112 protein-coding genes, 1 tRNA gene and 4 pseudogenes (2 of these 117 running past the window's edge) are annotated in these 109,460 nt (G+C 72.0%); 53 read left to right on the top strand and 64 right to left on the bottom strand.

Annotated features, from left to right (window positions below; all coding sequences use genetic code 11):
* From ABFY03_RS01945 to ABFY03_RS01930, 4 genes are all read right to left on the bottom strand, one after another.
* Positions 1-883, bottom strand: the start of a protein-coding gene (locus ABFY03_RS01945) for an ATP-binding protein (protein ID WP_346168950.1). The gene continues 1,841 nt to the left of window position 1, outside the view; the window shows 883 of its 2,724 coding nt (coding positions 1-883); the start codon lies at positions 881-883; its stop codon lies beyond the left edge, outside the window.
* A 146-nt stretch (positions 884-1,029) separates the two neighbouring features.
* Entirely contained in the window at positions 1,030-1,704 is a 675-nt protein-coding gene (locus tag ABFY03_RS01940) for a carboxymuconolactone decarboxylase family protein (RefSeq protein WP_319013540.1), read from the bottom strand.
* Positions 1,705-1,715: 11 nt separating this feature from the next.
* Positions 1,716-2,534, bottom strand: coding sequence for an SDR family oxidoreductase (locus tag ABFY03_RS01935; protein ID WP_346168949.1), 819 nt, complete (start codon positions 2,532-2,534; stop codon positions 1,716-1,718).
* A 201-nt stretch (positions 2,535-2,735) separates the two neighbouring features.
* Positions 2,736-3,731, bottom strand: a complete 996-nt coding sequence (locus ABFY03_RS01930) for an SMP-30/gluconolactonase/LRE family protein (RefSeq protein WP_346168948.1) — start codon at positions 3,729-3,731, stop codon at positions 2,736-2,738.
* 178 nt (positions 3,732-3,909) lie between these two features.
* Here ABFY03_RS01930 and ABFY03_RS01925 point away from each other — a divergent pair, with 178 nt between their 5' ends.
* Positions 3,910-4,350 (top strand): MarR family winged helix-turn-helix transcriptional regulator, encoded by a 441-nt coding sequence (locus ABFY03_RS01925; protein WP_319013543.1) that lies wholly within the window; start codon positions 3,910-3,912, stop codon positions 4,348-4,350.
* Between the two features lie 60 nt (positions 4,351-4,410).
* Here ABFY03_RS01925 and ABFY03_RS01920 read toward each other — a convergent pair whose 3' ends face one another.
* Positions 4,411-5,028, bottom strand: a complete 618-nt coding sequence (locus ABFY03_RS01920; RefSeq protein ID WP_346168947.1) for a TetR-like C-terminal domain-containing protein — start codon at positions 5,026-5,028, stop codon at positions 4,411-4,413.
* Positions 5,029-5,150: 122 nt separating this feature from the next.
* On the opposite strand from ABFY03_RS01920, the gene ABFY03_RS01915 reads away from it, so the two are divergent.
* Positions 5,151-5,618 (top strand): nuclear transport factor 2 family protein, encoded by a 468-nt coding sequence (locus tag ABFY03_RS01915; protein ID WP_346168946.1) that lies wholly within the window; start codon positions 5,151-5,153, stop codon positions 5,616-5,618.
* A 22-nt stretch (positions 5,619-5,640) separates the two neighbouring features.
* On the opposite strand, the gene ABFY03_RS01910 is transcribed toward ABFY03_RS01915, so the two are convergent.
* Positions 5,641-6,234 (bottom strand): CGNR zinc finger domain-containing protein, encoded by a 594-nt coding sequence (locus ABFY03_RS01910; RefSeq protein ID WP_319013546.1) that lies wholly within the window; start codon positions 6,232-6,234, stop codon positions 5,641-5,643.
* 150 nt (positions 6,235-6,384) lie between these two features.
* Between ABFY03_RS01910 and ABFY03_RS01905 the strand changes: the two genes are divergently transcribed.
* Positions 6,385-7,701, top strand: coding sequence for an MFS transporter (locus tag ABFY03_RS01905; RefSeq protein ID WP_346168945.1), 1,317 nt, complete (start codon positions 6,385-6,387; stop codon positions 7,699-7,701).
* Positions 7,698-8,117, top strand: a complete 420-nt coding sequence (locus ABFY03_RS01900) for a cytidine deaminase family protein (RefSeq protein ID WP_319013548.1) — start codon at positions 7,698-7,700, stop codon at positions 8,115-8,117. Before ABFY03_RS01905 ends, ABFY03_RS01900 begins: the two co-directional genes overlap by 4 nt.
* Positions 8,118-8,168: 51 nt before the next feature.
* Here the strand turns inward: ABFY03_RS01900 and ABFY03_RS01895 are convergent, their stop codons facing one another.
* Positions 8,169-8,855: a maleylpyruvate isomerase family mycothiol-dependent enzyme gene (locus ABFY03_RS01895; protein ID WP_319013549.1), complete on the bottom strand. Its 687-nt coding sequence runs from the start codon at positions 8,853-8,855 to the stop codon at positions 8,169-8,171.
* Positions 8,856-9,093: 238 nt separating this feature from the next.
* Here ABFY03_RS01895 and ABFY03_RS01890 point away from each other — a divergent pair, with 238 nt between their 5' ends.
* The 3 genes from ABFY03_RS01890 (at position 9,094) to ABFY03_RS01880 (ending at position 13,253) form a co-directional block, all read left to right on the top strand.
* A complete protein-coding gene (locus ABFY03_RS01890) occupies positions 9,094-11,949 on the top strand; it encodes a DNRLRE domain-containing protein (RefSeq protein ID WP_346168944.1) in 2,856 nt (951 codons plus the stop codon).
* Positions 11,950-11,977: 28 nt separating this feature from the next.
* Complete coding sequence (locus tag ABFY03_RS01885) at positions 11,978-12,520, top strand: hypothetical protein (protein ID WP_319013551.1); 543 nt, start codon at positions 11,978-11,980, stop codon at positions 12,518-12,520.
* A gap of 157 nt (positions 12,521-12,677) precedes the next feature.
* Entirely contained in the window at positions 12,678-13,253 is a 576-nt protein-coding gene (locus tag ABFY03_RS01880) for a DM13 domain-containing protein (RefSeq protein WP_319013552.1), read from the top strand.
* Between the two features lie 57 nt (positions 13,254-13,310).
* On the opposite strand, the gene ABFY03_RS01875 is transcribed toward ABFY03_RS01880, so the two are convergent.
* The 4 genes from ABFY03_RS01875 to ABFY03_RS01860 form a co-directional block, all read right to left on the bottom strand.
* Positions 13,311-13,607 (bottom strand): hypothetical protein, encoded by a 297-nt coding sequence (locus tag ABFY03_RS01875; protein ID WP_346168943.1) that lies wholly within the window; start codon positions 13,605-13,607, stop codon positions 13,311-13,313.
* A gap of 156 nt (positions 13,608-13,763) precedes the next feature.
* Positions 13,764-14,306 (bottom strand): DapH/DapD/GlmU-related protein, encoded by a 543-nt coding sequence (locus ABFY03_RS01870; RefSeq protein ID WP_346168942.1) that lies wholly within the window; start codon positions 14,304-14,306, stop codon positions 13,764-13,766.
* A gap of 138 nt (positions 14,307-14,444) precedes the next feature.
* Positions 14,445-15,557, bottom strand: coding sequence for a calcium-binding protein (locus ABFY03_RS01865; RefSeq protein ID WP_319013555.1), 1,113 nt, complete (start codon positions 15,555-15,557; stop codon positions 14,445-14,447).
* A gap of 236 nt (positions 15,558-15,793) precedes the next feature.
* The gene (locus ABFY03_RS01860; RefSeq protein WP_346168941.1) at positions 15,794-16,372 is read right to left on the bottom strand and encodes a TetR/AcrR family transcriptional regulator; all 579 of its coding nucleotides are present in this window, start codon (positions 16,370-16,372) and stop codon (positions 15,794-15,796) included.
* A gap of 90 nt (positions 16,373-16,462) precedes the next feature.
* Here ABFY03_RS01860 and ABFY03_RS01855 point away from each other — a divergent pair, with 90 nt between their 5' ends.
* Together ABFY03_RS01855 and ABFY03_RS01850 are read left to right on the top strand one after the other, a co-directional pair.
* Positions 16,463-16,909 (top strand): anthrone oxygenase family protein, encoded by a 447-nt coding sequence (locus tag ABFY03_RS01855; RefSeq protein ID WP_346168940.1) that lies wholly within the window; start codon positions 16,463-16,465, stop codon positions 16,907-16,909.
* Between the two features lie 88 nt (positions 16,910-16,997).
* Positions 16,998-17,387 carry a DUF4267 domain-containing protein gene (locus ABFY03_RS01850; protein WP_346168939.1) on the top strand — a complete coding sequence of 130 codons (390 nt, stop codon included), beginning with the start codon at positions 16,998-17,000 and terminating at the stop codon, positions 17,385-17,387.
* Here ABFY03_RS01850 and ABFY03_RS01845 read toward each other — a convergent pair.
* Together ABFY03_RS01845 and ABFY03_RS01840 are read right to left on the bottom strand one after the other, a co-directional pair.
* Positions 17,347-18,024, bottom strand: coding sequence for a leucine-rich repeat domain-containing protein (locus ABFY03_RS01845; protein WP_346168938.1), 678 nt, complete (start codon positions 18,022-18,024; stop codon positions 17,347-17,349). The two genes, ABFY03_RS01850 and ABFY03_RS01845, sit on opposite strands and share 41 nt — an antisense overlap.
* A gap of 161 nt (positions 18,025-18,185) precedes the next feature.
* Complete coding sequence (locus ABFY03_RS01840; RefSeq protein WP_346168937.1) at positions 18,186-19,112, bottom strand: quinone oxidoreductase family protein; 927 nt, start codon at positions 19,110-19,112, stop codon at positions 18,186-18,188.
* A gap of 112 nt (positions 19,113-19,224) precedes the next feature.
* Between ABFY03_RS01840 and ABFY03_RS01835 the strand changes: the two genes are divergently transcribed.
* Positions 19,225-19,668 carry a MarR family winged helix-turn-helix transcriptional regulator gene (locus ABFY03_RS01835; RefSeq protein WP_319013560.1) on the top strand — a complete coding sequence of 148 codons (444 nt, stop codon included), beginning with the start codon at positions 19,225-19,227 and terminating at the stop codon, positions 19,666-19,668.
* Positions 19,669-19,695: 27 nt separating this feature from the next.
* Here ABFY03_RS01835 and ABFY03_RS01830 read toward each other — a convergent pair whose 3' ends face one another.
* Entirely contained in the window at positions 19,696-20,577 is an 882-nt protein-coding gene (locus tag ABFY03_RS01830; protein ID WP_346168936.1) for a winged helix-turn-helix transcriptional regulator, read from the bottom strand.
* A gap of 147 nt (positions 20,578-20,724) precedes the next feature.
* Between ABFY03_RS01830 and ABFY03_RS01825 the strand changes: the two genes are divergently transcribed.
* The 3 genes from ABFY03_RS01825 (at position 20,725) to ABFY03_RS01815 (ending at position 23,172) form a co-directional block, all read left to right on the top strand.
* Positions 20,725-21,981, top strand: a complete 1,257-nt coding sequence (locus ABFY03_RS01825; protein ID WP_346168935.1) for an MFS transporter — start codon at positions 20,725-20,727, stop codon at positions 21,979-21,981.
* Positions 21,982-22,030: 49 nt separating this feature from the next.
* Positions 22,031-22,246 (top strand): hypothetical protein, encoded by a 216-nt coding sequence (locus ABFY03_RS01820; RefSeq protein ID WP_319013563.1) that lies wholly within the window; start codon positions 22,031-22,033, stop codon positions 22,244-22,246.
* A gap of 182 nt (positions 22,247-22,428) precedes the next feature.
* Entirely contained in the window at positions 22,429-23,172 is a 744-nt protein-coding gene (locus ABFY03_RS01815; protein ID WP_346168934.1) for a class I SAM-dependent DNA methyltransferase, read from the top strand.
* A gap of 40 nt (positions 23,173-23,212) precedes the next feature.
* Here the strand turns inward: ABFY03_RS01815 and ABFY03_RS01810 are convergent, their stop codons facing one another.
* Positions 23,213-23,830: a CGNR zinc finger domain-containing protein gene (locus ABFY03_RS01810; protein ID WP_346168933.1), complete on the bottom strand. Its 618-nt coding sequence runs from the start codon at positions 23,828-23,830 to the stop codon at positions 23,213-23,215.
* 103 nt (positions 23,831-23,933) lie between these two features.
* Between ABFY03_RS01810 and ABFY03_RS01805 the strand changes: the two genes are divergently transcribed.
* The 3 genes and pseudogenes from ABFY03_RS01805 to ABFY03_RS01795 all read left to right on the top strand — a co-directional run bounded on the left by ABFY03_RS01805 (position 23,934) and on the right by ABFY03_RS01795 (position 26,800).
* Positions 23,934-24,776 (top strand): SDR family NAD(P)-dependent oxidoreductase, encoded by an 843-nt coding sequence (locus tag ABFY03_RS01805; protein WP_319013571.1) that lies wholly within the window; start codon positions 23,934-23,936, stop codon positions 24,774-24,776.
* 221 nt (positions 24,777-24,997) lie between these two features.
* Positions 24,998-25,537 carry an ArsR/SmtB family transcription factor gene (locus ABFY03_RS01800; protein ID WP_319013572.1) on the top strand — a complete coding sequence of 180 codons (540 nt, stop codon included), beginning with the start codon at positions 24,998-25,000 and terminating at the stop codon, positions 25,535-25,537.
* 17 nt (positions 25,538-25,554) lie between these two features.
* Positions 25,555-26,800 (top strand): annotated as a pseudogene (locus ABFY03_RS01795) (MFS transporter).
* 147 nt (positions 26,801-26,947) lie between these two features.
* On the opposite strand, the gene ABFY03_RS01790 reads toward ABFY03_RS01795, so the two are convergent.
* Entirely contained in the window at positions 26,948-27,589 is a 642-nt protein-coding gene (locus ABFY03_RS01790) for a TetR/AcrR family transcriptional regulator (RefSeq protein ID WP_319013574.1), read from the bottom strand.
* Between the two features lie 80 nt (positions 27,590-27,669).
* Here ABFY03_RS01790 and ABFY03_RS01785 point away from each other — a divergent pair, with 80 nt between their 5' ends.
* Positions 27,670-29,184 (top strand): serine hydrolase domain-containing protein, encoded by a 1,515-nt coding sequence (locus ABFY03_RS01785; protein WP_346168932.1) that lies wholly within the window; start codon positions 27,670-27,672, stop codon positions 29,182-29,184.
* A 67-nt stretch (positions 29,185-29,251) separates the two neighbouring features.
* Here ABFY03_RS01785 and ABFY03_RS01780 read toward each other — a convergent pair whose 3' ends face one another.
* Together ABFY03_RS01780 and ABFY03_RS01775 are read right to left on the bottom strand one after the other, a co-directional pair.
* Positions 29,252-29,686 carry a DUF6892 domain-containing protein gene (locus tag ABFY03_RS01780; protein ID WP_319013576.1) on the bottom strand — a complete coding sequence of 145 codons (435 nt, stop codon included), beginning with the start codon at positions 29,684-29,686 and terminating at the stop codon, positions 29,252-29,254.
* Between the two features lie 112 nt (positions 29,687-29,798).
* Positions 29,799-30,560 (bottom strand): annotated as a pseudogene (locus tag ABFY03_RS01775) (IS5 family transposase).
* Positions 30,561-30,684: 124 nt separating this feature from the next.
* On the opposite strand from ABFY03_RS01775, the gene ABFY03_RS01770 reads away from it, so the two are divergent.
* Together ABFY03_RS01770 and ABFY03_RS01765 are read left to right on the top strand one after the other, a co-directional pair.
* The gene (locus tag ABFY03_RS01770) at positions 30,685-31,320 is read left to right on the top strand and encodes a hypothetical protein (protein WP_346168931.1); all 636 of its coding nucleotides are present in this window, start codon (positions 30,685-30,687) and stop codon (positions 31,318-31,320) included.
* Positions 31,314-32,201: a hypothetical protein gene (locus ABFY03_RS01765; RefSeq protein WP_346168930.1), complete on the top strand. Its 888-nt coding sequence runs from the start codon at positions 31,314-31,316 to the stop codon at positions 32,199-32,201. The genes ABFY03_RS01770 and ABFY03_RS01765 overlap by 7 nt, the downstream gene beginning before the upstream one ends.
* A gap of 59 nt (positions 32,202-32,260) precedes the next feature.
* On the opposite strand, the gene ABFY03_RS01760 is transcribed toward ABFY03_RS01765, so the two are convergent.
* Entirely contained in the window at positions 32,261-33,061 is an 801-nt protein-coding gene (locus ABFY03_RS01760; RefSeq protein WP_346168929.1) for a DUF4253 domain-containing protein, read from the bottom strand.
* Positions 33,062-33,690: 629 nt separating this feature from the next.
* Here ABFY03_RS01760 and ABFY03_RS01755 point away from each other — a divergent pair.
* Positions 33,691-33,996 (top strand): hypothetical protein, encoded by a 306-nt coding sequence (locus tag ABFY03_RS01755; RefSeq protein ID WP_346168928.1) that lies wholly within the window; start codon positions 33,691-33,693, stop codon positions 33,994-33,996.
* Between the two features lie 410 nt (positions 33,997-34,406).
* Positions 34,407-35,513, top strand: a complete 1,107-nt coding sequence (locus ABFY03_RS01750; protein ID WP_319013578.1) for a C40 family peptidase — start codon at positions 34,407-34,409, stop codon at positions 35,511-35,513.
* Between the two features lie 245 nt (positions 35,514-35,758).
* Here the strand turns inward: ABFY03_RS01750 and ABFY03_RS01745 are convergent, their stop codons facing one another.
* On the bottom strand, positions 35,759-36,628 hold the full coding sequence (locus tag ABFY03_RS01745; protein WP_319013579.1) for an alpha/beta fold hydrolase: 870 nt from the start codon (positions 36,626-36,628) through the stop codon (positions 35,759-35,761).
* Positions 36,629-36,745: 117 nt separating this feature from the next.
* Between ABFY03_RS01745 and ABFY03_RS01740 the strand changes: the two genes are divergently transcribed.
* On the top strand, positions 36,746-37,330 hold the full coding sequence (locus ABFY03_RS01740; RefSeq protein ID WP_319013580.1) for a TetR/AcrR family transcriptional regulator: 585 nt from the start codon (positions 36,746-36,748) through the stop codon (positions 37,328-37,330).
* A gap of 323 nt (positions 37,331-37,653) precedes the next feature.
* Here ABFY03_RS01740 and ABFY03_RS01735 read toward each other — a convergent pair whose 3' ends face one another.
* Both ABFY03_RS01735 and ABFY03_RS01730 read right to left on the bottom strand, forming a co-directional pair.
* On the bottom strand, positions 37,654-39,855 hold the full coding sequence (locus ABFY03_RS01735; protein WP_346168927.1) for an MMPL family transporter: 2,202 nt from the start codon (positions 39,853-39,855) through the stop codon (positions 37,654-37,656).
* Between the two features lie 62 nt (positions 39,856-39,917).
* Positions 39,918-40,403, bottom strand: a complete 486-nt coding sequence (locus ABFY03_RS01730; RefSeq protein WP_346168926.1) for a DUF6223 family protein — start codon at positions 40,401-40,403, stop codon at positions 39,918-39,920.
* Between the two features lie 274 nt (positions 40,404-40,677).
* Between ABFY03_RS01730 and ABFY03_RS01725 the strand changes: the two genes are divergently transcribed.
* Positions 40,678-40,754 (top strand) — tRNA-Trp (locus ABFY03_RS01725).
* 366 nt (positions 40,755-41,120) lie between these two features.
* On the top strand, positions 41,121-41,447 hold the full coding sequence (locus ABFY03_RS01720) for a hypothetical protein (protein WP_346168925.1): 327 nt from the start codon (positions 41,121-41,123) through the stop codon (positions 41,445-41,447).
* Positions 41,448-41,710: 263 nt separating this feature from the next.
* On the opposite strand, the gene ABFY03_RS01715 is transcribed toward ABFY03_RS01720, so the two are convergent.
* The 5 genes from ABFY03_RS01715 to ABFY03_RS01695 form a co-directional block, all read right to left on the bottom strand.
* Complete coding sequence (locus tag ABFY03_RS01715) at positions 41,711-42,244, bottom strand: DUF7822 domain-containing protein (protein WP_319013584.1); 534 nt, start codon at positions 42,242-42,244, stop codon at positions 41,711-41,713.
* A gap of 383 nt (positions 42,245-42,627) precedes the next feature.
* Positions 42,628-42,993 carry a hypothetical protein gene (locus ABFY03_RS01710; RefSeq protein ID WP_319013585.1) on the bottom strand — a complete coding sequence of 122 codons (366 nt, stop codon included), beginning with the start codon at positions 42,991-42,993 and terminating at the stop codon, positions 42,628-42,630.
* 94 nt (positions 42,994-43,087) lie between these two features.
* Positions 43,088-44,779 (bottom strand): alpha/beta fold hydrolase, encoded by a 1,692-nt coding sequence (locus tag ABFY03_RS01705; protein ID WP_346168924.1) that lies wholly within the window; start codon positions 44,777-44,779, stop codon positions 43,088-43,090.
* 80 nt (positions 44,780-44,859) lie between these two features.
* Entirely contained in the window at positions 44,860-45,417 is a 558-nt protein-coding gene (locus tag ABFY03_RS01700) for a TetR/AcrR family transcriptional regulator (RefSeq protein WP_346168923.1), read from the bottom strand.
* Positions 45,418-45,724: 307 nt separating this feature from the next.
* Positions 45,725-46,099: an FKBP-type peptidyl-prolyl cis-trans isomerase gene (locus ABFY03_RS01695; protein ID WP_319013665.1), complete on the bottom strand. Its 375-nt coding sequence runs from the start codon at positions 46,097-46,099 to the stop codon at positions 45,725-45,727.
* Between the two features lie 533 nt (positions 46,100-46,632).
* Between ABFY03_RS01695 and ABFY03_RS01690 the strand changes: the two genes are divergently transcribed.
* Complete coding sequence (locus ABFY03_RS01690) at positions 46,633-47,052, top strand: subtilase-type protease inhibitor (protein ID WP_346168922.1); 420 nt, start codon at positions 46,633-46,635, stop codon at positions 47,050-47,052.
* A gap of 207 nt (positions 47,053-47,259) precedes the next feature.
* Here the strand turns inward: ABFY03_RS01690 and mgrA are convergent, their stop codons facing one another.
* A complete protein-coding gene (gene mgrA / locus ABFY03_RS01685; RefSeq protein WP_346172184.1) occupies positions 47,260-48,252 on the bottom strand; it encodes an L-glyceraldehyde 3-phosphate reductase in 993 nt (330 codons plus the stop codon).
* A 126-nt stretch (positions 48,253-48,378) separates the two neighbouring features.
* On the opposite strand from mgrA, the gene ABFY03_RS01680 reads away from it, so the two are divergent.
* The 3 genes from ABFY03_RS01680 to ABFY03_RS01670 all read left to right on the top strand — a co-directional run bounded on the left by ABFY03_RS01680 (position 48,379) and on the right by ABFY03_RS01670 (position 50,450).
* A complete protein-coding gene (locus ABFY03_RS01680; RefSeq protein WP_319013589.1) occupies positions 48,379-49,257 on the top strand; it encodes a LysR family transcriptional regulator in 879 nt (292 codons plus the stop codon).
* Positions 49,258-49,560: 303 nt separating this feature from the next.
* The gene (locus ABFY03_RS01675) at positions 49,561-50,175 is read left to right on the top strand and encodes an HAD family hydrolase (protein ID WP_346168921.1); all 615 of its coding nucleotides are present in this window, start codon (positions 49,561-49,563) and stop codon (positions 50,173-50,175) included.
* Positions 50,172-50,450, top strand: a complete 279-nt coding sequence (locus ABFY03_RS01670) for a hypothetical protein (RefSeq protein ID WP_319013591.1) — start codon at positions 50,172-50,174, stop codon at positions 50,448-50,450. The genes ABFY03_RS01675 and ABFY03_RS01670 overlap by 4 nt, the downstream gene beginning before the upstream one ends.
* 64 nt (positions 50,451-50,514) lie before the next feature.
* Here the strand turns inward: ABFY03_RS01670 and ABFY03_RS01665 are convergent, their stop codons facing one another.
* Positions 50,515-51,252, bottom strand: coding sequence for an SDR family oxidoreductase (locus ABFY03_RS01665; RefSeq protein WP_346168920.1), 738 nt, complete (start codon positions 51,250-51,252; stop codon positions 50,515-50,517).
* A 101-nt stretch (positions 51,253-51,353) separates the two neighbouring features.
* Between ABFY03_RS01665 and ABFY03_RS01660 the strand changes: the two are divergent.
* Positions 51,354-52,206, top strand: a pseudogene (locus ABFY03_RS01660) (LysR family transcriptional regulator).
* Positions 52,207-52,396: 190 nt separating this feature from the next.
* Here ABFY03_RS01660 and ABFY03_RS01655 read toward each other — a convergent pair.
* Positions 52,397-53,764 carry a M64 family metallopeptidase gene (locus ABFY03_RS01655; RefSeq protein WP_346168919.1) on the bottom strand — a complete coding sequence of 456 codons (1,368 nt, stop codon included), beginning with the start codon at positions 53,762-53,764 and terminating at the stop codon, positions 52,397-52,399.
* A 274-nt stretch (positions 53,765-54,038) separates the two neighbouring features.
* Between ABFY03_RS01655 and ABFY03_RS01650 the strand changes: the two genes are divergently transcribed.
* Positions 54,039-55,394 (top strand): tetratricopeptide repeat protein, encoded by a 1,356-nt coding sequence (locus ABFY03_RS01650; protein WP_319013594.1) that lies wholly within the window; start codon positions 54,039-54,041, stop codon positions 55,392-55,394.
* Between the two features lie 144 nt (positions 55,395-55,538).
* Here ABFY03_RS01650 and ABFY03_RS01645 read toward each other — a convergent pair whose 3' ends face one another.
* Together ABFY03_RS01645 and ABFY03_RS01640 are read right to left on the bottom strand one after the other, a co-directional pair.
* Positions 55,539-55,796 carry a hypothetical protein gene (locus tag ABFY03_RS01645; protein ID WP_319013595.1) on the bottom strand — a complete coding sequence of 86 codons (258 nt, stop codon included), beginning with the start codon at positions 55,794-55,796 and terminating at the stop codon, positions 55,539-55,541.
* A gap of 15 nt (positions 55,797-55,811) precedes the next feature.
* Positions 55,812-56,072, bottom strand: a complete 261-nt coding sequence (locus ABFY03_RS01640) for a hypothetical protein (protein WP_346168918.1) — start codon at positions 56,070-56,072, stop codon at positions 55,812-55,814.
* Between the two features lie 648 nt (positions 56,073-56,720).
* Here ABFY03_RS01640 and ABFY03_RS01635 point away from each other — a divergent pair.
* Together ABFY03_RS01635 and ABFY03_RS01630 are read left to right on the top strand one after the other, a co-directional pair.
* The gene (locus tag ABFY03_RS01635) at positions 56,721-57,125 is read left to right on the top strand and encodes a type II toxin-antitoxin system PemK/MazF family toxin (RefSeq protein ID WP_346168917.1); all 405 of its coding nucleotides are present in this window, start codon (positions 56,721-56,723) and stop codon (positions 57,123-57,125) included.
* Positions 57,126-57,254: 129 nt separating this feature from the next.
* The gene (locus ABFY03_RS01630) at positions 57,255-57,698 is read left to right on the top strand and encodes a hypothetical protein (RefSeq protein ID WP_346168916.1); all 444 of its coding nucleotides are present in this window, start codon (positions 57,255-57,257) and stop codon (positions 57,696-57,698) included.
* A gap of 246 nt (positions 57,699-57,944) precedes the next feature.
* Here ABFY03_RS01630 and ABFY03_RS01625 read toward each other — a convergent pair whose 3' ends face one another.
* Positions 57,945-58,079: a hypothetical protein gene (locus ABFY03_RS01625; protein WP_346168915.1), complete on the bottom strand. Its 135-nt coding sequence runs from the start codon at positions 58,077-58,079 to the stop codon at positions 57,945-57,947.
* Positions 58,080-58,185: 106 nt separating this feature from the next.
* Positions 58,186-58,614, bottom strand: coding sequence for an HIT family protein (locus ABFY03_RS01620; protein WP_346168914.1), 429 nt, complete (start codon positions 58,612-58,614; stop codon positions 58,186-58,188).
* Between the two features lie 319 nt (positions 58,615-58,933).
* Here ABFY03_RS01620 and ABFY03_RS01615 point away from each other — a divergent pair, with 319 nt between their 5' ends.
* Positions 58,934-59,107 (top strand): hypothetical protein, encoded by a 174-nt coding sequence (locus ABFY03_RS01615; protein ID WP_346168913.1) that lies wholly within the window; start codon positions 58,934-58,936, stop codon positions 59,105-59,107.
* A 197-nt stretch (positions 59,108-59,304) separates the two neighbouring features.
* Here ABFY03_RS01615 and ABFY03_RS01610 read toward each other — a convergent pair whose 3' ends face one another.
* On the bottom strand, positions 59,305-60,015 hold the full coding sequence (locus ABFY03_RS01610; RefSeq protein WP_346168912.1) for a hypothetical protein: 711 nt from the start codon (positions 60,013-60,015) through the stop codon (positions 59,305-59,307).
* Positions 60,016-60,103: 88 nt separating this feature from the next.
* A complete protein-coding gene (locus tag ABFY03_RS01605; RefSeq protein WP_346172183.1) occupies positions 60,104-61,519 on the bottom strand; it encodes a PP2C family protein-serine/threonine phosphatase in 1,416 nt (471 codons plus the stop codon).
* 619 nt (positions 61,520-62,138) lie between these two features.
* Here ABFY03_RS01605 and ABFY03_RS01600 point away from each other — a divergent pair.
* A complete protein-coding gene (locus ABFY03_RS01600; RefSeq protein ID WP_346168911.1) occupies positions 62,139-62,462 on the top strand; it encodes a hypothetical protein in 324 nt (107 codons plus the stop codon).
* Between the two features lie 23 nt (positions 62,463-62,485).
* Here ABFY03_RS01600 and ABFY03_RS01595 read toward each other — a convergent pair whose 3' ends face one another.
* Positions 62,486-63,001 carry a hypothetical protein gene (locus ABFY03_RS01595; RefSeq protein WP_346168910.1) on the bottom strand — a complete coding sequence of 172 codons (516 nt, stop codon included), beginning with the start codon at positions 62,999-63,001 and terminating at the stop codon, positions 62,486-62,488.
* Positions 62,998-64,716: a PHP domain-containing protein gene (locus tag ABFY03_RS01590; RefSeq protein ID WP_346168909.1), complete on the bottom strand. Its 1,719-nt coding sequence runs from the start codon at positions 64,714-64,716 to the stop codon at positions 62,998-63,000. Before ABFY03_RS01590 ends, ABFY03_RS01595 begins: the two co-directional genes overlap by 4 nt.
* A gap of 236 nt (positions 64,717-64,952) precedes the next feature.
* On the opposite strand from ABFY03_RS01590, the gene ABFY03_RS01585 reads away from it, so the two are divergent.
* Complete coding sequence (locus ABFY03_RS01585) at positions 64,953-66,290, top strand: jacalin-like lectin (protein WP_346168908.1); 1,338 nt, start codon at positions 64,953-64,955, stop codon at positions 66,288-66,290.
* Positions 66,291-66,317: 27 nt separating this feature from the next.
* Here ABFY03_RS01585 and ABFY03_RS01580 read toward each other — a convergent pair whose 3' ends face one another.
* Complete coding sequence (locus tag ABFY03_RS01580) at positions 66,318-67,208, bottom strand: helix-turn-helix transcriptional regulator (RefSeq protein WP_319013606.1); 891 nt, start codon at positions 67,206-67,208, stop codon at positions 66,318-66,320.
* Between the two features lie 170 nt (positions 67,209-67,378).
* On the opposite strand from ABFY03_RS01580, the gene ABFY03_RS01575 reads away from it, so the two are divergent.
* The 3 genes from ABFY03_RS01575 (at position 67,379) to ABFY03_RS01565 (ending at position 71,202) form a co-directional block, all read left to right on the top strand.
* Positions 67,379-68,185, top strand: a complete 807-nt coding sequence (locus tag ABFY03_RS01575; RefSeq protein WP_346168907.1) for an SDR family oxidoreductase — start codon at positions 67,379-67,381, stop codon at positions 68,183-68,185.
* Positions 68,186-68,344: 159 nt separating this feature from the next.
* The gene (locus ABFY03_RS01570) at positions 68,345-70,639 is read left to right on the top strand and encodes an FG-GAP repeat domain-containing protein (RefSeq protein WP_346168906.1); all 2,295 of its coding nucleotides are present in this window, start codon (positions 68,345-68,347) and stop codon (positions 70,637-70,639) included.
* Between the two features lie 170 nt (positions 70,640-70,809).
* Complete coding sequence (locus ABFY03_RS01565; RefSeq protein ID WP_346168905.1) at positions 70,810-71,202, top strand: nuclear transport factor 2 family protein; 393 nt, start codon at positions 70,810-70,812, stop codon at positions 71,200-71,202.
* Between the two features lie 130 nt (positions 71,203-71,332).
* On the opposite strand, the gene ABFY03_RS01560 is transcribed toward ABFY03_RS01565, so the two are convergent.
* Entirely contained in the window at positions 71,333-71,887 is a 555-nt protein-coding gene (locus ABFY03_RS01560; RefSeq protein WP_346168904.1) for a helix-turn-helix domain-containing protein, read from the bottom strand.
* Between the two features lie 191 nt (positions 71,888-72,078).
* On the opposite strand from ABFY03_RS01560, the gene ABFY03_RS01555 reads away from it, so the two are divergent.
* Together ABFY03_RS01555 and ABFY03_RS01550 are read left to right on the top strand one after the other, a co-directional pair.
* Positions 72,079-73,203 (top strand): aryl-sulfate sulfotransferase, encoded by a 1,125-nt coding sequence (locus tag ABFY03_RS01555; protein WP_346168903.1) that lies wholly within the window; start codon positions 72,079-72,081, stop codon positions 73,201-73,203.
* The gene (locus ABFY03_RS01550) at positions 73,200-74,543 is read left to right on the top strand and encodes a uracil-xanthine permease family protein (RefSeq protein WP_346168902.1); all 1,344 of its coding nucleotides are present in this window, start codon (positions 73,200-73,202) and stop codon (positions 74,541-74,543) included. The genes ABFY03_RS01555 and ABFY03_RS01550 overlap by 4 nt, the downstream gene beginning before the upstream one ends.
* On the opposite strand, the gene ABFY03_RS01545 is transcribed toward ABFY03_RS01550, so the two are convergent.
* The 11 genes and pseudogenes from ABFY03_RS01545 to ABFY03_RS37865 all read right to left on the bottom strand — a co-directional run.
* Positions 74,491-75,060: a rhodanese-like domain-containing protein gene (locus ABFY03_RS01545; RefSeq protein WP_319013613.1), complete on the bottom strand. Its 570-nt coding sequence runs from the start codon at positions 75,058-75,060 to the stop codon at positions 74,491-74,493. The two genes, ABFY03_RS01550 and ABFY03_RS01545, sit on opposite strands and share 53 nt — an antisense overlap.
* Positions 75,061-75,245: 185 nt before the next feature.
* Positions 75,246-76,109 (bottom strand): DUF1684 domain-containing protein, encoded by an 864-nt coding sequence (locus ABFY03_RS01540; protein ID WP_346168901.1) that lies wholly within the window; start codon positions 76,107-76,109, stop codon positions 75,246-75,248.
* 499 nt (positions 76,110-76,608) lie between these two features.
* Positions 76,609-77,715: an aliphatic sulfonate ABC transporter substrate-binding protein gene (locus tag ABFY03_RS01535; RefSeq protein ID WP_346168900.1), complete on the bottom strand. Its 1,107-nt coding sequence runs from the start codon at positions 77,713-77,715 to the stop codon at positions 76,609-76,611.
* 148 nt (positions 77,716-77,863) lie between these two features.
* Complete coding sequence (locus tag ABFY03_RS37870; protein ID WP_386723737.1) at positions 77,864-77,965, bottom strand: putative leader peptide; 102 nt, start codon at positions 77,963-77,965, stop codon at positions 77,864-77,866.
* A 247-nt stretch (positions 77,966-78,212) separates the two neighbouring features.
* A complete protein-coding gene (locus ABFY03_RS01530) occupies positions 78,213-78,671 on the bottom strand; it encodes an RrF2 family transcriptional regulator (protein WP_319013616.1) in 459 nt (152 codons plus the stop codon).
* Positions 78,672-78,922: 251 nt separating this feature from the next.
* A complete protein-coding gene (locus ABFY03_RS01525; protein ID WP_346168899.1) occupies positions 78,923-80,623 on the bottom strand; it encodes a dipeptide ABC transporter ATP-binding protein in 1,701 nt (566 codons plus the stop codon).
* Positions 80,620-81,615, bottom strand: coding sequence for an ABC transporter permease (locus tag ABFY03_RS01520; protein ID WP_319013618.1), 996 nt, complete (start codon positions 81,613-81,615; stop codon positions 80,620-80,622). The genes ABFY03_RS01525 and ABFY03_RS01520 overlap by 4 nt, the downstream gene beginning before the upstream one ends.
* Complete coding sequence (locus ABFY03_RS01515; protein ID WP_346168898.1) at positions 81,612-82,604, bottom strand: ABC transporter permease; 993 nt, start codon at positions 82,602-82,604, stop codon at positions 81,612-81,614. The genes ABFY03_RS01520 and ABFY03_RS01515 overlap by 4 nt, the downstream gene beginning before the upstream one ends.
* Complete coding sequence (locus ABFY03_RS01510) at positions 82,604-84,334, bottom strand: ABC transporter substrate-binding protein (protein WP_319013620.1); 1,731 nt, start codon at positions 84,332-84,334, stop codon at positions 82,604-82,606. The genes ABFY03_RS01515 and ABFY03_RS01510 overlap by 1 nt, the downstream gene beginning before the upstream one ends.
* Positions 84,335-84,881: 547 nt before the next feature.
* Positions 84,882-85,472, bottom strand: coding sequence for an NAD(P)-dependent oxidoreductase (locus ABFY03_RS01505; protein ID WP_346168897.1), 591 nt, complete (start codon positions 85,470-85,472; stop codon positions 84,882-84,884).
* Positions 85,473-85,551: 79 nt separating this feature from the next.
* Positions 85,552-85,746: pseudogene (locus tag ABFY03_RS37865) on the bottom strand (NAD(P)-binding domain-containing protein); the annotation flags it as partial.
* A 96-nt stretch (positions 85,747-85,842) separates the two neighbouring features.
* On the opposite strand from ABFY03_RS37865, the gene ABFY03_RS01500 reads away from it, so the two are divergent.
* Positions 85,843-86,418: a CGNR zinc finger domain-containing protein gene (locus ABFY03_RS01500; RefSeq protein WP_346168896.1), complete on the top strand. Its 576-nt coding sequence runs from the start codon at positions 85,843-85,845 to the stop codon at positions 86,416-86,418.
* Between the two features lie 218 nt (positions 86,419-86,636).
* On the opposite strand, the gene sigJ is transcribed toward ABFY03_RS01500, so the two are convergent.
* A complete protein-coding gene (gene sigJ, locus ABFY03_RS01495) occupies positions 86,637-87,584 on the bottom strand; it encodes an RNA polymerase sigma factor SigJ (RefSeq protein WP_346168895.1) in 948 nt (315 codons plus the stop codon).
* A gap of 215 nt (positions 87,585-87,799) precedes the next feature.
* On the opposite strand from sigJ, the gene ABFY03_RS01490 reads away from it, so the two are divergent.
* The 6 genes from ABFY03_RS01490 to ABFY03_RS01465 all read left to right on the top strand — a co-directional run bounded on the left by ABFY03_RS01490 (position 87,800) and on the right by ABFY03_RS01465 (position 94,944).
* Positions 87,800-88,789 (top strand): NAD(P)H-dependent oxidoreductase, encoded by a 990-nt coding sequence (locus ABFY03_RS01490; protein WP_319013623.1) that lies wholly within the window; start codon positions 87,800-87,802, stop codon positions 88,787-88,789.
* A 591-nt stretch (positions 88,790-89,380) separates the two neighbouring features.
* Positions 89,381-91,936 carry an alpha-L-arabinofuranosidase C-terminal domain-containing protein gene (locus ABFY03_RS01485; RefSeq protein ID WP_346168894.1) on the top strand — a complete coding sequence of 852 codons (2,556 nt, stop codon included), beginning with the start codon at positions 89,381-89,383 and terminating at the stop codon, positions 91,934-91,936.
* A 230-nt stretch (positions 91,937-92,166) separates the two neighbouring features.
* A complete protein-coding gene (locus ABFY03_RS01480) occupies positions 92,167-92,985 on the top strand; it encodes a barstar family protein (protein ID WP_346168893.1) in 819 nt (272 codons plus the stop codon).
* A 115-nt stretch (positions 92,986-93,100) separates the two neighbouring features.
* Complete coding sequence (locus ABFY03_RS01475) at positions 93,101-93,766, top strand: hypothetical protein (RefSeq protein WP_346168892.1); 666 nt, start codon at positions 93,101-93,103, stop codon at positions 93,764-93,766.
* Between the two features lie 142 nt (positions 93,767-93,908).
* Complete coding sequence (locus tag ABFY03_RS01470; protein WP_346168891.1) at positions 93,909-94,589, top strand: hypothetical protein; 681 nt, start codon at positions 93,909-93,911, stop codon at positions 94,587-94,589.
* 19 nt (positions 94,590-94,608) lie between these two features.
* Positions 94,609-94,944 carry a hypothetical protein gene (locus ABFY03_RS01465; RefSeq protein ID WP_319013628.1) on the top strand — a complete coding sequence of 112 codons (336 nt, stop codon included), beginning with the start codon at positions 94,609-94,611 and terminating at the stop codon, positions 94,942-94,944.
* A gap of 59 nt (positions 94,945-95,003) precedes the next feature.
* On the opposite strand, the gene ABFY03_RS01460 is transcribed toward ABFY03_RS01465, so the two are convergent.
* On the bottom strand, positions 95,004-95,492 hold the full coding sequence (locus ABFY03_RS01460) for a pyridoxamine 5'-phosphate oxidase family protein (RefSeq protein WP_346168890.1): 489 nt from the start codon (positions 95,490-95,492) through the stop codon (positions 95,004-95,006).
* Between the two features lie 40 nt (positions 95,493-95,532).
* Positions 95,533-96,975, bottom strand: coding sequence for an MFS transporter (locus tag ABFY03_RS01455; protein ID WP_346168889.1), 1,443 nt, complete (start codon positions 96,973-96,975; stop codon positions 95,533-95,535).
* Positions 96,976-97,474: 499 nt separating this feature from the next.
* On the opposite strand from ABFY03_RS01455, the gene ABFY03_RS01450 reads away from it, so the two are divergent.
* Complete coding sequence (locus ABFY03_RS01450) at positions 97,475-98,398, top strand: LysR family transcriptional regulator (RefSeq protein WP_346168888.1); 924 nt, start codon at positions 97,475-97,477, stop codon at positions 98,396-98,398.
* A 113-nt stretch (positions 98,399-98,511) separates the two neighbouring features.
* On the opposite strand, the gene ABFY03_RS01445 is transcribed toward ABFY03_RS01450, so the two are convergent.
* Complete coding sequence (locus tag ABFY03_RS01445) at positions 98,512-98,706, bottom strand: hypothetical protein (RefSeq protein WP_346168887.1); 195 nt, start codon at positions 98,704-98,706, stop codon at positions 98,512-98,514.
* 317 nt (positions 98,707-99,023) lie between these two features.
* On the opposite strand from ABFY03_RS01445, the gene ABFY03_RS01440 reads away from it, so the two are divergent.
* Complete coding sequence (locus ABFY03_RS01440) at positions 99,024-99,374, top strand: hypothetical protein (RefSeq protein ID WP_346168886.1); 351 nt, start codon at positions 99,024-99,026, stop codon at positions 99,372-99,374.
* 74 nt (positions 99,375-99,448) lie between these two features.
* Here ABFY03_RS01440 and ABFY03_RS01435 read toward each other — a convergent pair whose 3' ends face one another.
* Together ABFY03_RS01435 and ABFY03_RS01430 are read right to left on the bottom strand one after the other, a co-directional pair.
* A complete protein-coding gene (locus tag ABFY03_RS01435; protein WP_346168885.1) occupies positions 99,449-100,114 on the bottom strand; it encodes a hypothetical protein in 666 nt (221 codons plus the stop codon).
* Between the two features lie 74 nt (positions 100,115-100,188).
* The gene (locus ABFY03_RS01430) at positions 100,189-100,929 is read right to left on the bottom strand and encodes a hypothetical protein (protein WP_346168884.1); all 741 of its coding nucleotides are present in this window, start codon (positions 100,927-100,929) and stop codon (positions 100,189-100,191) included.
* Positions 100,930-101,101: 172 nt separating this feature from the next.
* Between ABFY03_RS01430 and ABFY03_RS01425 the strand changes: the two genes are divergently transcribed.
* The gene (locus ABFY03_RS01425) at positions 101,102-101,512 is read left to right on the top strand and encodes a hypothetical protein (RefSeq protein WP_319013669.1); all 411 of its coding nucleotides are present in this window, start codon (positions 101,102-101,104) and stop codon (positions 101,510-101,512) included.
* Between the two features lie 89 nt (positions 101,513-101,601).
* Here ABFY03_RS01425 and ABFY03_RS01420 read toward each other — a convergent pair whose 3' ends face one another.
* Positions 101,602-102,219: a CGNR zinc finger domain-containing protein gene (locus ABFY03_RS01420; protein ID WP_319013635.1), complete on the bottom strand. Its 618-nt coding sequence runs from the start codon at positions 102,217-102,219 to the stop codon at positions 101,602-101,604.
* Positions 102,220-102,387: 168 nt separating this feature from the next.
* Here ABFY03_RS01420 and ABFY03_RS01415 point away from each other — a divergent pair, with 168 nt between their 5' ends.
* On the top strand, positions 102,388-103,125 hold the full coding sequence (locus ABFY03_RS01415; protein ID WP_346172182.1) for a metallophosphoesterase: 738 nt from the start codon (positions 102,388-102,390) through the stop codon (positions 103,123-103,125).
* Between the two features lie 68 nt (positions 103,126-103,193).
* On the opposite strand, the gene ABFY03_RS01410 is transcribed toward ABFY03_RS01415, so the two are convergent.
* The 4 genes from ABFY03_RS01410 to ABFY03_RS01395 form a co-directional block, all read right to left on the bottom strand.
* Positions 103,194-104,027 carry an NAD(P)H-binding protein gene (locus tag ABFY03_RS01410; protein WP_346168883.1) on the bottom strand — a complete coding sequence of 278 codons (834 nt, stop codon included), beginning with the start codon at positions 104,025-104,027 and terminating at the stop codon, positions 103,194-103,196.
* 133 nt (positions 104,028-104,160) lie between these two features.
* Positions 104,161-104,427, bottom strand: a complete 267-nt coding sequence (locus tag ABFY03_RS01405; protein WP_319013636.1) for a hypothetical protein — start codon at positions 104,425-104,427, stop codon at positions 104,161-104,163.
* Positions 104,428-104,512: 85 nt separating this feature from the next.
* On the bottom strand, positions 104,513-105,091 hold the full coding sequence (locus tag ABFY03_RS01400; protein ID WP_319013637.1) for a TetR/AcrR family transcriptional regulator: 579 nt from the start codon (positions 105,089-105,091) through the stop codon (positions 104,513-104,515).
* 86 nt (positions 105,092-105,177) lie between these two features.
* A complete protein-coding gene (locus ABFY03_RS01395) occupies positions 105,178-106,068 on the bottom strand; it encodes an SDR family NAD(P)-dependent oxidoreductase (RefSeq protein ID WP_346168882.1) in 891 nt (296 codons plus the stop codon).
* Positions 106,069-106,616: 548 nt separating this feature from the next.
* Between ABFY03_RS01395 and ABFY03_RS01390 the strand changes: the two genes are divergently transcribed.
* Positions 106,617-107,249, top strand: a complete 633-nt coding sequence (locus tag ABFY03_RS01390) for a hypothetical protein (protein ID WP_346172181.1) — start codon at positions 106,617-106,619, stop codon at positions 107,247-107,249.
* A 74-nt stretch (positions 107,250-107,323) separates the two neighbouring features.
* Entirely contained in the window at positions 107,324-108,112 is a 789-nt protein-coding gene (locus ABFY03_RS01385; RefSeq protein ID WP_346168881.1) for a hypothetical protein, read from the top strand.
* Between the two features lie 190 nt (positions 108,113-108,302).
* Here ABFY03_RS01385 and ABFY03_RS01380 read toward each other — a convergent pair whose 3' ends face one another.
* Entirely contained in the window at positions 108,303-109,238 is a 936-nt protein-coding gene (locus tag ABFY03_RS01380) for an AraC family transcriptional regulator (RefSeq protein WP_346168880.1), read from the bottom strand.
* A 54-nt stretch (positions 109,239-109,292) separates the two neighbouring features.
* Positions 109,293-109,460 carry the final stretch of an NADP-dependent oxidoreductase gene (locus tag ABFY03_RS01375; protein WP_346168879.1) on the bottom strand. It continues 759 nt past the right edge of the window, so the window shows 168 of its 927 coding nt (coding positions 760-927); its start codon lies off the right edge, out of view; its stop codon occupies positions 109,293-109,295.

The following is a 109,460-nucleotide window of genomic DNA, read 5'->3' as shown; positions in this document are numbered from 1 at the left end:
CCGCGTCCACCAGCGACGCACCGAGCAGGCCGAGAGCGTGGGTGAGCACACCGAGCTCGCCACGGTCGTCGAGCGCGGCCACCAGCAGACAGCGCCGGGCGGGTTCCGGAAGGGCGGCGACCCGCTCGCGGAACCCGGCCAGGACCCGGTCGGTCACCGGCTCGGCCGATTCCAGACAGAAGGACAACGGGGCCGGCACGCCGAGCCGTTGTTCCGCGGTGAGCATGGCGGGCAGTTCGACGAGGGCCAGGGGATTCCCCCGCGCCTCGGCCACCAGTTGCTCCCGCACGGCGGGCGGCAGCGTCCCCGCCCGCTCGGCCAGCAGACTCCTGGCAGCGGCGTCCGAGAGCGCACCGAGCCGCAGCTCCGGCAGACCCGTGCCGGGGAACTGCGGACCCGTCCGGGCCGCGAACACCATGGCCACCGGCTCTCCGTACAGTCGGCGCGCCGCGAACGTCAACGCGTCCGCCGACTCCCGGTCCAGCCACTGCGCGTCGTCCACCACGCAGACCAGCGGCTCCTGGACGGACAGTTCCACCAGCAGGCTGAGGGTGGCCAGGCCCACCAGGAACCGGTCGCCGCGGTTGGTGCCGCTCAGGCCGAGCGCCCCGAGGAGCGCGGCCGCCTGCTGCTCGGGGAGCGTGTCCACCCGGTCGAGCACGGGACGCAGCAGCAGGTGCAGGGCGGCGAACGGCAGCCCGGCCTCCGATTCGACCCCCGTCACGCGCAGGACCTGGGCGGGCGCGCCGGCGGCGTGGTCGAGCAGGGCCGACTTGCCGATGCCGGCCTCGCCGCGTACCACCAGCGTCCCCGGACGGCCGGCGGGCAGACCGGCGAGCAGGCGGTCGATCGCGCCCTGCTCGGCTGCGCGGCCGTACAACATGCAGCGACTTCCTGGAACGTGCCTGTCCGTGCATCGACCGAGCCGTTCGCGGCCTCCCCGATCTCAGCGAGGCTCCTTGCCCATTGTGCGTCAGGAGGCCGTCAGGAGAGGGTAGTTCGCGTTCCCGACGCCGTGGAGCGGTCGTCTCAGCCGGTGGCGATCGCGCCCGTTCCTTCGAGGCCGAGCGCGCGGGCGGCCGCCCAGGCTCGTGGCAGACCGAACTCGGCCATGCCCCTGACCAGGTCGCGCAGCGTCTCGTCGGTCGCTCCGGCGGCCCGGGCGAGCGCGGCGTGCAGGCGCAGCGAGTCACCCAGCGTCTGGTAGAGCACGTCCACCGCCAGACACGCGACGGCGCGCTCGCGGACGGTGAGATGCGGACGTGCCCAGCGCTGGGCCAGCTGGTCCTCGGTGAACGTGGCCAGGCCGGTGTCGACCCGTTCGAGGTCGCCTACGGCACGGGCCAACGCGCCGCTCAGCGGCTTCGGTTCGACCGCCCGGTCGTCCTCCGCCGCGGGCAGGCCCAGCTCGGCCAGCCGCTGGAACGCGGTGACCAGCACCGGGTATCCCACGTACGGCGCGAGGTGCCGGTACAACTCCCTGATCGCCTCGGGCTCCACGCCGCCGGCCAGGGCCGTCCGGACGTGCATGGCCAGCGGCGTGCCCAGATGGGGGTGGCACAGGTCGGCGGTCAGACAGACGAACGCCTTCTCGCGCAAGGTGAGGTGCGGCAGGTCCCACAGATGCCGGCCGACGCCGACGGCGAGCCGTGCGAAGACGGGGTCGAGAGCGGTCAGGTCGCCGGCTCCGGCGAGCTCGGGCATGGGCGACCCCTTCACGAGAGGCCGAGCGCGCGCAGGCGCAGCCGGTCGAGGGTGTACTGCGGAAGGAGGCGGCCGAGCGTGCTCAACAGCCGTGACTTCTTGCCGACGGGATAGCGGGCGTGCGGCCGGGGCGAGGTGAGGGCGCGGTGGACGGCGCGGGCGACGACGTCCGGGCTGGAACCGGAGCGCTCCTCCTTCAGTCCGGCGGCGACCATCGTCCGGTACGCCGTCCCGTACAGCTGCCTGCCCTCGGCGCCGAGCGAGGCGAGGCGGGGTTCGACCTCGCCCTCCAGCTTGTCCACGGCGTCGGTGTGGATGGAGCCGGGTTCGATGAGGACCGCCCGCATGCCCCACGGGCTGAGCTCCATCCGCAGGGCGTCGTTGAGCGAGCGGATGGCGTGCTTGGACGAGCAGAGCGGACCGCCGAAGGGGAGTGTGATCCAGCCGCCCACCGACCCGACCGTGACCACGCGGCCGCGCGTGGCGCGCAGCTTCGGCAGCATGGCCTGGGTCAGGGCGATCTGCCCGAACACATTGACCTCGTACTGCCATCGCAGGGTGTCGAGGGGCAGGAACTCGAGCGGTCCGGTCACGCCGACGCCCGCGACGTTGACGAGGGCGTCGAGCCGGGTGACCCGCTCCGCGGCCCGCGCGATGTGGCCGGCGTCGGTGACGTCCAGGATGAGGGGGAGTACGCCGGGGCCGAGGGCTTCGCCGTCGGCCTCCTTGCGCACCCCGGCGTGCACCGTGAAGCCCTCGCGCGCCAGCAGCAGCGCGGTGGCCCGTCCGATGCCCGTGGAGGCACCGGTCACCAGGACCGTTCTGGACAAGGGGGCTCCTTCCGCGTATGGATCGACGGATCGACCGTACGGCTCGCGGGGCGCCGCCGGATCAGGAGGACGACTGGCGACGAAGGCGCCCTCCTGCAGGGCGACTGGGTACGTCGGTCGGCAGCCCGCCCGGACATGCCCAGGTGGCGCGGGCCTCGGCCCGGGGCCTGGGCCCCGGGCACGGGCGTATGCGGGTACGCCTCAGATCCCCCGTACGTCCGCCACCGTGAACGGTGTCGCGGGCGTCCCCGGCCCCATCGGGCCGCCCTTGTCGAACTGCGACCGCACGACGAGCAGCCGTCCCCGGTCGCGGACCAGCGTGGTCGGGATGCCGAGTGCCGGGTCGGTCAGCAGCCGCTCCCGGTGCGCGGCGCCTCCGTCCGGGGTGAGCCGCCACCGGCTGACCGTGTCGGTCCTGTTGTGCGCGACCCACAGGGTCCGCCCGACCAGCTCCAGGCCGTCGCCGTGGGTCAGGTCGCCGCCGTGCAGGGCGGTCCGGCGGACGGTGCCGGAGCGGAGGTCGATCCGGAACAGCTCACCCACGGGCATGTCGACGACGTACAGCCGGCGCCCGTCGGTCGCGATGCCGTTGAGCGAGAACCCGTCCACCGGGCGCGGGGTGAGCAGCCCCTTCAGGTCGTACCGGGGTGTCAGCGGCGCCCGGCCGCCGCGGGCGCGGGCCAGATCGGCGGGCGTGACGCGGTAGACCACGGCCCGGATGCTGTCGGTCAGATACGCGGTGCCGTCGGGCGTGACGACCAGGTCGTTGACGAACCGGGGTGCGTCGTCCGGGAGGTCGAAGCGGGCCAGCAGCGCGCGGTCTCGCACGTCGTACACGGCGACACCGCTCGTCGAGTCGGTGACCCACAGGCGGCCGGCCGCGTCCACCCGGAGCCCGTTGGCGGTGGCGCGTCCGTCGGCGCCGGCGGGGAGGAAGACCTCGGCGGAACGCGCGCCCGGCACGGCCCGCTGCACCGAGCCGTCGGCGTACGAGCCGACGTAGACGTCGCCGTTGCGCGGGTCGAGCGCGATGCCTTCGGGATACACCCGGTCACCGGTGAGGGCGAAGGCCGTGGTGATCCGGGGCGCCCGGGCGTGGTCCGCGGCGGCGGCCCCCGCGCCCTGTGCCGTCGCGGCGGCGGCGAGGACGGCGGCGGAGGTGGTCAGGAAGGTACGTCGGCGGATCGAGTGGGACATGTGAGCACCTCTCGTTCGACTGCATGCAGGTGGCCGATGGCCAGCGGCGAAGGCGGCCGGTGGTTTCTGACGGACGACCGATCATCGAACTCGAACGTAAATTAGAGCTCTAATGCTCGTCAAGAGTCTCATGGATGACGGTGTGCTCATGTCGGACACCCGCCGCTATCCTGCGGAGATGACGTCCATGCCGATCTCCGAACGCATTGGCTCCCACCTCAAGCGGGCGGAGCAGGCCCTGGGCGCCACCAAGGCCGCGGTGCTGAAACCGTCCGGCCTGACCGTCCCCCAGTACGCCGCGCTGCTCGGCCTCGACGAGAACCCGGGCATCTCCGCCGCGGCCCTGGCGCGCCGCTGCGGCGTCACGCCCCCGACGATGAACACCGTCCTGAAGAACCTCCAGGACCGCGCGCTGATCGAGCGCACCCCGCACGAGTGGCACCGGAACGTCCTGGAGACGCGCCTGACCGAACAGGGCCGGGCCACCCTCGCCGAAGCCGACGAGCACGCCGTCCGCGTGGAGCGGGCGCTGGCCGCCGCGTTCACGGACGAGGAGAGGGAGGCGCTGGTCGGGATGTTGGGGCGGTGCGTCGAACTGCTGGAGCAGGAAAGGCCGTAGCGCCGACCGCTGTCGGCGGCGCGGTGACACGGAGGTCCGGGCGGCGGTTCGTCCGGTCGCTCACGCCGTCGCGCGTCGGATCAACGGCAGAAGGACGGCGTCCACGGTCGAGGTGACCAGGTCGGCCGGGATCAGGGTGCCCTGGGTGAGGCAGTGGTGGTGCAGCAGCGCCGGACCCAGTGCGGCGATCAACTCGGCGTCGAGGTCGGCCGGGGCCTGGTCGACCTCGACGGCGTCGCGCAGCAGCTCCTGGATCCGGGTCTGACACGGGCCGAGCACGCGGGCGTTGAGCAGGGTCCGGACGAGCGGTGAGTTGTGGCCCGCTTCGTCGGCGACGACTTGGAACACGGTCGCGTGCATGCCGTTGAGTGCGTCGCGCAGACCGTTCAGGGCGGCGGAGAGGCCGGCGCGCAGATCCGTGCCCTGGTCGATCGGCGCGGGGGAGGGGAGCGCGTCGGCCAACGCGTCGAGCACCAGGTCGTTCTTGCTCGACCAGCGTCGGTAGAGCGCGGCCTTGCCGGTACGGGCGGCGGCGGCGACGCCCTCCATGGTCAGGGCGGTGTAGCCGACGGTGCGGAGCTGGTCGTGCACGGCGTCGAAGATCGCCTGTCGCAGTTCGGCGCCACGTCGTCGTGTGCCGGCGGGCTCGGGGGTGGAGAGATCCGGCCGAGGGCTCATTCCGATGTCCCTCCTCCGTGCGAAGTGAACGCGCCGTTCCTTATCTGGTGGCGCCATGTTACCGTCCCTCATAGTGAACGCAGCGTTCACTAATGGTGCAGGGATCGGGAGGGGATCGGCCCATGGAATCCATCGCGGATCGCAAGGGCGTCGCACTCGCATGGCTGCGGGCCTGCCTGGCCGTGGACGAGGAACGTCTGCTGGAACTGACCCATGAGGACTGCGCGTTCTTCCTCATCGGCGACCTGCCCGGCTCCGGCTGGAAGACCCGCGAGGAGTGGCTGGCCGGATGGCGTGACGTCGTCCCGGTGCTGCCCAGGCCGCTGGAGATCACCGTGGGCGCGGTGACCGCCGAGGGCGACCGCGTCGCCGTCGAGGCGGAGACGCGCGGCACCACGGCGGACGGGAAGACGTACAACAACCAGTACCACTTCTTCTTCCGCGTCCAGGACGGAAAGGTGCGGGAGTTCAAGGAGTACTTCGACACGCTGCACGTGTTCGACACGTTCGCCATCGAGACGGTGCGCGGCGCGGGCGGTGGGCGGCAGTCCAACCTGCGCGAGATCGCCGAGACGTACACGCGCGCCTGAACCGCCCACCGCCGACGGTCCGTCAGGGCCGGCGGCTCTTGGCCTTCTGGCGGGCGTAGTAGGCGCGGGCGCGGTTGCGGTCGCCGCAGTCCTTCGTGTTGCACCAGCGGCGGTTCCGGCGGGGAGACGTGTCGAGGTAGACCCAGCCGCACGTGGCGTCTTCGCATTGGTGGAGGCGGTCGAGGTCCTCGCGCTGGGTGAGGGCGACGAGCCCGCGGACGATGCGATGGCGGGGCAGGCTCAGGTCGGTGTCCCGGTCCCGCCAGTGCCACCGGTCGCCCGCACGGACCAGATCCGCCGCGGCGAGCGCCGTCCGGTACAGGTCCGCCAGACCCTCGGCGGCCTCGGTGTCGCCCTCGAAGAGGAGCGCGTACGCCTTCTCGCGCGCGTCGACGACGTGGATCCGTTCCCGCTCGGCCCGTGCGGCGTCGCGGCCGGCGAGGTCGCGCAGGGTCGCGGCCTCGTCCGCGCTGACCAGGTCGGATTCGAGGCACCAGTCGACGACGTCGGAGAACGTCCTGAGGGCCTCGCTGCGTTCGGGCCCGCCGAGCCGCCAGGCGACGGTGTTCACCAGGTCGAGCATGCGGTCACCCGCGATGTGGCCGAACCGCACCATCCACTCCTCTCGCCGCCGGGGCGTCCCGCGCGCCCGGCGGTCATCCTCACGGGCAAAAGCATTATTGCATGTGAGGTGATCGCCCTGGCATCATGCGCAATCAGCTCATCACCCATGAGAATCTCCACTGCGCCATGAGGGGACCGACCCATGCCCGCTGCCGTCCTCAGGCCGTTCACCGCACTCTGGGCGTCCCAGGCGTCCTCGAACCTCGCCGACGGACTGCTGCAGACCGCCGCACCGCTCCTCGTCGCCACACTCAGCCGCGACCCCCTGGTGGTGGCGGGCATGACGGTGGCGCAGTACCTGCCGTGGCTGCTCGCGACGCTTCCCGCGGGCGCGCTGGCCGACCGGGTGGACCGACGCCGGATCCTCGTCCTCGGCAACGGGCTGCGCGCGTCCGGCTTCGCGCTGCTCGCCCTCTCCCTCGCCCAGGGATGGCGGCACGTCGCGCTCCTCTACGCCGCGGTGTTCATCGCCGGCTGCGCCGAGACGATCGTCGACAACGCCGCCCTGGCCATCCCCCCGCGCCTCCTGCCGCGGGAGGAGCTCGAACGCGCCAACGGCAGGCTGTTCGCCACCCAGTCCGTCATCAACACCTTCATCGGTCCGCCCGTCGGCGCGACACTGTTCGCCCTGGCGGCGTCGGCGGCCTTCTTCACCGGCGCCGCCGCGTTCGCCCTCGCCGGCCTGGCCGCCCTTCTGCTGCCCGCGCTGCGCCCCACGCGCGAGAACCACGCGTACCCGCGCCCGCTCGGCATCACCCGGGACATCCGCTCCGGATGGACGTACTTCTGGCGCCACCGGCTGCTGCGCCGCGTCGCGTTCATCTCGGCGGCCATCAACTTCTTCGGCTCGGTCACCGGCGGACTTCTGGTCCTGCTGATCACCGGACCGTACCGACTTCCCATGTCCGGCTACGGCCTGTTCGTCGCCGTTCCCGCGGCCGGCGCGATCGCGGGTTCACTGCTCGCCGCGCACGTCGTCCCCCGCGTCGGCGGCGGACCCACCACCTGGCTGGCCGCCCTCGCCCCGGCCGCCGGCTACGCCGTCCTCGGACTCGGCCACAGCACACCCCTGGCCCTGGCCGCGATGTTCGGTGCCGCTCTGGCCTCCTCGCTGAACCAGATCGTCGTCAGCACCCTGCGCCAGGCGGCGGTCCCCGACGCCCTGCTCGGGCGCGTCACCGCCGCGTACCGCCTGATCGTCCTGGGCGTCGTCCCCGTCGGCGCCTTCACCGGCGGCCTCCTCGGACGCGGCCTGGGCATCCGGCACACCTTCGTCGCCGCGGCCGTCGGGCTCACCCTCGCCGCGATCCCCCTGTGCTCCCGGGTCACCACCCGCGCCCTCCGCGAGGCCACGTCGGCGGAGACCCGGGAGCCCGCCACCGCGGCGTCGATATCCGCTTGCCCGCCGCCGTCGCCTGGGGCACCGTCACCTGACAGCTCACGAAGGCAGAGGACATGACCACGCGTACGACCCACCCCGTCGACCACGAACTCATCCAGGCCGCGGCGCACGTCGCCCGCACGCGCTGCCGGGGGGACAACCACACCATGGCGGCCGCGGCCCGCGCCCAGGACGGCCGGATCGTCACCGCCGTCAACGCCTACCACTTCACGGGCGGCCCCTGCGCCGAGCTGGTCGTCATCGGCGCGGCGGCCGCCCAGGGCGCCTACGAGCTGGACACGATCGTGGCGGTCGGCGACCGCGACCGAGGAGTCGTACCCCCGTGCGGCCGTTGCCGGCAGGTCCTCCTCGACTACTTCCCGTCCCTCACGGTCATCGTCGGCGAGGGCGACCGTCTGCGAGCCGTCCCCCTCACCGACCTGCTGCCCGAAACGTACGTCTGGGCCGACCACCAGCTCGACGCCGAGGGGTGAGACCGCCCCACCCGCGCTCGGTGCGGGGGAGCGGTGGCGCGCCGGGCTCCGTCAGGGGACCAGCGGTCCGGCCAGGACGTCGCTCCCCGCCCGGCGGTCGCCGGTCCAGGCGATCGCGTCGGTGTCCCGGGGCTTGCGGCCCCACAGCATGAGCAACAGGTCCTCGGCGGTGCCCGAGACCTCGGCGACCGGGTCACCGGGACCGTAGGTCACGCTGCGGCCGGAGTCCGTGGCGGTGATCCGTACAGCCCGCGCGGGAGCGGCGGCGGCTCCCCTGGCGACCATGCGCGGGGCCATGGTGTCGAAGACCTCGGCCACACCGTCGGCGGCGAACTCCGGATCCATGGGCGTGGTCGAGCCGAGCGCGTGCTCGGCGTCCCACCGGTGGATCAGCGTCTCGTGGTAGCGGCGCCGACGCCAGAACCCGACCGTGTGCGGCGGCGCGAACGTCCACGCCGCCGTCGAGGGGTCGGCCGACAGCGTCTCCACCAGCGCGTCCGCCGACGCGGCGTACCAGGCCCTGAGGGCCGCCTGGTCGCGGGGTACGGAACCCTCGTCGTAGTTGTCGCCGTGACCCTCCTTCACCGCCGTGACGACCCACAGGTTCCCCGCGCCCATGTGCGCGGCCAGATCCGCCAGACTCCAGTCGCCGCAGTGCTCGACCGGGGTCGACAGGTCGCCGTCCAACAGGGCGCCGAACACGTCCAGTTCACGCCGAAGTTCAGTCAAGAAGTCCATGACCGCAAAGGTACCGACCGTAAAGGTGCGGTCCACCGGATTAACGGCTCTCGCCTCCGGACGCGGCGAACGCCCCGGCAAGAGGCCGTTGGCCGGAGAACCGCCCGAATCCCGACGGAGTTCCGGGTTCCGTTGTCGGGATGATCACGCCACGTTCCGAGACGAGCCGTGGACACGCCGCGTAGGCGGCTGTGAGCATTCCGTGCGTCTGTCCCCTCTTGATCAGAAGGAGTACGGCGTGCACAGTTCCCCCGGCCGGTCCCGCGGACCGGCACGGCGAGGCAGGGCCCTGACCCCGCCTCTCGCTCTGGCTCTTCCGCTCGCTCTGGTCCTCCTCGCCGAGACGGGCGTCGCGCTGTCCGCCGCGCCGGACGCCACCGCGGCCGCCCCCGCGCCCCGAGTCACCGAGTCGGCGGTCCCGAAGGAGGAAGTGAACGCACGCCTCACCGCGCAGGCCCAGGGCCGCCGGATCGAGGTCGTGGAGGCCCGCACGGAGAGCACCACCCTCTGGGCGAACCCCGACGGCACCATGTCGGTCGAGTCGTTCGCGGGACCGATCCGGTTCAAGGAGCGCGGCCGCTGGGTCGGGGTCGACCTCACACTGGTGAGGCACGCGGACGGATCCGTCGGCCCGAAGGCCCACCCCCGCGGGCTGCGCCTCGCCGGCCGCACCGGAACGGCCGGCGGTGACCTCGCCGTACTCGGCCGGGGCGACAAGGAACTCGCGCTCGGCTGGAAGGGCGCCCTGCCCGAACCCCGCCTCAACGGCACGAAGGCCACCTACGACGACGTCCTCCCCGGTACCGACCTGGTCGTCGAGGCCACGCGGACCGGGTTCGAGCAGTACCTGGTCGTGGCGGACCGGCAGGCGGCCGTGCGCGCGGCGGACCTCACCCTCCCGGTACGCGCCGAGGGCATCACGGTGCGTCAGGGACAGGACGACACCCTGACGCTGACGGACGCACGCACCGGCGACAGCGTGGGCCGCGGCACCACTCCGTACATGTGGGACGCCGGCGCCGGCGGCGAGAACGCGCCCGGCGCCCGCACGGCCCGCGTGGACCTGGGCGTGACCGAGCGCGGCGACGGCTTCGACCTGCGGGTCACGGCGGACCGGAGCTTCCTCGCCGACCGCTCGACCCGCTACCCGGTGACCATCGACCCGGCCGTCTACTTCGGCACGGACTTCGACACCTACGTCCGCAACGGCGACACCGCCGACTTCTCCGCCGGAGTCGACCTGCGCGTCGGCCGGGAGTGGCAGAAGGGCGAGGCCCGCTCGTTCGTCAACTTCCCCCGCCACTCCTCGGTCACCGGCCAGGACGTCCTGAACGCCGAGCTCAACCTCTTCGCCACCTGGTCCGACAGTTGCACGCCGCGCTCCTGGGAGATCTGGGACACCGGCACCGCCTCGTCCGCCACCCGCTGGAGCAACCAGCCCTCATGGCGCTCCAAGGTGACCACCTCCACCCAGACCCACGGCCACGGCGACTGCGGCCCGCGCTGGATATCGGAGGACATCACCCCCCTGGTGAAGCAGTGGTCGAAGACCACCAACACGGTCGACACCGTCGGCCTGCGCGCGACCGACGAGAACGACGTCACCGCGTTCAAGATCTTCGCCTCCGCGCAGACCACCACCGCCCCCTCGATCCTCGTCACCTACGAGACGCCGGCCGACCCGGTCAAGGACCACGTCGTCTACTGGAACGACGTCCTGCAGGAGACCTACCGCCAGGTCGGCGGCGCGCCCGGACCGCTGGCCAGGGCCGGAGCGATGATGCACGGCGCCGTCTACGACGCGGCCAATTCGGCCCGCTGCGCCGAGGGCGCCCTCAAGTGCCTCGGTGACGCCTACCTCGTCAAGGCGACCGCGACGAACGGCGCGCTCCCGGACGTGAACAGCGCCATCGACCACGCCGCCTTCGAGGTGCTGCGCTCCCTCTACCCGACGCTGAACTTCGACGACGAGATCGCCGCCGCCCGCTCCACGATCCCCGCCGCCGTCACCACCGCCCAGCGCGCCGCCGGCACCGAGGTCGGACAGAAGGCGGCCGCCGCGATGATCGCCGCCCGCCAGAACGACGGCTCCGCGCCCGTCGCCCCGTACACCGGCTCCACGCAGCCCGGCTACTGGCGGCCCACCGGCACCGGCGACGGCGCCACCCCGCAGTGGGGGCTCGTGAAGCCCTTCGGCATGGCGAGCAGCGCGCAGTTCCGGCGGCCCGGCCCGGCCGGACACACCCAGATGAGCGCACTGCTGCCGAGCCAGGCGTACGCCGACCAGGTCAACGACGTGAAGAGCCTCGGCGGCGCCGAGTCCACCACCCGTACAGCCGACCAGACGCGGGCGGCGCTCTTCTGGGCCAACGACCTCGACGGCACCTACAAGCCGCCGGGCCAGCTCTTCGAGCACACCCAGATCCTGTCCCGCCAGCACGACACCACCGTCGCGGGCAACGCCAAGCTGTTCGCGCTCACCGCCTTCGCCATGGCGGACGCGGGCATCGTCGCCTGGGACCAGAAGTACCAGACAAACATCGACCTGTGGCGCCCGGAGAGCGCCATCCGGCTCGACGGCGACGGCAACGCCGGCACCACCGCCGACGGCAACTGGCAGCCGCTCTCGCAGGACCGCAACGGGCAGCACTTCTCCCCGCCGTTCCCGGCCTACGTCTCCGGCCACGCCACCTTCGCCGGAGCCTGGTCCAAGGCCACTCAGGCGTGGTTCGGCACGGACCGGATCACCTGGACCGCGACCACCGAGGACCCCAACGCCCTCGGCGTCACCCGCACCTTCACCACCCTCTCCGCGGCCGCCGCCGAGAACGCCGTCGGCCGGGTCTGGCTCGGCGTCCACTACCGCTGGGACGGCGCCGACGGCGTCACCGCCGGAGGCGACGCCGCGGCCTACGGCGTCGCGAACAAGCTCAAGCCGAACGCGGCCGCCGACTGGACCGCCTACGAGACCCTGCACAACCTCACCGGCTGCCAGGAGGTCGGCAAGCGCCTCGTCGCCGAGCACCGCTGGAGCACGTACCAGTGCACCCAGGTCCAGGCGCCGGGCCCCGATCACACCCTCTACGTGAAGTAGCCGGACGCCGAAGAGGAAGGACACCGACATGCGCACTCGTCACCACAGCCCTACCCAGCGCCGCCGGGGCACCCGTCGGGCGACCCTCGCCCTGCTCGCGGCCTGCGCCGCCGGCGCCGTCGCCACCCCGCTCGCCCTCGCGGCCGCCTCCGCCGGACCGGCCCCCGCCGCGGCCCCCGCGGACGACCGGCTGCTGCCCGTCCCGGAAGCCCCCCGCGTCTCCGACGGCTCCTACGCCGGCTTCCAGCTCTGCGGCGACCCCGCCGGCGACCCCGTCGTCACCGGCACGTCGCCGACGCTCGCCGCCACGCTGGAGTCCGTCGCCCCGCCCGGCACGGTCGAACCCGCCCGGCCCGGACCCCGCCGCAAGGTCACCTTCGAGGTCGACACCGCCGCCGGCGAGCCCGTGCTCCACCGGCAGCTCACCAGCGACACCAGCCACGACGCCGCCCTCCAGGTGCCCGCCGGGACCCTGAGCGACGGCGCCTACCGCTGGCGCGTCCGCGTGAAGGACGGAGCCACCGCCTCCGCCTGGACCGCCTGGTGCGGCTTCACGGTCAGGCGCGCCTGACCGACGCCGCGACCGGTCACGGGCGGGCGCCGCCCGTGACCGGTCGTCCACAACCTCACGAAGCCCCTTCCGCAGGCGCCCGTGGACGCGTTGGATGGACACCGGCAGGTTGGAAGGACACCCACGGGGGGCGTCCGCTCACGAAGGGGGAGCATCAGTGGAACGCACCGGCAGGAAGACGCTGTGGGCGGGCCTCGGCATCGCCGTCACCATCGCCGTGGTGGCGGGCCTCGTGTGGTTCAAGCCGTGGGCCCTGTGGGTGGACGAGACCGTCAACGAATCACTGCCCACCACCGGCACGACCGCGCCCCCTCCGGCGGCATCGCCGACGGACGGCACGACCCCGACCGCGGCGCCCACCCCCACCGGGCCCGCCGGCCCCGTCACCCTCGCCGAGGGCTCCTTCATCAGCCACGAGCACGCGACCAAGGGCACCGCGAAGGTCGTCCGCCTCGCCGACGGCACCCACACCCTGCGCCTCGAAGGGCTCGACACCAGCAACGGCCCCGACCTGCGCGTCTGGCTGAGCGACTCCCCGGTCAAGCCGGGCAAGGCGGGCTGGGACGTCTTCGACGACGGCCGCTATGTGAACCTGGCCAAGCTCAAGGGCAACAAGGGCGACCAGAACTACCCGTTGCCGGCGGACGTCGACTGGTCCACGTACCCCAGCGTGAGCATCTGGTGCGACCGCTTCGACGTCTCCTTCGGCGCCGCGACGCTGGCCCGCGCCTGACCTCCCTCCCGGGGCCCGTCCCGGCGCCTCGCCGCCTGCCTCGGTGGGAGGGGTCGGTCAGTGGTCGTCCCAGTGGCCGTCGTGCGCGGCGTGCCGGTGACCGTCGTGGAGGTAGTCGACGTGGTCACCGTGCCGGACGCTCTCGTGGCCGCAGTCCTGGCCGTGCCGGTGGTCGTGGCCCGCGTGCGAGAGGTGTCCCGCGGGCTCGCACTCGTCCCAGTGGCCGCCGTGGTCGCGGTGCAGGTGCCCGTCGTGCGCGTAGTCGACGTGGTCGCCGTGCCGCACCTCGGTGTGACCGCAGCCGGGGCCGTGGGCGTGGGCGTGGGAGACGTGCTCCTGGTGCGGCGTGCTCATGGTGCTCACCTTCGACGGAGGTAGGGGGGTGACGTCGGACAGGCTGCCACGCGAACCGGACATCTTCGACTTTTCGCGCTTCATGGCGTCCAGGTGGCGCTACGGGTCCTCGTGTGCGTGTCCGGATCGCCGCCGAGGCCCGCATCCCGACAGCGGTCACCAGCTCCGGTGCACTGTCGCCTTGCCTCCGGTCACCAGGCTGGCCGGCGGAACGTCGTCGGCGACGACCGCGCCGGCGGCGATCACGGCGTCACGGCCGATGGTGACGCCGGGCAGGATCGTGGCGCCGGTGCCGATCCAGACGTTCTCCGCGACGTCGATGGGCGCGCCGGTGAGGTACAGCCGCCGTTCCTCGGGGTCGACCGGGTGGCCGCTGGTGATGAACGTGACCTTCGGCCCGATCATCGTCCGCCGGCCGATCCGGATGCCGGCGTAGTCCAGGAACGTGCAGTTCTGGTTGATGAAGACGCGCTCGGCGAGGTCGAGGTTGAGGCCGTGGTCCGTGTAGAAGGGCGGATAGATCGTGACTCTCGGCGGCAGCGGCTTCCCCAGGATCTGTTCGAACAGCTCCGCCTTGGCCTCTTCGTCCTCGAACGGCAGGACGTTCAGACGGGACGTGAGCTCGGTGACCCGCAGGACTCTCTCGGCCATGGCCTGGAACTCCGCGCTGTGGATGCGCATGAGACGGTCGCTGGACATGCCACGGTCCTTTCTGTGTTCCGGCCACGGGGCAGCTGACCGGCACTCTACGGGCGGTCCGAGACCCGCACGACGCGCGTCCGCGCCGGCGGCCCCACGGGGAGGCGCCGGCGCGGACGCGCGTCGTGCAGGTCTCGGTCACGGCACGCCCAGGACCGTCTCGCACTGCGTCGCCGTGTCGAACGCGCCCGCCTGGCCGTCGCAGCGGTCGGTGGCGGCACCGCCGTCGAGGCGGTCGTCGCCGGGGCCCGCGAAGATCTCGTCGTCGGCGTCGCCGCCGCGGAGGACGTCGTGGCCGCCGGCGGTGCCGACGGTGGTGTCGGCGGCGAAGTCGACGTTGTCGCCGAAGAGGGAGTCGGCGCCGCCGCGGCCCTCGATGACGTCGTGGCCGGCGGCGGTCCGGGAGGCGTCGCCGACCGAGCTCTCGCCGACGAGGAGTTCGTCCGTGGCGCCGCCGAGGATGCGGTCGTGGCCCGCGCCCGTGGCGGGGCCGCCGGCCGGGTCGTTGATGTTGTGGTCGCCGAGGGCGAAGAAGCCGCCGTCCGCGCCGAGGTCGATGTGGTCGTCGCCGCCTGCACCGTGTGCCGCCGTCACGCCCTCGCTGTCGCCGATCACGTTGTCCCCGAGGCCCGCTCCGGCGAGCAGGACGTCGTCGCCGGCGCCGGTCGCGGAGCCTTCGAGCGGCGCGGCGGAGTCGCCGAGGAGACCGTCGTCGCCGCTGCCGCCCTCGATGCGGTCGTTGCCGCCTCCGCGCGCGTCGCCGCCGCCGAGGCTGAGGCTGTCGCCGTCCAGGTGGGAGTCGTCGCCGGGGCCGCCGTAGAGCTGGTCGTTGCCGCCGCCGGACGCGTCCCCGTTGTCGGACTGGGAGTCGCCGAGCATGGTGTCGGCGCCGTTGCCGCCGTACAGGATGTCGTGGCCGCCACCGACGGCCGGGCCGTTCTCGACGTACACGTCCCCGTTCACGTCGTCGTCGCCGTCGCCGCCGTGGAGGCGGTCGTTGCCGAGGCCGCCGGAGACGATGTCGTTGCCGCCGAGGGCGCACACGGTGTCGTTGCCGCCGCGGCCGTCGATGACGTCGGCGCCGCCGGAGCCGACGATGACATCGTTGCCAGGAGTGCCGGTGATCGTGCCGGCACCGGTGAGGGTGGCCGGAAGCCCGAAGCAGGTGGGCTGGGCGGCGACGGCGGTCGAGGGGGTGCCGAGGAGCAGCAGGGCCGCGGCCGCCAGGCCGATGGTGAGCGGACGGGCCATGGAGGACCTCCGAGTCGCGGGTGTCGGCGCCGGTCGGCGCCCGATCCGGACGATAGGGGTGCCGTCCGGACCGGGCGACCGAGGCCCTGTCAACCGGGTGAGGACCGGAGCCGTACGGGTGGCCGGCAGCCACGGCAGGGGGCCGGTGCCCGGCTTCGCCGCCCATCCGCCCCCCCACCGCTCACCCGCCCTCCGCGCCTACCGGCCCCCGCCACGTGCGCCTCGGTCCCGGTGCGTCAGAGCACGGCGAGCCGGTCGACGAGCAGTTCCACCCTCGGTGCGGCGTCCTGCGGCAGCAGGCGTCCCGCCCGGGTCAGGGTGACGAGGCCGTGCAGGGACGCCCAGAAGACCTCGGTGAACATGCCGGGGTGGACGCCGTCGCCGGCGACCTCGCCCAGGCTCTCCAGGAGCGCGGTGAAGGCGTCCTTCAGCGGCTCCGGCGTGTCCTCCTGCGCGTACGGCAGGCCGCCGTCGAGCTGGAACAGGGCGTCGTAGACCGCCGGGTTGCGCGCGGCGAAGTCGAGGTACGTACGGGCGAGGGCCACGACCCGCTCGCGCGGTCCGTCCGCGGCGGAGGTCGCGGCCCGTACCGCCGTGGCCAGTTCGGCGGCGCCTTCGAGGGCGACGGCGCCGATGATCTCGCGCTTGCCGCGGAAGTGGCTGTAGAGGACGGGTTGGCTGTACTCGATGCGCTCGGCGAGGCGGCGGGTGGTGACCGCGTCCCAGCCCTGCTGCTCGGCGAGTTCGCGGGCCGTGGCCACGATGAGGCGCTCGCGTTCCGCCCGTTCGCGCTGCTTGCGTTCCTGTACCGACATGATGTGATCCTAGCACCGCTAGACAATCGAGCGGCAGTAGTACTAGCGTTGCCTCATCAGCTAGCAGTGCTAGGTCCCGGGAGGGGAACCATGCTCACCGCACTTGAGGTCGTCACCACCGTCGTCGTCGGCGTGATGGTGGGGGTGGAGTTCGCCGTCGCCTTCGTCATGAACCCGATCCTCAACGCACTCCCGGAGGACAGCACCCAGCTCGGCCACGCCCACGGGGGCCGCATGCTCGGCGCCGTGATGCCCGTCTGGTACATCGGCTCGCTCGTCCTCGTCGCGGTGTGGGCCGTCGCCGCGTGGGGCCACGCCGGTACCGGCCTCGTCGTCACCGCCGGCGCGCTGCTGATCCTGAGCGTGATCATGTCGGTCCTGCTCCTGGTCCCGATCAACAACCGGAACAAGACGTGGACGCCCGAGAACCGGCCCGCCGATTGGAAGGAGCAGATCAACCGCTGGAACCGCTACCACTACGCCCGCGTCGCCGTGATCGTCGCCGCCTTCACGTCGCTCGTCGCCGCCCTGGTCTGACCGCGCGGTGCCCACCGCGCCGCCGCCGGGCGGTCCTCGCCGCCCGGACGCCGCCGCACCGATGGCTCGTCACCCCAGGAGAAGGACGATGTCGCTGAAGAAGATCAACGCCGTCCTGGCCGCCGTTCTCATCCTCTTCGTCCTCTGGTTCGGGACGGAGTACATCGTCAGTCCCGAGACGACGGCCCCGGGCTGCGGCCTGCCGAGCCGGCCCTCCGGCGACGGCGGCGGCTTCCTGGTCGTCAAGGGCATCCGTGGCGTCGTGATGGCCCTGCTCCTGGCCGTCCTGCTGCTGACAGGCCACCGCCGGGCGCTCGGCTGGGCGCTGATGGTGGAGGCCCTGGCGGCGTACGGCGACATGGCCAATCATGAGATTCGGCCGAGGGGTGGACGGTGTCGCGCGACCCGACGGGGTGGCCGGCGCGACGGCCCTTCACTCACGTCAGCACGAAACACCCGCGCCGCTCCAGCCGGCTGAGGATCGGCAGGGACGGGTCGATCCCGTTCCACCGGAGGTCGAGCTTCTCCAGCGACGGCATCCGGGCGAGCCAGTCGGGCAGGCGGCCGATGCGGTTGCTCCGCAGATCGAGATGGCGCAGCAGCGGCAGGTCTTCCAGTGACGCCGGTACGTCGGCGAGGGAGTTCTCGCGCAGGTCCAGGTGGCGCAGTTCGACCAACTCACCGGTCGACGGCGGGAGGTGCTCGATGACGTTCCCCCGCAGCCACAACTCGCGCAGCCCGCGGAGCCGCCCGATGGAGTCGGGCAGGGTGGTGAGGCGGTTGTGCTGCGCCCTGAGCTCGATGAGGCCGGTCATCCCGCCGATGGTCTCGGGGAGGGCGGTGAGGGCGTTCTCGCCGACGTTGAGGTAGCGCAGCCGGGTCAGGTTTCCCAGCGACTCGGGGATCCGGGACAGCTGGTTGTCGTGCAGATAGAGGCAGTCGCCGAGGCCGGTCAGCCCGCCGAGCTCCTCGGGCACCGACGTCAGCGCGTTGTGGCCGAGATCCAGCGTCTCCAGCCGCCGCAGCCGTCCGATGTCCGGCGGGAGGGTCGTGAGCCCGTTGTCCGCGAGGATCAGCACACGGAGCTCGGTCCGCTGCCAGACGGAATCGGGCACTTCTCCAAGCTCCTGGCGCCACAGGTTCAGCGCATCCCTCACGTCATCTCCCCTTCGCCAGCGCTCCGCGGCCCCGATTCTCCCGCCCCGCACCACGCGGGCGCCGAGCCGCGCGAGGGTGCGGCCTGCCTGACGGCACGGCATGGCCGTTCCGCACGACTTCAGGGAACGACCAGAACCACCTTGCCGAGGTTGCGACGGGCTTCGATGATCTCGTGGGCACGTGCCGCGTCCTCAAGAGGAAACGCCGCGGAGACGTGGGCGCGCAGCGTGCCGTCGGTGTGCCGCTCCCACAGGTCGTCGAGCCAGCGCGCGTACAGGGCGGGCTCGTTCCGGGCGACGGCCGCCATCTGGAAGCCGATGACCGAGGCACCCCGGACGAGCAGTTCATACGCGTCGATCGAGCCGCCGCCCGAGCTGAACGCCACCAGGCGGCCGCCGGGGGAGAGGGCTCGCACCGCGGGTCCGAGAAGTTCTCCGCCGACCCCGTCGAGGACGACGTCGACGGGATCGCCCCAGCGTTCGTCGCCGTAGAGCACGACCTCATCGGCGCCCACGGCGCGTACGAACTCCCTCTTCTCCGCGCTGCTGACGGCTGCGACCACGCGGGAGGCTCCACCGGCCTTCGCGTACTGCAGGGCGAGGGTGCCGACCGCGCTGGCCGCCGCGGTGACCAGGACGGACTCGCCGGGCCGGGGGAGGCCGGCCTCGTAGGCGCCGCGAGCCACCAGGCCGCTGCGGACCAGTGCCACCGCGTCGGCGGCGCTCACCCGGTCGGGGATGCGGGATGCCAACGAGCGCTGGAGAAGGGCAAGTTCGGCGTACGCGTGAGAGAAGCACAGGCCGGAGACGCGGTCGCCGACGACGACATCGGTGACGCCCTCACCGACGGCGGCGACCGTGCCTGCCACCTCGCCGCCGAGCGGGCCGGGCTCGGTCCCCTCGCGCACCTTGCGGACGACGGGCAGCGTGACGCCGATGGCTTCGGTGCGGACGAGCACCTCGCCCGGGCCCGGCACCGGCGCGGGGGCCTCCTCGGTGAACAGGACTTCGGGGCCGCCGTTCACTTCATGGCGGACTCGACGCATGGGCACCTCCGGCTAGACGCGGGCGCGGGCCAATTCATTGGGAACTCCAACGGATTTCCACGGTAGAGGAGAGTCATGGGGAAGTCCAATGATGTGGGGATAGTCTGACTTCATGGCTCCCACCGCACACCCGCGCGCCCTGACGCACCTGCAGTCCCTGCCGAGCTGGCTGGCCGGCCGGGTGGCGGCGCGCGGCCGGAGCCTCGTGGCGGAGGCGATCGCCGGGGAGGGGCTGAAGCTTCCGCACCACGCCGTGCTCGCGGCGGTGTCCGAGTACGGGCCCGTCGCCCAAGCGGATCTCGTACGACGGCTGGGCTTCGACGCGAAGGACGTGGTCCTGCTGCTCAACCACCTGGAGGACGCCGGACTCGCCGTGCGGGAACCGGACCCGCGAGACCGCCGCAAGAACGCGGTGACGGTGACACCGGCGGGCGTACGAACCCTGGAACGGTGCACGGAGCTGGCGGAGCGGGCCAACGCGGAGCTCCTGGCGCCGCTCAGTGAGGAGGAAGGCCGGCAGCTGATGGAGCTGATGACCCGGGTGTACGAGGCGTAGCACCGCAGGGCGCGACGGAGGCCTTCCTCACTCCTCCGTCGCCAGGCGTCGTACCTCGGTCAGCGCCTCGGTCACCGCCGCCGGGATGTCCGTCACCGGGAAGCGCGCGTGCCGCACCACGCGGTCGCGGTCCACCACCAGGACGGCCCGCTTCAGCCGGAGCAGCTGTCCGGAGCGGAAGGTGGGCAGCCGCAGGGCGGCGGCGAGGTGCAGGTCGACGTCCGAGAGGAGGGTGAAGGGGAGGCCCTCCTCGACGGCGAACACCCTTTGCTCGTCCGGACGTTGGGTGCTGACGCCGCGCACCTCCGCGCCCGCCGCGCGGAAGTCCTCGTACGCGTCCCGGAAGAGCCGGTTCTCCAGCGTGCAGCCGACCGTGCCGGGGATGCCCGCCCAGCCGTCCGGCAACGGGCTGGGGCTCCCGGTCGCCGGGTAGCAGAACAGGACGGTGGCCGTGGTGTCGGCCACCGGGTCCGTCGGTGCGCCGTCCCGGTGGCCCGGCAGTTTCAGGCGGGGCAGCCGCTCGCCCGCCAGGCCCGCGACGCGCCGCGCCTCCGTGCTCTCCTCGTCGGCGGTGCCGCTGAGCGAGCCGTCGCCGAAGACCCAGCGGTCCGCCCAGTCCTGCATCGAGAGCAGTACCGGCAGCAGTCCCTGGCCTCTCTCCGTCAGCCGGTACTCGTGCCGCACCGGCCTGTCCTGGTAGGGGACCTTCTCCAGGACCCCCGCGTCCACCAGGTGCGCCAGGCGCTCGGTGAGGACCTTCCGGGAGATGCCCAGCTCCTCCTGGAGCGCGTCGAACCGGTGGTGCCCGCGCGCGGTCTCCCGGATCAGGAGCAGGCTCCACCAGTCGCCGACCACCGCCGCCGCCTGCGCGATCGCGCAAGCGGAGTCCCGCTCGGGAACCGACCTCATCACGGCGTCTCCACTTCTCCGGTTCTCCGCACGCGGCGGCCGCCTCATCGGGACCATCTTGCGCCATGAGGTCAGTTCCCGATAGAAACTCACACGGAACAAGTGAGTTCCTAAAAGAGACTAACGAGACCCGGGGGTGGGCGCCGCATGAGCGACACGCGAGCGATCCAGGAACACGACCGACGCGACGACGAACCGGACCCCTCGTCCCGAGGCGTCTTCTGGCGCTTCTGGGCCGCCGCCACGGTCAGCGGCGCGGGCAGCGCCGTCACCGCCCTCGCCCTGCCGCTCGTCGCCCTCACCGTCCTCGACGCCACCGCCTTCGAGGTCGCGCTGCTCGCCGCCGCCGGCCAGGTCTCCTGGCTGCTGCTCAGCCTTCCGGCGGGCGTCGTCGCGCAACGCGTACCGCTGCGCCGGCTCCAGGTCGCGCTCGACCTCGCACGGTTCGCGGCGCTCGGATCGCTGCCGCTCGCCAGGTGGCTCGGCACCCTCACCTATCCGCACCTGCTGGGCGCCGCGCTCGTCACCGGCGCGGCGACGGTACTGTTCGACATCGGCAACTCGACCTTCCTGCCGGCCGTCGTCCCGGCCCGGGAGCTGGCCGCCCGCAACAGCGTCATGTCCGGCACGCACGCCGTCACCGACACCGGCGGCCCCTCCCTCGGCGGCGTCCTGATCGGCGCGACCGGACCGGTCGGCGCACTCGTCGTGGACGCCGCCAGCTACCTGGCCTCCGCCGTCCTCCTGCGCACCCTTCCCGAACGCCACCCCGGGCCCCGCACCGGCGAGAGCGCCCTCCGGCTGATGCGCGAAGGCTGGCGGTACGTCACCAAGCACCCGGTCATGCGGCCCTGCATGATCTGGGCGACCGCCGCCAACTTCCTCAACGCGGCCCTCGTCGCCCTCACCCCCCTCTACCTGGTCCGCGAGGCCGGCCTCAACTCCGTACAACTCGGTCTCGTCCTCGCCATGGACGGAGTCGGCGCGCTCGCCGGGGCGGCCGTCGCGGTCCGGGTGACCTCCCGCCTCGGGACCGCGTGGGGCCTCATCGCGGCCGACCTGGCCGGCGGCGCGCTGCTCCTGCTCGCCCCGCTCACCACCTCGGCGGGGGACGCGTACTGGTTCGCCCTGGGCAACGCCGGTTTCGCCTTCGGCACCGTCATCGGCTCGATCACCACCCGCACCTACCGGCAGACCCAGTCGCCCCCGGAGCTGCTGTCCCGCGTGATGGCCACGGTCCGCTTCGTCTCCTGGGGCGCCTTGCCGCTCGGCGCGCTCACCGCCGGCCTCCTCGCCACGTACGCCGGAGCCCACACCGCCCTCTGGATCGTCTGCGCCGCCGCCCTCCTGCCCCCGCTCTACCTCTTCTCCAGCGGGGTGGGCCGCAACCGCGACCTCGCCTGACGCGGCGCCCGGGTCGGCGTCCTCCGCCGATCAGGCGCACCCTGGAAGCATGAGCACAGCCCCGATCGTCGTGCACCCGCCGTCGCCCGGCGGCGGGAGGCGGGTCACCGTCCGCCGGGGCGGGATCCTGGGCCTCGCGCACAGCGACCGGGACGTCGTCGAGTTCCTGCGGCGCGCCGGCCTCGACGACGCCGACGCCCTCCTCGACGACCCCCGGTGGGTGGAGTGGCGCGGCGGCCGGGCCCACGACTACGAGGCCGCGTAGCGGCCGGTGTCCGAGCCACCGGGCTGCCCCGGGTCACCGCCGGAGTCCGCGCGCTCGCGGCCATCGTCGGCACGCCCCGGACGTAGAAGGCCACTTCGGGGCGAGCCGTGAGGGGCCCGTCATGCGGAGGAGACCGTAAATGTGTCGACAGGCCCCTCCGCCGTCCGGGAGAGTGTCCGCCCGTGACGAGCAGTGAGCTGTGGAGCCGAGAGACCGCCGACCGCTACGACGCCGAGGAGGCCGAGCTGTCGTCGGCCGCCTTCCTCGGGCCGACCCTCGACTTCCTCGCCGAACTCGCCGGAGAAGGGCGGGCGTTGGAGTTCGCCATCGGGACCGGACGAGTCGGCGTCCCGCTCCGGGAACGCGGGGTGCCGGTGGTGGGCGTCGAACTGTCCGAGCACATGGCGGCGGTGCTGCGGCGCAAGGTCGACGAGGACACGCTGCCGGTCGCCATCGGGGACATGGCCACCACCGTCGTGCCCGGCGAGTTCACCCTGGTCTACCTCGTCTACAACACCATCACCAACCTGCTGACGCAGGACGAGCAGGTCGAGTGCTTCCGCAACGCCGCTCGCCACCTGGCACCCGGCGGCCGCTTCGTCATCGAACTGGGCGTCCCGCCGCTGCGGTTCCTGCCGCCCGGCCAGGTCGCGGTGCCGTTCGACGTCTCCGACCGGCACATCGGCTTCGACACCTTCGACCTGGTCGAGCAGGTCCTCGTCTCGCACCACCTCACCCGTGACGGCGACGACGGCCGTTACCGCCGCGGGAACTCCCGGCACCGCTACGCCTGGCCGGCGGAGCTCGACCTGATGGCCCGGATCGCCGGACTGGAGCTGGAACGGCGCGTCGCGGACTGGGACGGGACGCCGTTCGCCCAGGACTCCGCGAAGCACATCTCCGTGTGGCGCAAGCCGACGGCCTGAGGCCGGCACCGGGTACGGCGGAGCTCGCCGGAGGGCGGACTCACGCCTCGGAGGGCGCACCACCGTCACGACGCTGCCTCTGGCGGTGTCTGCGCATGGACACCTGGGATCCGCAGCCGGTGCTGCAGTACAGACCCGCCCCATTGCGCGTGCGGTCGAGGAAGCCGAAATGGCACGGCGGGTTCCGGCACGCCTTGACGCGCCCCCAGTCGCCGCTCTGCGCGAACGTCGTCACCGCGGCCAGGACCGCACCGAACACCCGCTCCACCCCTGCTTGCGGCGAGGTCAGTTCGACGCCGTCGGCCGTGACGACCGGCGCCAGCGGGTAGAGCGCACCCACGCGCCGCAGGTGTCGCTCGGCGCGCGACAGCGGCTCGCCCAGGCTCTCCTCGTCGCCGGAGTGCGCGAGCAGCACGGTCACCAGAGCGTCGCGCAGCTCGCGCGCGACCGCCGCGTCGGCGTCGGTCGCCACCACCTCGCGGCCGACACCGAACTCTTCGTGCTCCGCCAGCCATGCCGCGAACGCGTCGCCGTCGGCGAACAGTTCCTCCCGGCCCGATCCGTCCGCGCGCGTGTTCACGAACGCGAGAACGGTCTCCACCGTCGGTGTGACGGTGCGCGGGCTGGGTCGGGGGGATCCGGCTGGCGTGCTGCTCATGCCTCCACAGTACATCAGGGTGAGCTGAGCTAACCCACTTAGTAGGCAACGATCCACTCGCAGGTGATTGACGTGTTGCGAGCTAAACGCTTACGGTCGCAACATGAATCCTCCTTACGAGATCCCTCCCCGTGTATGGCTGATCACCGGCGCGACGTCCGGCATCGGTCGCGAACTGACCGTCCAGGCACTGGAGAACGGCGAGGCCGTCGCGGCCCTCGCCCGAGACACCACCTCCCTCGGCGAACTGGCGCGGGCGCACGGTGAGCGCCTGCTTCTCCTGCCGGCGGACGTACGCGACGAGCAAGCCGTCCAGGATGCCGTGGAGGCCGCGCGCGCACGGTTCGGCCGCCTCGACGTCGTGGCCAACAACGCGGGATACGGCCTGTTCGGTGCGGTCGAGGAGGCGTCCGACGCGCAGGTCCGCGCCGTCTTCGACACCAATGTCTTCGGCGTGCTCAACGTGCTCCGCGCCACGCTGCCCGTCCTCCGCGCCCAGCGGTCCGGACACATCCTCCAGGGCTCGTCGGTCTACGGGCAGTCCGCCCACCCCGGCGTGGGCCTGCTGGCCGCCACCAAGTACGCCGTCGAGGGACTGTCGGACGCGCTCGCGGCCGAGGTCATCCCGCTGGGCATCAAGGTCACGCTCATCCAGCCGGGGATGACCGCGACACCCTTCCTCGCCCACCTCGATGTGGCGGACGGCCTGGACGACTACGACCAGACCGTCCGCGAGGTCCACAAGGCGATCGGAGAGCTGCCGGCGTCCGCGTTCTCCGCCGCCTCCCGGATCGCCGCAGGCATCCGGACGGCGGTCGACACCCCCAACCCTCCGCGGCGCCTGGCCCTCGGCGCCTCCAGCGCGGCGAGCATGCGCGGGGCCTTGGACGCGCGCATCGCGGACCTGGACGACTGGCGGCGCGTGACGGACGCCGTCGACGCGTAGCCGACGCGCAGGCCCTGCTCGGGGGGTTCGGGACGAGGCCGGCGCGATCGCCTCTCTCGCCGGCGACAGGCCGCGCGACAGCGGTCTGCGTCCCACGCGGACGCCCCCGTCTGGCCTCCCGCGGAGTGAGCGGGACCGGACGGGGGCCGTCCGCCGTCGATTTTCGGACGCCTGCCCGTCACCCCCTTGCCCGATGGTCAAGAAGTGTTGACCATTGGCGCATGCCTACCGATGAGCTCCCCGACGCGCTCCACGTCACCACGGACGAGCAACTGCGCGCCGTCTCCAATCTGACCCGTCACCGGATCATGGCCGTGCTCCGCTTCGAGCCGGCGACGATCACCCAGATCGCCGAGCGCGTCGGCCTCGCGAAGGGGAGTTCCAGCTATCACGTGCGGCTCCTGGAGCGGGCCGGCCTGGTGAAGGTGGTGCGGACCCGGAAGGTCCGCGGGGTCACCGAGCGGTACTACGCGATGGCCGCGCGGTCCGTCGTGCTGCCGGATCCGGGCGAAGGAGGGCCCGATGTGCTGATGCGGCATGCCGTGGCGGATCTGGAGGCATCGCCGGTGGGCGCCGAACGGCACGTCGGGATGGCACATCTGCGGCTCACCGAAGCGCAGTTCGCCGAACTGGGCGCACGGCTCCAGGCGCTGGCGGAGGAGTACAGGGAGCTGTCCGACCCCTCGCTGCCGGACGCCTCCCTGGTCTTCGCCCTGTTCCACCCGGGAGCGGGCGCGCGGGACGAGGAGGGCGCCAAGTGACCGCAGGTACAGCAAAGTTGCCCACCGGCTTCGGGCGGCTGTGGACCGCACAGACGATCTCCTCGCTCGGTGACGGCGTGTCACACGCCGCGCTGCCACTGCTCGCCCTGACGCTGACACGGGACCCGATGGCGCTCGCCGTCGTCGCGGCCGCGGGGACGCTGCCGTGGCTCCTCTTCGGAGTGCTCGGCGGCGCGCTCGTGGACCGCTGGGACCGCCGGCGCACCATGTGGGTGACGGACGCGGCGCGCGGCCCTTCTCGCGATACCCGTGGCGGCGGCCGTACTCGACGTGCTGAGCATTCCGCTGCTCGCGGCCGTCGCGTTCCTGCTCGGCCTCGGCGGTCTCTTCTTCGACACGGCGGCCACGGCCTATCTGCCGGATCTGCTCCACCGCGACCCCGCGCTCCTGGAACGCGCCAACTCCCGCCTGCGCGGCGCCCAGACGGCCATGTCCGGCTTCGCGGGGCCACCGGCCGGCAGCGTGCTGCTCGCGCTCGGACGCTCGCTGCCGCTGCTCGCGGACGCGGTGTCGTTCCTGGTGTCCGCGCTGCTCGTACGGACGCTGCCCGCCATGCCCACCCCGGTGCCGGAGGTACGGGAATCGCTGCTGCGCCAGGCGCGGGCCGGCGCCGCGTACGTCTTCCGGGACCGGTTGCTGCTCGGGCTCGCACTCCGCCCGGCGGTCGGCAACATCGCCTTCCTCGCCGTGGAGACCGTCCTCGCCCTCTTCGCGCACGAACGACTCGGCATCGACACCTACGGCTTCGGCCTGCTCCTCACGGCGGAAGCCGCCGGCGGCCTGCTCGGCGCGGCCATCGCCTCCTCCCTCGGCCGGCGACTCGGCACCGGCACCGCGCTGACCTGCACCGCCGCCGTCGAGGGACTCGCCATCCTCGGGCTGGCCGCGGCCCCGAACCCGTACGCCGCCGCCCTCGCGCTCGCCGTCTGCGGAGCCGGTATGGGCGCCACCATGGTGCTCGCGCCCTCCCTCCGGCAGGCGATCGTGCCCGCCCACCTGATGGGCCGGGTCGCCTCGACCTCCCGCATGCTCGCCATGTGCGCCGCCCCGTTCGGAGCCTTCCTCGGCGGCTGGCTGGCCACCACGTACGACATCCGCACCCCGCTCTACGCCGCCGCCGGTCTCCTCCTCGCCATGACGGCCGTCACCGCCACCATGACCGGCAACCGCCGGGTCGAGGCGGCACTGTGCGCGGCCGCGCCGTCCGACGACGCCGATCACCCGCGGCACGCGGCGCGTTGACGCCCCTCAGGCCGCTCGGAGGCGGGGCGGCGTCAAGGCCGCGGCGGCGGGGGAGCGGCGAGCACGCCGCGGGCGGCGCATCGTGCGCCGCGTCCTGCGCGCGAGCCGCCTGCCACAGGGGAGTCGACGCGCCGCGCCGGCCCCCCGTCAGGACGAGTACTGGCGGCATGTGCCGGTGAAGACGACGGCGATCTCGGCGTCGAGCAGGGGCCCCACGCATCGGGTGACGGCATCTCCCGCGATGCCCTCGGGCTCGCGGTAGACCTGGAGAGCGAGCCCCTCCATCACGGCCGCGAGGCGGACGGCGGCGGACTGCGGATCGAGATGCGTGTCGACCTCTCCGCACTCCTTGCCGTTGTGGACGGCGCGGGCGATCTCCTCGCGCAACTGCCGGGCGCTCTCCGTGTCGACCTCGGCCAGAGCGGGGGCGTCGAGGGCGCGGCCGGCGAACGCGCGGGCGACGCGGTACTCGGCACGGCGGGCCTCGTCCAGGGGGATGTACTCGGTCATCACGTCGGCCATGACCCGCGCGAGAGGCTGCTGGTGCACGACGCCTTCCCTGATGCGCGCGTCGACGCGGGAGCGGATCCGGGCCGAGACCTCGCGGAAGGCGTGGAGCAGCATCTCGTCCTTGGTGCGGAAGTAGTGCTGCACCAGCCCGACGGACATGCCCGCGGCGGCGGCCGTGCGGGCGACGGTGACGGCGTCGAGGCCGTGCTCCGAGATCAAGCGGCTGACGGCGTCGGCGATCTGACGGCGGCGTTGTTCGTGGTCGGCGGTTCGCGGCACTTGATAACCGTACCAGCGTACGGTTATAACCGTATCGCCATACGGTTATCTCCACGCGCCCACGGAAGAACGAGGCTCTGATGCCCAGTACGCTCCGACGCGTCGCCGCAGCGGTGGCCGCCCTCCTGCTCGTCCTGCTCTCCTCGGTCACGGCGTCGGCGGCACCGCGCGCACCCGTCCCGGCGGACCGTCTCGCCGCGATGGACGCCTACGTGCGCGAGCGCATGCAGGCCACCCGTACGCCCGGCCTCGCCTACGCCGTCGTCGACCCCGACGGGCCGGTCCACGCACGGTCCTGGGGCACGGACGGAAACGGCCGGCCGGTCACGGACGCCACGCCGTTCCTCTGGGGATCGGTCGCCAAACCGATCGCCGCCGGCGCCGTGATGACGCTCGTGCAGAACGGACGGCTCCGGCTCGACGACCGCGTCGTGGACCACCTGCCCGCCTTCCGCTTCGGCGGCCACGACCACGCCGGCCGCGTCACGGTCCGCCATCTGCTGCAGCAGACGGCCGGCATACCGGAGTCGGCGACCTTCGCGGTGGCCGACTGCGTCGACGCCGACTGCCCGGACGCGCTCGGTCGGCTTGCCGCGCTGGACGACGTACGTCCCCTCGGTCCGCCGGGCACCACGTACGCCTACACCAGCGCCAACTACCTCGTCCTGGCGGCCCTGGTGGAGTCGGTCACCGGCAGGCCCTTCGCCGACCACCTCCGCGACAGCGTGCTGCGCCCGTCCGGCATGGACGGGGCGATCGCCGACCGAACGTCGGCCCGTGCGCGGAACCTCCCGCCCGGTCACCAGCTGCTGTGGGGCGTGCCCTCCGCGATCGTGGACGGGGTGGACGACGCCGGCGCGGCCTACGGCTACACCGGCGGCGACCTGAAGGACCTCGCCGCCTTCGCCGCCCTCCAGTTGCGGGACGGCAAGACGGCCGACGGCGGTACGGTCCTGACTCCCGCGTCGGTCGGCCTCATGCGGCAACCGGGTCGCCTCCGCCCGTCCGGCACCGACACCGGATACGGCAATGGCACCGGATACGGACTCGGCTGGCGCGTCGGCGGCCTGGAGCCCCCGCTCGACACCGCCGTCTGGCACACCGGCGCCACGCCCGGCTACTCCGCCATGATCTTCGTCCTGCCGGAGCGGGACCTCGCCCTCGTCCTCCAGCAGAACCTGCACGGCCTCCTGCATGACGGCGCCGTGATGCAGGTCGGCTTCGGCGCGGCCCGCATCCTGGCCGGAGGCGTCGCCGGTGACGCCCCCTCCGCGGCGGTCTACCACGCCACGGTCTGGGGCCTCACCGCCCTGGCGGTGGTCCTCCTCGCGGAGACCCTCCCTGCCTACCGCCTGCTCCGCCGTGGCGCCGCGCCGCGCCGCCTCGCCCCCAGCGTCCTGTGGAGCCTCGCCGGCGCCGCCCCCGTGGTGACGCTGGGGGCCGCCCTCGCCCTCGTCGGTTCCCGAGCGCTGTGGACGTGGGCGCCCGACGCGTTCACAGCCCTGTGCGCGGCGGCCGTCGCAGGGAGCGCCGTCACCACGCTGCGCGGCGTGGCCGCTCACCGCCGGACGGGACGGTCGCCCGGAAGACAGTGACCGTCACCTTCCAGCCATGACCCCCCCCCGGACTGAACCGGACCCACCGCCGGCCCGCGCGTGCTGCTCAGTCGGTGTCGATGCCTCGCGCGGCGAAGACTTCCGCCGCGTCCGGAACGGCCAGGACTCCGTCTTCGACGAAGGTGACCTCCCGCAGGTTGGGCAGGAGGACGAGGTCGTCGAGCGAGCGGACGTCGAAGAGGTCGTCCTCGCCGTCCCAGGCGGGGGCGCAGTGCCGGAAGACGTCGGCACCGGCGTCGAAGCACAGCTCCTCGACGCGGGCGAGCAACTCGGCCGGGATCTCCAGCGCCTCGAAATGGGCCCGGGATTCCGGCAGCACGTCCGCGTGGAGACCGTTCTCCAGGACATAGGACGCGGGGTCGCCGATCCCCCGCTCGGACAGCACGGCAGACAGGTCGTACACCGGGAGGAGCGGCTCAGGGCCGTACATGAGCTCCTCGATGACGAGCAGCTTGAGGTTGAAGTCGTGGAACTGGCTCATGCGACATGAGTACCACGCAGGTCCGACACGGCCCGGACGCCCGGTCGAAGTCCGGGCGGAGAGGGGGTGACCCCCCAAGTCGCGCCCGGACCCGGGGGCGACGCCTAAGACGTCATTTGGTGAGCCTGCGGTAGCAGATGAGGGTGCAGGCGATGCTGGTGAAGGCGAGGAAGTGGTCGGCTTTGCGTTCGTAGCGTCGGTGGAGCCGTCGGCAGCCGGCGAGCCAGGCCATGGTGCGTTCGATGGTCCAACGATGTCGTCCGAGCCGCTCAGCGGACTGAATGCCTTTGCGGGCGATGCGGTGGCGAATACCTCGGTCGGAGAGCCATTGTCGCAGGTGGCGGTAGTCGTAGCCCTTGTCGGCGTGGAGCTTGCCGGGCTTACGCCTGCGTCGCCCGCGACGTGAGCGGATCGGGGGTATGCCCTTCACCAGCGGGTCAGGGCCTGACTGTCGTGGGGGTTCGCCGCCGAGATTCCAACAGAGATGGGCAGACCGGTCCGCTCGGTGACCAAGTGGATCTTTGAGCAGTACTTGCCCGGTCGACAGGATTCGGGCCTGTCAGGTCCCCCTCTTCATCGCCCGCATGTTGACCGAGTCGATCGCGCAGCGCGACCAGTCCAGCTCGCCCCGGGAGCCGAGCTCGTCGAGGACCAGGCGGTGCAGCTTGGCCCAGGCCCTGGCCTTCGACCACTCTGCGAACCGGCGGTGGGCCGTGGCCCCGGAAGGCCCGAACGACGCGGCAGGCAGCTGCCGCCACGTACACCCGGAGGTCGCCACGAACATGATCGCGGCCAGCACTTCCCGGTCGCCGTGCCGACGCCGGCCACCGCCCTGGGGCCGCGAAGGAGTCTCCGGCACCACACGCTGGAACAACTCCTACAGCTCATCCGGCACCAGCCGCTCGACAATCCACACCACGCCTCGCACCCTACCGACCCGTAGGAAGCGTGCCGTAAATGCGACGCCTTGCGATGACAGGCCGTGGCAGCATCACCGGATGTCCAACGACGTCGCCTATCCCGTCTTCTGTACCCCCGACCCGGCACTCGCCCTGCGCGCCGCGCGCCGTCTCATGGAGTTCGGCCGCTGCGAGTACATCAACGTCTCCCTGTACGCAGAGTTCCGTTCGGTCGACGAGACGTGGCGGGCGGCGAAGGAACTGCCCGAGGGGTGGTTCCGGGGGCAGGAACTGGAGGGGGAGTTCGACCGCCGGGTGCCGTTCGAGGACCTTCCCGCGTGGCTCGTAGGCGTCCGGGGGGCGGGTCTGCCGGCCGATCCGGCCGCGTACGAAGGGCGGCTGCCGGTGGACTACGAGTTGCCCAACCAGGCGGTCGGCAGCGTCGAGGACGCCTTCACGGCGGGAATCGGTCCGAGCGTGGGCGAGATCAACTGGCAGGATCTGTGCTGGCCGGATGCGCCCGAATTGGGTTTCCGAGGCGAGTCCAAGCACGCCGAAGTGACACTCCTCTTCAACACCAGCACCCGCGGGTACGACGAACCTGCCGATGACCACACCGTCTTCCTCCACGTCCACGACGCCGACGTCGACGGCCGTCAGATGAGGGAGCCGTATGCCCACTGGCTCGCCGCGCAGATGGGCCTCACCGTCATCGGGCCCGCGCAACAATGCTGAAGGAACCCGCCGACCCTCGGAAACGGCTCCCACAACTCGTCCGCTACCAGCCGCTCGACGATCCCCGCCGCGGCCTGGCGGCCGCCCAGCCGCCGACGGCCCAAAGGGGCCAGCCCGATCAACAGATCATCGCTATCGTCTGCGGACAAGAGCCTTACGCCCGGGGGGGAAGTGCCTTGAGACAACGGATTCTCATGAGCGCCGCAGTCACGCTGCTGGTGGCATCGGCCGGTTGTACGTCGGGGACGGAACAACCGCGGGACTCCTCGAAGCCCGTAGCGGTGAAGTCCTCGGCCACGACACCGTCGGCGGCCGCCCAGCGGTCGTACGACAAGATGCCGGCGCGGCCGCTGGGCCGGGCGGCGGTCAGTGGCCGTGACCACGCTTTCCTGCGGGAGGCGTTCGCGATCCAGATGCCGGCAGGACACAAGGTTCCACCGGCCGACGAGGTGGCCGTGATCCGTCGCATGGACGCTAAGAACGGGGATCTGGCCTGGATGTCCGACGGACGCACCTTCTGCTACGGCAAGATCCGGGAAGGTTACAGCTCGCTCAGCTGCGGCCAGCTCCCTGAGGAGCCGCCGGCGCCCGGACTGCTCTTCACGATCTGGGGCGAGCCTGACCGGATGACCAACGGGGAAAACAACGACGAGGTCCGCGTCGTGGGCTTCGTGATCGCCGAGGGCGGTCCGGCACGGTTCGACCACGTCAAGCGCAGCAAGGGGACGGGGCCGGTGCACCAGGCGGTCGCGAGGTTCCCCTCCGGTCGCATGGTCACCTTCCTGACGATCGACCGTGCCTACGGGCCCATCGACCCCGAGGCGGAGATCTGCAGGAGCGACCGGAAGATCTGCTTCCCGTCCGAGGACCTGCCGCACTGACCCGACGGCGGTGCGCGGCCGTCAGCCGCACACCGCCCCGCAAGGCCCTGCGCTCTGGTTCAGTCCCACCAGAGCGACCACACCGTCGAGCGGGCCATCGTGTCGCCGGCCTTCACCGCATCGTCCACGGTGTCGTGGCAGTAGGCGCGCAGCTCCGCGGCGGCCTGTGCGGCGCCCCGAGGGTCCAGGGGCGGCCGGTCGACGACCAGCTCCAGGTAGGAGCGGTTGGCGAAGAAGAGCTGGGCGCCCCACCGCTCGTGCCAGCGGCGCAGGAGCGCGGAGGTGTCGAGAGGGGTCAGGCCGCGGTCGCCGTACCCGGCCCAGCCCCACGTCGTGTAGACGCGCGGCAGAAGCACCGGAACCTCGTAGCCACTGCGCGCGGCCACGAAATTCACCCACCGCCAGTCCTTCTCGAAGAAGTCCCGGGGGCCGGTCGCCCATTGCGACACCCCCTGCAGCGGCCGTTCCACGGCCGGTGCGAGCAGGGGTGCCAGCCGGTCGGGGTCGTAGTCGGACCGCCAGAGGTCGAAATCGTCGTCCACGTTGGCGACCTCCTCCACCGCCCACCGGCAGGCCGACACCACTATGGACGCCGCCCTCGCGTCGTGGTCCTGACACGCGGCTTCGCCGACCCACCGCTCCAGCGCGTCGGCATCCCACGCCTCATGCCCGTGCCACTCCGTCGCATCACTCGGCGGGCTCAACGTGACGTACGGCCACCAACCGGTCCGGTCATGCCTGCCGCGCCACTCCTCCCACACCGTGCGCGCCTGCTCGCGCGGCACGCGGACGCCGAGCACCTCGACACCCGCCGCGGTCACAGCCCGCTCGGTCTCGGCGGTGGAAGAGGACGTCCGCAAGCGGTGAAGGAGGTCATCGGAGGAAACAAGCGGCGGGCGGAGGAACGATGTCATGAGATCAGGACCCTAGACGATCCCGGCATGGGGAGCCCCTCCTTTGTCTCCGCTTCGTCGAAGCAGCAGTGATTCTGGCCGGGTCGAGCTCCTCCGGGCTGGTGGCCCTCTGCCGAAGGCAGCCATCGTCACCCTTGACGCATTCCCCCTCCCCCTGAACCTGGCCACCCTCCATCACTGCCTGTACGAGTCCAGGACACGTGTGCTCGCCCCTCCTTCGCACGAGGCGCAGGTTCGGGCCTCACGGTCCGTATCGCCAGGCTTCGTACTCATCACCAAATGAGATGACGTCTAAGCCGCTCCTGCGCCGCGCTCATCAGGAAGCAGTCCTCCAGGGCGAGCCCGAGAGCGTCGTGCCCCGGCCGTACGACCTCCTTGACAGCTGTCGCCGCCATGCGGCGGCCGGCGTTCTCGGTCGGATCGGTGCACCGGCCCCGGCAGCGCTGTCAACGTCCTGGCGCGCCTGGAGACTCGCCTCATTGCCCACGGCAGGCCATCGACAGCCGGGGCGGCCGGACCGCTCACTGCGCTGGGAGAGCCGAGCCGTACTCCAAGGCACATGAGCTGATGAGCGGATGAGCTACTTCATGTACGACGTCATGGGCGGTACGGCCGACGAGCCTGACGCGGAAGGGATGGGACGGCTGCTCGACGGTCTGGCACAGGCCGATGACGAGCACCCCGATGTCTCGCTCACCCATGAGAGCGGCTGGTGCCTCAGCGCATTCCGCGGGGGGCTGCTGGTCTGGGAGAACCCGGACGAGGACGCGGTGGCGCCGGGGGAGATGAGGGACGTCACCCGTGACGAGACGCTCCGGCTGTTCGGTCTGCCGGCGGCGGGTGACCTCGCAGCGGCCGAGGCGTCCCCCTGGCGGAGGTGACCGTCCCGGCGACAGGTGCGGCCCGGGCCCCGTCGCCGCGCTCCCGCCTCCGTGACCTCTGACCAGGCGTGCTCGGTCGAGGCGGCGACATGCCCTCTGGCACCCCACCCCCCACCCACGCACCGCCGACCTGCGCCTGAGCGTCTGCGCGCGGAAGCGCTGGGGCGGGTGGTCGTCGTCCGTGTCACGTGACGCCCTGTCGGCGGACATTGTTGCGGCCATGTCACCGCCCGTTCCTGCTTTCGTACGGCGCTTTGCCTCGGTCAAGAGATTTGCCATTGTGATGCCTCGTCGGAGGTCAAGCCGACGCATCAATCAGCCAACGGCCCTGATTTCAGGGCCTTTCCGGCGCCCGCCAGGCCGAGTCACCGCAACCAGGTCATGCCACCGCAAACAAATCGGGGGGAATCATGTCTCCACTCGCCAACCTCACCGGCCGCGCTCGACTGGCCCTCATAGGCGTCACCGCCGGAGGCGTCGTGGCGGCCGCGATCGCCGTCGTGCCGTCGCTCACCGACGACGGTCGGGCCTCGGAGCGGACAACGGTCGCCGCGCGGCAGGATGCCGCGTACGGACCGGAGCCCGAGGCCGACGGCAAGCTCGTCACGAAGCCGGGCGAGCTGACGACCATGGCCACGGCCACGCTCTCGCGCGACACGATGATCAACCGGGCCCGCACCTGGCTCACCGCCCACAACGGCGGCCCCGTCCCGTACAGCATGGAGCGCGTCTGGAAGGACGGCTATCGCCAGGACTGCTCCGGCTTCGTCTCCATGGCCCTCGGTCTGGGCAAGCCCGGCCTGAACACCGTCGGCCTCGCCGACTCGCGCAACGGCGTCACCACCCGGCTCGGCAGCGTGAGCCAGCTCCAGAAGGGAGACCTGCTGATCGACTACAGGACCGACGACGGCGACTTCCGGCACGTCGTGATCTTCGAGAAGTGGGTCGACTCGTCGCGCAAGGCGTACTGGGCCTACGAGCAGCGCGGTACGTACGGCACGACCCACCGGCAGCTGAGGTACGGGATCGGGAACGACAACTACGACCCGTTCCGCCCGGTCAAGCTCGGAAGCGGTGGTGGGGGAGGTGGCGGTCAGCTGCCGTCCCCGAGCGTCTCCTGGCCCGTCCTGAACAGCGGGTCTCAGGGCGCGGACGTGCGCTCCGCCCAGCAACTGCTGACCTCGCGGGGCTACAAGGTCGACGCCGACGGCGTCTTCGGTCCCAAGACCCGTGCCGCGGTGATCCAGTTCCAGAAGTCCCGGTCCCTCGCCGCCGACGGCGTCGTCGGCCCGAACACGTGGTCCAAGCTGATCCAGACGGTGCAGTACGGTTCGTCCGGCCCGGCGGTGAAGGCCGCACAGACGCAGTTGAACGTCTACGGGTACGGCCTCAAGGCCGACGGAGCTTTCGGCGCGAACACGAAGGCGGCGGTGACCGCCTTCCAGAAGAAGCACGGCCTGCAGGTCGACGCCGTGGTGGGCCCGCAGACCTGGCGCACGCTCCTCGGCAGCCGCTGACGTCGACGCCCCGATCGCCGGGCGAGGGTCTTCCCCGCAACGGGAAGGCCTTCGCCCGGTCGGCGCTCCCGGCCGGCGGCGCGGGGCGCGGCAAGGCTCTGCTCGGCCCCGGGGGAGAGGAGCGGCCCCCTCTCCCCGTGCGAGTCGGGACGGCACCCACCGATTCCCGTGGGTGCCGTGGTCCGCGCGGCGCAGGGCGGGCCATCGGCCCAGGGAAGCCTTGCGCCGCGCGGGCGTGCGGGTGATCAGCGCGCCAGGAAGGCCAGGATGCGCTCGTTGACTTCCTGCGGCTTCTCCGTGAGGAGGAAGTGGCCGGCGCCTTCGATCATGGCGCCGTCCGATCCGGGCGGCAGCATGGCGAGAAGGTCCGCGAGCGCCGCCTCGTCGACCACGGGGTCCTCGGTACCGTGGAGGTACAGAGTGGGCTGGGAAGGCAACTTGTCCAGCACCCGGGCCATGTCCCAGTCGGGGGTGCCGAAGGTCGCCGCCGGGAAGTTCTGCCGGTAGAGCTCCAGGCCGAGGTGGAGCCTCTCCGGCGTGTCGAGTCCCTCCTTCATCGCCTTGCGGTCCTCGGTGGAGTCGTAGCCGGGGACGGTCCCCGTCCAGTGGTTCCACAGCCAGTCGAGGTAGGCGAGGTCGTTGGCCGCGACGATGTTGTCGGCTATGGCCATCTGGAAGAAGTAGAAGTGGACGTACCGCTCGATCCTTACGGGATCGGTGGCGTCGCGGTCGTAGAACGGCAGCGGCGGGACGTCGTTCACGACCACCTTGGCCCACCGCTCGGGTGCGGCCGCGGCGGCGCCCCACGTGGTGAAGCCGCCCCAGTCGTGCCCGATCAGGACCGCGTCGGAGCCGCCGCCGAGCGCTTCGTGGAGGCCGTTGGCGTCGGCGATCAGGTCGGGAAGGCGCATGCTGCCGTCCGCCGGTACCTGCGACGGGGCGAAGCCCCGCATGGTCGGCACTACGGCGTGGTACCCGGCCTCGGCTAACGCCGGCATGAGGTACCGGTACAGCTTCGGTGTGTCGAATCCGTGCAGCATCAGGGCAAGCGGCCCCTCTCCTGCTTCGACGTAGGCCAGGTCCAGGCCGTTGACGTTGATCTGCTTGTGTTCCATCACCAGCTCCTTGCTGCGAGAACCTCTAAAAAGAACGTTCTAACAAGCTGGAAGCTAGCACGGCGCTCGCGCGGTCCACAAGCTAGAACGAACGATCTATCCAGTACGCTCTGGCCTATGGCGAACACACCACAGCCCGGCACCCGCGAACGCATCGTGCGCGCAGCCTCCCTGCTGATGCAGCGCCAGGGGTACGAGGGGACCGGCATCAAGCAGGTCGCCCAGGAGGCCAACGCCACGCTCGGCTCGGTCTACCACTTCTTCCCCGGCGGGAAGCAGGCGCTGGGCGTGGCCGCGGTTCAGCACGCCGACCAGGAGTTCGCCGATCTGCTGACGGCCTCGTTGGCCGCGGATGCCGACCCGGCGAAGGCCATCGCCGCCTGTGCCCGCGCGCTCGCCGACCTCCTGCGGGACTCCGACTGGATGGACGGCTGCCCCATCAGCGCGACCGCGCTGGAGACCACCGGCCGCGTCCCCGACATCGAGCAGGTCGTCGCCCAAGCCTTCCAGCACTGGCGGGACCTCGTGGCGGAGAGACTCCGCGAAGCCGGATTCCCGGAGGGCGACGCGCACGACCTGTCCGTCACCGTCATCAGCGCCCTCGAAGGCGCCGAACTCACCGCGCAGGTCGCGAGAAGCGAGACCCCGCTGGTGGTCGCCGGCGAGCACCTCGCCCGGCTCATCAACTCCTACAAGAAGTAAGAGGTCTACTGCCGCGGCCCAGCGACGGGGCGCCTCCCGCCAAGAGGCCTCGATGTCTGGGTGGCAGGGGCGCCTGTTCGCGCCGGCCACGAGGCCGAGGCCCCGTCGCCCAGCTGCCGCGTCGCCCAACTGCCCGGCGCGTCGGCGAGGCGGCCGCGGCCGTCCAGAGCACGGCGACGTCGGCCTTCAAGACGACCACGAGGTCCTGAAGGCCGACGTCACCCGGAGCACTCGAACCGACCGTCAGCGCTCCCCCTCCCTCCCGGAGTTCCGCCCCAAGGGCGCTCCCCGGGCGAGCTACCCGCACAGCGACGCCAGAGGCGTCAGACCGTGGCGGCCTCCTCCCTCGCGTCGGCCGGCGCGGTCGAGGTCGTCTCCGGGGCCCGACGACGTCCGGGCATCCACCAGTTGGCCTTCCCGCACAGCTCCATCACCGCGGGGACGAAGATCATCCGGACGATGGTGGCGTCGATGAGCACGGCGACGGCCATGCCCAGACCCCCCTGCTTGACGGCGACATCGGGGCCGAGCAGGGACGTGGTGAACACGGCGATCATGATGGCGGCCGCGGCGGTGATCACCTTGGCGGTCCGCGCCAGCCCGCGGGCGACGGCCTCGCGGGTGTCGCCGGTCCGCTCGTACTCCTCGCGTACCCGTGAGATCAGGAAGACCTGGTAGTCCATCGACAGGCCGAAGAGGATCGGGAACATCATCATCGGTGCCCACGTCGTGACCGGCATCGGAGCGGGGAATCCGAGGGCCGATCCGAGCCATCCCCACTGCACGACCGCCACCACCACACCGTAGGCGGCGCCGATCGACAGCAGGTTCATCACGGCGGCCTGCAGGGCGATGGTGACCGACCGGACCAACGCGATCAGCAGCACCATGGACATCGCGATGACGACCACGATCATCAACGGCAGGCGCGATCCGACCTCGTCGGCGACGTCGATGGTGCCGGCGTTCGGCCCGCCGACGAGGACGTGTTCACCGCCGGGTGTCCCAGGCAGCACCTCGCCGCGGAGCTTGTGCACCAGGTCCGTGGTCGCCTCGTCCTGGTACCCGGTCGTGGGGAAGGCGACGAAGGTGACGGCCTTCCCGTCCTCGCTGACCCGGGCCGGCGTGGCCTGGGCGATGCCCTCGGTCTTGCCGACCGCTTCGACCACGGGACCGAGATCGCGGGTCGTGGAGTTGCCGGGGTTCGCGGAGTCGACCTCGGAGACGAAGACCAGGGGAGCTCCGTACCCCGGCCCGAACCCTTCGGAGAGGATCTCGTACGAGACGTAGCTGCTCCGGTCGCGGGGCTGGACGCTGGCGTCGGGCTGACTCAGCCGCATCGACAGCGTGGGGACGGCCAGGACGAGCAGGCTCCCGCCCGCGAGGAGCGCGGCGATCAGCGGCCTGCGCTGCACCACACCGGCCCACCGCTCGGCGAGCGTACGGCGCTCTTGGGACGGCGCGCTCGCGGCCCGGTTGCGGCGGGACGCGCGGCGCGGCAGACGCAGCGAGTTGATCCTGTGTCCGGTGAAGCCCAGGAACGCGGGCAGCAGCGTCAGCGCGGCGAGCATCGTCACCAGCACCGTGATCGACGTGGCGACGGCCAGCCCGGTCATCAGCCGCTGGCCCATGACGAACAGACCCATCAGCGCGATCACCACGGTCGTGCCGGCGAACAGCACCGCGTGTCCTGCGGTGGCGATGGCCTTCACCGTGGCGTTCTCGGGATCGTCCCCCTCCCCGAGGCCGTCCTTGTAGCGGGTGACGATGAACAGGGCGTAGTCGATGCCGACGCCGAGCCCGATCATCGCGCCGAACGTCAGAGCGAAGTTCGGCGCGGGGACCAGATGCCCCACCAGCTTCATCAGTGCGAGGCCACCGACGATCGCCAGGAGGGCGGTCACGATCGGCAGCCCCATGGCGACCAGCGAGCCGAAGGCGACGAACAGGATCACCGCCGCCGCCAGGATGCCGATGCTCTCGGCCGGACCCTGCGGGGGCGTCTCGGCCTTCTCCGCCATGTACCCGCCCAGTGCGAGCGTGACGCCGGCGTCGGAGGCGGCCTTGACGGTGTCCACCAGGGGTTTGACCTCGCTCTTCGCCACCTCCTTGGCGGCGAGCGGGATGGTCGTCCGGGCAATCCGACGATCCTTCGTCACCAGGCTCTTGTCCTGGTACGGCGACATGACCGGCCCCGTCACAGGTGAGTCGGCGAGCTCGGCGATGACCTTCTCGATCCTCTGCTTGGCGGCAGGATCGTCGATCCCCTGCTCCGCCTTGATCGCGAGGGTCAGCCTGTCCCCTTGCTCCTCGGGGAAGTGCTGCTCCATCAACTGCTGGGCCCTGGCCGACTGCGAGTCTCCTCCGGAGAAGTCGTTGTCGGGGTCGGCGCCGTAACCGAAGCCGGCGAACGCCACGGCGATCACACCGACGATCCAGGCCAGGAGGACCAGGCGGCGACGCCGGAAGCAGAAGCGCCCCAGTTCCGCCAAGGCCCCGCCCGCGGGGGAAGTCCCGGTTGTCATCATCGTCTCCTCAAGCCCCTGTCCCTGTCCTTGTCCCGGTCCCGCATGTCCCTCGTCTCCCCTCACTCGAACGCGCGCTCGTCGGGCCGGTCGGCCGGTCGGCCGGTGGGACGGGTGGGACCGGTGGGACCGGCACGGCGGGAGCGGACCAGGGCCAGCCGGCCGAGGACCGCCGCGACCACCCCGAACAACACGGCCAGCGCGCCACCGAGCACTCCGTTGCCGGTGCCGGGACCGCCGTCGGCGACGGCCAGGTTCACCACGCCGACGACGATGCCGAGCAGGCCCGCCACCAGGGACACCAGGGCCCCTCTCTTCCCCCTGCCGTCACCGATCCGGCGGGCGGAGCGGGTCAGAGCCAGGGCGCCGACGACAACGCCGACCAGCGCGACCAGTGCGGCCGCAGTGCCCACCAGCCGTCCGGCGGTGAGCTCATAGGCATCGGCGGCGAGCGGCTCGACCGAGGCGCGCGTGGCCCCCGGTTCGGCAAACCCGAACCTCCCGAGAACGGTGCCTGCGCCGACGGCAAGCACGTGACGGACGGACATGAGGTGCTCCTTCTCCTCGTACGACTCCTGCTGCTGGACGTCGCACGATCCTGTCCGCCGGACCCCCCGCCGGTCGTCCCACAAGCGGACGCACTCTGCGCTGCCACCAGCGGCGTACCCGGCTACCGCGGGCGCGGTAGGAGCCGTTCGGCTACCGCATGCGCGGTAGGGAGGGCCGCCCTCTGGCGCGGGCGCTCGTCGACCCGCACGCCGGGGCGGGTGGTATTCGGGTGGCGATGGGTCCCGCAGGGGTGGAATGCTGGCGGGGCATCGAAGGGGTGTAGCTCAGCTGGTCAGAGCGCCGGTCTCCAAAACCGGATGTCGCAGGTTCGAATCCTGTCGCCCCTGCCATGGCGGATGAGATCCAACGCGCCTGCTCCGAGCTGCTGGGCAGGACGCCGGCCGACACACTCGCCCGACCGCGTCCCCCCCCGGAGACGGACTGCGGTGATGCGGTCACCTCACATGAGGTCGCACGACATACCCAGGAAGCGATCGAGGCTGTGGTTCTCCCATCCGTGTCCCCGGCGCAGGTGGTCCTGGTGCAGTTCTCGAATGACGGCCAGGTTCGTCATGAGCCGGGACGAGAGAGGCAAGGGGACGGTGTCGTGCCTGCACCCGGGCCGCGGGAGTCTGCAGACAGGCGCCCAACCGCCTCGTACCAGTGGATCCTCCATCCGCGCCATCACCGTGAACGCCGCGATATTGGATAGCGCCATGACGAGACGCAAGAAGGACCGGAAGAGGCGGCCCACCTTCGGTGTTCCGAAAGGGATCGTCCTGTTGGCGACGCCGGAGGGCTGGCGCATGAGCGTCCTCACCGTGGAGGGCGGAATGCTCTGCGGGGGCCTGGACGTGTCGATCGGCGCCGATCCGCAGGCGGCACGGCTCGCGGCGGCGGTGAAGGTGGCGGAACTCGCACGCGAATTTCACAGCACCGATGTGGAGGTGAGCTGGGATCCGCCCCAGGAGCCTTGGTCATGGACCGCCCAGGTCACCCGCGCCGCTGATAACCCACCGCTCGCGCCCGGCACCGAAGGTTGAGGGGCCCCTGTCGGCCCCCGCTGGCCCGGCTGGTCACCCCTGGCCGTAGCCGTTCCCATCGGGCCGCACCGGCCTGCTGTCGCAGGGGCGATGACCAGGTACGTCGCGACCCAGGAAACGGTCTCGCCCTTCCATGGTCACCGTCCGCCTGACTGTCCCTCGCGTGAGCCTCCCCGGAGCCGGAAGAGTTCGCGGGGCGGGGATGACGATGCGCCGCCGGCAGCGGTTCGGTTGTCACCTGCGGCGCGTCGTCACGGGCCGTGTCAGCCGGGGAAGGAGAAGTACAGAGCGTCGCTGTAGAAGGAGGCGAAGTGCGACTGCCAGTCGGCTCGCAGCGACGCCAGCCAGGCGTCGTTCTGGCCACCGATCGCCGCCTCGGCCATGGCGACGGCATGCGGGATGTCCTCGGACACCAGGCGCCGCACGCTGGCTGCCGGATCGTCGTCCGTCATCGAGACGATCTCCCCGGTCTCGAGCACGAAGTACTTCGCCTGCTGCTTCTCCAGGTGCGCCGTGGTTCTGGCAACGCAGTCCGCGAACTCGGCGTCGTCCTCCAGGCCCCCGCCGACCGCGCGCAGCAGGTCGCGGAGCAAGGCCGCGCCGCCGGCGTAGTCCGCGGCGATCCCGATCGGCGGGTTCCAGATCATGGACGGGACGATCGTCGTCCCGCGGCCCACCAGGAGCTTGTGCGCGAGAGGGATGTCCCAGTTGTGCTCCGATATGCATCGGATCCGCTGCGGGAGTTCTGCCTCGTTCGGCATCGAGTCTGCGGAGTAGAGATACGAGCGGTTTGCCATGGAGGTGACGCTAACACCGGGGTCCGACAACGCCGCTGCCCCCGGATCCCCCATAGGGGGCAAGCGGACGCGTCGTGCCCACCGCGCCGCCGGCGACGGCTTCTTGGAGGACTTCGGGCAGGGGACGCGGCCGGACGTCACCCCCTCCGCGCGCCTATCATCAACACGCCTCCGCCATGAGCCCGACGGATGCCGACGGCGCACCGTTCGTCGGCTCCCCACCCGACTTCCGCAGGACTCGTGCCCGGCGCGATCACGAACGGCCTTCCTCCGCACATCGCTCAAGCGATCCGCGGCGGCAGATCCCCACCAGATCGCACTTCACCCTCGCCGCACTGCGCCCTCGCCGCACTCCCTGTCCGGATGACATGGCGTCGACGACCTCAATGTCCTCCCTGCGGCCCCGGGGGAAACTCGTTGCCGTCGCAGTCGGAGACCGTCGCGAACCAGGACGTGGCCCAGACGGTGAGACAGCCCGTCTCGTGGATCGTCTCGAACGGATGGCCGTCCCATCTCCCGTACGAGGTGACGTACACGGACTCCCCGGGCTTCAGCCAGTAGTCCTGGCCGCACGGCTCGAGCCAGAGCTGCAACTGCTCCTTCCCGTCGTTTCGCACGAGGAGCGGTACCGGGTTCCCCATCTGCCGGATCGCCTCGAAACCGAGGTCACCGGCCTGGGGCATGTTCTCCTTCAACGGATCGATGATCCGGTCGATCTCCGCCCGCTGAACCGATTCCTGTCTGTCCACCCGACCATTGTGAGCCTGCCCCCCCGCACCCGAGAACAGGCCCGTCATCTGCGTCAAGTCCCGAGCAGTGGGCTTCCGCAGGGCGACGACCGGCTCACGCGCCGGTCGGAGCGGCGGCGGGGGAGCGGAGGTGGGCGGCGAGCTGGGTGGGATGGGTCAGTTGGGGGTAGTGGCCGGCGCCGGCGATCTCGGCCATCGGGAGGTCGACGGGTTCGGTCAGCGGGTCCGTCGAACCCACGACGATCTGGACCGGGACGGTCACGCGGTCGAGCAGGGCTCGCCACTCTCGGCGCTGGACGGTGTGCCCGCGCAGGGACGCGGTCACGCGCCGCGCCACGCCGGGGCGCCTCAAGTCGGCTGCTGCGCTTCGCACTTCTGGCCCGTCGGGGACGCCGAGTGTCCGGGCCAGCCGAGGGGGCGGCATGCGCCGCAGTATCGGCGCGGCCAGGGCGGAGCGGGCGCGGCGCGGGGCGGGGGCCTGGAGGAACGCCGGGGAGACGAGAACGAGGCCGCTGAGGCGGTCGGGATGGTCGACGGCGAAGCGGAGGGCGGCCCCGCAGGCCAGGGAGTGCGCCACCAGCACGGGGCGGGTCTGCACCGGGCCCATCAGATCGGCCAGCCACACGTCGATCGGCTCGGGTGAGGGGGCCGAGCGCCCCAGGCCGGGAAGGTCGGGGGCGAGTACCGGGCCGGGGAGGTGGGCGGCGACGGGCTTCCAGAGGTCGCCGTTCATCGGCAGGCCGTGCAGCAGGACGTGGGAAGGGTGTTGACGGTCGCCGGTCACCCAGGTCGGGGCGCCGGCGACGGTGTGGAAGCCGTACGGGCTCCGCCAGGGCGAGGCGGAGCCGAAGCGGGCGGCCACCAGGTCGTCGGCCCAGGTGCGGAGGGCCTGGGTCACCGGAGGCTTCTCCAGACCGACGCCCGCGGCGAAGGCATCGGCGGAGGCCGTCGGATAGCGGTCCGCCGACAGGAACGACAGGGTCTCGGGGTCGGCACCGGTCAGGCGTCGCGGCAGCCGCCGCAGCAGACCGACGGGAAGCGTTCGGCGGGGTGCTCGTACGCCCATGTGAGCGGCCATCGCGCCGATCAGCTCGGGCAGGAGCGGGGTGTCGTCGTCGAGCACCCAGTAGTGCTCACCCGCGGGTGACGCGGGGATCTCCGCCAGGAACCGCACGAAGTAGTCGATGGTCGTGACCGGCAGGAACGTGTCGGAGCTTCCGGGCAGCGCGGGAAGCCGCCCGTGCCACAGCTCCTCGACGAGCGTGGCCAGGCCGATGTACTGGCCCGGCCCGATGACGGTGCTGGGATTGGCGACGGTCAGCGGCACCGACAGTTCCTCGGCGCGGGCCCGTACGGCGAGATCGGCCTCCGACTTCGACGCCTCGTAGGCTCCCAGCTCGGCGTAGTCGGGGTGACCGTCGGCCGCGCTCACCCGGTAACCGCTGATGTGGACGAGCCTGCGCAGCCGGGGCAGCGTGGCGGCCCATTCGACCACGTGCAGCGCCCCGGTGACGTTCACCGACCGGGCGTCCCGCTCGCTCAGGCCGAAGGCGAAGCGGCCGGCGGCGTTGTACACGTCCCGGACGTCGGGCAGGTCCGCGAGCGGCCGAGTGATGTCGACGGTGACGATCTCGAGCCGGCTGAGGTCGACGCCCTGGGAGGTCAGCCAGGGGGTGAGGGTGTCGTTGCGTACGGCCGCCGCCACCCGCTGCCCCCGGGCGAGCAGCTCGGCGACGAGGGAACGGCCGATGAAGCCGGTCGCGCCGAAGACGATCGCGTCATCCATCAGAGAACTCTCCTCGAATAGATCGGTCTACATATTTTCTGGGTAGGAAAAAGCCCGCCGGCGACGGCGGGCGGTTCTCGTCAGTCGACCAGGACGCCGATCTGGCGGGCGACCCGGTGCAGGGGCTCTGTGCTGCGGTGCGTACGGGCCAGCAGGAGCGCGCCCTCCACGAGGGCCAGGATGGTGACGGCGAGATCGTCGGCCTCCGGGTGGCCTGCCAGCCGTGCGCGCAGAGCCGTCTCCCACGACGTGTAGACCTCCGAGCACGCCTCCTGCAGGGGGTCGTTGGTGCTGGCCGTCTCCAGTGCGACGGTGGCCACCGGGCAGCCCTTGTGCCACCCCGACTCTTCCAGTCGTTCGCCGAGGTGACGCAGTACCGCTTCGGCGAACTCCGCCACCGACGTACTGGAGTCCGCCAGGCTCTCCAGGTCGCTGCCGATCGCCCGCCCGGCTCGCCGTACGGACTCGCCGACCAACTGGTCCTTGCCGCCGGGGAAGTGGAAGTACAGCGAGCCGCGGGGTGCGCCACTGGTCGCGATCACCTGATTGAGCCCGGCGCCGAGGTAACCCCCGGCCTCGAGCAACTCCTGCGTCGCGTCCAGCAATCGGTCGCGCGTCTCGGCGCCCTTCACTCCCATGTGGTCACTGTAGACCGATCTACATATTCTCTCAAGGTGCGGTAGCCGGCACGTGCTCGGCCTGGGGCCTCCGAAGCGAGCGCGGGGGCGCGGCGAAGCCCGCGCCCGCCGGCGAGCGCGGGCCGCACCCGCCGTCTGGGGGCGACGGGGCGGAGACGTCGCTTTCCCGTCGCCCAAGCGGGTCGCTACGGCCGCAGGCACCACCTGCCCGGCACACGCTCGCGGCCCCGGGGGGGATGGGCTGCTGGATGCGCCGGCGCTCTCGACGGAGACACCCCGGTTGGGCAGGAAGTCGCCCCCCTTGGTCTCAGTCGACCGAAAGGAGGTCGACCACGAAGATCAGGGTCTCGCCCGGCTTGATGGCCGGCGAGGGGGAGCGGTCGCCGTACGCCAGGTGGGGCGGAATGACCAGCTTCCGCCGGCCGCCGACCTTCATGCCGCGCACGCCCATGTCCCAGCCCTTGATGACCTGTCCGGCGCCCAGCGTGAACGTGAAGGCGTCGCCGCGGTTCCAGGAGGCGTCGAACTCCTCCCCGGTGGAGTGCGCCACCCCGAGGTAGTGGACCGACACCTCGGATCCCTTGGTGGCCTCGGCCCCGTCCCCGAGCGTCACGTCCTCGAGGTGCAGATAGGGGGACGGCCGACCCTTGGGGGCATCGATCTCCGGTCGCTCCAGGGCCATGACACGCTCCTCGCTCTCGTCGCCGACCGACCTGCTGTCGATCGGCATGCACGAGTGATCACTCTCGCACGCCGGCCGTCGGGAGCGTGACGGAACCCTCGCGCTGGATCTCGGGTGCGCGCTGGGGGAGTCGTCCGCCGCGCTCGGAGCTCGCGACGTGCGGCGGGGAGAGCGACGGCGCATCGGTGCTCCCTGCCCAAAACGGTCTGACCCTACGACATCTCGATCGGCATGTGATGGCAATCGGTCATGTTCCGTGCACGGAAGGTGAACGGCGGGCGCCCGGATCGGGATGTCGGCCCGCAACTCCGGGTGCACCACAAGGTGGCGGGCCTGCGCCGGTGCGCCCGGCGGGGCGTTCGGGATGCGGCGAGCAGCCAGAACGACCGGTCGGTCGTCGGACATTGACGGCTTGTCCGTAAGTAGGCCATCGACGTGCGGGCCGCCTTCGTTCGCGACAGTATCCGCGGTGCTGGACCGTAGAGCCGCAGAGATCTCCTGCGCATTCCCTTCTCTTCGAAAGCGAGCTTGTCATGCGTCATCGTCTCGCCGCCGTCTCCGCCTCCGTCCTCCTCGTCCTCGCCGGCTCCGCCAGCGTCGCGCAGGCCGAGGCGGACAGCCTGTACGCCCCGTCGGCCCTCGTACTGGCCATCGCCCAGGGCGACGACCAGGCCGCAGTGCTGCGGGCGTCGACCCTCAGCTGCGCACCGACGGCTCAGGGAACCCACCCCGACCCCGAGGCCGCCTGCGCGGAACTCGCCGCCACCTCCGGCTCCCTCGACCGCCTGCTGGTCGCCCCCGCGCCGGACCGAATGTGTCCCCTCCACTACGACCCGGTCACCCTCTTCGCCGACGGCGTGTGGCAGGGCGAGCGCATCGCCTGGAAGCACACGTTCTCCAACAGCTGCGACCTCTCCGTCACGCTGAACGGCAACACCGTCTTCGCCTTCTGAAACGCGGCTCCGTCCCCAGGGAGTCATGGAGCGGGGGGCGGTTCTCCCGGCACGCGCCGGGCGCGGCGCCGGAGGAGTGCATCGGTACCGGCAGCCTGTTCGGACCCGGCGCGACGGGACCCGCTGGGTTCCCTCCCGGCGGTCCGGACCGGACGGCACGCGCCCGGCCCGGACCGCCGAAGGGCGGGGGGCCGTCGCCCCCGCCGCTCACGAACCGACGAGCGCGTCGATGCGAGCGAGCTCCTCGGCGGCGAAGCCGAGGTTGTCGATGGCGGCCACGCTGTCGTCGAGCTGGCGGGTGCTGCTCGCGCCGATCAGGGCCGAGGTCACGCGGCCTCCGCGCAGCACCCAGGCCAGGGCCAGCTGCGCCAGGGTCTGACCGCGGTCCTCCGCGAGGGCGTTCAGGGCCCGCAGGCGGTTCACCAGGTCCCCGGTGACGGCCTCCCGCTGCAGGAACGGGCTGTCGCTCGCCGCCCGCGAGTCGTCGGGAACGCCGTTCAGGTAGCGGCCGGTGAGCAGGCCCTGCTCCAGCGGGGAGTAGGCGATGGAGCCGACCCGGAGGTCGTCGAGCGCGTCGAGCAGGCCCTCGGTCTCCGGGCGCCGGTCGAGCAGGGAGTAGCGCGGCTGGTGGATGAGCAGCGGGGTGCCGAGCTCGCCGAGGATGCGGGCGGCCTCCCGGGTCTGCTCGGCCGAGTAGTTGGAGACGCCCACATAGAGCGCCTTCCCCTGCTGCACCGCGGAGTGCAGGGCGCCCATCGTCTCCTCCAGGGGCGTCTCCGGGTCGAAGCGGTGCGAGTAGAAGACGTCGACGTACTCCAGGCCGAGGCGGGTCAGGCTCTGGTCGAGCGACGACAGCAGGTACTTGCGCGACCCCCACTCGCCGTACGGCCCGGGCCACATCAGGTATCCGGCCTTGGTGGAGACGATCAGCTCGTCGCGGTGCCGCGCGAAGTCCGACCTGAGGACGTCGCCGAAGGCGGACTCCGCGGCGCCGGGCGGCGGACCGTAGTTGTTCGCCAGGTCGAAGTGGGTGATCCCGAGGTCGAAGGCGCGGCGCAGGATGGCGCGCCGGCTGTCGGCCGTACGGTCGGGGCCGAAGTTGTGCCACAGGCCCAGCGACAGCGCGGGCAGCTTGAGGCCGCTGTTCCCGGTACGGCGGTAGGGCATGCGGGCGTAACGGTCGGGGTGTGCGGTGTACAACACGGCTCCATGAGGTCGAGGGGTGCCGGCCACCCGTGGGGCCGGGCCGGGACCAATGTGCACCCGCCCGGAGGCATCGGTCCAACAGGAGAATCCGATGGGATTCAGCGGATACGCTTCTCAATCATGGAACTGCGCCACCTCCAGCACTTCGTCGCCGTCGCCGAGGAACGGCACTTCACCCGGGCCGCCGAGCGCCTGATGGTGTCGCAATCGGGCCTGTCCGCGTCCGTGCGGGCGCTGGAGCGGGAGCTGCGGGCCCCCTTGTTCGTACGGACCACCCGCCAGGTGACCCTGACGGAGGCCGGGCGGGCGCTGCTCGGCGAGGCCGAACGGATCCTGGCCCAGGTCCGGACCGCCCGGGAGGCCGTGGCCGCCGTGCAGGGCGTGCTGCGCGGAACGCTCACCCTGGGCACCGAGCAGTGCATCGCCGGGGTGTACGCGGCGGGGCTGCTGGCCGCGTTCCGTCGCCGCCACCCGGACGTGGAGATCCGGCTGCGGCAGTCCGGCTCCCTCGACCTGGCCGAGGAGGTGTCCGGAGGGCGTCTCGACCTGGCCTTCGCGTATCGCACGTGCGCCGACTCCGACCAGTTGCGCTCGGTCCCGCTCGCCACCGAGCCGATGACCCTGCTCTGCCACCCGGAGCACCCGCTCGCGACGGCCGGGGCGGCCCTCGCTCCGGGCGACCTCGCCGCGGAGGTCTTCGTCGACTTCCACCCCGACTGGGGGCCGCGCCGGGCGACCGACGCCGCCTTCGCCGCCGCGGGCGTGCGGCGCAAGGTGGCCCTGGAGGTCAACGACGTCCACAGCCTGCTCGACCTGGTGGACGAGAACCTGGGCGTGGCGGCCGTACCCCGCCACTTCCGTCACAAGCGCGAGACCCTGCGAGCCCTCCCGGTGACGGGTGTCGCCGAGACCGTCTACGAGACCGTCGCGCTGCTCCCGCCCCCTGAGGCCACCAGCCCCGCGGCCCGTGCCTTGATGACACTGCTCCGAGCCTCCTGAAACCGCGGCCGCCGTGCGGAACGGACCATCGTCTCCACCGCCCCCGCGGTGCGCCGGGCGTGTCCCGCAGTCGCCCGTACCGGAAGTCCCCCGCCGTGGCGCCAGCGCGGCAACGCGGTGCCGGCAGCGGACACGGGCGCGCGGCAACGCAGGTGGACGATGGCGCCGACCGCGGTCGACAGGGGATCGCCGCCCGTCCGCCGACGCCAAGTACCGCTACGCGGTGGGGGCTTACGCGAAGAACGCCAGCGGGCAGCCGCCGTCTCCGCGTGAACCCATGCGCCCCGACTGTCGTCAGCGCTCATGACGACCGCCCCTCACCCGCAGCACGCCGACGGGACGCGCTCCTCCGTACGCCCCGTCGCCCTGCTGGACCTGGACGACACCCTCACCGACCGCGCCGGCGCCTTCTCCGCCCGGGCCAGGGAGTTCTCCGCCTGTCACGCGATTCCTGAGCGGTGGCTCGACGCGGCGGACGCGGCGCATTCCGGGCGTCGCCGCGACTTCTTCGCGCTCGCCAAGGCTACGTACGCCCTGCCCGGCACCGTCGACGAGCACGACGCGGCGTTCCGCCGCCGCACCCCCCAACTCGTGCCGTACCGGCCCGCCGTCAACGCCGCCGTCCAGTCCCTGGCCGACCGCGGCTGGCACCTCGCGGTCGTCACCAACGGCGATCACGACGCCCAGCACGCCAAGCTTGCCGCCGCCGGCCTCGCCGACCTGCTGACGACGGTGGTCGTCTCCTCCGACCACGGGGTCCGCAAGTCCACCCCGCCCGGCATGCGCCTGGCTTCTGACTCGGAGCGAGGTGGACCAGGGCTCCGGAGGACAGGACGCCACTCCGCGAGAGGAGTGGTGTGTTCCGTCGGCGGGGGAGGGGCACAACGTCGGCAACGAGATGACGGGGGTGGCGCGTGAGCCGGGAAGATCGCTGGATCCTGTTCAGCAGCTGGCTGTCTCTCACGGTCTGGGTGGCGCTGGGATGGGTCCTGCTGGACGCGGACCTTCAGGGACTCCAGGAGACCCTCGGATGGTGGATGATCGCCATCGCCATCGCGCCCCTCCTGATCGGGGCCGGGGGCATGTCCGCCTTCGAGGAACCGCGGACCGGTGAACGCGTCGCCTGGGCCGACGAAGACCCGCCCAAGCTCAACGGACGGGGCCTGGAGAGCTGCGGCGGCTGTGGGGGCTGAGCCGACGGGGTAACTGCGGGCCGTTCGACACCTGCCGGTCCCGAGTGGTGCGGGGGTGGGTCGGTCACCAGGGGACGACTCCCTCGTCGTCGAAGAACGCACCGGTCGGGCCGCTGTCGGGCAGGGTGGCGAGCCGGCTCGGTGCGGCCGCGCCCTGTGCGGGGGTGCGGGGGCCGTGGAAGCCCGTGAAGTCGGTGGCGACCAGGCCCGGGCAGGCGGCGTTGACCAGGATGTGCGTACCGGCGAACTGCCGGGCGTACCGGATGGTGAGGGCGTTGAGGAACGACTTCGACGGAGCGTAGGCCGCCATGATCGGGCCGATGTCGGTGTGGGGGTCCGACTGCTTGGCCAGGGAGCCGACGCTGCTGGAGACGTTGACGATGCGGGGCGAGGCGGAGCGTCGGAGAAGCGGCAGCATCGCGTTGGTCACGCGGATGACCCCCAGGACGTTGGTGTCGACGACCGTGCGGATCACCTCCAGGTCGAGCGTGGTCGGGTCCTGCTCCCACCCCGGGCTCATCTCGCCCGAGATGCCGGCGTTGTTGACCAGGGCGTCCAGATGCCCGGTCGACCGCTCGACCAGTTTCGCGGCGTCGGTGACGCTCCGGTCGTCGGTCACGTCCAGCGGTACCCCGAACGCGTCCACGCCGAGGGCGCGCAGCTGCGCGACGGCGGTCTCGCGTCGCACGGCGTCGCGGGCTCCCACGCCCACGCGGTATCCGAGGCTGCCCAGCCCAGCCGCGATCCCGTACCCGATGCCCTTGTTCGCGCCGGTCACCAGCGCGGTCTTCGTTTCGCTCATGCTGATGAGGGTGGTCCTCGGGTACGTGGTCCGGCCAACACCGATCCGGTGCGCTGTCATACCCGCCGGGTATCACCACGTATGCTGCGGCCGTGGACAGCCTGGAGACGCGCGAGTTGCGGTACTTCGTGGCCGTCGCCGAAGAACTGCACTTCGGGCGCGCGGCCGAGCGCCTCGGCATGGCCCAGCGCCGCTGTCGCGGGCGATCCAGCAGACCGAACGGCGTCTCGGGGTCTGCCTGTTGCAGCGCAACCGCCGTGGCGTCCGACTGACGGACGCCGGAGAGGTGCTGCTGTGCGAGGGCCGGGCGGCGCTCGACGCGGTCGTCGCCGCCGCTCGCCGAACCCGGCGCGTCGCCGACGCCGACAGCCCCGGCGGCCCTCGCCGACGACTGGTCCTCGCGGTGAAGGCGGCCGCGTCGCACGAACTGCTGCGGAAGCTTCTCGACGCCTACGCGGCCGAGCCCGACAGCGCCGAGGTCGAGGTGCTGCCGTGTGGCATCCGCGAGCACGAACAGCTGCTGCGCGACGGCCGCGCCGACGTCGCGCTCATGCACACCCCGTGGAACTCCCTGGCCGGATTCGAGAGCGAGGCCCTGGTGACCGAGGGGCAGGTCGCCGTCCTGCCTGCCGGCCGCCCCCTCGCCACCCGGAGACCCTGTCCCTCGCCGACGTCAGGGACGTCCCCGATCTGCCGCTCGCCCGCTGGCCCGCCCACGGCACCTACGCGCCCGGTCCGGGCCCCGAGATCCACCATCAGACACAACTGGCCCAGCTGATCGCCCTCGGGCGCACCCTGGCGATCGTCCCCGAATCCGCCCGCTCCTGGCTGTGGGCCGAGCACACCGCCGTCCCGCTGGCCGACGCGCCACCGGTCGTGACCCACATCGCCTGGCCCGCGCACAGCCCCTCCCTCACCCTGGCCGGCCTGATCCGCACCGCAACGCGGCTCTGACCGGGCAGTTCCCGGAGAGGTCTGCGAGGGTGGGGGGAGAGGTCGTCGGTCGGGGGAGATCCTTCGGCGACGGCGCGTGACGGCGAACGGCGACGGCGAACGGCGACGGCGACGATGACCCGGACCGGGACCGGGACCGGGAACGCGACCCCGGCACCGGCCCCTCTCGCCCGTTGCCGTCACTGGTCCGTCAACGCACCCGCCAACTGAGGGAGTTGGTGGTGGCCGTGCGGACCGCCGGGTCGCGTACGGCCGCGGTGGTGTCGGTGGCGGTGGCGGTGACGCGCTGGCCGCTGCGGACGGCGCCGAGTTCGGCGGGGGTGACTGACAGGTCGCCGGTGGCCCAAGGGACCTGCTTGCCGTCGACGTACCAGGTCAGGTTCAGGCCTGCCAGGCCGGTCACCGGGGCGAGCCGTACGGTCAGCGGCTGGGTCGGGCCGACCCGCTGGCCGGTCGGCACGGTCGAGGTCACGGCGTCGGCGTGGGTGTAGAAGCCCTTGATCATCGCCTCGCGGCCGACGTGGTTGAACTCGGTGGAGGCGAGGGTCCGCATGAGGGACGTGTCCGTCGGGCGGTAGACGCCCGTCTCGTAGTAGTCGCCGCCCTCGTAGGTGCCGATGGGCGAGCCGGTCGGGTCCTGTTCCCCGACCCACCGGTACCACTTGCTCGTGCCGAGGTCGGCGGAGGTGGAGATGTTGGTGCTGGCGGACGACTTGTACGGGTACGCGCCGTAGCCGGCGTACTGGTACTCGTCGGCCAGCTCGCCTATGGAGTGACCGAGTTCGTGGGCGCCGATGAGGTACGACTTCGCGTTGTCGGAGGACATGGTCGCGATGCCGCGGTACGACGCGCCGGGCGGCGGCGGGGAGAAGGTGTAGCCCGCTCCGCCGTACTTGGTGGAGTTGGCGATGACGAAGACGATGTCGGAGGCCGGCGCCTGGTTGGCGTGGGCGGTGACCTTGGACTCGTCGACGCAGAGCAGCCGCTCGATGCCGTCGCAGAAGAAGTACGAGCTGAGGGCGGTGTCCTTGACGGCGTCGGCGGTCGGGTCGCCGGAGACGCCGGACTCGGCGGAGGCGGTGTCCACCAGCCAGATGTTGAACAGGCCCCGGTAGCTGGCATACGGCTCGATGGCGAAGACCGCGTCGATCGTCGCCTGTGCGTCCGCGCGGAAGTCGGCCTGCTGGGCGGCGGTGTAGCCGTCGCCCATGACCACCAGGTCGAGGCGGCCGGTGACCGGTCCGGTCTCCTGGACGGCCGTGACCGTCGCGTCGACGGCGGCGGCGGTGGTCGAGGTCTGGTGGCGGGCGACCCTGGCCGGGGCGTCCGCCGGGACGTGCGTGTGCCGGGGGTGGCCACCCGGGCCGTCGAAGTACTCGACCTCGTGGGTCCTTGCCGCCCCGGAGTCGGTGACGAGACCGGTGCCCATGGTGGGGTCCGTGGTGGGGGCCGGGGCGGCTCCGGCGGTGCTTGCGCCGCCGGCGAGCAGGGCCGCGGTGGTGAGGGCGGCGCCGAAGGAGGCGATCCAGCGGGTACGGCTGCTTCCGCGTCTGGGCACGGTGAACCTCTCTCAAGCGAAGAGTTAAGTGTGCTTAAGTAGCCGCTTAAGCTAGGGGTTCGCCGCCACGGGACACAAGACCCCCGCGAGACAGGGGACGTACGACGGGGGCGCACGGGCCGGTCACGGCTGCGTTCGGCGTCGGAGGCGGCGAGTGGAGACAGCGAGCGGCGAGGGCGAGCCGGCGGGGGACGAGCAGAGGAAGCGAGCGAGCGAGCGCAGGCAGGGAGCGGCGGCGGCGAGCGGGAGGGGAGGCGCTGGCATGATGGGACGCATGGCGGAACGGGACGACCCCGAGACCATCGGACGCAGGGTGCAGGAACTGCGGCGGCGGCGCGGGCTGACACAGCGGCAGCTGGCCGAGCCCGCCTACACGCCCGCCTACGTCTCCACCCTGGAGGCCGGCCGGGTCCGGCCCTCCGACGAGGCACTGCGACACCTCGCCGACCGGCTCGGCGTCGCCTTCGAGGAACTCGCCACCGGACGGCCCACCCACCTCGCCACCGACCTCCGCCTGGGACTCACCGAGGCCCAGCGCGCGCTCGCCGACGGCGAGGCCGAGCAGGCCGCCGACCGGTTCGCCGGCCTCCTGGCGCAGGCCGCGGCACACGGCTTCGTCGAAGAACAGGCGGCCGCGCAGCTCGGTCTCGGCGACTGCGCCCTGGAGACGGGCGACCTCCAGGGAGCCCGCGAGCACTTCGAGGCGGCCGAGCGGACCCTCGCGGCCGCCTCCCTGCCCGCCCGCGTCCCGGCCCGGCGGGGCCGCGCCGTCACCCACTACCTCGCCGGCGAACTCCGCTACGCCGTCTACCTCCTGGAGTCGACGCTCGACGAGCTCAACCTCGCGGGCCTGCACGACCCCGACGCCCTGCTCCTGCTCTACACCGCCGTGATCGGCCCCTACATGGACATGGGTGCGCAGGCCCGCGCCGCGCAGGCCGCCGAGCTGGCGCTCGCCCTCGCCCCGCAGGCCGGGGACCCGGCGCTGATCGCGCGCATGCACCGCTCGGTGGCCCGGACCCTGCTCGCCGAGGGCCGGATCGCCGAGGCCGACGCCTCGCTCGCCAAGGCCGCGGAGATGTACCGCCAGCTGAAGATCCGTACCGAACTGGCCAACTGCCGCTGGATGCGCGGCTACGTCTACGCCCAGAACGGCGAACTCGCCCGGGCCGAGGAGGAACTGCGCGCAGCCCGCGCCATGCTGTCCTCCCGCCGCGCCGCCCTCTACAGCAGCCAGGTCGCCGTCGAGCTCGCCGACGTGCTGCACAGGCGCGGCAAGTCCGAAGAGGCCGCCGAGCTGCTGCGCGAGGTCCTCGGGGGGCTCTCCCCGGAACGCGGCGCGGTCCACGCAGCCGCCGCGCACCGGCTGCTCGGCATCATCGCCGAGCACACGCGCGACACCGAAGCCGCCGAGGAGCACTACGTCCGCGCGATGAGCCTCCTGGAACGCGCGGGCGCCGCCGGCGACCTCGCCGACGTGTGCCGCCTCCTCGGCGACCTGCTGCGCCGCACCGGCCGGGTGGAAGCGGCTCTCGACGCGTACCGCACCGGTCTCGGACACCGTACGGCCGGCACCACCACCCTCGGCCCCGCGCCCGCCCAGCCTCCCCTGCGGGACGACCTGCTGTGAACAGGCTGAGGCTGCGTCCGTGAGCACGACGCCTCGTGTTTCACGACTCACGCGGCGTACGGCAGCCGAAACCTGCGGCCGGAGGCGAACGCCGGAGGTCACTGCGGGCGCCGACCGGTGCTCGTGGGCGAACCGTCCGGCGGGTCAGCGGTCCGGGTCGATGCCGTTCGAGACGGACTTCACGCGGGCGATCTGGACCTTCGCCGCGTACTCCACGTTGCCGAGCTCGGTGTCGCTCGCGTGGAGGTGGGCCCCGACCGCGCCGATGCGTGTGACGACCTCGAAGGTGTCGCCGTCCCGCATCGCCTCCGTCTCGTCCGCGTCGGCGTTCACCGTCACGGGCCGCGCCGGCTCGCCGTACTCCGCGCTCTCCTCGTGCTCGTGCTCCGCCAGGTCCTTCATCGTCGTGGACGCGTCCTACGCCGTGGCGAAGGTGAAGAGGGTGAACTCCACGCATGCCTCTTCCGCGGAACCCCGGGCCTCCATGTCCCGGTTCCCGATCGCCTGAATCCCGGTACACGGCGACTTCGCGAGTTCGGGGCAGCCCTTGACCACCTCGTCGCCCCGCACCACGACGGGATCACCGCCGACCATGACGTCGCCGATGCTGCCCCCGGAGGGGAGCGCGGCGTACAGGCCCGTCGTGTCCACCCAGACCGGTGGGACGCTCGGTGTCACGCCCTCACCGTCGGCGGGCGTCGACGCCCCTCCGCCGCCGTCGGCGGGTGCCGACGACCCTCCGCCGCCCGTGGCCGACGAGGTCGCCGGCGTCCCTCCCACCGTCGGGCTGCCCTTCGCAGCGCCTTCCGCCGGGGCGGCACCGTCGTTGCACCCGCTCAGGGCCAAGGCCATGACCGCCATGACGACGGCCCCCCGTATCGCCCCCTTCACCCGGACTCTCCGATGCCGTGATCACGCCCGCGGACGACCGCACCATGATCGAATTCACTGACAGGCACACCCGACCCCATCGCCCGTCGACCGGCCAGATCCGGCGGGCTACTGCGCTCGGAGGCGGCACGCGCACCGGTGAAGGCGTCCGCCCGCACACCCGCGGCGCCCAGGCACGACACCGCGCGGGCGGCCTCCACGCCGAAGACCCCCTTGCAGGTCCGGGAACAGCCCAAGGGCCAAGTCCCGCAGCCGGCACCGGGAGGGGGAATCCGCGCGAAGCGGCCCGCGAATGACCCGCTTCCAGCGGGCACGGTCTACGCTGTGACCCCTGCGGGCGACGACCGCGTGATCTCCCGTCTTCACACACCGATGATCACCGGTGGCCGCACCGCTTTCACAGCGCCCTCACCCCGGACCGTGCCAGGAGGAACCATGCAACACGGCGAAGTCTGGTGGGTCGAGTTCGATGAGCGACGGCCGGTCGTGCTGCTGTCGGGAGACGAGGCGTCCGGGCTCCAGGTGATGCAGGTCGTCGCTCCCGCGGGCGTGGACGTCAGCGATCTGGGCATCGAAGTGGCGGTGGGCGCCGAGGAGGGACTGCCCTTCGAAGGTGTGCTGCGCTTCGCGTTCCCGCGTCCGGGCTTCACCCCGTGCACGTGGCTGACCACCGTCTCCCGTGACGACCTGGTCGAGCGGGCAGGCGTGCTGTCCTCCGCGAAGCTGACCGAGATTGAAGACGCCCTCCGCGCCGTTGAACGGCCGAAGGAGTGGACCGAGGCGGCAGCCGCGAAGCTCAGCGAGATGAAAGATGCCCTCCGTCTCGGTCGACTGGAGTAATCGGTGGCAGGGGACGGACGCGGCCGGGCGGTGCGGAAGATCGCCCACACCAGCAAGACCACGATCTCGGGCCGAAGTATGAGGGTGCCGATGCACGAACCGAGATCCGGCGTGCACGACAGACCGCGGATGGAGAACGCCCTCGACGTCCTGCGTGCCGAGCTGGAGGTTGGACGATCGAAGACGAGCGAGTTGACCACTCGGGCCGCGTGGCTGGCTTTCACGCGCTTTGCGCGGCAGCGCTTTGCCACCGCGCCGCCGCCCGACTCTGACGGATTGCTTTTCCAGTACGGCACGTACGCCTTCACCGGGCGGCCGATGTTCACGGTGGACCTCACGAGACAGTTCGAGGTCAACGACGCCGAGGGAGTGCACGAGCACTACGTCCAGGTGCACTGCGAACTTCGCTACGCGTGCGGCCCCGCCCTGGACGCGTTGGGAAGCTACGATTCCTGGTTCTTCCACGACGCCGACGCGGACGCGGAGGAGTGGTTCGCCGCTGTGGAGAGGCGCCTCGAACCGTTGCTTGACCGGAGGCCCTCCGAGATCGATGTGTATGAGGAACTGGTGTAGGTCGTCACGCGAGCACGTGGCGCATCAGCATCTTGATGCGGTTGAGTGGCCTCCGCCGATTCTGGAGTTCCAGGCCAGGGCAGGTCGGCGATGAACGGCGGCGGGTTGATCTGTTGCCCGACCGAAGGCGTCCACCCTGGCCGACTGGCTGGGGAGCGCCCCGGCAGCGAGGCCGTCTGCCGCATCAAGTGCCGGATGCCTGTTGCATCGCCCCGAAGCTGGCAACCCAGGTCTCGACGAGGTCGATCACGCCCGCTTCATCCATGCCCAGGAAGAACCGGCCGTGGTCCAGTTCGCCGAGAGGGTGAAGATGGCGTCCGATCGCTCTTGCAGGAAGGCTTGCGCAGCATCGTGCATGGCGAGGCCGACTGCTTCGAACACGGAACGCCAGCGTGCCGTGTCGACCTTCCGTCCAAGGCATCCATCCCGACGCCTCGAGCACCTCATCTACCTCAGGCGACCAACTACTCATCTGGGCCCCGGCTCCTCAGCCACCCGTGTGCTCTGTCTCCGCCGCCAGTACGTGGGCGATCCGCTTCGCCGGGTCTCCGGCGAGCCGGTGGTGCGAGCGGCCGGTCGGCCAGGTGGAGATGCCGTCCTCGGGCCACCGCGGGACGACGTGGAAATGCAGGTGGTGCACCGACTGCTCAGAGGCCGGACCGTTCGCGCTGAGGATGTTCACCCCTGTCGCGTTCAGTCCGGTCCGCATCGCCTTGGCCAGACGCTGGACCAGCGCCGTCGTCTCGGCCAGGACCTCGCTGGGTGTGTCGAAGAGGTCGGCGAAGTGGGAGGTCGGTACGACCAGGGTGTGTCCGGGGGCGAGAGGGTCGCGCGGGGTGAACGCGCACGCCTGGGGACCACGGGCCACCCAGTGCGCTCGGTCCTCGCGGATGAGCTCACAGAAAACGCACGGCATACGGCAGACGCTCCCACAGGCCGTCGGTGCCTCATGCGACGGGGTGTCGACCGGCGGAGCACGGGAGTGTGGACGCGTCCGTGCGTGGAGTGCCGCAGCGGGGGCGTCGCGACTGCTGCCTGCGATGGTGCAAGAGGCGCCCGCCTTCCGCGTACCGTGTCACCACCACGTCCCCCACGGGGGTGCCGATGAGCGCGCAGCCCGACCACACCGCCGCTGCCTCTCCGTACGCTCTCCCGCCCAGAGCGCCGGCCGAGCTCCTCGACCGACTGCGTGCCGATCGCCGCGCCGATCGCTGGGTGCCCGCCTTCGAACGCGAGTGGCCGCGGCCCTGGAAGAGTCCCGCGCCACCTTCTCCCTGGCCACTCTCTACGAGGTCGTCCACACCGGGACCGCCCGCCTCGCCTCGGCTCCCGCCGCCGACGCGTTCCACGCCTCGGGTCGAGACGAGACCGACTGCATCGACATGGCCGCAGTGCGCGGGCGCCGGTGAACAGGACGCCCCGCGGACGATCCCGAGGGCGAGGACGTGAGGATCGCCTCCGCGGGCCGGCTTTCCGCCACCTACTTCACCCTCCACCCGCTGCGGCACCTGTCCGTACTCGACATCGTCTGGCTCGGACAGCTCAGGGGACCTCGACGGCATCCATCGCGCCGACACCGAGTTCCGTACGGGGCCGGCGAGAACCGTCAGTCGGTGAGGACGATGTCCTCGGGCGCCGGGGCCTTGGCTTCGACCGGCCTGTCGTAGTGCGAGTAGGTCGTCGTTCCCGGCGATTCACCGCCTTTCGTGACGATCTTCAAGAGATACGGGGGGTCTTCCGCGTCGACGTAGACCACTGTCTCGCTTTCGCTGTCCGGCCTCACCAGCTTCACGGCACTGTGCCCGTCCACGGTGGCCGGTTCGCCGTTCGCGGAGTCGTCGTCCCAGCCGTTGCCCAGCCCTGGAGGGAGAGGCACCCGGTCGCAGAGCGTCAGTTCGGCCGGGGCGTCCGGGCCGTCGACAGGCGGCCTCGTCCAGCGGCCCCGGACCTTGTCGACCAGGGCGTCGAGTTCCTTCGGGCTTCGGTGTCGCTCCTGCGTGCGCAGGAGCGTTTCGTCGCGGCGGAGGTACACGTCCTTGCCGTTGATCCTGATCAGTTCGGCCGTGCCCGCCGTGCCGTAGGACATCGTGGCGGTGCAGTTCCCTCGGGTGTCGAGGGAGACGCGGCCCTCCATCGGCACCGTCAAGGAGAGCCCGTCCATGTGAAGGGTCACGGACTTCGCCGACTCGGTCGCCCTGATCGACCTGCCGACGAGCTCAGGTCCGGCCGGGTCGCCCCGGAACGGACCGCAGGCGGTGGAGAACACGACGGCCACGCAGGCGAGCGCGGTGGCGGGACGGGGGAGTGCGGCAGGCATGGCGGCAGTCTCCCCGAGGGGGCGAAGGAGGAGAAGGGGGGGCGGGGTCCGGCAGGAGGGTGCCCGGCCCGTCTGCGTCGCACCGGTCTCAGTTCGCGTTCGCCGCGCCGGGATCCGTGAGGGTGGCGGCGAGGACGGTGATGTCGTCGCGTTCCCAGTCCGTGCCGTGGTGCTGGGCGGTGAGATGGAGCCGGCGGACGGTCTCGCGCGGGTCGGGACCGGTGTCGGCGAGGAGGTCGGTGACCGTCTGCTCGCCGAGCATGGCGCCGTGGGCGTCGCGGGCCTCGGTCAGGCCGTCGGTGGCGAGCAGGACGAGGTCGCCGGGGGACAGGGTGGTCGTGACGACCTCCCAGGTGTCTTCGGGGACCGTGACGAAGGACCCGATCACCGGCCCGGTCGGCGGCAGTTCCTCGACGGAGCCGTCGGCGCGGCGTACCCGCGCGAACTCGTGTCCGGCGTTGAGCCAGCGCAGCCTTCCCCGACCGGGGTCGAGCACGGTGATGACCAGGGTCGTGAACCGTTCGTCCTCCGTGGAGAGCATCGACCAGGCTGCCGCGGCCGCCACCCTCGGGTCGAGACTGAGGCGGAGCGCCGACAGGACGGCGCTCTTGGTCTGGACGGCGAGGAGGCCGGCCTCGACGCCGTGGCCCGCGACGTCGCCCTGGATGAGGGCGGTCGTGCCGTCGGACAGGGCGAGGGTGTCGAAGAAGTCGCCCGCGATCAGGCCCTCCGCCGCCATCAACTCGCCGTGCGCGTCCACACCGGGCCCGGGGGAGTGATGGGCGGCCAGGATCCGCTGCAGACCCAGGGAGGTCACCGCGTCGGTGCGCAGAGCCAGGTCGGCCTGGGTGGCGCGGTGGCGGGACTGCTTGAGCAGGAGGAGGGTGCGTTCGGCCTCGCTCCACACGCCGCCGAGCCAGCCTCGGGTATCGGGCGGAGGGAGCGGGGCCGCGTCGGCGGCCGTGCTGCCGAGACGGGCTTCGAGGTCGGCGAGCGGGCGGACGATCCTGCGCCACAGCGTCCACACCAGGCCGCCGAGCAGCAGGAGCAGCGCGGCGACGAAGACGCAGTGGAGCGCGAAGAGCGTGTTCTGCCCGGTCTCGGCCTCGTGACGGGCCCGCGCCTTGCGGGCGTCGAGGGCGGCGGCGAGGCGGTCCGTCGTCGTCAACAGGGGCTGGATGCCGGCGGCGGGGTTGACGACCCACGTGGAGAGGGCGGAGTTCAGGGCGGTGCCCTCGGAGTCCAGGCCCAGGGTGGCGGTCTCGCGGGTGATCGCGTCCGCGAGCACGAGGGCCCGGTCCGCGTGGACGTCCGGTACCGGCGCGGTCCCGGACTCCGCGGCGAGCACGTGCCGGGCCTCCTCGCTCTCGTGGATGACGGAGAACAGCCTGCCGATGTCGCGCGTGGTCCTCTCGGCCCGCCCGCTGTCCAGCGACGGCCCGGTGCGTACGCGGACGGCGAGGAGGACGTCGATGACCATCAGCGCCACGACGACGACCAGCATGGCCACGAGCGCGCCCCCGGGCGACCGGAGCGGAGGGACGAAACGACTTCGCCAGGACACAGACGGTTCCCGCCCCGGCCGGCCGCGCGCCGGGAGCGGGCAGGCCGAACTGGTCGACTCCCCGACGCCCGGTCCGCCGTCAGCATGCCTGTCCGCGCGGACGGAATCCAGCACTCCCCTCCCGGTCTGTCGCCGCCCCTCGCGCCACGGCCGGACCGGACGCCCGCGTGCGTACGGGACTGCCGGACGACCCACACCTGCGCCACCCCGACGGCCCGTACACCCAGACCTGCAACGCGGACCCGGCGACGCAGCCGCGCGGAGGAACTGCCCCGCCCGAGTGGCCCGACGGGCGTCCGTCGCCGTCCCAGCGGCGCCCGGGTGCCCGTCCGGGCACCCGGGCATCCAGTGGGCGCAAGGGGCGGGGTGCCGCGACCGCGCGCTGAAGGATCTCGCCTGCCCGGCACCCCCTGGGGGAGGGCGCCCAGAAGCCGGACCACTCGGTGGCTACTTGTACGCGGCCACCTGACCGCACATCGAAGCCCCCAGCTCCTGCGCGTCGGCCTCGCCCCTGCACCGCGCCATCCACCGGCACTTCCCGTCGTTCATGGAGTCGCACATGGTGGAGCAGAACAGCAGGAGCGGCAGTCCGGCCCACGACCCGGCCCTGGCCGACATACCCGACGGCGTCGTCTGCGCGCGGGACCTCTCGGGCGCCCACCCGGGGGACCCGGGGCGCGGCGGCGGCGAGGTGGTCGTCGGCGACTGCCTGACGGCAACCGGTGCCGAGACCCTCTGTTCCTCGAAGAAGCCCGCCCCCGCCCGCAAGGTCCTCGCCATCGCCGGGACCCGTGCCGAATGCCCCGCCGCCACGATCGACGTCCAGCCCCTCGTGCGTCCGCTTGGTCGCGCCTACGACGTCGGCTGCACCGGCAAGCCCTGAACCACCGCGCCGCGGCGCCGCGCTCAGTGGTCCGCGCAGCACGGAGTCGGGTCCGGCATCTCGAAGGGCACGAGTACGCCGCCCGCCGCGGGCATGGCGGACAGGACGAGGTCGCCGTCGTCCGTCCATCGGGGGCGTACGTGGCCGTTCGTGACGAGACGGGTGTCCGTCGTCGGCGGGTGCGGGGCGCCGAGCACGGTCACGCGGTCGATCGCCGAGCGCGCGACGACGTCGGCGACGGTGAGCGTGCCCGTGAGGGAGGCCGCGCCGGGGTACAGCACCGCGCGGCCCACCGCGTCGGGGATGCCACGCGTCACCGGGTGGCCGTGGGCCGCGAGCCGCTCCTCGACGGTGCTGAGGAGCGGCCCGGACGGCAGGGCGAGGGACACCACGACACGCGGCCGCTCACCGCGCACCAGGTGCGTGCATCCGAACACGGCGTCGGGGAGGTCGAGTACGGCGGCCAGCCCGTGGAGCAGGTGGTCGGCGGCGCGCAGGTCCCTGACGCCCGCGTCGACCGTCAGAGCGTGCGGCGTCACGACGGCAGGACCCACACCGGGTTCGAGTAGAACCACAGGTCGCGCCACGGGTCGGCGTCGCCGATCACGTCGATGGCCGGGCCGGCGGGATCGACCGCGGCCCCCATCGCTCCGACAGCGGAGCGGTGGCCGTCCGTGCCGCGCAGCCGGAGGTAGACCGGGCGGTCGACGCGGCCGAGGTCGTAGGTGAGGCGGACGCTGCCGGACGTCTTGTTCACCTCGTACGACGTCACCACCCGGGCCGTCGGCGCGGTGAAGGCGTCCCGGTCCGCGACCGGGCCGGTCACGTCGCCCTGGATGACGTCCACGCGGGACAAGCGCGGCACGAAACCGGCCCAGTTGGGGGCGCCGGCGAGAGCGAGGTCGACGGTCAGCGTGACGTGCGTACCCCTCCTGACGTGGAGGGCGCCGCCCAGCGTGGCCCAGCGGTGACCGCCGGCCACGCGGACGTCGAGTCCGCTGATCAGCTGCCCGTGGTCGACCCAGACGCGACCCGCCCGGATGCCGTCCATCACGGCGGCGTAGCCGAAGCCGTCGGCGCCGACGTGCGTGCGGCTGTACTGACCGGGCCAGTAGTCGCCCTCGGTGAGGTCGATCCTCCCGCCGTAGACCGGGTCGCCGTGCTTGCCGTCGGCGGTGAAGTCGCCGTCCGGGCCTCGGACGGCGGTGTCCGTGTAGACGTGGTGGCAGTCGGAGTTGGCGGTGATCCACCAGGGTTTGCCCTCGGCGAGGAGGCTGTCCCACAGTCCGCCGACGGTGGCGGTCATCCAGTCGAAGCCGCCCCAGGTGCGGTAGCTCTCCAGCGGGTAGCCGGGGAAGGAGTTGGCTCCCGGGCTGCCGTCGTACAGGCCCCGGGCACGGCCCATGCCCAGGCCCCGGGCGATGCCGGCGGCCTGGTGGCCGGGGGCGCCCTCCATGCCGACGGCGATGCGGCGGCCGTCCCCGGTGGCGTCGCGCCAGGCCCGTATCTCGTGCGGCGAGTCGATGCCCTTGCGCGACGGATGGTTGGCGAGCATCAGCACGTCCTTGACCTGGCGCCGCCGGACCTGGTCGGCGAGGAAGTCCAGGCCCGCGACGGCCAGCGCCTCGTTGGCGGGCGTGGAGTCGCCGGCGCCCTTGACGCCGCCGTCGTAGTCGGTCTCGAAGCGCTTGAGGACGGCGACCTCGTTGGGGCCGGGGTGGACGAAGACGGTGCCGTGCTCGGCGCCCGGGATGTTCCACTCCAGGCCCTGGAAGACGAGGGTGTCCTGGTACGCGGCGCGGGCGTCGCGGATGTCCGGGTTGACCTTCTCGACGCCGATCCTGGCGTGGGTCGCGTTCCCGTGGTCGGTGATGACCAGCCAGTCCAGGCCGTGTCTGGCGCCCTGCCGGACCTGGTCGACGACGCGGTACTTGCCGTCGTTGCTGTACTGGGTGTGGATGTGGTGGTCGCCGGCCAGCCACAGGAAGCCGTTCGTCCGGCGGGAACCGGGTGCGGCGGCGGCCGCGGCGGTCCGCGGGGCGAGGACGCTCCCGGCGGTCAGTCCCGCGCCGAGCAGTCCCGCGCGGCGCAGCAGCGCGCGGCGCGACCGCTGCTCGGGAGTCAGGGCCTCGTCGGGCACGGAGACGTCGAAGGCGGCGGGCAACTCCGACGCCGGGTGTTCGTCGTCGTGGTCGTGTCCGTGCGGATGATGACCGTGCCCGTGATGACCGTGCCCGTGATGGCCGTGCCCCATGAAACGCCTCCTGGCTCCCGCTTGCTCGCCCGGGCGCTGCTGCGCCGACTGAGGAGGATCGAGGCGAAAGATGAAAATTGAACGACTGGTGGGTGAGCGGCGGACGACCCGGGCGCGGCGGTTCGCATCCGTGTCCGTGGTTTCCTCAAGTCCCCTTGCTCATCGTGTTGTTGTACGGCGAACCTGAGCACCGTTCACGTCTCGTCCCCTACTCCTCCGACCGGAGACACCCCCCCATGAGAAGACTCCTCGGTACCCTCGCGGCCGCGGCCCTGACCCTCGTCGGCTTCACCGCCACGCCGGCGGCCACCGCCACGACGACCGCCACCGCCAGTACCGCCACCACCGGGTCGTTCAGGGTCCTCACGTACAACATCGCCGGCCTCCCCCTCGGCCTGGGCGACAGCGACCCGGAGACGAACACCCCGCTCATCGGCGAGCGGCTCGGCCCGTACGACATCGTGAACGTGCAGGAGGACTTCAACTACCACGCCTCCCTGTACGCCCACGACACCCACCCCCATCGCACGGCCACCAGCGGCGGAGCCGCGCTGGGCGACGGGCTCAACACCCTCTCCGACTACGCCTTCGAGGACTTCCAGCGGGTCCGGTGGAACCACTGCACCGGCACCAACTGCCTGACGCCGAAAGGCTTCTCGCTAGCCCGTATGCGGCTCGCCGAGGGCGTCTTCCTGGACCTCTACAACGTCCACACCAACGCCGACAGCACCGAGGACGCCCTGGCCGCCCGCCGCGCCAACGTCGAGCAGCTGTCGGACTTCATCCAGGCCAACTCCTCCGGCAACGCCGTGATCGTCATGGGGGACACGAACACGCGGTACACGCGCGCGGGCGACAACATCCGCACCCTGCTGGCCGAGAACGGCCTGAAGGACCCGTGGGTCGACCTCGTCAAGGGCGGCTCCGCGCCCCCGCAGGGCGCCGACCCGTTGCTCTGCGACTCCACCGCCCCGACCGACGCCTGCGAGGTCGTCGACAAGGTCCTGTACCGCGGCAGCGCACTCCTGAGCCTCGATGCCACCCGCTACCACAACGAGTGGGCGTCCTTCCTCCGCTCCGACGGCAAGCACCTCTCCGACCACTTCCCGCACACCGTCGACTTCTCCTACACCCTCGCCCCGTCCCTGAGGGCGAGCGACTTCTTCGGCGGACCGCACGGCGCCGCGTTCAACGACGCGGACGACCTCCCGGCCACCGTGTCGCCGCGCACCCTGACCCTGCGCGGCGGCTCACGCCTGGACGCGGTGTCGCTGACGCACGACGGCGGTACGGCCCTGACCCACGGCGGCACGGGCGGCACGGCGACGTCCCTGACGCTCGCCTCAGGTGAGCACCTCACCTCGGTCCGGCTGACACGGGGCCAGAAGGACGGGCGCACCCGGATCTTCTCGGCGTCCTTCACGACCGACCGGGGCCGTACCCTCGCCGCGGGCGTGGCGACGTCGGACACCCGCACCTTCACCGCACCGTCCGGCCGGCAGATCGTCGGCTTCACGGGCCGGTCGGGCGACGAGATCGACAAGCTGGGCGTGCTGTACGCGCCGATCGGCTGAGGGCCCTTCGCCCCGAAGGCGAGGGCGCTACCGGGCATGTCCCCCGTCGGCGGGCTCCGCGGCCGGGTCGGGTACCGCCGCCGGGGAGGCCCAGCCGCGCAGGAGCCGTACCGCTTCGGCGGTCGGCGACTGCGGTTCGACGTTGTAGACGCACAGGGTCTGTTCGGTGTCGCCGGGGACCTGGAAGGATTCGTACGCGAAGTGCATCTCGCCGACCAGCGGGTGGACGTAGTGCTTGTCCCCATGGGTGCGGCGCAGCACCTTGTGGTCGTTCCACCACCCGGAGAACTCCGGTGAAAGCAGAGTCAGTTCGCCGACCAGGTCGGCCAGCTGCCGGTCGTCGGGGTGGCGGCCGGCCTCCAGGCGCAGGATGGCCACGGTCTCGGCGGCGATCCGCTCCCAGTCCCCGACCCGCTCGCGTGCCTGCGGGTCCAGCAGGTAGTAGCGGGCCAGGTTCCGGCGCGGGGCGGGCAGCGCATCGAAGTCGGTGAGCACCGCGCGGGCCAGGTGGTTGGAAGCCAGCACGTCGGTGCGCCGCCCCAGGATGAACGCCGGCACATGGCCCAGCGTCTCCAGCATCAGGAACAGCCCCGGTCGTACCCGCTGGGGCCGCTGCGGGCCGCGTCTCACCGCCGCGCGGCGGGCCAGCAACAGGTCGCCGAGGTGCTCGCGCTCCGAGGCGTTCAGCCGCAGGGCCCGCGACAGCGCCTCGACGACCTCCGGTGACGGGTTCCCCGCCCGTCCCTGCTCCAGTCGCGTGTAGTACTCGGTGCTCATCCCGGCCAGCCGCGCCACCTCGTCCCGGCGCAGCCCCGGCACCCGCCGGACGCGGCCGTCCGAGTCGAGCCCGGCCTGTTCCGGTGTGATCGCGGCCCGACGGGTGCGGAGGAAGCCGGCGATCTCCTTGCTGCGATCCATACCCCCAGTGTGACCACGGCCCGACCTGGCCGTCGGCCCGAGGGTGGCCCTGCCGGTACCAGCCGGGAGAGGGCCTGCTATGGCGGCGCCAGCGGGGCGCCGGGCCGCTGTGATGGAGAACGTACCGAGATCCCCTCGGCGCCCACCCCGATGCCCCACGGAGGTTCACCGTGCCCACCCTCCCTTCCACCACCCTCCCTTCCACCACCTTCGCTCCCCTCACCCCGCTCCGAGGCCGCGTCGCCGTGGTCACGGGCGCCTCCAGCGGCATCGGTGAGGCCGCAGCCGTGAAGCTCGCCTCGCTCGGCGCCCGCGTGGCCGTCCTGGCCCGGCGCGCCGACAGGCTGAAGGACCTGGTCGCGCGGATCGCCGAGAACGGCGGCACGGCCCTCGCCCTCGCCGCCGACGTCACCGACGCCGAGGCCGTCCGGGCGGCGGCCGACCGCGTCGAGACCGAGCTCGGCGGTGCCGACCTGCTGCTGAACAACGCCGGCGTCATGCTGCCCGCCCCGATCGAGGAACGGGCCACCGGCCAGTGGCAGCACCAGATCGACCTGAACATCACCGGCCTGATGAACGTCATCGGCGCGTTCACCCCGCACCTGGTGAGCGCGGGCCGGGAGCGCGGCGTCGCCGACCTGATCAACACCTCGTCCATCGCGGCGCAGAACATCTTCCCGAACTTCGCCGTGTACTCCGGCACCAAGGCGTACGTCACCCACCTCTCGCGCCACCTGCGCGTCGAACTGGGCGCGAAGAACGTCCGGGTGTCGGCGATCGAGCCCGGCATCGTCGGCACCGAGCTGCAGAGCCACGTCACCGACCAGGGCACCCTGGACTGGCTGGAGGGCTCCAAGGAGTCGATGCGGTGGCTGACCCCCGACGACATCGCCGAGACCATCGGCTTCCTCGCCACCCTGCCCCCGCACGTGAACCTCCAGCAGGTCACGATCATGCCGACCGCCCAGCCCCACTGATCCACCCCCGCACGCGCCTGCTGCGCCCCGCCCGGCGGGCGCGTGCGCGGCGGCTCCGGAAAACCGCCCTGACCTGCGGTCTCCACCAGCGGAGGCCGGTGGGAAGGGCCTGTTCCCCATCCGGTAGCCTCCCCTGCTCCAGGGGAGGGAACCATCAACATGACACTCGTCCGCACGCATCACCGCCGTCGCCACCACCGCCGCCACCGTCTCGCCGCCATCGCGGCGACGGTCGTCCTCGGCGTCACCGGCGGCGCCGTCTCCGTGCTGCCGGCCGCCGCCGCGACACCGCCGGGCGTGCAGGAAGGCCCGCAGGGCACCGTCGTTCCGTTCCCGGCGGACGCGGACGTCGCCGGGGCGGGCTTCAGCGGTTTTCTGTCGAAGACCCGTGGCGCCACTCCCGAGTTCCGGTGGACCCGGTACGCGGACGGGTCCTCGCTCGTCCTGCCGGGCACCTACGCGCTCGGCGGCGGCAGCGACCTCGTCGTCTCGGGCGACCGGTCCACGCAGGCGTCCGCCCGGCTCGTCGAGGTCCGCGACATGGCGCGGCCCGATACGGCACCGCTCGTGATCGACCTCGACACGCTCGGCGACGGCTACTACGTCGTGGGCCTGGCCGGTGACCACCTCCTCCTCGCGCGGGACGAGAACGGCAACACCGTGCAGTACGCCCTCACGCTCGACGCCGACGTGCTCGCCGGCGGCACGCCGCAGCCCCGCAAGACGGCCGGCGGAGTCCAGGTCGACTGCTGGGACTCCACCGGCGGCTGGGCCGGCCCGCGGTTCGCGCTCTACGACTGCTGGGTCGCCGACGAGCGGATGCCCGCCAAGATCGCCGTCGATCTCGTGACGGGGCAGTCGAGCTGGTACCCGCAGGGCGACGGCGAGTACGCCGGAGCGGGCGCCGTCTCCGCCACCCACGTGGCCTGGCGCCAGACGCGGGTACCGGGCGGCGCGGGGATCGCCGTCGCCCGACCCGGGTCCGGGACCGCGTACACGTGGAGCCCGGGCGGCGGCCACTCGTCCGACCCGCTGTACCTGGTCGGCGACTGGCTGGCGTACGGCCAGCAGGCCCACATCGACACGACCGCCCGCACCGGACAGCCCACGGTGCGGCCCTTCACCGTCCAGTCGATCGCGACCGGCGAGAAGGCCGTGCTGCTCACCGCGTTCTCCTCCGCCGTGTCCGGACCCGACGGCTCGCTGCTGGTCCGGGGCGGCACGCCCGACCGGGGCGAGGGGCTGTACCGGATCTCGCCGCGCGCCGACGGCGGCCGGCCGGACGTCGCACTGGTCGCCTCCACCGGACAGGCGACGACCGTGACCGCGACCGGCACCCATGTCCCGGCGACGCTCACCGGCGAACAGGTCGCGGGCGGGGTCGACTTGGCGTGGAACCTGTCCCGCGGCGACGTCCGGGCCACGCTGACCCTCACCCACGTCGCGAGCGGGGCGCGGACCTTCTGGTCCTGGGACCCCGCCGCCACGGCGCCGCGCACCCTCGCCTGGCGCTGGGACGGCCGCGACCTGGGCACGGAGACGCCGGGTCCGGCACGCGGCGGCGCGTACGAGTGGTCCCTCACGGCCGCGCCGGACGAGGGCATCGGGCCCGAGCTGCGGCTCTCCGGCCGTTTCACGGTCAACCGGCCCCCGGCGCCGCACGACTTCGACGGCGACGGTACGGCCGACCTCTTCGGCCGCGAGCCCGGCGGCCTCCTGAGGTCCTTCCGGTCCCAGCCCACCGCCGTCGGCGGCCCGGTACGGAGCCTCCACTGGGCGCAGGTCGGCGGCGGGTGGCAGGTGTACGACCGGCTGGAGACCGCCGGTCACGTCGCGGGCACCGTCGCCCCCGATGTCCTGGCCCGCGATACGAGCGGCGTCCTGTGGCTCTACCAGGGCACCGGAAACCGGGACAAGCCGCTCTCCGGCCGCACCCGGATCGGCGGCGGCTGGCAGACGTACGACCGGATCGCGGCCGGCAGCGACGCCACCGGCGACGGCCGTCCCGACCTCCTGGCCACCGACAGGGCCGGCGTCCTGTGGCTCTACCCCGGCACCGGCAACGCGTCCGCCCCCTTCTCCGCCCGCAAGCGGGTGGGCGGTGGCTGGGGCGTCTACAACGAGGTCGCCGCCGTCGGAAACCTCGCCGGCGGCCCCGCCGGCGATCTCCTCGCCCGCGACCGCTCCGGTGTCCTCTGGCTCTACCTCGGCAGGGGCGACGGCACCTTCGCCGCCCGCACCCGGGTCGGCGGCGGCTGGGGCGGCTTCCTGGACGTCGTCGGCGTGGGCGACGCCAACGGCGACGGCCGCGCCGACCTCATGGCCGCCGTCACCCCCACCGCCACCGCCCACGGCGTCACCTTCTACTCCGGCACCGGCGACTGGAGGAGTCCGCTCAAGCCCGGAGTGAAGACCGACGTCACGAGCTGGACCCGTTACGACAGCATCTTCTGACCCAGCCCTGCCCCCCGGTAAGCGAGCAGGCGAGCGGGCGACGGACCTCCACCGTCGCCCGCTCGCCTGCCCTGCGCTGCCCTGGCCTGCCCCGCGCGGGTATGGACAGCGACACCCCGCCGGGATAGCCTCCGACGCGTCTATTCAATTAATTGACTAGGGGTGGTCCCGTGCATCCGTTCCGCAAGGCCGTCGAGGACCGCGACGAGGCCGCCATCGAGGCGCTCCTCGCCGAGAACGTCGTCTTCACCAGCCCCGTCGCCTTCAAGCCCTATCCCGGCAAGGCGATCACCGCGGCCATCCTGCGCGGAGTGATGCGCGTCTGCGAGGACTTCACGTACGTCCGCGAGATCGCCGACCCCGCCGGCCGCGACCACGCCCTCGTCTTCACCGCCACCGTCGGCGGCCGGCGCATCCAGGGCTGCGACTTCCTCCACTTCGACGACGAGGGGAAGATCGACGACTTCACGGTCATGGTCCGCCCGCTCTCCGCCGCGAAGGCGCTCGCCGAAGCGATGGGCGCGCAGTTCGACCGGATCGTCCAGGAGGCAGCCGACGCCTGAGCGCGTCCGAGGCGGCACCGCACCGACTGCCCCGGGGCGTGAGCGGCAGGACTTCCCCTACGGAGCCTGGAGTTCACTCGACGTCCGAACCCCACCGACGCATCCCGCCTCACCCGGCCCCGTCGGCCCGTCAGGGCTCCAGTACCTCCACGTGGTCGCCGATCGCGACCACCAGCACCCGGGCGCCCGGTTCCGTCGTACGCCAGCGGTGCAGGACGCCGCCGGACAGCAGGAGCGTGTCCCCGCGCCCCAGCCGGTGGATCCGGCCCTCGGCCTCCACCTCCACGGCCCCCTCCGCCACGTACATCAACTCGTCGTTGCGGTGCCGGAACTCGCGGTCCGCCTCGTGCGCGCCGACGAACTCCAGCGCGTGCAGCTGATGGCGGCCGCGCACCACCGGCCGGACGCGTGCCTCCCGGTCGAGGCCGCTGTCGTCGCCCGCGCGCACCACGTCGACCGTGCGGGTCTCGTCCGAGGCCGCGAGCAACTGCACCGCCGTGGTGCCGAGCGCGTCCGCGATCCGCTGCAGCGACCGCATGCTGGGCCGCGCCCGGTCGTTCTCGATCTGGCTGAGGAAGGGGGAGGAGAGCCCGCTGCGCCCGGCCACGTCGGCGAGCGTCAGGTCCAGCGCGCGTCGGCGGCGGCGTACGGCGGCACCCACCCGCGGTGTGTTCACGGCGTCCATGGATCCGTCCTGTCCTTCCCCGCCCCGAGTCGCCGTTCTCCCTGGCCGACGGCGCTTGACGGCACCTTACGCCGCTCCTGCCGGGAACCCGGAGACGGTTTCGTACTCCTGACACACGCCCGTCACACAAGGCTCCTACCGTCAAAGTCAGTTGCTCTCATCAAAGAAAGTTTGACGCAAGGAGCCCTGACGTGCCCCCGATCGACCAGAACTCCCGCCGCCGTCGTCCCACCGGCCTCGTCGCCCTCGACGAGACGGCCGCCTACGACGGCTACACCCTCTACGCGCCGCTCACCGGCACCGGCGAGGTCTACCTCGTCGACCTCCACGGCCGCACCGTCCACCGCTGGGACCTGCCCTACCGTCCCGGCCGCCACGCCCGGCTGCTCGCCGGCGGAACCCTCGCGTACAACGGCGTACTCCCGGGCGAGAAGGCCCTCTTCCCGATGTGGCACAAGTACCGGGGCGGCGTCATGCTCCACGCGGCACCCGACGGCACCGTGCTGCGGGAGCACCGTGACCCGCTCCAGCACCACGACGCCCACCACCTCGTCGACGGCCGCATCCTCTACACCGCCCTGGAGCCCCTGGCAGGGCCCGAGGCGGCGGCGGTACGCGGCGGGGTGCCCGGATCCGAAGCCGCCGGCGGCGTTGTCTGGGCCGACACCATCCAGGAGGTCGGCCCGGACGGCGAACTCCTGTGGTCCTGGCGGGCGGCGGAGCACCTCGACCGCGACGCGTACCCGCTGCACGAGGCGTACGCCCGTGAGCACTGGCCCCTCATCAACAGCGTCACGCCCCTGAAGGACGGCACCGTCCTCGCCAGCCTGCGCAGCGTCTCGGCCGTCGTCGTCATCAGCCGCGACACCGGCGAGATCCTCTGGCGCAGCCGCCCCGGCACCGTCAGCCAGCAGCACGCGCCCACCGAACTGGACGACGGCCGACTCCTGGTCTTCGACAACGGCGTCTTCCGGCCCGGCCACGACGTGCCGTACTCCCGGGTGATCGAGATCGACCGGGCCGGGGGCGACGTCGTGTGGGAGTACCACGACCCGGCCCGCGAGTTCTTCTTCGCGCCGTTCATGGGCTCCGCGCAACGCCTGCCGAACGGCAACACGCTCGTCACCGACTCCCCGTCCGGGCGACTGTTCGAGGTGACGAAGGACGGCTACCTGTGCTGGGAGTACGTCGTCCCCTACTTCGCCGGCTACGGCGAGAGCGAGGTCCGGGGCCTGTTCCCGGCCGAGCCCAACGCCGTCTTCCGCGCCTACCGTTACGCCGCCGCCGACCTCCCGTGGCTGGAGACGACGGCATGACGGCCACCCGCACCACGCCGGCCGGCCACGCCCCCGACACGGTCGACGCACCGGTGCCGTTGCGGCGGCTCGTGCCCCTGTCGGCCCAGCACGTCCTGGCGATGATCGCCGCCCCGGTCTCCACCGTCTTCCTCGTCGCCGGCACCCTGAGGCTGCCCCCGACCGCGACGGCCTCGCTGCTCAGCGCCGTCCTCCTGCTGTGCGGAGCGGGCGCCCTGCTCCAGTCCCTCGGCGTCTGGCGGATCGGCGGCCGCCTCCCCTTCGTCATGCTCCCCGGCGGCGCCGCGACCGCGCTGTTCCTGCAGATCGCGCAGGACCACGGGGCACCGACCGCCGCCGGCGCCGTCTTCCTGGCGGCGTCGCTCCTGCTGGCCGTCCTCCCCCTGTACGCCCGTGTCGTACGGCTCTTCCCGCCGCTGGTCATGGGCGTGACCGTCCTGCTCATCGGCATCGCGATGATCCGGGTCGCGGCCCGGCTGGTCACCGGACCGGACGGCACGGGGGAGCCGCGCGCGGTGCTCCTCGCCGCGCTCACCGTCGCGGCGACCGTCGCCGCGTACGTGCTCCTGACCGGCGTCTGGCGGCAGACCTCGGTCCTCATCGGGATGGCGGTCGGCACGCTCGTGGCGGTGACGACCGGACTGGGGGCCGTCACCCCCGCGGCCGGGAGCGGCTTCGCGCTGCCGGCGTTCCTGCCCTTCGGAACACCCCGGTTCGACGTGGTGGCATCCCTTCCGCTGCTCGTGTTCAGCCTCACCACACTGGCCGAGATCACCGGACAGACCGTGCTCAACAGCGAGACCGTCGGCCGGACTCCCGCTCCCGAGCGGGACGTCCCGCGCGTCGCCCGCGCGGACGCCCTGGTCTCCCTGGCCGGTGGCCTCTTCGGCACCTCCCTGATGGTGACCAGCGCCGAGAACATCGGCATCGGCCGCCTCACCGGAGTCCGCAGCCGCTTCGTGACCGCCGGGGCCGGCGCGCTCCTGATCGCCCTCGGTCTGGCCACGCCCGTGTCCCGCGCCCTGGCCGGCATCCCCGAGGCCGTCGTCGGCGGCTCCGCCCTCGTCGTCTACGCCGTCATCGCCGTGATGGGCGTCGAGATGCTCCGCCGGGCCGACCTGTCCGGGACGGGCACCGGCTCGCTGACCGCCGCCCTCGCGCTCACCGCGGGGCTGCTGCCGCTGCTCAGCCCGGACCTGTACGCGGGCTTCCCCGGCTGGGCCCGTACGATCCTGGGCAGCGGCGTCGTCGCCGGCACGCTGACGGCGGTCCTCCTCACGGCACTGCTCAACCGGTTCCGCTCCCCGACCGCCCCTCCGGGCTCACGGGACGCCGATTGAGAGGAAGACGGCCGAGGACCACCGCCATGCCACAGGTGTCGGTGAGCGCCGAGAACACCAGCCCCCCGGCGATCCCCGCCGACAGCAGCTGGAACGCCGGATGCGCGAGCAGACCGAGTACCAGACCCAGCAGCACCAGAGCCCCGGCGGTGAAGCGGACCTGACGCTCCATCCCCCAGACGGCGCGTACGGGACCGGGCGGGTGCGCGAGCCGGTGACCGGCGGCGGCCCAGGCGCGGGTGCCGCCGGTCAGGCCGGCCGCCGTGATCCCGTGGGAGGCGAGGACCGCGACGCCCTTCTCGGAGCGGGCGCCGGAGGCGCACACCAGAAGCAGCGGCCCGGTCACGGCGGCGCTCCGCAGCGTCGCCAGGCTGCTCTCGAAGCGCTCCAGGGGGACGTTGACGGCGCCCGGCACGTGGCCGGAGGCGAACTCGCCGGGGGTACGGACGTCGACCACGTTCAGCGCGGCCAGCCGTGGCTCCGCCTCGTCGACACGGAGGAAGCCGGACATGCTCATGGGGAACCTGCCTTTGGCGGAGTGGGGTGAGACGGGCCCCGCGCCACCGGCACGGAGCCCGTCACCGGATGCCGGGCGTCGCCGAGCGGATCCGCCGGGAGACGGACGGGCCGGCCACGGCGCTGCCGTGACGCCGCCGCCATGCCACGGCGACGAGCCGACCCGGCGACGCTCGCGCGGTCCCGTCAGGAGACGGGACCGCGCTCGTGGGGGATCTTCTCGCCGGCCTCGATCGCGACGGGCAGCCGGTTCTCGGTCGGCGGCAGCGGGCACGTCGCGAAGTCGGTGTAGGCGCAGGGCAGGTTGGTGGCGCGGTTGAAGTCGAGCACCACGGTGCCGTCGGGTCCGGGGGCGGCCACCCCGAGCTGCCGGTTGGCCGCGTACGTGGTGACGCCCGAGGTCGCGTCGGTGAACAGCACCGTGAGGCTCCCGGGAGCCTGCCCGTTGAACGCGGTCAGGCTCAGCTCCTGCCCGTCCAGGTGGAAGACGACGCGGCCCGGAGCGTCGTAGACGTGCTGGAGGCCCTCCACGGACGCGCCCACCGTGGTCGGCCGCGGCTCGTCGAAGGCTTCGTAGCGGCCCGTGACCACCCAGCGCGGATCGGGCGCGTACGCGGGCGTGCCGGTGAAGGCGACCAGCAACGGGTGGGCGGGGTGCCGGGGGCGGACGATGTCGTGGCCGCCGCGCTTGGCGACCTCGATCACCGTGTCGCCCCAGACGGCGTCGATGCCGCCGCGCTCCGGGATGACGCCGAAGGCGTGCCTCTTGCGCACCGCCTCGCCGTCGACGACGAACTCCGTCTCGTCGTCGAGTTCCACGACGACCCCCTCGGGCCCCGTCGACCAGGTTCCCGGCACGCCGGGGAAGCTCTGAGGCGCGGGGGAGAGCCAGTGCAGACCGGTCACCGCGAGGAATCCGTGCTTCGAGGCGAGCCGGGCGTCCTTGTCCCGGTGCCACTCCTCCCATTCCGCGGCGAAGACCTCCGGATCGCCGGGAACGCCAGGGCTGCCGGTGCCGGTGCGGGAGTCGGGGATGTCGTGGACGCTCATGCGTCTCCTCCTGGTGCAGGAAGTGTGGGTGGTGGGGTGTGCGCGGTTCCGTGTTCCGTGCCGCCCGGAGGCCGGAAGCGCGTCCAAGCCGGGCCGGAGGGCGGGCGGAACCGGAACGCGGGGGAGAACGGGCCGTGAGAGGCGCCGAGCCCTTCGGGGCGGGCGCGCCGGTGTCCGGACGCCGGGACGGGGCCTCGGGGTCAGCCGGAACAGGCCATGGTCGTGACGCGCACGTAGTCCACGTGTCGGCGCATCACGAGCAGGCTCATGGGTCCAGAAGACCACAACTCCCGTGCATTGCACCAGTGTTCCCACATTGCGGGGACGTGTCGGGGCGTCAGCGACGACGGCGGTCGGTGAGTCCGTGACCCGCTCCCTGAGGGAGCGGGGTGGACCTGCCGGCAGCCAGAAGGCCCCCAGGAGGGTGACGAACTCACCGGCGCGACCTCGAACAAGGTCGTCATCTCCTGGGGGCCTTCGGGCTGCTACGAGGTCGGGCCTACTTCGCGCCGAGACCGGCGTCGGCGACCTCCGGCTTGCCCGCGGCCTTGAGCACCTTGTTCAGCAGCGTCAGGTCGTAGATGCCCGCCAGCTCGGGCTTCTTCAGCAGGCCGGCGTCCACCGCGTGGTCGGCCTGGGCCTGAAGGGTCTCGGCGAGCGGGTCGTCGGTGAGGGTGATGGACGGCCAGGCCGCGTCGATCACCTTGGCCGAGAGCGGCTTTCCGGTCTCCTTCTTCAATGCCGCGTTCACCGACTCCTTGGCCTTGTCCGGGTTGGCGGTGATCCACGCGTTGGTCTTCACCGTGCCGCGCAGCACGGCTTCGACGACGTCCGGGTGCTCCTTGAGGAACGCCTGCCGCACGATGATGTTCGTGATCACGAACTTCTTGTCCGGCCACAGGTCGGACTCGTCGAGCAGCACCTTCGCACCCTCGCTGACCAGCTTCGACGCGGTCGGCTCGGGCACCCAGGCGCCGTCGATGGAGCCGGACTTGTAGGCGTCGGGGGTGACCTTGTTGTCCGTCCGCAGCACCGAGACGTCGCCCTTGCCGGACTGCGAGTCGACCTTCCAGCCCTTCTCGGAGACCCAGTGGAGGAACGCGACGTCCTGCGTGTTGCCGAGCTGCGGGGTCGCGATCCGCTTGCCCTTGACGTCGTCCAGCGTCTTGATCTTCTCCGGGTTGACCACGAGCTTCACACCGCCCGAGGCGGAACCGGAGACGATCCTCAGGTTCTGGCCCTTGGACTTGGTGTAGCCGTTGATGGCCGGCGAGGGGCCGATGAAGCCGATGTCGATCGAGCCGGCGTTCAGGGCCTCGATCTCGGACGGGCCGGCGTTGAAGGTCGAGGGCTTGATCACGGTGCCGCCGAGCTCCTTCTGGAGCAGACCCTCCTGGACGCCCACGAGGGCGGTGGCGTGCGTCAGGTTCGGGAAGTAGCCGATCCGCACCTCACCGGCGGAGAGCTTCTTGGCGTCGGCCGCGACCTTCGGCTGCTCGTCGTCCTCGGCCGCCTGGGAGCCGTAGCCGCAGGCGGTGAGCAGAAGGGGAAGTGCCGCGATGGCGGCGACGGTACGCAGGGCGGTGAGCGGTCTGGCGGCAGACACGGAGGTGTCCTTTCACGGAAGGGTTGCAAGGAGTGCGGAGGCACGGGGATGGATGACGCGATGCCCTCGGGGCAGACGCCGGAACTCGGCCGTGCGCGGGGGTGTTCCGACGGGACGGGCGCGGAAGACGGAACAGCGTGGAACGGCCTCAGAGAGGCAGACAGATGGCGCTGGCCGTGCGGCCGAGATCGATGTGCCGGCGGGCCGTGAGGAGGGGAAGCGAGTCGCCTGCGTGCTTCAGCGTGCGCACGGCTGCCACCACCTCTCGTGATCCCTAGTTTTCCCACCTGGCTGATAGGCATAGTGGCAGAGGCGCGTTTCGGCCCCAAGAGGCATTTCACATGGTGGTCGATCCCATTCCGCCCTGTGAGACGCCGGAGGTCGGATCAGGTGCTGGGGACGGCTGGGTGGCGGGGCCCGAAGGGGAGTGACCGAACGGTGGACGGCCGCGTCTCAGGTGCGGAGTTGGGCCGCGAGGAGGAGGCTCGCGTGACCTGTCAGGGATTGGTCCAGGCGGCCGGGTCCCGCGCCAGGGAGTGCACGAGGTCGGGCAGCTCGCCGGACGCGATGGCCGCCAGCGAGACGCCCTCCAGGATCTGGCGGACGTTCGCGCGCAGGGCGACCCACAGCGGCAGCAGCGCCTGCGCGGGCCCGTCGTACTCAAGCCCCGGCGGGCGTACGCCGCGTACGGAGACCAGCGGGCCCTCGACCGCACGCACGACATCGGCGACGGAGATGTCCTCGGCGTCTCTCGCCAGGCGGTAGCCGCCACCGGCCCCGCGCCGGCTGACCACCAGCCCGGCGCGCCGCAGGTCGCTGAGGATGCCTTCGAGGAACTTGTGCGGGATCTGCTGGGCCTCGGCGACGGCCTCCGCCTTCAGGGGCTCGCCCTCGGGTGCACCGGCGAGGAGGAGGGCGGCCCGCACCGCGTAATCCGCCCTGGCTGAGATCCGCATACGGGCATTGTCCCAGTACGGCGCGCCGCCGATCGAGGAGGGGGACCGGAGCCCCCGCCTCACCCCCACGTTTCCCGCATCCGGCGTCCGCCGCTCACCCGGCCGCGCGTGGCCAAGGGCGCCGGAGGCCCGCGCCGACCGCCGCGACCGCACCCTCACGGAGCGCCGGGTCGGTTGCACGTACCGACCCGACCCGGCGCGGCGCCGGACCCGGCCGCGGCGCCCCCACCGCCGCGGCCGGCGGGCACCCCTCAGGCACCCACCACGTCGAGCGCGGCTGCCCGTGCCACGCGGCGGGCCGCCCTCTCCGTCGGGTCGAGCACCGGGACCGCGGCCAGCAGCGCCTTCGTGTACGGGTGCTCGGGCGTCTCGTACACCGCGTCCGGGGGGCCCTGCTCGACCACCGAGCCCCGCCGCATCACGGCCACCCGGTCGCTGGCCTGCCGTACCACCGCGAGATCGTGCGCGATCAGCACCAGGGCCAGCCCCAACTCCCGCTGCAGGTCCGCCAGCAGCTCCAGGACCTGCGCCTGAGTCGTCACGTCCAGGGCGGAGACCGGCTCGTCGCAGACCACGAGGCGCGGCTCGGGCGCCAGGGCGCGGGCGATGCCGACGCGCTGCCGCTGGCCGCCGCTCAGCTCGTGCGGGTAGCGGCCGTACCAGTCGGGGTCCAGCCCGACCCGCTCCAGCAGGCCGCGCACGCGACCGGTGATCTCCCGGTCCGTGCGCGCGCCCGCGACCCGCAGAGGATCGGCGACGGACTCACCGATCGAACGGCGGGGGTTCAGCGAGGAGACCGGGTCCTGGAAGACCATCTGCAGTCCGCCGCGTACGCCCCTGACCTCCTCGCCCCGGAAGCGGACGGAACCGTCGGTCGGGTCCAGGAGGCCGACGAGCATCCGGCCCAGCGTCGTCTTCCCGCTGCCGGACTCGCCGACGATGCCGAGCGTCTCGCCCGCCGCGACCGTCAGGGACACCCCGTCCACGCCGGTGGTCCGCCGGCGCCCGCGCCCGAACTCCTTGCGCAGGTCGACGGCTTCGAGAAGCACGTCACCGCGGGGAGGCCCCGGCGGGCGCGCAGCCACGACGGAGGCCCGCGAGGTCTCCAGGCGCGGCACGGCGGCGAGCAGACGGCGGGTGTACGGGTGCTCCGGCGCCCCCAGGACCCGCTCGACGGGCCCCTGCTCGACCACGGCGCCGTCCCGCATCACCAGGACGCGGTCCACGCTCCCCGCGACGACCCCCAGATCGTGCGAGACCAGCACCAGACCCGCACCGGTCTCGGCCCGCACCTCGTGCAGCAGGTCGAGGATCCGGGCCTGCACGGTGACGTCCAGCGCGGTCGTCGGCTCGTCCGCGACGATCAGCCGCGGTTCGCACGCCAGGGCCATGGCGATCAGGGCCCGTTGCCGCATGCCGCCGCTGAACTCGTGGGGCCGCGACCGCGCCCTGCGGGCCGCGTCGGGGATGCCGACCCGGTCCAGCACGGCGACCGCCCGCTCCCGGGCCGTGCGCCGCGACGCGCGGGGGAAGTGCACCCGGTGCACCTCGGCGATCTGGTCGCCGATCGCCTGGTACGGGTCGAGCGCCGACAGCGGATCCTGGAACACCATCGCGGCCACGCCGCCCCGCAGCCGCCGCAACTCCGCGCCCGTCGCCCTGCCCACGTCCACACCGCCCACCCGGACCGTGCCGCCGAGGCGGGCGCCGGTCCCCTCGTGCAGCCCGAGCAACGCGCCGGCGACCGTGCTCTTGCCGGAGCCGGACTCGCCGACGAGGCCGAGCGCCTCACCGGCCGCGAGCCGCAGGGAGACCCCGTCGACGGCTCGTACGAAGCCGTCGATCCCGGCGGGGAAGTCCACCGTCAGGCCCAGCACGTCGACGAGCGCGCCGCCGCCGTCACCGCCTCCCTCATCGGCGTCGTCGTGGACGGCGAGAACCGGAGACGTCATGACAGGGCCACCCTTCGGTCGGCGAGTGTGTACAGCACGTCCGCGACGGCGTTGGCCAGGACCACCGCCGCGCCGATCACCAGCACGATGCCGACCACCACCGGCAGGTCCACGGAACGGACGCTCTCGATCAGAAGGCGACCGAGCCCGGGCAAGCCGAACAGGGACTCGGTGATCATCGCGCCGCCCATCATCGAACCGAGGTCGAGGGCGGACAGGGCGATGACCGGCGGCAGGGCGCCGCGCAGCGCGTGCCGCGTCACCACGGCACGCTCGCCCAGCCCGTACGCGCGGAAGGTGCGGATGTGGTCCTCGGCGAGGGTCTCGAGGGTCGACGAGCGGGTCAGCCGCGCGTACTTGGCCGACTCGAACAGGCCGAGCGTCAGCCACGGCAGCAGCATGTTCCACGCCCACTGCTCCGGATCCTGCGTCAGCGGGACGTACGTCGGGAACGGCAGCCACTGCAGATGGGCGCAGACGGCCATGAGCAGCAGCAGCCCCAGGACGAACACGGGCGTCCCGGTCCCGGCGAGGGTGAGGACCGTCAGGACGCGCTCGGCCGGTCCGCCGCGCCGCAGCGCCGACACCAGGCCCGTGCCGACGCCCAGCAGCAGCCACACCACCATCGCGCCCAGGGCCAGGGAGGCGGTGGCCGGCAGGCCCGCCGCGATCAGCGCCGTGACGGGCTGGTCGTTCTGGTACGACAGGCCGAGGCAGGGCGCCGCGCACGGCAGCGGCGACCCGGCCGCCGCGTAGTCCCGCGGCACGACGACGCCCTGGAGGAAGTGCAGGTACTGCGCGTACACCGGCTCGTCGAGCCCGAGGCGCTCGCGGACCTGGTCGACCTGCGCCGGCGTGCAGCGCTCCCCGCACGCCAGTCGGGCCGGGTCGCCGGGCAGCAGGTAGAACAGCGCGTACAGCGCGGCCGACAGCACGAGCAGCACCACCAGGGCGCCCACGAGCCGCCGGAGGACGAAGCGGGTGACGGTCACGGGTTCCCCTTCTTCTCGACGCGTCGGCCGGCCCGGCCCAGACGGCTCGCCTCACGCGGGTCCAGTGCCGCCCGCAGGGCGTCGCCGAGCACGGTGAAGGCGAGGACCGTGACCAGCAGCAGTACGGACGGCAGCAGCACGTACATCGGATCGGCGCGGAACCAGGTGGTCGCGGTCGACAGCATCTGCCCCCAGGACGGCGTGGGCGGGTGCACGCCGATGCCGAGGAACGACAGCGACGCCTCCGCCACGATGTTGCCGGGCAGCAGCAGCGCCGCGTACGTGAGGACGGGGGCCGCGAGCGCGGGCAGCAACTCGCGCCGGGCGACCCGCCATCGGCCCGCGCCGCCCAGCCGGGCCGCTGCGACGAAGTCCAGCCCGCTCAGCGCCAGCGTGTGGGCGCGGACGATCCGCGAGACACCGCCCCAGCCCAGCGCGCCGAGGACCAGAACGAGAAGGAGCGGGCGCGGGAAGCCCGGTGGGACCACAGTGGTCAGCGCGATCGCCAGCACCAGGGCCGGCAGGGCCACCATCACGTCCGTGACGCGGCTGAGCAGGTGATCGACCCACCGCCCACCGAGCGCGGCGGCCAGCCCGACCGCCAGACCCGTCACCACCTGCACGGCCGTGGCACCGACCGCCACCAGGAGCGAGATCCGCGCCCCGTACAGCAGCCGGGCGAACAGGTCGCGCCCGGTGCCCGGCTCGACGCCGAGCCAGTGCTCGGCCCCGGCGCCGCCGAAGGACCCCTGGGGTGCTCCGCCGCTCGCCGAGTCGATCAGGTCGTCGTGGTACGTGTACGGATCCTGGCCGGCCGCCGCCGTCAGCAGCGGAGCGGCCAGCGCCGCCCCCAGCAGGACCGCGAGGACCGCGCCCGCGGTGAGCGCGGCCGGCCGGGCCCGGAGCCGGCGCCACACGGCACCGGCCCCGGGCAGCGTGGTGGCGGCGGCCGGGGCCGTCGACACCGCCACCGTGTCGTGCGAGGTCATTACTTGACCGCCACCTGCGAGATGTCCAGGACGCCGGTCCAGTCGCTGATGACGACGTTCTTGATGTCCTTGCCGACCAGCCGCTGGTAGACGGGGTGGTAGAGCGGCACGGTCAGCGCCCGCTCGCCGATCTTCCTGTCGAGCGCACCCCAGCGCGCCGCGGCCGCGTCCAGGTCGGTGAGCTTGCCGATCTCGTCGATCTCCTTGTTGATCGCCGGGTCGTCGAGCTGCGCGTGATTGAAGTTGGCGCCGTCCCGGACGATCTGCCGCCCGTCGAAGATGGGGGCGAGGAAGGGGTATCCCGCGGGCCAGTCGGCGCCCCAGCGGGAGATGAAGAAGCCCGGGGTGTCGCCGGCGTCCCAGCGGCGCTCGTTGTACGCGTTCTTCTCCAGGCCCTCCAACCTGACCTCGATGCCCGCCTTCCGGAGGGACTGCTGGACGGCGGCGGCCACCTTCGAGCCGGTCTCGCCCTCATCGGTGGCGTGGGTGAGGGTGAGGGTGATGCCGTTCTTGTGGCCGGCCTTCGCCAGTACCTCCCTCGCCTTCTCCGGGTTGCCGTTCTCACCTGCCGGGAAGTGGTCGTACGGGGTGTAGCCGAACGCCTTCTGGTTCGGCAGGAAGGTGGTGGCGGCCTCGGCGAGGGAGCTGCCGCCGACCGCGTTGACGACGCTGCGCCGGCCGAGCGCGTACGCGATCGCCTGCCGCACCTCGGGCTGGTCGAACGGCTTCACCTTCGGGTTGAAGGCCAGGTAGTTGGTGTAGCCGAAGTGGCCGATGCCGACGCGCGCCTTCAGCTCCTTGTCCTGGCCGATCCGGGCGAGTTCGGCGGGGCCGAGGTTGGTGTCGGTGGTGACGGCGCGGGCGTCGTCACCGGAGCTGGTGGCGAGCCGCTGGTTGATCACCGCGGAGTCCAGGCCGGAGCGCACGTCGATCGTGTCCGGGTACGCCTTGCGCTGGTCGTCGAGCTTCTCGGACCAGTGGGGGTTGCGGTCGAGTTCGAGGCGCTGGCCGTCGTTGGTGTTCTTCACGACCTTGTACGGGCCCGAGGAGACGGGATGCTCCTCGTACTTCGCGCCGGTGTCCTTCGCCTTGGGCACGGGGGCGAACTGGGTCTGCGTCGCCACGTACGGGAAGTCGCCCACGGGCTTCCTCAGCCGGAAGACGATGGTCCGGGCGTCGGGGGTCTCGATCGAGTCCAGGGTCTTCTTCCCCTTGCCGTAGGGGCCCTGGTACGAGTCCCCGCCGATCAGCCACTCCCTCAGATACGGTGCTCCGCCCGACAGTTCGGCCGCGAAGGAGCGCTCGACGCCGTACTTGACGTCGGCGGAGGTGATGGGCGAGCCGTCCTCGAACTTGAGACCCTCCTTGAGCTTGTACGTCCAGACGGTGGCGTTCTCGCTGGGTGTGCCGAGGTCGGTGGCGAGGTCCGGCACGACCTTGGTGCCCTCGGCCCCGGCCGCCCGGTTGCGGGTGGTGAGCGTGCGGAACACCAGGGAAGGAACGTTTCCGCCGCCGGAGGTGTAGAGGCGGGCGGGGTCGAAGTCCTCCTGGGGGCTGGAGTTGAGGACGAACAGTGTGCCCCCCTTGGCGGGCGCGCTCCCCTTCCCGTCCGCACCGCTGCCGGAGGCGGCCGGGTCCGCCGGGCCGCACGCGGTCAGAGCGCCGGCGGCGGCGAGCACGGCGGCGGTCGCGACCACGACGCGACGGGACAACGGGCTGGAAATACGCATGAAAGGGGCCTTTCAGAAGGTGATGCGCCGTCGGAAGGTGACGCGCTGCCGGAAGGCGGCGCGCGGGACCCATGGGTGACGCGAGGGGTGGGTGTCAGGGCCGGATCAGCGGCACGAAGGAGCCGCTGAGGCCCTGCGGGGCCGCGCCGACGGCGCGACTGAATCGAGGAAGAAGCCGGAAGGCCGGCGTCGGTGCCGTCAGGCCGGGCGCCGGGCGGGGACGGCCACGGCGGAACCGGGAGTTCAGCGACAGTCGATGTCGCAGACCGCGAGCACGTGCACACCGATGAGCACCAGCCGGAAGGCGGTGTGCTCGGGAAGACGGTGGCGTGACATGTGCGGAAGCCTGGCCCAAGTCGCCCGCACACTCAACCGAGTTCCGAAAAGTGAGACAAGAAGTCTCAGGATGTGATCAGACGTCGACCCCGGTCCGGGGCGCGGACCGGAGTCGCCGGCTGCCGTGTGCGGGCTGATTGCCTGCCACGGGTCTGGAGGGGAGCGGGGAGGCGTACGCCCTGGGGCCCTGCATCGGTTCAGACGGCGATGTTCACCGCGGCTGCCGCTCGGCGATCGCGGCCCAGTCGTCCGCCGCGCGGCCGTCGGCGATCGCCTGGTCGAACACGTCCCTGAGCAGTTCGCCGAACGGCAGGGGGACCGCCTGGCCGGCTGCCGCGTCGAGGGCGAGGTGGAGGTCCTTGCGTCCGAGTGTCGTGGTGAACCCGGCCGGCTGGTACGTCCGCCGCGCGATCATCGACCCGTACCCGGAGTAGACGGGGCCGGGAAAGAGCGTCGAGGCCAGCAGCTCGACGAACTGACCCGGGTCGGCACCGGCCGCCTCCGCGACGCTGACCGCCTCCCCGAGCGACTGGATCGCACAGGCGATCAGGTAGTTGCCCAGGACCTTGGCGATGTTCGCCTGCTCGGGCAGCTCACCCAGGCGCCATGTGCGGGAGCCGATCACGTCGAAGAACGGCTGTGCCCGGTCGACGAGTTCGGGCTCTCCCGCGGCGAGGACGTGCAGCGCTCCGGCCTCCGCGACGCCGACCCGGCCGAACACGGGGGCGGCGACATAGCCGACCCCGCGCGCCGCGTGCGCCTCTGCGGCGCGACGGGCCAGCCCGACGCTGACCGTGGCCACGTTGACGTGGACCGCCCCCCCGCCGGGCCTCGTCGAGCACGCCGGAGTCGAGGAACGTCTCCGTGAAGGCGGAGTCGTCGGACAGTACGGAGAACACCACGGGGCACCGGAGGGCCTCCGCGACGGACGCGGCGCGCAGGGCCCCGGCCTCGGCCAGTTCCTCCGCGGGCCCCTCCGAGCGGTTCCACACCACCGTCTCGTGGCCTGCCCGCACCAGGTTGCGCGCGATCGCCCGCCCCATCCCGCCCAGACCGATGACTGCAAACTCGCCCATCGCGCACCCTCCACCTCTGAACCGTCTGAGACGGTTCCATTGTGGCGGGGTCCGACGTCCGTGTCGAACCGTCTAAGGTGGTTCAGGAGGCGGTCCATGGTGGTGTGGAAGGCGGTGACCCGGGTGGAGGCTCGTCACCTGTTCAGGCTCGACAACGAGGTGCTGGCGTTCCGCTTCACCGCCACGCTGAGCGACCGGGCCGGCGCGGCGCCGTACGAGAGGCTCTCCGGCCCCGACCGGCTGCGACTCTGGTTGCGTGCCGTGGGGCTCGACGTCCCCGACGTCTCACCCGCCGCGTTCCAGGACGCGCTCAGCCTGAGGGAAGCGATCTACCGTGCCGGCCTGGCCGTCACGCGCACCCGACGCCCCGATCCGGGCGACGCGGCGATCCTGAACGGCTCCGCGAGCGCCGGACGCCCCGCGCCCGCCCTCGACGACGGCCTGACGGTCTGGCACCTCAGCGAGGAAACACCGGTACCGGACGCGCTCGCCGTGCTCGCCGCCGACGCCATCCACGTCCTCGGAGGGCCGGACCGCCACCGGATCAAGGCATGCGAAGGCCCGGGCTGCGCCGGCCTCTTCCTCGACACCAGCCGCGGCGCGAACCGTCGCTGGTGCTCGATGAACACCTGCGGCAACCGGGTCAAGAAGGCCCGACTCGCCCACAAGTGACCGATCCCGGAGTGGCGGGGGGCGGCGCCGGCGTGGGGGAGCGAAGGCGGCCGACGGCCGCCGCTCCTCACGCACGCCCGCATCGGGCGTGCGGCGGAGACCGGGTGCGGAGGAGGCTCCGCACCCGGCGTCTGCCGACACCGCGTGTCGGCGACCGCCCGGCGCGGGACCGCTGAGCCGCCGGGTCACCAGGGGTGCCGCGCCGTCGAGGCCGCCGGTCAGCCCGCCGTCCACGGGCGGAGTTTGGCGGGGTTGCGCACGGCCCAGATGTGCGTGATCCGGTCGTCCGCGACGTCGAACGCGTACACGGCCACGGCGACGCCCTCGTGCTCGATGACCAGGCCGGCCCGCCCGTTGACCGTGCGCTCCAGGACCGTCAGGGCGCCGGCCGCCCGGACGGCGAGGTCGGTGAGGTAGCGCGCGATTCCTTCGCTGCCCTCGATCGGGTGGAGCGCGGCGGCGACCACGCCGCCACCGTCCGCCGTGAGCGTCGCGCCGGGGGCGAGGAGGCTGAGGAGGGCGTCGATGTCCTGAGCGTCCCACGCCCGCTTGAACTCCCTGACGAGGGCCGCTTGGTGGGCGGCCGGGGTCGCGCGAGGCAGGGAGGCGCGGACGCGGCGCCGGGCGGAGGAGGCCAGTTCGCGGCAGGCGGCCGGGGTACGCCCGGTGATGCCGGCGATCTCGGCGAACGGGTAGCCGAAGACGTCGTGCAGGATGAGCGCGACGCGCTGGGCCGGGGTCATGGATTCGAGCGCGACGAGGAACGCCATGCTCACCGACTCGTCGAGCGTGACCCGGTCGGCCGGGTCCGCGGGGCCGGCCGCGGCGACGCCGGGGCGCCCGCTGATCCAGTCGGTCCGCTCGGGCAGCGGCTCCGGGATCCATTCGCCCATGTAACGCTCGCGCCGGACCCGCGCGGAGCGCAGGAGGTCCAGGCAGACGCGGGTGGCGACCGTCGTCAGCCAGGCGCCGGGGGAGTCGACGGCGTCCTGCTGCTGTCGGGACATGGCGTACCAGCGGGTGTAGGTCTCCTGGACCGCGTCCTCGGCCTCGGCCAGGGAGCCGAGGAGCCGGTAGGCGAGGCCGATCAGCCGTTGCCGCTCGCTGATGATCGCGTCGAGGCCCGCGTCGGACTCGTCGTGCCGTGACGTCGCGTGATCGGTCATGGTTCCGGTGGCTCCCTGTTCTCGGATCGTCCCTCGGCGGTCCGACGAGACAGCACGTCCGATTGTCAGGTCCTCGCTCTCCCTGACGTTCCGCGGGGCCGTGTCGTCGTACCCCTCGGAGACGCCACCCGCCCGGAAAGCCCGGGCAGGACGTCGTACCCCTCGGAGACGCCACCCGCCCGGGGAGCCCGGGCAGGACACCTCAGGAGACAGCGATGACCAGGATCGGCATACTCATCGGCAGCACCCGCCCCGGCCGCAAGGGCGAGCAGGTCGCCCGGTGGGTCCACGAGAGGGCGGCCCGCCGCGGGGACGCGGCGTTCGAGGTGATCGACCTGCTCGACCACCCGCTGCCGCATCTGGACGAGCCGCTGCCCGCGCTCACGGGGCGGTACGAGCACCGGCACACCCGCGCGTGGGCGGAGACCGTCACCCGCTTCGACGGCTTCGTCATGATCACTCCCGAATACAACGCCTCCATCCCCGGCGTGCTCAAGAACGCGATCGACTACCTGTACGCGGAGTGGACCCACAAGGCGGTCGGGTTCGTCTCCTACGGCGCCGGCGGCGGCATCCGTGCGGCCCGGCAGCTGCGGACCCTGTGCGAGCTCCTCCAGATGGGGGTGGTGACCCCGCAGGTCTCGCTGTCCCTGCACACCGATTTCGAGGACCTCACGACCTTCAAGCCGGGCGCCCCTCACCTCGGCGTCCTCGACGCACTGCTGGACCACGTCGTCGCCCGGAGCGCGGACGGAGGGACGGCCACCCCCACGCAGCGCGAGACGGACGAAGCCGCGATCCGCCACCACATCGACGGGGTGATCGACGCGATCCAGGCCAAGGACCTCGACGCTCTGAGGCGCTCCTACGCGACGGACGTGGTGTCCTTCGACATCGACCCGCCGCTGCAGCACGTGGGGATCGACGCGAAGCTCAAGAACTGGGCGAACGTGTTCGCGTTCTTCCAGGAGGTGACCTACGAGGTACGCGACCTGATGCACACCGTGGGCGAAGACGTGGCCTTCACCCACGGCTTCGGCCGCCTCAGCGGCACGCTGTCCGACGGGACGGCGGCGGGCGGCATGTGGGTGCGGGTCACCTTCGGCTTCCGGAAGATCGACAGCGCATGGCTGATCACGCACGACCAGGTGTCCGTGCCGCTGGACATCCTGGGCGGCAAGGGAGTCGTCGACCTCGAACCGTGACGTCGACGAGCCCTCAGGATCCTCTCGGAAGCTCGTGGCCACGTGACGGTCAGCTTGATCGGTCTCCGGTCTTCGGTCGCCGGTCCTCGGTCCGTTCGTAGCGAAGGGGAGTTCCCGGCCGCGGGCCGCCCCGGTCGAACTGCGGGGCCAGATCAATCCGTTGTCGCGACCCCGACCCCGACCCCGACGCCGCATCCGGCGCCGGGGTCGGGGTCGGCGCCGGGGTCGGCGTCCCGCAGTGGTCCGGCGGTAGCGTCCCCTCCGTCTCGCGCGGACGTGCGTCCTGAGTACGGGCACGACACTTCGCCGGCCCCTCGCCCTAGTGTGAGCGCTAACGCCGCGGTCGTCCCCTTCTCCTATCTGCCCAACAGAACATCGCCCATGCCTTGTCAAAGCAAAATGTGAGCGCTAACAATTGGCAGGCGCTCCTCCGATCCGCCCGCCCTCCACCGGCGTGCTGCGCCGTCACACCACAGTCCGATCCCCCCCAGGCCCCGAGCGCCGACGACCGCCTGGGCCCCGCCCGTACCGCACCGCGCACCCCGAGCACGACGCACGCCCCCAGCACCGTCCACCTCAAGGAGAGCCGCCTTGCGCCCACGTCACCGCACCACCAGAAGGGCCGGTGTCCTCACCGGCGGTCTGCTCGCCGGCTCACTCGCGGCCGGCCTCCTCACCCAGACACCGGCGGCCGCGGATCCTGCCGGCGTCACCGACTACACGCTCACCGTCGACGCAGCCGCCACGGGACCGGCGATCAACCCCACCCAGTACGGAGTCTTCTTCGAGGACATCAACAACGCGGCCGACGGCGGCCTCTACGCGGAGCTCGTACAGAACCGCTCCTTCGAGTTCGGCCCCGCCGACAACCGCTCCTACACCCCGCTGACCTCCTGGCAGCAGACCGCGTCCGGCGGCGCCACCGGCACCGTGAAGGTCGTCGACGACGCGGAGCGGCTGAACGAGCGCAACCGCAACCACCTGCGCGTCGACCTCGCCGGGACGGGCGGCACCACCGGCCGCTTCGGCGTCGTCAACAGCGGTTACGGCACCGGCATCGCCCTCACGGAGGGCAGGCGGTACGACTTCTCCGTCTGGGCGCGCACCGACCGTCCGGCCGGCACCCGTCTCACGACCGACCTGCGCACCGCCGACGGCACCGTCCTGACCGCGCCGCTCGGCATCACCGTGCGCGGCGACCGGTGGACCAAGTACACCGGCACGCTCGTCCCCAAGGTGACCACCACCGCGGCGCGGCTCGCCGTGACGGCCGCCGGCTCCGGGACCCTCCGCCTGGACATGGTCTCGCTCTTCCCCCGCGACACCTACAAGGGCCGCGCGAACGGGCTGCGCAAGGACCTGGCGGAGAAGATCGCCGCGCTGAACCCCGGCTTCCTCCGCTTCCCGGGCGGCTGTCTCGTCAACACCGGCAGCCACTACGCCTACGAGGCCCCGAACTGGGAACGCCGCCGCTCCTACCAGTGGAAGGACACCGTCGGCCCGGTCGAGCAGCGGGCCGTCAACGCCAACTTCTGGGGGTATCACCAGAGCTACGGACTCGGCTACTACGAGTACTTCCAGTTCGCGGAGGACATCGGCGCGATGCCGCTGCCCGTCGTGCCCGCGCTGGTCACCGGCTGCGGGCAGAACCAGGCCACCGACGACCCGGCCCTGCTGAAGCGGCACATCCAGGACACCCTCGACCTGATCGAGTTCGCCAACGGCCCCGTCACCTCCCCCTGGGGCCGCAAGCGCGCCGAGATGGGCCACCCGAAGCCCTTCGGCCTGACCCACCTGGGCGTCGGCAACGAGGAGAACCTGCCCGACGCCTTCTTCGCCCGCTTCACCGAGTTCCGCAAGGCCATCGAGGCCGAGCACCCCGAGATCACGATCGTCTCCAACTCCGGCCCCGCCTCCGAGGGCGCCACCTTCGACCGGCTGTGGGACCTCAACCGCCGGGCGGGCGTCGACATGGTCGACGAGCACTACTACAACTCCCCGCAGTGGTTCCTGGAGAACAACGACCGCTACGACTCCTACGACCGCAACGGCCCCAAGGTCTTCCTCGGCGAGTACGCCTCCCGCGACAACCGCTTCGCCAACGCCCTGTCCGAGGCGGCGTTCATGACCGGGCTGGAGCGCAACGCCGACGTCGTCAAGCTCGCCTCGTACGCTCCGCTGCTCGCCGACGTGGACAAGAACCAGTGGCGCCCGGACATGATCTGGTTCGACAACCACCGCTCCTGGGGCTCCACCAGCTACGAGGTCCAGAAGCTGTTCATGAACAACACCGGCGACCGGGTCGTGCCGAGCCGCGCCTCCACCACCCCGTCCGTCTCCGGACCGATCACCGGGGCGGTCGGCCTGTCCACGTGGGCCACCAGCGCCGCCTACGACGACGTCGAGGTCACCGCCGCGAACGGCGACACCCTGCTGAAGGACGACTTCACCGCAGGGGCGTCCCGATGGACGCCGGTGGCCGGGCGCGGCACCTGGGCCGTCCAGGACGGGGCGTACGTCCAGACCGACGAGGCCGCCGAGGACACCCTGGTCACGGCCGGCGACCCGGGCTGGCAGGACTACGACCTGAAGGTCAAGGCCACGAAGAAGTCCGGCAAGGAAGGATTCCTGGTCGCCTTCGGCGTGCGCGGCACCGGCAACCACTACTGGTGGAACCTCGGCGGCTGGGGCAACACCCGCTCCGCCGTCGAGAAGGCGGTCGACGGGGGCAAGCAGACCCTGCTGGAGCACCCCACCACCATCGAGACGGGCCGTACCTACGACATCCGCGTCCAGGTGCGGGGGCGCGAGGTCACCCTGTACCTCGACGGCCAGAAGTGGGGTTCCTTCACCGACGACAAGGCCGCCGAACCCTTCCGGCAGGTGGTGACCCGGGACAAGGGCGACCTCGTCGTCAAGGTCGTCAACGCCCAGGCCGCGGCGGCCCGTACGACCATCGACCTCGGCACCTCCAAGGTCGCCCCGACGGCCCGGCTGACCACCCTCGAAGGCGCGCCGGACGCGGTGAACAGCGCCGACGCCCAGCCGATCCGGCCACGCACGTCGACACTGCCCGGCATCGCACGCACCTTCACGTACACCTTCCCCGCCCACTCGGTCACCTTCCTCCGCGTCGAGGCCAGGTAGGCATCGCGCGGCACCGACGTCCCGCGCTCCGGTCGGGCAGGACCCGTCCCTGCCCGACCGAAGCGCGACCGCCTCCCGCCCGACGACCTCAGCGCTGTCGAACGCATCACCCAGGACCCGGAGGACGTCGACGCCTGCCGGCCGACGCCGGCCGGGGGAGTCGGTGGGCGGTGTGTATGCCTGTCAGGCAAGGGAGGTGCGTATGATCAGCGCTTCTTTTGGGGGACGGGATGCTTGGATCAGCACGGAGTGTCGAGGGACAGAAGTACGCGCTGTCCTCGGACGAGCACGACAATGACTTCTGGGGTCACGCTCACGAGGCCAGGGGGCTTTTCACCCCTCTGCCAGGGAAGGAGGGCGCTCGCCGGGTGCTCCTCGAAGGGTGTTCTCCGGAGGGTGGTCTGCTGGAGAGCGTCCATCACGGCGGTGGGTGGCGCGCCAGGGCAGGAAACGCCGACCTCGCCCTCCTCGACCACGACGGTGCCACGATCGGTTCCTACTTCGTGGGCGAGGTCACCGTCGTCGACGTGCAGCCTTCCGCACGCGGCGCCGGCCTCGTCGACGTCACGGTGACCCTCTGGTGCGACGACGCTCTGCCCGGATCCGAACGAGCGTGGGGCCTGGTCCGCAGAGGCGGTTTGAACCGCACCGGCATGTGGCACGAACTCGCAGCCGAGGAGAGACGCGCGTGGGTGTCGGTGGCACTCCGCTCCCACGGTTACCAGCGCCAGGAAGAGACCGACGCTCCGGCGGGCCAGGTGTTCGTTTTGGACGGCCGGCACATCGTCGACGAAGACAGCTTCTACTGCGCGATCGGTGAGGCCGTCAACGGGCCCGGCGGGTACTTCGGCCGGAACCTCGACGCTCTGGACGACTGCCTTTGCGGCGGGTGGGGCGCCACTGCTCCCTTCACCTTGCGATGGGACTCTTCGGCCGAGGCTCGGGCGCGGCTGGGAGAGGGCGTCCCTGGAGGCGATCGCGAAGCAACGGTCTTCGAACTGCTCGTCGAGGTCTTGGAGGAACGGGGCGTGAACGTCATCCTCCGGTGAGGGGTGACCGTGTCGGAGGCATCGACCTGGGCCAGCGCGGCACCGCGCCTGCGGACGACAGCGTGCGGATTCTCGTCCGGGGTGCTACGGAACCTCGCCACTAGACTCCGGCATCATGACAGCTGCCACGCCCGTATCGCCCGTCCCGGTCGCGCCGGCCGGTTTGACCCGCAGGGCGAAGGCGTTCGTCGAGTTGGCAGGCATCCGTGTGCCTCGGCAGGGCATCGAGCTGCACCGCGAGGCATGGGTCGAGCACAGTATCCCGGCTGCGGAGATCGATCGTGCAGAGGCATTCCAGGATCGTTGGGGCGGTCTCGCGCTGCCGCCGGCGCCATTCTACGAGGGCGGCCCGCGCATTCTGGGCGCGGATGTTCCCGAGGGCTCGGCTGCCGAGGGCTGGTGGTTCCCGGCCGGAGACTGCCGGGTCTCCATGGCCTACGGCTTCATGATCGGCCCGGGTGGCGAGTTCGGGGTCTATTGCTCCCGCTGGGCACCACTGCATGCCAGTACCGACGGCTGGGTGGAATCGTTGGCGCTGGCCGATCACGCCAGACGGTGGGCCAAGACCATCACGAGAGTCACGGGCACGGCTGTCGACTTCCTCGACCTCGACGGCCTCGAGCCAGTAACCGAAGTGGTGGGACTGGCCGACACCTGGTGGCGAGGCAAGGACTCACTCATAGCCGTCTACCGTGGCGAGGCAGTCTGCATGGACGCCCCAGGATGCCTCGAGGCCCATGTCTATGGCGGCCTCGACGAGTGGGGCCTCCACGGCGGCTGACCGTCAGCTGGCGATCCAGGACATCGTGCGTTCCGCGCCCCAGCGATGACCGCTGAGGCGGTAGACCCGCACACTGGGCCGTCGCGAGCCGCCCCTGGCGAAGACAGATGTCGCTGTCAGAGGCATCCGGTTGGATGAGCACGTGACTGTCTATGACGTGGCTCGCCAGCTCCCTTCCCCCACTGACCTGCGGAACCTGTGCCGCTCCCTCGCGATGCTCGACGCGATCTTGAGCCCGGACTGGGAAGACCGGTTCTACTCGTTCAACGCCGGCTGGGCCGACGGCGAGGAGATGGCGTCGATGCGTAACGGGTCCGGGGACGAGTACTCGATCGTGTTCGCGGCGGCCGGGGTCTATCTCCGTGGCTTCGGCCACGAAGCGCCGATGAGCCCTTATGGCAGCGACGGCGAACCCTGGCCGGGTGTGATCGACGAGGTCCCGGAGGTCTTCAAGTCGTTCGTCGAGGAGCCGGCGTTCACCGACGAGGACGGCGTTCCCGTCGTGACGGCCTGCCTGTGGCGGGAGGCGACGGATGATCAGTGGCGGCACGGCGTGATCGACTTCCCCGCCGGATGTGCCGATCCGGACGGGGCGACGGGCCTGTTCGAGCTTCTGGTCGACCGGTCGCCGGAAGCATTCCAGCGCTACGCCGAGGACTACTACGAGGTTTCCGTGGACCTGGAGGCGGTGCGCGACGTGTATGCCTTGAGACCGCTGAACCAGAAGCTCGTGTCATCACTGAACTCGGACGTCACCCTCGCGGACCTGGCCGAGGACATGGCCGAGATCGGCTACCCGCAGCCGGCCCCGGACGAGACGTGAGCCTCCATTCCCTCCGGACATGACCGTCGCCGACGAGGTCCTCGCCCCCTTCGTGGTGAGCCGGGACCTCGGGGCCGACGTCCTGTCGGTGAGGACAGCCGACGGGGAGGAGGCGGACGTGTACCTCAACCCTCCCGACGGCATCACCTCCCACCGCCACGGAGGCGGCGGGGTCATGGCCCTCCTGGCCGTCCTCCTGCGGCGCCTGGACGCCGCACTCGTCGTCCCGGGCGGTCCCGTCGTCCTGCCGTCCGACCACGTACGGGACAGGCTGCCGGGCGCGCCGACGGACGGCCTCCCGACTGTTGTCGCACACCCGGGGCCGGAGATCGACCAGGCCATCCGGACCGCCTGAACGGCGCCGGGCCCGGATGCTCCCGGACCCGGCGCCTTCGGGGGCGACGGGTGGAAGGGTCAGTGGTCGACCGGCTGCCAGATCGTGCTCCGCAGGTCGGAGCCTCTGACCAACTGGATCCGCCGGGGGCGGATCCGGATGACGTGAAACCCCGGGTCGCCGGGCCCGCCGCGCCAGTAGTGGATCGGGTCGTAGCCCACCCCCGGCGGGCCGCCCTTGAGGTAGAGGTCCCAGGCGCGCTGCCGGTCGTCGTCGGACTCCGCCCAGGTGGAGAGGGCGTCGACGTGGACGGTGTTCTGGCGGTGGTCCCAGTAGGAGTAGGTCGTGTGCGGGCTGTGGGCCAGGTGCGCCGCCTTGACGGGGGTCCTGTAGGCGGCCAGCCAGCCGAGCGGGCGGCCGTCGACGATCTCCCAGACGGGGAGGAGGACCCTGGCGCGAGGACGGTTCCTGCGGTCGACGGTGATCATCGTGGCGTACTTGATGTCGCGGACGTACCTGAAGAAGGTGTCCTGGATGTCGGTGAACGTGTCGGTCCTGGTGGCGGGCACGGCAGGTGCCCTCCTTCCCCTGGGGTTGGGACGGCGGCAGTTACTCGACACTCGTGCGTTCCGGCGAAGGATCCCGCCGCGAGACCACATGGCCCCTGCCCGACCGCACTCCGAAGGCGCTGACCAGCACCGCGCCCAGGGCGGCGGCGAGGGGTACCCACAGTGCGGCCTGGTATCCGGCGAGGCGCGCGGCGGCCGAGTCCGACGCCGTGGCCGAGACGTTGACCGCGGCCGCCGCCGAGAGACCGAGTGCCGCGCCGAACTGGAACGCGGTGTAGAGGAGCCCGCCGGCCAGCCCCTGCTCCTCCTCCCTGACGTTCTCCGTCGCGACGATGGTCAGCGGACCGTACGTCAGGGCGAAGGCGATCCCGAGCAGCAGCAGGCTCGGAAGCATCGCGAGATAGGTCCAGTCGGCGTCGAGACGCAGGAAGAGCGCGTACGAGAGGGAAGCGAGGATCAGGCCGCCTAAGATCAGGCGGGCGTTGCCGAAGCGGTCGACCAGCTTGGGGACGAGGGTCGGCGAGAGGATCGCGTCGACACCGATGACGATCATCGCGAAGCTGGTCTCCAGGGTGGACCAGCCGCGGAGCTCCTGGAGGTAGAGGACGACCAGGAACTGGAAGCCGAAGAACCCCGCGGCGAAGAGCAGACCGGCGACGTTGCTCCGGACCAGACTGCCGGTGCGGAGGATGCCGAGCCGGACCAGGGGCGCGGCCGCGCGACGTTCGATGGCGACGAACGCGGCGAGGGAAGCCAGCCCCGCGCCCACCGTGACGAGGGTCGACGCGAGCGGGGCGTGGCTCACCCGCTCCACACCCAGGACCAGGAGCAGGATGGCCGCGGTGATGGTCAGGCCGCCGGCCAGGTCGAGGCTCTGTCCGGTCCGGTCCGGCCGAGGCGACTTCGGTACGAAGGCCAGCGCGCCGATCAGGATCAGCGCCGAGAGGACCACCGGCGCGAAGAACACCCATCGCCAGTCGACCGACGCGAGCAGCCCGCCCACGACCAGGCCGATCGAGAAACCGCCGGCGGCCGTACCGGAGTAGAAGAGCAGAGCCTTGTTGCGCCGTGGTCCCTCCGCGAAGCCGGTGGTGATGACGGAGAGGCCGGCCGGCGTCATGAAGGCCGCCGCGACGCCGGTCACGAACCGGGCGGTGATCAGCTGCCAACCCTCCGAGGCGAACCCGCCGAGCCCGGAGAAGACCAGGAAGACCGAGAGCCAGGACACGAACATCCGGCGCCGTCCGAAGAGGTCCGCCGCCCGGCCGCCGACCAGCATGAAGCCGCCGTAGCCGAGCACGTACGCGCTCATGATCCACTGCAGCGTGCCGGTGGAGAGGTCGAGATCCGCGCGGATGGCGGGCATCGCCACATTCAGCATGGCGACGTCGATGCCCTCAAGGAAGATCGCGCCGCAGAGAACGAGCAGCACGCCCCATTCCCGGGCACTGAGCGCGGCGGCCGCCGCCTTGGTCGTACGCATGACAGGTCAACTCCTGGCTGTAGGCAGGGGGAGGGCAAGAGGGGTGTGGTGTGCTGCCCGCTGTTGTCCGGGCGGCTAGTTCACCTTCGGCCAGGACGCGAGGGACGAACAACGGCGAAGACCTGGACGTTCGTTCAGCGAGGCTTACCGATCCGGCTCACCTGGGGGAACCGACGGAACGCGACGGGAACGAGGGCCTTCTCCTGCCCCTGGGCGGGACCCCGTTCCGGTCGCCGCGTCGCAGAACAGACGCACGCCTCCCACGGCCGGCCGAGCCAGCCGATCCGGCGTCCGGACACACGCCTCGAAGCCGCCGCTGCTTCGCACCAGACCTGGCGCACTCGTGCGTGCCGTCCCGCGGTACACACGACCAGGTCGCAGGTCTCCGCAGCCTCGGTCCCGATCCACCGCGACTGGCTGCCGGAACAACGGTGGGTGATGAAGACGTTGACGCGACCGGCGGCCGTGCCGATCTGGTTCACCCGAGGGGATCCGTCCATTGGAACGCGACGAAGTCGAGTGCTTCCTTCTGCTCGCCGAAGAGCTGCACTTCGGCCGCACCGCAGACCGGATGGGGCTCTCCCGCGCCCGCGTCAGCCAGCTGATCCAGCGCCTCGAACGGCGTGTCGGGGCACCGCTGTTCATCCGCACCAGTCGCCGCGTCACCATGTCCGCGATCGGCAGCCAGCTGCGTACCGACCTCGAACCGCACCACCGCGCGATGGACGCCGCACTGGCGCGCGCCGCCTCCACCGCGCGCGGCATCGACACGGTCCTGCACGTCGGCTTCTCCAACCCACTCACCGGGGAGATCCTGTTGAAGGTGACGGAGGCGCTACGCGCCAGCCATCCCGGCCTCGCGGTGGAGATCTGCGAGGTGCCGATGACCGATCCGTACGGTCGTCTGCGCGACGGGGAATTCGACGTCCAGCTGCAGGAGTTCCCGGTCCGTGAGGACGACCTGGGCGGCGGCCCGCCCCTCCTCACCGAGGACCGTGCCCTCGCCGTACCGTCCACGCATTTGCTTGCTGCCCGCGGCACCGTCTCCCTGGAGGATCTGGCCGACGTCCTCCTCCTCACAGTCGAGGGCGAGCTGCCCGCCTACTGGCGGGAGCACTACACGCCCACCCACACCCCGAGCGGCAGGCCCATCATGCCCGGCCCCTCCGTGACCCAGATGCAGGAGGCCCTGATGCTGGTCGCGGCAGGCCGGGGCGCCCTCCTGACCGCCGCGCACTCGGCGACCTACTTCGCGCGGCCCGGCGTCGCGTACGTCCCCATCACGGACGCGGAACCTGTCGGCTACGGCCTGGTCTGGCGCGCCGGCGACACCACCGCCGCACTGGAGGCCTTCGCGGACGCGGCCAGCGCCGCGGCGCGCGAAATGACGCAGGGGGCCTCGCGGACGGTGGCGCCGGTGTGAGTCGCGCCTCGGCTCGCGCACGACCGGTCGGTCCCGGCCTCCACGGCTGCCGTCTCGTGTAGTGGTCTCTGCCGAACGTGGGCCGAAGGCCACCACGAGAGCTGCCTACCCCCTCAGCGCCGCACGATGATGTCGAGGCCGTCCTCCCTGGCATACTCGGCTGACTCCTGTTCGGCCAGTTCGACGGCCTCGTCGAGGGAGCGCGCCCGGAACTGGCTGGTCTCCCCGACGCGCACCTGTCTGCCTCCGCGTCGGGAACCATCCCCGACGGCGTCCTGCGCGACGATCCGCCCACTCCGACCGTCCATGACGCCTTCCGGATCGACTGGGACGTCTTCCAGCGAACGCTGAACCGGCTGCCGGCGGCCCGCGTCCCGTGGCTACGCGAGATCAGCGACCGTCTCACCCGCCACAGGCGCACCGGCCTCCTCTGGCGGAGTCACACGTACCCGGCCCGGTGGAACGGTGCCGGCGGCGCTTCGCGCGTGGGGTGTGAGCAAAGGGGGCCATCGACGGGCCCGCTCGTGGCAGGATGGTCCCATGCTGATCCGAAAGGGCGATGCCGCGTAGGCGTCCCGAGGCCGTCCGCGCAGAGCGGTGGCGGCCACGATGGCAGGAACCGGTCATGAGGGTCCGTGGCGTTTCCGCGCGGACTCGTGCAGCCATCCGCCGGGTCGAAGACCAGGAGATGTGGCCCAACGCGGTCGCCAAGGCGCTCTCCCGTCTCGAGTGGGCGTTCCAGCAGCCTGGCCGCTACCTGAACGCCTCTGAAACCCCTTCGCCCGGGCTGGAGGTCGAAGACGCCCGTGACGACCTGGAGCTGGCCATGCGGCTTCTTCCCCTCGGAGCCAGACGGGACTTGGGGCGGCTGATCAAGCGGATCGATGAGGAATACGAACGCCGTACCCTGCCGGAACCCAACAACACGGCGTGGGCGGTGTTCGGCTGGTGGTGGACGAGGGCCCGGGAACGCTGACGGTTTTGGGCTCGGGGAAGTCCCCGCATCGAACGGCACCCCCACCGCCGGCGGGGCTTCCCCGAGTGCCTTCCTCACAGGCCGGCTTGATCGAGCACCTGGTACATGGTCACGACGGGGAGCGTCCGGTTGGCGGCCGCCCCGGCGAGGACGGCTGGGTCGTCGGACGTGAGGAGAGTCATCAGCCGGTGGCTCGGGACGGACGGGTTGGTCGCTGCCCGAGTCCGCACATGGTCTGTGTCGTCGGCCAGCAGCGCCTCGATCGTTTCCCACGGAAGCCCGGGATGTGCCGCGGCGACGACCCGGTCCCGCGGGTCGTCGGAGCGGGCCAAGGCCGTGGCGGCATCGGCGGGGAAGTTCTTGTGGGCGAGCATGTCCCAGCGGCTGTAGCTCTTCCAGTCGGCGGCAACGCGTGCCAGCAGCCAACCGGGGGCGTCGGGTTGGCGCTCGCACACGAACAGCCGCACGGCGAAGCTCTCATCGCCGGCGAGGATCCCCACAGCCTCCTCGCACAGGTCGGTGCGCATGGCCAGCGTCTTTCGGAAGACCTGGTGACGGCTGCGCGCGAAGGCGACCTGATCGGACGCGGACAGCTCTTCGTCCAGGAGCCACTCGACGGCGTTGCCGCCGCTGCGATCGTCGTACGCGACCGATACCGACTCCCGCAGCACCGGGTCGAGGTCGAGGCGTGCGACGACAGCCGCGCGGACCTCGTTGTCGGGATCGTGCGCCAGCGCCATGACATGCTGCACGGTCAGCGTCGGATTGGCCGCGACCGCGGCGCGCAGCCGTGGGTCCGTCAGGAAGCGGTCGGTCAGGTCGGCGCCGGGCGGTGGTCCCGGGCGGCGTCCAGGTCGGCGGTCGCGGCGATCCGCCGCAGGAGCCCCACATGGCGTGCCGGGTCCTCGGCGGAGTCGATCTCGGCCAGCAGGACGCGGGCGGCCTCGGGGGGAAGGGGACCGTCCAGCCGGAGCAAGAGCAGCTCACGGGCGAACGTATCGGTGGCCCGCGCAAGGAGTGCGCCGATCCGGGCGGCCGGCGCGGGGTTCCACTCGGTGGCGGCGATGGCGGCCGTACGCGCGTCCCCGTCGTCGAGGATCCTGGCCCGTAGGGTGTCGGGCAGGTTCCGGTTCAACGCCAGGGCACGGCGTACCTTCGGCTCCGGGTCCCGGGCCAGCACTTCGTAGACCTCAGGGGACAACGGCTCCGGGACATCCAGCCCGTGCACGCCGACGGTGGTGAAGTACTCTGCACCCTCCGCCAACCGGCCACGCACCCGCGGGTCGACGTCTCGGGCGAGAACACGCTGCGCCTCGGCCGGGAGTCGAGGATGCGCAGCCAGCTCCGACCGCAGGTCCGCATCCTCGTCGCCGGCAAGGATCACCGCGGCCTGCGCGGGCAGGTCACGCCGCCGCGCGAGCTTCGTCCGATCGATGTCCGCCGCCGCAAGGCGCACGAGAACCTTCGGTTCCGCGCAGGGGTTGACTGCCAGTCCGCTCAGCAACACCGTCAGATGTCGGCGCGTGGTGACCGGGACGTCGGAGGAGGCAGACATCAGCCCATGGTGCCAGACCGCCTTTCGGTGCGGCGTCGCACGTCTTCGGCGGTGGGGGCTGGGTTCCTCGCCGTACTCGACGACAGTGCAATGCGCGATCCCGTCCGTCGGATGGGTGTCCGGTTCCTTCGCACCCGGCGACAACGCGGGCTCTAGGGTGAGGGATGTGGCGATGCAGACGGTGATCGACGATCTGGTGGAAGAAGCCGAGCGACAGCTGCGGGATCAGGCCTGGACGCCGACCCAAGCCGACCGAACCATCGCGGCGCAGGCCGCCACCAGGTTGTACGCCGCTGTCGGCACGCCGCAGTCCCACGAGGCCCTGTCCGACGTCGACCGGCTGGCGCGCCTGCGTGAAGCGCTCGCCGCCCTTGCCATCGCTCTCGCCCACGTCCACGGACGCCTGGCCTGGTTCCTCGGCGCAGCCGTCACGGCGCTCACGCCGGTCCTGCACTGGCGCGCTCTGCCGCCCGAGGACGGCCCGACCTTCGGAGCCGTCCAACCGACTCCTCAGCAGTACGCGGAGGCCGAGGCGGCCGTGCGTCGGCTGCGGAGCGCCCTCGCCGGCATCGCCACCGTGTGACCCGGCCCTGCCCATGGCCGCAGAGATCGAAGGCGAGCGGCTGACGGAGCCGCGGCGCGCACGGGCTCAAGGGCTCAAGGGGAAGGGAGTCAGACCGAGTGTGAGTCACCGTCGGCGGCTGTACGTCGACGCCGGTAGTGGCGCGCCGCTCGGGCACGGTTTCCGCAGGAGGGCTTGCACCATTCCTGCCGACCGTGGCTCTTGACGAAGTAGCGCACGCAGCGTGGCGCGGAGCAGGCCCGCAGTCGGCTGAGCTGCGGTCCGTTCAGGAAGTCGATGGCGGCGCGGGCCAGGAAGGCCGTGAGCCGAACCGTCGGGTCGTCCTCCGTGGACAGCAGGCGGACGGCGGGGGCGCCGTCCGGCGGCCAGACCAGCTGCGGGACGACCGTTTCACGGGCGGCGACCGTGTTGAGGTGGGCCACTGCCTGGTCGGCCGGCATCAACTGGCGGGAGTCCGCCGCACTCGGGGGAGCGGGACTGACGGCCCGGGCGAAGAGGGCCCGTACTGCCTGCCGCAGTCCGACGATCTGCGTCCTGAGGTCCTCGTCCGCTGTCGTCTCCCCGGCCGGAACATGGTCGGGGAGCAGGTCGGCCTGTGCCTGAAGCCATTGGGTCACGCCGTGGGGAGTGGCGAGGTCGTCGGTGACACCACCGTCCCCGTCGTGGCGGATCGTGCTCGCCAGTTCCAGTGCCGGCCAGCGCTCCATCAGCGCCTCCTTCCCTCGTCGTCCACCACTTGATCACATTCCCGCGCACACTCTAAGGTCCCTAACGGGAAATCGAGGTTTTCCGTTAGGGTCTGAGGTGGGGTGTCAGCCCTCCCTCGGTGGGGAACGGTGGCCGGGAGCCGCCGCGGGAGGGGACCGATCGTGACCGTGCTGCTTGCCCAGATCAGCGACCTGCACCTGGACGGCAGTGAGAGAGCCACAAGCCGCGCCACCCGCGTCATGGACTACCTGCGGGAACTCCCGCGACCGGTCGACGCGCTCCTCGTCACAGGGGACATCGCCGATCACGGCGACGAAGCCGAATACGCGGAAGCCGCCCGTATCCTGACCGCCCCTTTCCCGGTGCTCACCTGCCCCGGCAACCACGACGTGCGTCCGGCCTACCGCAAGGCCCTGCTCGGGGAGGCGCCCGGCCAGGGCCCCGTCAACCGGGTCCATCACATCGCCGGGACCGTCATCCTCATGTGCGACTCCACGATCCCCGGCCGCGACGAGGGGCTCCTCGACGCGGCGACGCTCGACTGGATCGACGCCCAGCTCGCCGGGCTGCCGCGGGACACCCCTGCACTGATCGCCTTTCATCAGCCGCCCGTCGCGCTCCACCACCCCCTGCCCGACTCCGGCATGCTCCAGCAGCCCGAGCGTCTGGCCGCCCTGCTGCGGGCACACCCGCAGGTGATCGCCGTCCTGACCGGGCACGCCCACACGGCCGCCGCCTCGACCTTCGCCGCCCGTCCCCTGATCGTCGGACCGGCCGTCACCTGGACCCTGCGCTTGCCGTGGGAGGGCGACCGTCCCGCAGACCGCGACCAGCCGCCCGCCCTCGCCTTCCACGTGCTGGACGACGACCGGCGCCTGACCACGCACTACCGCGTCGTGCTCTGACCTCCGCCGACCGCCCGCCCCGCCCCGGCGATCTCACGGCCACGTCGTCGACCCACCGCGCCCACGTGTCAGCGGAAGGCGTCGGCGTTCTCCACGGCCCACTGCCGGAACGGGCGAGCCGGCGCTCCGGTGACCTCGGCAACCGTCGCCCGCACCCTCAACAGCTCGGCGTTCACGTCCCCGCCGGTGACGTCGAGCACCGCGTCCGCAGCCTCGGACTCGAAGGCCTCGACCATCTGGGCGTAGGCCTCCCGGCGGCTGATCTCGACGAAGGGAACCTCCCTGCCCAGCGCCGCTGCGATGGCCTCGACCTGCCGGCGGGCGGTCACCGGCTCCGGGCCGGTCAGCGCATACGTACGTCCGCGATGGCCGGGCTCGGTCAAGGCCACGCGCGCCACGGATCCGATGTCCGCAGGGTGGATCGTCGGCAGCGCGGTCTCGGCATACGGCGCGCGGACGGGCTCGCGGCCGCGGATGGCAGCGGCCCACATGAGGGCGTTCGACGCGAACTGCGTCGGCCGCAGGATCGTCCACGCCATACCGGACTCCTTGAGCAGCTCCTCCACCTCCAGGTTCTCGGCGGCGGGGCCCAGGTGCGGGTGGGTCTGGACGGTGATGGACGACACCAGCACGACGTGCTCCACACCCGCCTGCCGGGCCGCCTCGAGGATGCCGTCGTCCGAGCCCACACGCGATACGAGAAACAACGACCGCACCCCGTTCAGCGCGGGCTGGAGCAACGCAGGCTCTGCCAAGTCGCCCTCCACAGCCTCGACCCCGTCGGGCATGACAGCCCGAGCAGCGTCACGGGTGAGCCCTCTCAGCGGTTCGACACCGCGTGCGTGCAGCTCCTTCAGCAGGGCACGGCCAATGTTTCCAGTGGCTCCGGTCACGAGGATCATGGGCGTGTCTCCCGTCGTCAGTGATCAAGCGCGCCCACGCTAAAACCTCAAGAAAGCTTCAGATCAAGGCGGCGCCGAACCCGGCCGCTACATCAGCGGGGACTTGGACCGCCGACGGGAGGTCCACGGGAGTTCAGTGGTCGAATACGTTCAGGAACCTCGTGGTCGCCCATCGGAACTGCTCGTCATCGTCGCGCGACTCGAGGAGGCCGGCTTCCACGAGCGCCAGGAGGGTGGCGTGGAGGGCGCGCCCTGTCGGGTTGTCCTCCCAGAAGATCCTCTTGCTCTTCGAGAAGGGAACGTCCCGCGTCAGCGCACCGAGGCTCAATCCCAGCTCGTATGCGGCCTGATCCCAGTCGACCCAGTCCTTCATCGCTTCCGAAAAGACCATCTCACTCACTCGCCCTTCCCTTCGTCACGGTCGCATTCGACTCTCCCAGCCGCTCAGCGGGCCGTGAGCGATGCCCGGACTCATCACTCGGTCGTCAAGCGCTCGATGGTGTCGCGTGCAGGCCTTCGAGGAGGGTGGCGAGGTAGCGGTGTGCGGTCTCGGCCCGCTCGGCGGGGGTGCCGCCGTGGACGTTCGCGGCGTGGGCGATGCCGCACACGAGCGGGACGAGGTCGGCGGCGGTGAGGTCGGGGCGGACCACTCCGGCATCGCGGGCCCGGGCGAGGAGGATGGTGCCGGCCGACGCCAGCGCCTCCTTGAGTTCCGTCGTGCGCGGCACGGCGTCCGTGGCCGCGGCGGCGACGGGCGGCAGGGCGGCGTCGGTGACCTGCGCCTCGACGGTGAGGTGGAGGAAGCCTGTCAGGCCGCGCCAGGGGTCGGCGTCGGTCAGCGCCTGCTCTCCGTGGGCGGCCAGGGCCTCCAGGCCCGGCGCGGCGACGGCCTCCAGCAGCGCTTCGGGCGTGGCGAAGTGACGGTAGACGGTGCCGACCCCGAGTCCGGCCCGGCGCGCGACGTCGTTGAGCTGCAAGGGGGTGCCCTCGTCGACCAGCTCGCGGGCGACGGAGACGATCCGTTGCCAGTTGCGGGCCGCGTCCTTGCGTAGAGGCGTCGTCATGCGGCCATGCTAGTCGGATGGTTCATCCGGATGGCTCCTTCGCCCCCTGTTCCCCGCAGCGCCGCGATGCGCCGCGCGTACGACGCTCAGGAGGGCGCGAGCGGAGCGTGCCGTGCGCTGAGTCGGCGTACGGCATCGACGACGCGGGGGTCGGCCGCCGCCCGGTGCGGCGCGACCGGCCGCGCCTGGGCTCCGATGACGATGCCCGTTCGGCCGGTCAGCGTCTCGTCGGTGGCGGCCGTGATGGAGGACCTGGCTGCCGCGGACGCCGGCCCCGAGGTCGAGCGTTCGAAGGTGCGGCGCACCAGCGGCCACAGCAGCCGCAGGGTGGGCGAGACGATCTTCGGGTCGTTCATGGTGCCGTCGGTCATGCCCGTCGCGGCGCCTCCGGGGTCGGCGGCGAACACGGAGACGCCGGTGCCTTCCAGACGGCCTGCCAGGTCCAGGGTGTAGGCCAGGTTGGCGAGCTTGGCGCGACCGTACCAGTGGAATCCGTAATAGCCGCCCGGCGGCTCGACGGCATCGAACCCGCGCTTGGCCACGGCGACCGCGCCCGACGTGACGTTCACGATCCTGCTCGGTGCGCCGGCCGTGAGTGTCGGCAGCAGCAGTTCGGTCAGCAGGTAGGGCGAGAGGTGGTTGACGACGAAGGACGCCTCGACTCCGTCCCGCGTCTGACGCTCGGCGAACATCGCGCCGACGTTGTTGACCAGCACCGTCAGCGGTTCCCCCGAAGCGGCGTGGTCGGCCGCGATCGTCCGGGCGAGCGCCCGCACCTGTTCGAGCGAGCCGAGATCGGCCGACAGGAACCGGGCCGGATGCGCCGGCCCCGCCGCGTTGATCCGCTCGACGGCCCCGGCTCCCCGCTCGGCGTCACGCCCGACCACCGTGACCGCGAACCCGGCGACGGCCAGCCCCAGCGCCGTCTCCAGACCGATGCCCCCTGTTCCGGCCGTGACCACTGCTGTCTTCATCATGTGCTCCTCCACCCCCGGCAGTGAAGTGGATGGGTCATCCACTTGTGCCCCGGACGCTAGCACACATTCGGATGAACTATCCGGTTGAAGTTCCGGTCGTGTGCCGTGGATCGCTGACACGCCGCAGGGGCGACGCCGCCGCGGCCGCGCCTGCCATGCACCACCTCTTCCCACAGGGCACCCGAGCGAGCGCCCGGTCCGACTCGACCCGCTGAGAAACGATCACCTGCGGCATGGGCTACAGCGGTCCCGCCCCCGGTCGGCACCGCGTCCCGTGACGACGACGGGTCGAAGCGCACGGCGGCTCGCAGGGCCGGGACACGGAGGACCGCCGGCGGGTCACACCGAACGGCCGCCGCGACGCGGTCGGCTCTCCCCCGTCGCCGTCAGCACGCCGCCAGGGCAGGCGCCGGGGGCGTCGCGCAGGGACGCGCAGGGTGAGGAGGTCCTCGCGGCACCGGCCGCCCATGGGTCCGCTCCGCAGTCCGACGACCTCAGGAGGTGGTGGGGCGGACGAGGCATGCGGAACACTTGGCCGGGTGATCGTGATGCAGCCGGTCCTGGAGATGGACGCACCCGTCGGCTTCGACCTCTGGCCTGTCGCCGAGGCCGAGGTGCCTGGCTTTCTCGCTCTCAGCGGTGCGCTCTCATCCACTGAGGTCGGGACCGCGGTGATGCTGATGGCCGGTGGCAACGACTTCGACCCCGACGGCGACCGTCCACCTCGTCCGCCCGGCGCGCTTGACTCCTTTCTCCATGGACTGCTGACGTTCGACAGCCTCTTCGCCTCCGGTGGGCTGCGGGTCACCGACCACGCCACGGGCGTCACTTTCCTGCCCGGCTGCTGTGACGGACTGGAGAACTGGCGCGACTGGCACCAGCTCGTCGAGGGCGGCGGCCTGCTCGGGTTCGGCCACGACCCTGTGTCACCCGCCGCGGAGCGGGTCGGCGGCACCATCCGGCTCACGGTGAACGCCGAGCAGAAGGGCAGCCCGGTGATCGAGCTGTCCGTCGCCGAACTCCGCGACCTGCTGGCCGGCGCCGAGCGCGACCTTGCCGAGTTCCTCGCGCTGGCCGCCGCATGGGCCTGCGTACACCTGCCTGCCCACAGTGCGCCCGTCACGGCAGCCCTGGCCCGCCTGCTCGACCTCCCCGCGCCGGCCGTACCGCCGAGAGCCTAGGGGCGGCGGCCCCTGCTCCCAGCAGGCGGGGGGCCGTCGTCTGCCGTCCACGGCGCACGAGGACGGTGGATGCGGTGCTTGTCAGTGCCAGGTGGCAGCCTGAACGCGTGGTGATCGACAGATACGAGGACGTTCCCCTCGTCGCGGCCGAGGGCCTGCTGGCGCTGCCGGGGTTCTGGGCTGCCTACCTGCTGTGGATGTGTCAGACCGAGGAGGAGGACCCCGAGCCGCAGTGGTTCGGGGCTGACGCAGCCGACGCGGACGCGGCGTACGAGGCCCTGACCGATGAGGAGCGCTGGCCGGTCCTGCGTATCCCGTTCGGCGACGGTCACAGCGTGCTCGTCGTGGGCCGCAATCTCACCGATGACCCGGGTACGGAGTACTTCGTCGCGCATCCCGAGTGGGACCGGCACGGGCACCTGGCCACCATCGACGGGCATCAAGCCGGCCCCGGACTCTCCTGGCGCGAGCTCACGCACATCGCCGGCACGCCCGACCCCGGGGCTCCCGGGGTCCAGGCACCGCACCTCCGCCTGCTGCTTCTGCTCCCGATCCTCGGAGACAGCGGCCTGCCCGCCGGTGCGGGCGCGGTGATCGCCGACGCGCTCGTTCAGGTGGGCGTCGCCAGGGACCGGGCGCCCGAGGTGGCCGATGCCCTCCTCCACGACCATCCCTTGTGGGAGCCGGCGGAGTGGTTCCTGGCCTCACCGTCTCCGCTCTCCGGGACCGCGCCGCACGTTCCGGGCATTCTGCACTGCGACGGACCCCAGAGCCCGCGACGCGGAATGCGCCTGGCCCAGGGCATCACCCGTGAACGCAGCGACCGGCTGGCCCGAGCACTCGGCACCTGGCCCACGCCGTGACCCGCCTGCCCCGAGCCGAAGGGCTCACGACGCAGCTGGTGGCACGCACCGACGCGCTACCAGCACGAGGTGACACACGTTCCCGCTGTCGACGGCGCCGGGGTGGGCAGGTCCTGTCCTGCGGGTAGGCGTGTGCACCGCCGCGCTTGAGTCCGCCCCGGTTCGACCGCGTCGCTGCCCGTGGTCCCGGTCAGGCCGCGCGCGCCTCGCGCCGGTAGCCGCCGGGGGCCTGTCCGTACTCGCGTTTGAACGCCTTGGCGAAGGCGTACTCGGACCCGTAGCCGGTGCGCGAGGCGACCGTGGCCAGGGGGTCCTCGGTCTCCCGCAGGAGGCGTGCGGCGGTCGTCATGCGCCAGCGCGTCACGTACGCCATGGGCGGTTCCCCGACCAGGTCGTTGAACCGGCGGGCGAAGGCGGCGCGGGACAGGCCGGCGCGGGTGGCCAGGGATTCGACGGTCCACTGGGAGCCGGGCTTGTCGTGGATCGCGGCCAGGGCCGGCGCGATCGCCGCGTCCCCGAGTGCGGCGGCCCAGCCCTTGGCCCCGGCGGCCGGACGTTCCTCCAGCCAGGCGCGCAGGATGTACAGGAGCAGCGAGTCGATCAGCGCGGGCACGATGCCGCCGGAGCCCGGACGGGGCTGCTCCAGCTCCGTCCGCAGCAGTTGCACGGCCGACGCGAGTTCGGGGTGCCGGGCAGGGTTCGCGGACAGATGGATGATCTCCGGCAGCTGTCGTACGAGGGGATGGGGGCGGGCCCGGTCGAGGTGGTAGTTCCCGCACAGCAGGTTGGTGGTGGCGCCCTCGCCGCCGATGGTGACCGTGCCGAGCGGTGAGCCGGGGCTGTACTGGGAGGGGCGTTCGACCTCGGCCGGGGTGTCCGGGTGGTCGGCCAGGATGTGGCCGCGCCCGTCCCGCAGGAACACCACGTCGCCGGGACCGAGCGGGAGCGGCGTCTGAGACGCCGCGTCCTCCAGCGGGACGAGCCAGCACGAGCCCGACAGCACCACGTGGAACCCCGCGCCGGCCACGGGGGGCAGCCTCAGTCCGAAGGGCACCCGGCCGGTGGTCCGGACGGAGACCGGCCGGCCGGTGCGCATGGAGGCCAGCACCTCGGTGAGGATGTCCAAGTCCCGCCCCTCTCCCCAGCTTTCCGGTCCCCTCCGCACTCTAACCCGCTCCGTTCAGGCGACGGTCAGGACGACCTTGCCGCGGGTGCGGCCGGAGCCGACCAGCTCGTGGGCCTTGGCCGCTTCTTCGAGGGGGAGCGTCGCCGAGACGTGGGGGCGGATGCGGCCGGCGTCGATCAGGGTGGCGATCGCCTCCAGGGAGGCGTAGTCCGGTTCGACCGA

The organism is Streptomyces roseofulvus, assembly GCF_039534915.1.
Classification (GTDB): Bacteria; Actinomycetota; Actinomycetes; order Streptomycetales; family Streptomycetaceae; genus Streptomyces; species Streptomyces roseofulvus.
The sequence above is the reverse complement of the archived record's forward strand: the minus strand, read 5'-3'. Positions and strand labels throughout refer to the sequence as shown.

What these genes read in the sequence shown, in the direction of transcription:
- ABFY03_RS01940 (WP_319013540.1), bottom strand. Translation starts at nt 1,704, where the DNA reads ATGCCCGAGCTCGCCGGAGCCGGCGACCTGACCGCTCTCGACCCCGTC.
- ABFY03_RS01930 (WP_346168948.1), bottom strand. Translation starts at nt 3,731, where the DNA reads ATGTCCCACTCGATCCGCCGACGTACCTTCCTGACCACCTCCGCCGCC.
- ABFY03_RS01925 (WP_319013543.1), top strand. Translation starts at nt 3,910, where the DNA reads ATGACGTCCATGCCGATCTCCGAACGCATTGGCTCCCACCTCAAGCGG.
- ABFY03_RS01920 (WP_346168947.1), bottom strand. Translation starts at nt 5,028, where the DNA reads ATGAGCCCTCGGCCGGATCTCTCCACCCCCGAGCCCGCCGGCACACGA.
- ABFY03_RS01915 (WP_346168946.1), top strand. Translation starts at nt 5,151, where the DNA reads ATGGAATCCATCGCGGATCGCAAGGGCGTCGCACTCGCATGGCTGCGG.
- ABFY03_RS01910 (WP_319013546.1), bottom strand. Translation starts at nt 6,234, where the DNA reads ATGGTGCGGTTCGGCCACATCGCGGGTGACCGCATGCTCGACCTGGTG.
- ABFY03_RS01905 (WP_346168945.1), top strand. Translation starts at nt 6,385, where the DNA reads ATGCCCGCTGCCGTCCTCAGGCCGTTCACCGCACTCTGGGCGTCCCAG.
- ABFY03_RS01900 (WP_319013548.1), top strand. Translation starts at nt 7,698, where the DNA reads ATGACCACGCGTACGACCCACCCCGTCGACCACGAACTCATCCAGGCC.
- ABFY03_RS01895 (WP_319013549.1), bottom strand. Translation starts at nt 8,855, where the DNA reads ATGGACTTCTTGACTGAACTTCGGCGTGAACTGGACGTGTTCGGCGCC.
- ABFY03_RS01885 (WP_319013551.1), top strand. Translation starts at nt 11,978, where the DNA reads ATGCGCACTCGTCACCACAGCCCTACCCAGCGCCGCCGGGGCACCCGT.
- ABFY03_RS01875 (WP_346168943.1), bottom strand. Translation starts at nt 13,607, where the DNA reads ATGAGCACGCCGCACCAGGAGCACGTCTCCCACGCCCACGCCCACGGC.
- ABFY03_RS01870 (WP_346168942.1), bottom strand. Translation starts at nt 14,306, where the DNA reads ATGTCCAGCGACCGTCTCATGCGCATCCACAGCGCGGAGTTCCAGGCC.
- ABFY03_RS01865 (WP_319013555.1), bottom strand. Translation starts at nt 15,557, where the DNA reads ATGGCCCGTCCGCTCACCATCGGCCTGGCGGCCGCGGCCCTGCTGCTC.
- ABFY03_RS01860 (WP_346168941.1), bottom strand. Translation starts at nt 16,372, where the DNA reads ATGTCGGTACAGGAACGCAAGCAGCGCGAACGGGCGGAACGCGAGCGC.
- ABFY03_RS01855 (WP_346168940.1), top strand. Translation starts at nt 16,463, where the DNA reads ATGCTCACCGCACTTGAGGTCGTCACCACCGTCGTCGTCGGCGTGATG.
- ABFY03_RS01850 (WP_346168939.1), top strand. Translation starts at nt 16,998, where the DNA reads ATGTCGCTGAAGAAGATCAACGCCGTCCTGGCCGCCGTTCTCATCCTC.
- ABFY03_RS01840 (WP_346168937.1), bottom strand. Translation starts at nt 19,112, where the DNA reads ATGCGTCGAGTCCGCCATGAAGTGAACGGCGGCCCCGAAGTCCTGTTC.
- ABFY03_RS01835 (WP_319013560.1), top strand. Translation starts at nt 19,225, where the DNA reads ATGGCTCCCACCGCACACCCGCGCGCCCTGACGCACCTGCAGTCCCTG.
- ABFY03_RS01830 (WP_346168936.1), bottom strand. Translation starts at nt 20,577, where the DNA reads ATGAGGTCGGTTCCCGAGCGGGACTCCGCTTGCGCGATCGCGCAGGCG.
- ABFY03_RS01825 (WP_346168935.1), top strand. Translation starts at nt 20,725, where the DNA reads ATGAGCGACACGCGAGCGATCCAGGAACACGACCGACGCGACGACGAA.
- ABFY03_RS01820 (WP_319013563.1), top strand. Translation starts at nt 22,031, where the DNA reads ATGAGCACAGCCCCGATCGTCGTGCACCCGCCGTCGCCCGGCGGCGGG.
- ABFY03_RS01810 (WP_346168933.1), bottom strand. Translation starts at nt 23,830, where the DNA reads ATGAGCAGCACGCCAGCCGGATCCCCCCGACCCAGCCCGCGCACCGTC.
- ABFY03_RS01805 (WP_319013571.1), top strand. Translation starts at nt 23,934, where the DNA reads ATGAATCCTCCTTACGAGATCCCTCCCCGTGTATGGCTGATCACCGGC.
- ABFY03_RS01800 (WP_319013572.1), top strand. Translation starts at nt 24,998, where the DNA reads ATGCCTACCGATGAGCTCCCCGACGCGCTCCACGTCACCACGGACGAG.
- ABFY03_RS01785 (WP_346168932.1), top strand. Translation starts at nt 27,670, where the DNA reads ATGCCCAGTACGCTCCGACGCGTCGCCGCAGCGGTGGCCGCCCTCCTG.
- ABFY03_RS01780 (WP_319013576.1), bottom strand. Translation starts at nt 29,686, where the DNA reads ATGAGCCAGTTCCACGACTTCAACCTCAAGCTGCTCGTCATCGAGGAG.
- ABFY03_RS01770 (WP_346168931.1), top strand. Translation starts at nt 30,685, where the DNA reads ATGTCCAACGACGTCGCCTATCCCGTCTTCTGTACCCCCGACCCGGCA.
- ABFY03_RS01765 (WP_346168930.1), top strand. Translation starts at nt 31,314, where the DNA reads ATGCTGAAGGAACCCGCCGACCCTCGGAAACGGCTCCCACAACTCGTC.
- ABFY03_RS01755 (WP_346168928.1), top strand. Translation starts at nt 33,691, where the DNA reads ATGAGCTACTTCATGTACGACGTCATGGGCGGTACGGCCGACGAGCCT.
- ABFY03_RS01750 (WP_319013578.1), top strand. Translation starts at nt 34,407, where the DNA reads ATGTCTCCACTCGCCAACCTCACCGGCCGCGCTCGACTGGCCCTCATA.
- ABFY03_RS01745 (WP_319013579.1), bottom strand. Translation starts at nt 36,628, where the DNA reads ATGGAACACAAGCAGATCAACGTCAACGGCCTGGACCTGGCCTACGTC.
- ABFY03_RS01740 (WP_319013580.1), top strand. Translation starts at nt 36,746, where the DNA reads ATGGCGAACACACCACAGCCCGGCACCCGCGAACGCATCGTGCGCGCA.
- ABFY03_RS01735 (WP_346168927.1), bottom strand. Translation starts at nt 39,855, where the DNA reads ATGACAACCGGGACTTCCCCCGCGGGCGGGGCCTTGGCGGAACTGGGG.
- ABFY03_RS01730 (WP_346168926.1), bottom strand. Translation starts at nt 40,403, where the DNA reads ATGTCCGTCCGTCACGTGCTTGCCGTCGGCGCAGGCACCGTTCTCGGG.
- ABFY03_RS01720 (WP_346168925.1), top strand. Translation starts at nt 41,121, where the DNA reads ATGACGAGACGCAAGAAGGACCGGAAGAGGCGGCCCACCTTCGGTGTT.
- ABFY03_RS01715 (WP_319013584.1), bottom strand. Translation starts at nt 42,244, where the DNA reads ATGGCAAACCGCTCGTATCTCTACTCCGCAGACTCGATGCCGAACGAG.
- ABFY03_RS01705 (WP_346168924.1), bottom strand. Translation starts at nt 44,779, where the DNA reads ATGGATGACGCGATCGTCTTCGGCGCGACCGGCTTCATCGGCCGTTCC.
- ABFY03_RS01700 (WP_346168923.1), bottom strand. Translation starts at nt 45,417, where the DNA reads ATGGGAGTGAAGGGCGCCGAGACGCGCGACCGATTGCTGGACGCGACG.
- ABFY03_RS01695 (WP_319013665.1), bottom strand. Translation starts at nt 46,099, where the DNA reads ATGGCCCTGGAGCGACCGGAGATCGATGCCCCCAAGGGTCGGCCGTCC.
- ABFY03_RS01690 (WP_346168922.1), top strand. Translation starts at nt 46,633, where the DNA reads ATGCGTCATCGTCTCGCCGCCGTCTCCGCCTCCGTCCTCCTCGTCCTC.
- ABFY03_RS01680 (WP_319013589.1), top strand. Translation starts at nt 48,379, where the DNA reads ATGGAACTGCGCCACCTCCAGCACTTCGTCGCCGTCGCCGAGGAACGG.
- ABFY03_RS01675 (WP_346168921.1), top strand. Translation starts at nt 49,561, where the DNA reads ATGACGACCGCCCCTCACCCGCAGCACGCCGACGGGACGCGCTCCTCC.
- ABFY03_RS01665 (WP_346168920.1), bottom strand. Translation starts at nt 51,252, where the DNA reads ATGAGCGAAACGAAGACCGCGCTGGTGACCGGCGCGAACAAGGGCATC.
- ABFY03_RS01650 (WP_319013594.1), top strand. Translation starts at nt 54,039, where the DNA reads ATGGCGGAACGGGACGACCCCGAGACCATCGGACGCAGGGTGCAGGAA.
- ABFY03_RS01645 (WP_319013595.1), bottom strand. Translation starts at nt 55,796, where the DNA reads ATGAAGGACCTGGCGGAGCACGAGCACGAGGAGAGCGCGGAGTACGGC.
- ABFY03_RS01635 (WP_346168917.1), top strand. Translation starts at nt 56,721, where the DNA reads ATGCAACACGGCGAAGTCTGGTGGGTCGAGTTCGATGAGCGACGGCCG.
- ABFY03_RS01630 (WP_346168916.1), top strand. Translation starts at nt 57,255, where the DNA reads ATGGAGAACGCCCTCGACGTCCTGCGTGCCGAGCTGGAGGTTGGACGA.
- ABFY03_RS01620 (WP_346168914.1), bottom strand. Translation starts at nt 58,614, where the DNA reads ATGCCGTGCGTTTTCTGTGAGCTCATCCGCGAGGACCGAGCGCACTGG.
- ABFY03_RS01610 (WP_346168912.1), bottom strand. Translation starts at nt 60,015, where the DNA reads ATGCCTGCCGCACTCCCCCGTCCCGCCACCGCGCTCGCCTGCGTGGCC.
- ABFY03_RS01605 (WP_346172183.1), bottom strand. Translation starts at nt 61,519, where the DNA reads ATGCTGGTCGTCGTCGTGGCGCTGATGGTCATCGACGTCCTCCTCGCC.
- ABFY03_RS01600 (WP_346168911.1), top strand. Translation starts at nt 62,139, where the DNA reads ATGGTGGAGCAGAACAGCAGGAGCGGCAGTCCGGCCCACGACCCGGCC.
- ABFY03_RS01590 (WP_346168909.1), bottom strand. Translation starts at nt 64,716, where the DNA reads ATGGGGCACGGCCATCACGGGCACGGTCATCACGGGCACGGTCATCAT.
- ABFY03_RS01585 (WP_346168908.1), top strand. Translation starts at nt 64,953, where the DNA reads ATGAGAAGACTCCTCGGTACCCTCGCGGCCGCGGCCCTGACCCTCGTC.
- ABFY03_RS01580 (WP_319013606.1), bottom strand. Translation starts at nt 67,208, where the DNA reads ATGGATCGCAGCAAGGAGATCGCCGGCTTCCTCCGCACCCGTCGGGCC.
- ABFY03_RS01570 (WP_346168906.1), top strand. Translation starts at nt 68,345, where the DNA reads ATGACACTCGTCCGCACGCATCACCGCCGTCGCCACCACCGCCGCCAC.
- ABFY03_RS01560 (WP_346168904.1), bottom strand. Translation starts at nt 71,887, where the DNA reads ATGGACGCCGTGAACACACCGCGGGTGGGTGCCGCCGTACGCCGCCGC.
- ABFY03_RS01550 (WP_346168902.1), top strand. Translation starts at nt 73,200, where the DNA reads ATGACGGCCACCCGCACCACGCCGGCCGGCCACGCCCCCGACACGGTC.
- ABFY03_RS01545 (WP_319013613.1), bottom strand. Translation starts at nt 75,060, where the DNA reads ATGAGCATGTCCGGCTTCCTCCGTGTCGACGAGGCGGAGCCACGGCTG.
- ABFY03_RS01540 (WP_346168901.1), bottom strand. Translation starts at nt 76,109, where the DNA reads ATGAGCGTCCACGACATCCCCGACTCCCGCACCGGCACCGGCAGCCCT.
- ABFY03_RS01530 (WP_319013616.1), bottom strand. Translation starts at nt 78,671, where the DNA reads ATGCGGATCTCAGCCAGGGCGGATTACGCGGTGCGGGCCGCCCTCCTC.
- ABFY03_RS01525 (WP_346168899.1), bottom strand. Translation starts at nt 80,623, where the DNA reads ATGACGTCTCCGGTTCTCGCCGTCCACGACGACGCCGATGAGGGAGGC.
- ABFY03_RS01515 (WP_346168898.1), bottom strand. Translation starts at nt 82,604, where the DNA reads ATGACCTCGCACGACACGGTGGCGGTGTCGACGGCCCCGGCCGCCGCC.
- ABFY03_RS01510 (WP_319013620.1), bottom strand. Translation starts at nt 84,334, where the DNA reads ATGCGTATTTCCAGCCCGTTGTCCCGTCGCGTCGTGGTCGCGACCGCC.
- ABFY03_RS01500 (WP_346168896.1), top strand. Translation starts at nt 85,843, where the DNA reads ATGGTGGTGTGGAAGGCGGTGACCCGGGTGGAGGCTCGTCACCTGTTC.
- sigJ (WP_346168895.1), bottom strand. Translation starts at nt 87,584, where the DNA reads ATGACCGATCACGCGACGTCACGGCACGACGAGTCCGACGCGGGCCTC.
- ABFY03_RS01490 (WP_319013623.1), top strand. Translation starts at nt 87,800, where the DNA reads ATGACCAGGATCGGCATACTCATCGGCAGCACCCGCCCCGGCCGCAAG.
- ABFY03_RS01480 (WP_346168893.1), top strand. Translation starts at nt 92,167, where the DNA reads ATGCTTGGATCAGCACGGAGTGTCGAGGGACAGAAGTACGCGCTGTCC.
- ABFY03_RS01475 (WP_346168892.1), top strand. Translation starts at nt 93,101, where the DNA reads ATGACAGCTGCCACGCCCGTATCGCCCGTCCCGGTCGCGCCGGCCGGT.
- ABFY03_RS01465 (WP_319013628.1), top strand. Translation starts at nt 94,609, where the DNA reads ATGACCGTCGCCGACGAGGTCCTCGCCCCCTTCGTGGTGAGCCGGGAC.
- ABFY03_RS01455 (WP_346168889.1), bottom strand. Translation starts at nt 96,975, where the DNA reads ATGCGTACGACCAAGGCGGCGGCCGCCGCGCTCAGTGCCCGGGAATGG.
- ABFY03_RS01445 (WP_346168887.1), bottom strand. Translation starts at nt 98,706, where the DNA reads ATGGACGGTCGGAGTGGGCGGATCGTCGCGCAGGACGCCGTCGGGGAT.
- ABFY03_RS01440 (WP_346168886.1), top strand. Translation starts at nt 99,024, where the DNA reads ATGAGGGTCCGTGGCGTTTCCGCGCGGACTCGTGCAGCCATCCGCCGG.
- ABFY03_RS01435 (WP_346168885.1), bottom strand. Translation starts at nt 100,114, where the DNA reads ATGGCGCTGGCGCACGATCCCGACAACGAGGTCCGCGCGGCTGTCGTC.
- ABFY03_RS01430 (WP_346168884.1), bottom strand. Translation starts at nt 100,929, where the DNA reads ATGTCTGCCTCCTCCGACGTCCCGGTCACCACGCGCCGACATCTGACG.
- ABFY03_RS01425 (WP_319013669.1), top strand. Translation starts at nt 101,102, where the DNA reads ATGCAGACGGTGATCGACGATCTGGTGGAAGAAGCCGAGCGACAGCTG.
- ABFY03_RS01420 (WP_319013635.1), bottom strand. Translation starts at nt 102,219, where the DNA reads ATGGAGCGCTGGCCGGCACTGGAACTGGCGAGCACGATCCGCCACGAC.
- ABFY03_RS01410 (WP_346168883.1), bottom strand. Translation starts at nt 104,027, where the DNA reads ATGATCCTCGTGACCGGAGCCACTGGAAACATTGGCCGTGCCCTGCTG.
- ABFY03_RS01400 (WP_319013637.1), bottom strand. Translation starts at nt 105,091, where the DNA reads ATGACGACGCCTCTACGCAAGGACGCGGCCCGCAACTGGCAACGGATC.
- ABFY03_RS01395 (WP_346168882.1), bottom strand. Translation starts at nt 106,068, where the DNA reads ATGATGAAGACAGCAGTGGTCACGGCCGGAACAGGGGGCATCGGTCTG.
- ABFY03_RS01390 (WP_346172181.1), top strand. Translation starts at nt 106,617, where the DNA reads ATGCAGCCGGTCCTGGAGATGGACGCACCCGTCGGCTTCGACCTCTGG.